97 protein-coding genes and 2 pseudogenes (2 of these 99 running past the window's edge) are annotated in these 115,343 nt (G+C 60.3%); 66 read left to right on the forward strand and 33 right to left on the reverse strand.

The window, feature by feature from the left end; translation table 11 throughout:
- The 3 genes in view from trpS to HAV21_RS09165 are tightly spaced (at most 20 nt apart) and all read right to left on the reverse strand, a layout consistent with a single transcriptional unit that may run on beyond the window.
- A protein-coding gene (trpS, locus tag HAV21_RS09155; RefSeq protein ID WP_166841464.1) for a tryptophan--tRNA ligase crosses the window boundary here: on the reverse strand, window positions 1-1,028 show its 5' portion. The gene continues 97 nt to the left of window position 1, outside the view; 1,028 of the gene's 1,125 nt are visible here — the first part of the coding sequence; its start codon is at window positions 1,026-1,028; its stop codon lies off the left edge, out of view.
- A gap of 20 nt (window positions 1,029-1,048) precedes the next feature.
- Window positions 1,049-1,882 (reverse strand): exodeoxyribonuclease III, encoded by an 834-nt coding sequence (locus tag HAV21_RS09160; protein ID WP_166841465.1) that lies wholly within the window; start codon window positions 1,880-1,882, stop codon window positions 1,049-1,051.
- Window positions 1,883-1,892: 10 nt separating this feature from the next.
- The gene (locus HAV21_RS09165) at window positions 1,893-2,459 is read right to left on the reverse strand and encodes a hypothetical protein (RefSeq protein ID WP_142939933.1); all 567 of its coding nucleotides are present in this window, start codon (window positions 2,457-2,459) and stop codon (window positions 1,893-1,895) included.
- 130 nt (window positions 2,460-2,589) lie between these two features.
- Between HAV21_RS09165 and HAV21_RS09170 the strand changes: the two genes are divergently transcribed.
- Window positions 2,590-3,039, forward strand: a complete 450-nt coding sequence (locus HAV21_RS09170) for a pyridoxamine 5'-phosphate oxidase family protein (protein WP_142939934.1) — start codon at window positions 2,590-2,592, stop codon at window positions 3,037-3,039.
- A 52-nt stretch (window positions 3,040-3,091) separates the two neighbouring features.
- Window positions 3,092-3,580, forward strand: a complete 489-nt coding sequence (locus HAV21_RS09175) for a pyridoxamine 5'-phosphate oxidase family protein (RefSeq protein ID WP_142939935.1) — start codon at window positions 3,092-3,094, stop codon at window positions 3,578-3,580.
- A 5-nt stretch (window positions 3,581-3,585) separates the two neighbouring features.
- On the opposite strand, the gene HAV21_RS09180 is transcribed toward HAV21_RS09175, so the two are convergent.
- The 5 genes from HAV21_RS09180 to glyA form a co-directional block, all read right to left on the reverse strand.
- On the reverse strand, window positions 3,586-4,419 hold the full coding sequence (locus HAV21_RS09180) for an ABC transporter permease (protein ID WP_142939936.1): 834 nt from the start codon (window positions 4,417-4,419) through the stop codon (window positions 3,586-3,588).
- Complete coding sequence (locus HAV21_RS09185; protein WP_223942059.1) at window positions 4,416-5,279, reverse strand: ABC transporter permease; 864 nt, start codon at window positions 5,277-5,279, stop codon at window positions 4,416-4,418. Before HAV21_RS09185 ends, HAV21_RS09180 begins: the two co-directional genes overlap by 4 nt.
- Window positions 5,272-6,201, reverse strand: a complete 930-nt coding sequence (locus HAV21_RS09190; protein ID WP_166841466.1) for an ABC transporter ATP-binding protein — start codon at window positions 6,199-6,201, stop codon at window positions 5,272-5,274. Before HAV21_RS09190 ends, HAV21_RS09185 begins: the two co-directional genes overlap by 8 nt.
- A 158-nt stretch (window positions 6,202-6,359) precedes the next feature.
- Entirely contained in the window at window positions 6,360-7,253 is an 894-nt protein-coding gene (locus HAV21_RS09195; RefSeq protein WP_011773960.1) for a bifunctional methylenetetrahydrofolate dehydrogenase/methenyltetrahydrofolate cyclohydrolase, read from the reverse strand.
- A gap of 149 nt (window positions 7,254-7,402) precedes the next feature.
- A complete protein-coding gene (gene glyA, locus HAV21_RS09200; protein ID WP_142939938.1) occupies window positions 7,403-8,698 on the reverse strand; it encodes a serine hydroxymethyltransferase in 1,296 nt (431 codons plus the stop codon).
- 237 nt (window positions 8,699-8,935) lie between these two features.
- On the opposite strand from glyA, the gene purU reads away from it, so the two are divergent.
- The 3 genes from purU to HAV21_RS09215 all read left to right on the forward strand — a co-directional run bounded on the left by purU (window position 8,936) and on the right by HAV21_RS09215 (window position 11,075).
- Complete coding sequence (gene purU / locus HAV21_RS09205) at window positions 8,936-9,787, forward strand: formyltetrahydrofolate deformylase (protein ID WP_166841467.1); 852 nt, start codon at window positions 8,936-8,938, stop codon at window positions 9,785-9,787.
- Between the two features lie 21 nt (window positions 9,788-9,808).
- Entirely contained in the window at window positions 9,809-10,474 is a 666-nt protein-coding gene (locus HAV21_RS09210; RefSeq protein WP_166841468.1) for a class I SAM-dependent methyltransferase, read from the forward strand.
- 82 nt (window positions 10,475-10,556) lie between these two features.
- The gene (locus HAV21_RS09215) at window positions 10,557-11,075 is read left to right on the forward strand and encodes a gamma carbonic anhydrase family protein (RefSeq protein ID WP_166841469.1); all 519 of its coding nucleotides are present in this window, start codon (window positions 10,557-10,559) and stop codon (window positions 11,073-11,075) included.
- A gap of 75 nt (window positions 11,076-11,150) precedes the next feature.
- Here the strand turns inward: HAV21_RS09215 and HAV21_RS09220 are convergent, their stop codons facing one another.
- Complete coding sequence (locus tag HAV21_RS09220) at window positions 11,151-12,851, reverse strand: NAD(P)/FAD-dependent oxidoreductase (RefSeq protein WP_208096514.1); 1,701 nt, start codon at window positions 12,849-12,851, stop codon at window positions 11,151-11,153.
- Entirely contained in the window at window positions 12,848-14,278 is a 1,431-nt protein-coding gene (locus HAV21_RS09225) for an amino acid permease (RefSeq protein WP_223942604.1), read from the reverse strand. The genes HAV21_RS09220 and HAV21_RS09225 overlap by 4 nt, the downstream gene beginning before the upstream one ends.
- 194 nt (window positions 14,279-14,472) lie before the next feature.
- Here HAV21_RS09225 and alr point away from each other — a divergent pair, with 194 nt between their 5' ends.
- Window positions 14,473-15,705 (forward strand): alanine racemase, encoded by a 1,233-nt coding sequence (gene alr, locus HAV21_RS09230; RefSeq protein WP_166841471.1) that lies wholly within the window; start codon window positions 14,473-14,475, stop codon window positions 15,703-15,705.
- Window positions 15,695-17,311, forward strand: a complete 1,617-nt coding sequence (locus tag HAV21_RS09235) for a PucR family transcriptional regulator (protein ID WP_166841472.1) — start codon at window positions 15,695-15,697, stop codon at window positions 17,309-17,311. Before alr ends, HAV21_RS09235 begins: the two co-directional genes overlap by 11 nt.
- Here HAV21_RS09235 and HAV21_RS09240 read toward each other — a convergent pair.
- Complete coding sequence (locus HAV21_RS09240) at window positions 17,308-18,147, reverse strand: carbon-nitrogen hydrolase family protein (RefSeq protein WP_166841473.1); 840 nt, start codon at window positions 18,145-18,147, stop codon at window positions 17,308-17,310. The genes HAV21_RS09235 and HAV21_RS09240 overlap by 4 nt on opposite strands.
- Before the next feature lie 305 nt (window positions 18,148-18,452).
- Here HAV21_RS09240 and HAV21_RS09245 point away from each other — a divergent pair, with 305 nt between their 5' ends.
- The 6 genes from HAV21_RS09245 (at window position 18,453) to HAV21_RS09270 (ending at window position 26,127) form a co-directional block, all read left to right on the forward strand.
- Window positions 18,453-19,643, forward strand: coding sequence for an ROK family transcriptional regulator (locus tag HAV21_RS09245; protein WP_142939947.1), 1,191 nt, complete (start codon window positions 18,453-18,455; stop codon window positions 19,641-19,643).
- Window positions 19,644-19,772: 129 nt separating this feature from the next.
- The gene (mmsA, locus tag HAV21_RS09250; RefSeq protein ID WP_142939948.1) at window positions 19,773-21,329 is read left to right on the forward strand and encodes a multiple monosaccharide ABC transporter ATP-binding protein; all 1,557 of its coding nucleotides are present in this window, start codon (window positions 19,773-19,775) and stop codon (window positions 21,327-21,329) included.
- A gap of 44 nt (window positions 21,330-21,373) precedes the next feature.
- On the forward strand, window positions 21,374-22,645 hold the full coding sequence (mmsB, locus tag HAV21_RS09255; protein WP_024820035.1) for a multiple monosaccharide ABC transporter permease: 1,272 nt from the start codon (window positions 21,374-21,376) through the stop codon (window positions 22,643-22,645).
- A 53-nt stretch (window positions 22,646-22,698) separates the two neighbouring features.
- Entirely contained in the window at window positions 22,699-23,796 is a 1,098-nt protein-coding gene (locus HAV21_RS09260; RefSeq protein WP_142939949.1) for a sugar-binding protein, read from the forward strand.
- Between the two features lie 184 nt (window positions 23,797-23,980).
- Window positions 23,981-25,432: an FtsX-like permease family protein gene (locus HAV21_RS09265; RefSeq protein ID WP_166841474.1), complete on the forward strand. Its 1,452-nt coding sequence runs from the start codon at window positions 23,981-23,983 to the stop codon at window positions 25,430-25,432.
- 2 nt (window positions 25,433-25,434) lie between these two features.
- A complete protein-coding gene (locus HAV21_RS09270) occupies window positions 25,435-26,127 on the forward strand; it encodes an ABC transporter ATP-binding protein (RefSeq protein WP_166841475.1) in 693 nt (230 codons plus the stop codon).
- Here HAV21_RS09270 and HAV21_RS22190 read toward each other — a convergent pair.
- Window positions 26,105-26,248: pseudogene (locus HAV21_RS22190) on the reverse strand (ABC transporter permease); the annotation flags it as partial. The gene HAV21_RS09270 and the pseudogene HAV21_RS22190 sit on opposite strands and share 23 nt — an antisense overlap.
- A gap of 165 nt (window positions 26,249-26,413) precedes the next feature.
- Between HAV21_RS22190 and HAV21_RS09275 the strand changes: the two are divergent.
- Window positions 26,414-27,484 carry a Gfo/Idh/MocA family oxidoreductase gene (locus HAV21_RS09275; RefSeq protein WP_166841476.1) on the forward strand — a complete coding sequence of 357 codons (1,071 nt, stop codon included), beginning with the start codon at window positions 26,414-26,416 and terminating at the stop codon, window positions 27,482-27,484.
- 135 nt (window positions 27,485-27,619) lie between these two features.
- Here HAV21_RS09275 and HAV21_RS09280 read toward each other — a convergent pair whose 3' ends face one another.
- Window positions 27,620-28,060, reverse strand: coding sequence for a DoxX family protein (locus tag HAV21_RS09280; protein WP_166841477.1), 441 nt, complete (start codon window positions 28,058-28,060; stop codon window positions 27,620-27,622).
- A 197-nt stretch (window positions 28,061-28,257) separates the two neighbouring features.
- Between HAV21_RS09280 and HAV21_RS09285 the strand changes: the two genes are divergently transcribed.
- Entirely contained in the window at window positions 28,258-29,367 is a 1,110-nt protein-coding gene (locus HAV21_RS09285; protein WP_166841478.1) for an FAD-dependent oxidoreductase, read from the forward strand.
- Window positions 29,368-29,470: 103 nt separating this feature from the next.
- On the opposite strand, the gene HAV21_RS09290 is transcribed toward HAV21_RS09285, so the two are convergent.
- Window positions 29,471-31,690 (reverse strand): NADP-dependent isocitrate dehydrogenase, encoded by a 2,220-nt coding sequence (locus HAV21_RS09290; RefSeq protein ID WP_166841479.1) that lies wholly within the window; start codon window positions 31,688-31,690, stop codon window positions 29,471-29,473.
- Between the two features lie 216 nt (window positions 31,691-31,906).
- On the opposite strand from HAV21_RS09290, the gene HAV21_RS09295 reads away from it, so the two are divergent.
- On the forward strand, window positions 31,907-33,013 hold the full coding sequence (locus HAV21_RS09295) for a hypothetical protein (protein WP_166841480.1): 1,107 nt from the start codon (window positions 31,907-31,909) through the stop codon (window positions 33,011-33,013).
- Between the two features lie 107 nt (window positions 33,014-33,120).
- Here HAV21_RS09295 and purH read toward each other — a convergent pair whose 3' ends face one another.
- Window positions 33,121-34,791: a bifunctional phosphoribosylaminoimidazolecarboxamide formyltransferase/IMP cyclohydrolase gene (purH, locus tag HAV21_RS09300; protein ID WP_166841481.1), complete on the reverse strand. Its 1,671-nt coding sequence runs from the start codon at window positions 34,789-34,791 to the stop codon at window positions 33,121-33,123.
- Between the two features lie 409 nt (window positions 34,792-35,200).
- Window positions 35,201-35,740, reverse strand: a complete 540-nt coding sequence (locus tag HAV21_RS22195) for an endonuclease domain-containing protein (RefSeq protein ID WP_223942046.1) — start codon at window positions 35,738-35,740, stop codon at window positions 35,201-35,203.
- A gap of 626 nt (window positions 35,741-36,366) precedes the next feature.
- Here HAV21_RS22195 and HAV21_RS09310 point away from each other — a divergent pair.
- From HAV21_RS09310 to HAV21_RS09320, 3 genes are read left to right on the forward strand one after another with little or no spacing between them, the layout of a single operon-like run.
- A complete protein-coding gene (locus HAV21_RS09310) occupies window positions 36,367-37,311 on the forward strand; it encodes a BadF/BadG/BcrA/BcrD ATPase family protein (protein ID WP_166841483.1) in 945 nt (314 codons plus the stop codon).
- On the forward strand, window positions 37,286-38,233 hold the full coding sequence (gene murQ, locus HAV21_RS09315; RefSeq protein ID WP_166841484.1) for an N-acetylmuramic acid 6-phosphate etherase: 948 nt from the start codon (window positions 37,286-37,288) through the stop codon (window positions 38,231-38,233). The genes HAV21_RS09310 and murQ overlap by 26 nt, the downstream gene beginning before the upstream one ends.
- A gap of 51 nt (window positions 38,234-38,284) precedes the next feature.
- On the forward strand, window positions 38,285-39,637 hold the full coding sequence (locus tag HAV21_RS09320; protein ID WP_166841485.1) for an MFS transporter: 1,353 nt from the start codon (window positions 38,285-38,287) through the stop codon (window positions 39,635-39,637).
- A gap of 25 nt (window positions 39,638-39,662) precedes the next feature.
- Here HAV21_RS09320 and purN read toward each other — a convergent pair whose 3' ends face one another.
- Complete coding sequence (gene purN / locus HAV21_RS09325) at window positions 39,663-40,232, reverse strand: phosphoribosylglycinamide formyltransferase (protein ID WP_166841486.1); 570 nt, start codon at window positions 40,230-40,232, stop codon at window positions 39,663-39,665.
- 11 nt (window positions 40,233-40,243) lie between these two features.
- Between purN and HAV21_RS09330 the strand changes: the two genes are divergently transcribed.
- On the forward strand, window positions 40,244-40,693 hold the full coding sequence (locus tag HAV21_RS09330) for a hypothetical protein (RefSeq protein WP_142939963.1): 450 nt from the start codon (window positions 40,244-40,246) through the stop codon (window positions 40,691-40,693).
- Between the two features lie 28 nt (window positions 40,694-40,721).
- Here HAV21_RS09330 and HAV21_RS09335 read toward each other — a convergent pair whose 3' ends face one another.
- The 4 genes from HAV21_RS09335 to HAV21_RS09350 form a co-directional block, all read right to left on the reverse strand.
- The gene (locus tag HAV21_RS09335) at window positions 40,722-42,053 is read right to left on the reverse strand and encodes a DUF6350 family protein (RefSeq protein WP_166841487.1); all 1,332 of its coding nucleotides are present in this window, start codon (window positions 42,051-42,053) and stop codon (window positions 40,722-40,724) included.
- Between the two features lie 328 nt (window positions 42,054-42,381).
- On the reverse strand, window positions 42,382-42,759 hold the full coding sequence (locus HAV21_RS09340; protein ID WP_142939965.1) for a hypothetical protein: 378 nt from the start codon (window positions 42,757-42,759) through the stop codon (window positions 42,382-42,384).
- The gene (locus HAV21_RS09345) at window positions 42,756-43,145 is read right to left on the reverse strand and encodes a J domain-containing protein (protein ID WP_166841488.1); all 390 of its coding nucleotides are present in this window, start codon (window positions 43,143-43,145) and stop codon (window positions 42,756-42,758) included. Before HAV21_RS09345 ends, HAV21_RS09340 begins: the two co-directional genes overlap by 4 nt.
- Before the next feature lie 227 nt (window positions 43,146-43,372).
- A complete protein-coding gene (locus HAV21_RS09350) occupies window positions 43,373-43,795 on the reverse strand; it encodes an Hsp20/alpha crystallin family protein (RefSeq protein ID WP_142939967.1) in 423 nt (140 codons plus the stop codon).
- A gap of 143 nt (window positions 43,796-43,938) precedes the next feature.
- Here HAV21_RS09350 and HAV21_RS09355 point away from each other — a divergent pair, with 143 nt between their 5' ends.
- Complete coding sequence (locus HAV21_RS09355; RefSeq protein ID WP_166841489.1) at window positions 43,939-44,391, forward strand: MerR family transcriptional regulator; 453 nt, start codon at window positions 43,939-43,941, stop codon at window positions 44,389-44,391.
- Between the two features lie 174 nt (window positions 44,392-44,565).
- Here HAV21_RS09355 and HAV21_RS09360 read toward each other — a convergent pair whose 3' ends face one another.
- Both HAV21_RS09360 and HAV21_RS09365 read right to left on the reverse strand, forming a co-directional pair.
- The gene (locus HAV21_RS09360; protein WP_166841490.1) at window positions 44,566-44,973 is read right to left on the reverse strand and encodes a hypothetical protein; all 408 of its coding nucleotides are present in this window, start codon (window positions 44,971-44,973) and stop codon (window positions 44,566-44,568) included.
- Between the two features lie 14 nt (window positions 44,974-44,987).
- Entirely contained in the window at window positions 44,988-45,452 is a 465-nt protein-coding gene (locus tag HAV21_RS09365) for a type II toxin-antitoxin system antitoxin SocA domain-containing protein (protein ID WP_166841491.1), read from the reverse strand.
- Between the two features lie 377 nt (window positions 45,453-45,829).
- Here HAV21_RS09365 and HAV21_RS09370 point away from each other — a divergent pair, with 377 nt between their 5' ends.
- Together HAV21_RS09370 and HAV21_RS09375 are read left to right on the forward strand one after the other, a co-directional pair.
- The gene (locus HAV21_RS09370) at window positions 45,830-46,999 is read left to right on the forward strand and encodes a glycosyltransferase family 1 protein (RefSeq protein ID WP_166841492.1); all 1,170 of its coding nucleotides are present in this window, start codon (window positions 45,830-45,832) and stop codon (window positions 46,997-46,999) included.
- A complete protein-coding gene (locus HAV21_RS09375; RefSeq protein ID WP_166841493.1) occupies window positions 46,996-48,387 on the forward strand; it encodes a UDP-glucose/GDP-mannose dehydrogenase family protein in 1,392 nt (463 codons plus the stop codon). The genes HAV21_RS09370 and HAV21_RS09375 overlap by 4 nt, the downstream gene beginning before the upstream one ends.
- Window positions 48,388-48,389: 2 nt before the next feature.
- On the opposite strand, the gene HAV21_RS09380 is transcribed toward HAV21_RS09375, so the two are convergent.
- Window positions 48,390-49,643: a plasmid pRiA4b ORF-3 family protein gene (locus HAV21_RS09380; protein WP_166841494.1), complete on the reverse strand. Its 1,254-nt coding sequence runs from the start codon at window positions 49,641-49,643 to the stop codon at window positions 48,390-48,392.
- A gap of 106 nt (window positions 49,644-49,749) precedes the next feature.
- On the opposite strand from HAV21_RS09380, the gene HAV21_RS09385 reads away from it, so the two are divergent.
- Window positions 49,750-50,163 (forward strand): hypothetical protein, encoded by a 414-nt coding sequence (locus tag HAV21_RS09385; RefSeq protein WP_142939983.1) that lies wholly within the window; start codon window positions 49,750-49,752, stop codon window positions 50,161-50,163.
- Window positions 50,164-50,392: 229 nt separating this feature from the next.
- Here HAV21_RS09385 and HAV21_RS09390 read toward each other — a convergent pair whose 3' ends face one another.
- The 4 genes from HAV21_RS09390 to HAV21_RS09405 all read right to left on the reverse strand — a co-directional run bounded on the left by HAV21_RS09390 (window position 50,393) and on the right by HAV21_RS09405 (window position 55,327).
- Window positions 50,393-51,655, reverse strand: coding sequence for an APC family permease (locus tag HAV21_RS09390; RefSeq protein ID WP_166841495.1), 1,263 nt, complete (start codon window positions 51,653-51,655; stop codon window positions 50,393-50,395).
- A gap of 21 nt (window positions 51,656-51,676) precedes the next feature.
- The gene (locus HAV21_RS22200; protein WP_347877630.1) at window positions 51,677-54,232 is read right to left on the reverse strand and encodes a helix-turn-helix transcriptional regulator; all 2,556 of its coding nucleotides are present in this window, start codon (window positions 54,230-54,232) and stop codon (window positions 51,677-51,679) included.
- A gap of 389 nt (window positions 54,233-54,621) precedes the next feature.
- Entirely contained in the window at window positions 54,622-54,825 is a 204-nt protein-coding gene (locus HAV21_RS09400; protein ID WP_011773907.1) for a cold-shock protein, read from the reverse strand.
- 301 nt (window positions 54,826-55,126) lie between these two features.
- Entirely contained in the window at window positions 55,127-55,327 is a 201-nt protein-coding gene (locus tag HAV21_RS09405; protein WP_142939985.1) for a hypothetical protein, read from the reverse strand.
- 135 nt (window positions 55,328-55,462) lie between these two features.
- Between HAV21_RS09405 and HAV21_RS09410 the strand changes: the two genes are divergently transcribed.
- From HAV21_RS09410 to HAV21_RS09425, 4 genes and pseudogenes are all read left to right on the forward strand, one after another.
- A complete protein-coding gene (locus tag HAV21_RS09410) occupies window positions 55,463-55,618 on the forward strand; it encodes a hypothetical protein (protein WP_166841496.1) in 156 nt (51 codons plus the stop codon).
- A gap of 54 nt (window positions 55,619-55,672) precedes the next feature.
- Window positions 55,673-56,918 (forward strand): annotated as a pseudogene (locus HAV21_RS09415) (NAD(P)/FAD-dependent oxidoreductase).
- A gap of 46 nt (window positions 56,919-56,964) precedes the next feature.
- Window positions 56,965-57,339 carry a TfoX/Sxy family protein gene (locus HAV21_RS09420; protein ID WP_166841497.1) on the forward strand — a complete coding sequence of 125 codons (375 nt, stop codon included), beginning with the start codon at window positions 56,965-56,967 and terminating at the stop codon, window positions 57,337-57,339.
- Between the two features lie 57 nt (window positions 57,340-57,396).
- Window positions 57,397-58,269 (forward strand): SDR family NAD(P)-dependent oxidoreductase, encoded by an 873-nt coding sequence (locus HAV21_RS09425; protein WP_166841498.1) that lies wholly within the window; start codon window positions 57,397-57,399, stop codon window positions 58,267-58,269.
- Between the two features lie 16 nt (window positions 58,270-58,285).
- Here the strand turns inward: HAV21_RS09425 and HAV21_RS09430 are convergent, their stop codons facing one another.
- Window positions 58,286-59,677, reverse strand: coding sequence for an APC family permease (locus tag HAV21_RS09430; RefSeq protein ID WP_166841499.1), 1,392 nt, complete (start codon window positions 59,675-59,677; stop codon window positions 58,286-58,288).
- Window positions 59,678-60,519: 842 nt separating this feature from the next.
- Between HAV21_RS09430 and HAV21_RS09435 the strand changes: the two genes are divergently transcribed.
- The 13 genes from HAV21_RS09435 (at window position 60,520) to HAV21_RS09495 (ending at window position 83,633) form a co-directional block, all read left to right on the forward strand.
- Window positions 60,520-62,490 carry a class I SAM-dependent DNA methyltransferase gene (locus tag HAV21_RS09435; RefSeq protein WP_166841500.1) on the forward strand — a complete coding sequence of 657 codons (1,971 nt, stop codon included), beginning with the start codon at window positions 60,520-60,522 and terminating at the stop codon, window positions 62,488-62,490.
- A complete protein-coding gene (locus HAV21_RS09440) occupies window positions 62,487-63,761 on the forward strand; it encodes a restriction endonuclease subunit S (RefSeq protein WP_166841501.1) in 1,275 nt (424 codons plus the stop codon). Before HAV21_RS09435 ends, HAV21_RS09440 begins: the two co-directional genes overlap by 4 nt.
- Window positions 63,758-64,693 (forward strand): restriction endonuclease, encoded by a 936-nt coding sequence (locus HAV21_RS09445; protein ID WP_166841502.1) that lies wholly within the window; start codon window positions 63,758-63,760, stop codon window positions 64,691-64,693. Before HAV21_RS09440 ends, HAV21_RS09445 begins: the two co-directional genes overlap by 4 nt.
- A 10-nt stretch (window positions 64,694-64,703) precedes the next feature.
- The gene (locus tag HAV21_RS09450; protein ID WP_166841503.1) at window positions 64,704-67,781 is read left to right on the forward strand and encodes a DEAD/DEAH box helicase family protein; all 3,078 of its coding nucleotides are present in this window, start codon (window positions 64,704-64,706) and stop codon (window positions 67,779-67,781) included.
- Window positions 67,778-68,245, forward strand: coding sequence for a hypothetical protein (locus tag HAV21_RS09455; protein ID WP_166841504.1), 468 nt, complete (start codon window positions 67,778-67,780; stop codon window positions 68,243-68,245). The genes HAV21_RS09450 and HAV21_RS09455 overlap by 4 nt, the downstream gene beginning before the upstream one ends.
- Before the next feature lie 16 nt (window positions 68,246-68,261).
- Window positions 68,262-69,470 (forward strand): DUF6361 family protein, encoded by a 1,209-nt coding sequence (locus tag HAV21_RS09460; RefSeq protein ID WP_166841505.1) that lies wholly within the window; start codon window positions 68,262-68,264, stop codon window positions 69,468-69,470.
- A gap of 91 nt (window positions 69,471-69,561) precedes the next feature.
- Window positions 69,562-71,334 (forward strand): phospholipase D family protein, encoded by a 1,773-nt coding sequence (locus HAV21_RS09465; protein ID WP_166841506.1) that lies wholly within the window; start codon window positions 69,562-69,564, stop codon window positions 71,332-71,334.
- A gap of 46 nt (window positions 71,335-71,380) precedes the next feature.
- Window positions 71,381-74,470 (forward strand): DEAD/DEAH box helicase, encoded by a 3,090-nt coding sequence (locus HAV21_RS22560; protein WP_166841507.1) that lies wholly within the window; start codon window positions 71,381-71,383, stop codon window positions 74,468-74,470.
- A gap of 480 nt (window positions 74,471-74,950) precedes the next feature.
- On the forward strand, window positions 74,951-76,162 hold the full coding sequence (locus tag HAV21_RS09475; RefSeq protein ID WP_243753195.1) for a DNA cytosine methyltransferase: 1,212 nt from the start codon (window positions 74,951-74,953) through the stop codon (window positions 76,160-76,162).
- Between the two features lie 15 nt (window positions 76,163-76,177).
- Window positions 76,178-77,686 (forward strand): ATP-binding protein, encoded by a 1,509-nt coding sequence (locus tag HAV21_RS09480; protein ID WP_166841509.1) that lies wholly within the window; start codon window positions 76,178-76,180, stop codon window positions 77,684-77,686.
- Window positions 77,673-80,558 (forward strand): Z1 domain-containing protein, encoded by a 2,886-nt coding sequence (locus HAV21_RS09485; RefSeq protein WP_166841510.1) that lies wholly within the window; start codon window positions 77,673-77,675, stop codon window positions 80,556-80,558. The genes HAV21_RS09480 and HAV21_RS09485 overlap by 14 nt, the downstream gene beginning before the upstream one ends.
- Window positions 80,551-81,579 (forward strand): PD-(D/E)XK motif protein, encoded by a 1,029-nt coding sequence (locus HAV21_RS09490; RefSeq protein WP_347877638.1) that lies wholly within the window; start codon window positions 80,551-80,553, stop codon window positions 81,577-81,579. Before HAV21_RS09485 ends, HAV21_RS09490 begins: the two co-directional genes overlap by 8 nt.
- Window positions 81,576-83,633: an AIPR family protein gene (locus HAV21_RS09495; RefSeq protein ID WP_166841512.1), complete on the forward strand. Its 2,058-nt coding sequence runs from the start codon at window positions 81,576-81,578 to the stop codon at window positions 83,631-83,633. The genes HAV21_RS09490 and HAV21_RS09495 overlap by 4 nt, the downstream gene beginning before the upstream one ends.
- A 197-nt stretch (window positions 83,634-83,830) precedes the next feature.
- Here the strand turns inward: HAV21_RS09495 and HAV21_RS09500 are convergent, their stop codons facing one another.
- Window positions 83,831-84,310, reverse strand: coding sequence for a hypothetical protein (locus HAV21_RS09500; RefSeq protein WP_166841513.1), 480 nt, complete (start codon window positions 84,308-84,310; stop codon window positions 83,831-83,833).
- 242 nt (window positions 84,311-84,552) lie between these two features.
- The gene (locus HAV21_RS09505) at window positions 84,553-85,269 is read right to left on the reverse strand and encodes an NUDIX domain-containing protein (RefSeq protein ID WP_166841514.1); all 717 of its coding nucleotides are present in this window, start codon (window positions 85,267-85,269) and stop codon (window positions 84,553-84,555) included.
- A gap of 49 nt (window positions 85,270-85,318) precedes the next feature.
- Here HAV21_RS09505 and HAV21_RS09510 point away from each other — a divergent pair, with 49 nt between their 5' ends.
- The 13 genes from HAV21_RS09510 to HAV21_RS09565 all read left to right on the forward strand — a co-directional run bounded on the left by HAV21_RS09510 (window position 85,319) and on the right by HAV21_RS09565 (window position 104,184).
- A complete protein-coding gene (locus tag HAV21_RS09510) occupies window positions 85,319-86,269 on the forward strand; it encodes a DUF6569 family protein (RefSeq protein WP_166841515.1) in 951 nt (316 codons plus the stop codon).
- Window positions 86,266-86,856, forward strand: coding sequence for an ADP-ribosylglycohydrolase family protein (locus HAV21_RS22455; RefSeq protein WP_279539005.1), 591 nt, complete (start codon window positions 86,266-86,268; stop codon window positions 86,854-86,856). Before HAV21_RS09510 ends, HAV21_RS22455 begins: the two co-directional genes overlap by 4 nt.
- 125 nt (window positions 86,857-86,981) lie before the next feature.
- The gene (locus HAV21_RS22460; protein WP_347877633.1) at window positions 86,982-87,803 is read left to right on the forward strand and encodes an ADP-ribosylglycohydrolase family protein; all 822 of its coding nucleotides are present in this window, start codon (window positions 86,982-86,984) and stop codon (window positions 87,801-87,803) included.
- 13 nt (window positions 87,804-87,816) lie between these two features.
- Window positions 87,817-88,818 carry a sigma factor-like helix-turn-helix DNA-binding protein gene (locus HAV21_RS09520; RefSeq protein ID WP_166841516.1) on the forward strand — a complete coding sequence of 334 codons (1,002 nt, stop codon included), beginning with the start codon at window positions 87,817-87,819 and terminating at the stop codon, window positions 88,816-88,818.
- An 8-nt stretch (window positions 88,819-88,826) separates the two neighbouring features.
- Complete coding sequence (locus HAV21_RS09525; protein WP_166841517.1) at window positions 88,827-90,347, forward strand: hypothetical protein; 1,521 nt, start codon at window positions 88,827-88,829, stop codon at window positions 90,345-90,347.
- Between the two features lie 221 nt (window positions 90,348-90,568).
- Window positions 90,569-91,807 carry a hypothetical protein gene (locus HAV21_RS09530; protein WP_166841518.1) on the forward strand — a complete coding sequence of 413 codons (1,239 nt, stop codon included), beginning with the start codon at window positions 90,569-90,571 and terminating at the stop codon, window positions 91,805-91,807.
- A gap of 79 nt (window positions 91,808-91,886) precedes the next feature.
- Entirely contained in the window at window positions 91,887-94,535 is a 2,649-nt protein-coding gene (locus HAV21_RS09535; RefSeq protein WP_166841519.1) for a PD-(D/E)XK nuclease family protein, read from the forward strand.
- On the forward strand, window positions 94,532-97,723 hold the full coding sequence (locus tag HAV21_RS09540; protein ID WP_166841520.1) for a UvrD-helicase domain-containing protein: 3,192 nt from the start codon (window positions 94,532-94,534) through the stop codon (window positions 97,721-97,723). Before HAV21_RS09535 ends, HAV21_RS09540 begins: the two co-directional genes overlap by 4 nt.
- A 4-nt stretch (window positions 97,724-97,727) precedes the next feature.
- Window positions 97,728-99,416, forward strand: coding sequence for an NERD domain-containing protein (locus HAV21_RS09545; RefSeq protein WP_166841521.1), 1,689 nt, complete (start codon window positions 97,728-97,730; stop codon window positions 99,414-99,416).
- A gap of 109 nt (window positions 99,417-99,525) precedes the next feature.
- A complete protein-coding gene (locus HAV21_RS09550; protein WP_243753222.1) occupies window positions 99,526-102,012 on the forward strand; it encodes a sigma-70 family RNA polymerase sigma factor in 2,487 nt (828 codons plus the stop codon).
- Between the two features lie 24 nt (window positions 102,013-102,036).
- Window positions 102,037-102,726, forward strand: coding sequence for a DUF6308 family protein (locus HAV21_RS09555; RefSeq protein WP_166841523.1), 690 nt, complete (start codon window positions 102,037-102,039; stop codon window positions 102,724-102,726).
- A gap of 598 nt (window positions 102,727-103,324) precedes the next feature.
- Window positions 103,325-103,570, forward strand: coding sequence for a winged helix DNA-binding protein (locus HAV21_RS09560; RefSeq protein WP_243753196.1), 246 nt, complete (start codon window positions 103,325-103,327; stop codon window positions 103,568-103,570).
- Window positions 103,571-103,593: 23 nt separating this feature from the next.
- Window positions 103,594-104,184: a hypothetical protein gene (locus HAV21_RS09565; RefSeq protein WP_166841524.1), complete on the forward strand. Its 591-nt coding sequence runs from the start codon at window positions 103,594-103,596 to the stop codon at window positions 104,182-104,184.
- Window positions 104,185-104,223: 39 nt separating this feature from the next.
- On the opposite strand, the gene HAV21_RS09570 is transcribed toward HAV21_RS09565, so the two are convergent.
- Window positions 104,224-104,418 carry an intracellular growth attenuator family protein gene (locus HAV21_RS09570; RefSeq protein ID WP_166841525.1) on the reverse strand — a complete coding sequence of 65 codons (195 nt, stop codon included), beginning with the start codon at window positions 104,416-104,418 and terminating at the stop codon, window positions 104,224-104,226.
- Between the two features lie 755 nt (window positions 104,419-105,173).
- On the opposite strand from HAV21_RS09570, the gene HAV21_RS09575 reads away from it, so the two are divergent.
- From HAV21_RS09575 to HAV21_RS09630, 12 genes are all read left to right on the forward strand, one after another.
- On the forward strand, window positions 105,174-105,512 hold the full coding sequence (locus HAV21_RS09575) for a hypothetical protein (protein WP_166841526.1): 339 nt from the start codon (window positions 105,174-105,176) through the stop codon (window positions 105,510-105,512).
- A gap of 3 nt (window positions 105,513-105,515) precedes the next feature.
- The gene (locus HAV21_RS09580; RefSeq protein ID WP_166841527.1) at window positions 105,516-105,821 is read left to right on the forward strand and encodes a pore-forming ESAT-6 family protein; all 306 of its coding nucleotides are present in this window, start codon (window positions 105,516-105,518) and stop codon (window positions 105,819-105,821) included.
- 31 nt (window positions 105,822-105,852) lie between these two features.
- Entirely contained in the window at window positions 105,853-106,224 is a 372-nt protein-coding gene (locus tag HAV21_RS09585) for a DUF6507 family protein (protein WP_166841528.1), read from the forward strand.
- Between the two features lie 4 nt (window positions 106,225-106,228).
- On the forward strand, window positions 106,229-108,610 hold the full coding sequence (locus HAV21_RS22210; RefSeq protein ID WP_243753197.1) for a DNA/RNA non-specific endonuclease: 2,382 nt from the start codon (window positions 106,229-106,231) through the stop codon (window positions 108,608-108,610).
- A 6-nt stretch (window positions 108,611-108,616) separates the two neighbouring features.
- Entirely contained in the window at window positions 108,617-109,273 is a 657-nt protein-coding gene (locus HAV21_RS22215; protein ID WP_243753198.1) for a hypothetical protein, read from the forward strand.
- Window positions 109,274-109,474: 201 nt separating this feature from the next.
- Complete coding sequence (locus tag HAV21_RS09600; RefSeq protein WP_243753199.1) at window positions 109,475-109,969, forward strand: hypothetical protein; 495 nt, start codon at window positions 109,475-109,477, stop codon at window positions 109,967-109,969.
- Window positions 109,970-110,084: 115 nt separating this feature from the next.
- Window positions 110,085-110,756, forward strand: a complete 672-nt coding sequence (locus HAV21_RS22220; protein WP_347877634.1) for a hypothetical protein — start codon at window positions 110,085-110,087, stop codon at window positions 110,754-110,756.
- 4 nt (window positions 110,757-110,760) lie between these two features.
- Window positions 110,761-111,417, forward strand: coding sequence for a hypothetical protein (locus HAV21_RS22225; protein ID WP_166841529.1), 657 nt, complete (start codon window positions 110,761-110,763; stop codon window positions 111,415-111,417).
- A 264-nt stretch (window positions 111,418-111,681) separates the two neighbouring features.
- A complete protein-coding gene (locus tag HAV21_RS22230) occupies window positions 111,682-112,191 on the forward strand; it encodes a DNA/RNA non-specific endonuclease (protein WP_243753200.1) in 510 nt (169 codons plus the stop codon).
- A 494-nt stretch (window positions 112,192-112,685) separates the two neighbouring features.
- Entirely contained in the window at window positions 112,686-112,853 is a 168-nt protein-coding gene (locus tag HAV21_RS22235) for a hypothetical protein (RefSeq protein WP_243753201.1), read from the forward strand.
- Window positions 112,854-113,116: 263 nt separating this feature from the next.
- A complete protein-coding gene (locus HAV21_RS09625) occupies window positions 113,117-113,866 on the forward strand; it encodes a hypothetical protein (RefSeq protein ID WP_166841530.1) in 750 nt (249 codons plus the stop codon).
- Between the two features lie 795 nt (window positions 113,867-114,661).
- On the forward strand, window positions 114,662-114,961 hold the full coding sequence (locus tag HAV21_RS09630) for a hypothetical protein (protein WP_166841531.1): 300 nt from the start codon (window positions 114,662-114,664) through the stop codon (window positions 114,959-114,961).
- Window positions 114,962-115,166: 205 nt separating this feature from the next.
- Here the strand turns inward: HAV21_RS09630 and HAV21_RS09635 are convergent, their stop codons facing one another.
- Window positions 115,167-115,343, reverse strand: partial view of a transcriptional regulator gene (locus HAV21_RS09635; RefSeq protein ID WP_166841532.1) — the 3' portion only. Its footprint extends 129 nt past the window's final position; the window shows 177 of its 306 coding nt (coding positions 130-306); its start codon lies beyond the right edge, outside the window; it ends in the stop codon at window positions 115,167-115,169.

The following is a 115,343-nucleotide window of genomic DNA, read 5'->3' on the forward strand; positions in this document are numbered from 1 at the left end:
CGGGCCTTGTCCGCGCCGAGGGCCAGGAGCCGATCCAGTTCCGCAGGATCAGCCAGGAGTTCGTTGGCACGCTCCCGGATGGGCGCCAGGTGACCGGAGACGAGTTCAGCCAGGTCGACCTTCAGGTGTCCGTACATCTTGCCCTGGTAGTCCGCCACGATCTTTTCCACCTGTGTGCCGCTGATGGCTGAGTAGATGGTCAGCAGATTGGAAACGCCCGGCTTGTTCTCGCGGTCGTACCGGATCTCCGTCTCGGTGTCCGTGACGGCTGACTTGATGCGCTTGGCGACGGTCTTGGGATCGTCCAGGAGGTTGATCAGACCGGCCGGCGACTCCGCAGACTTGGACATCTTGGCGTTGGGATTCTGGAGATCGTAGATCTTGGCCGATTCCTTCTGGATGAAGGCCTCGGGCACTTGGAATGTCTCGCCGAAGCGGCTGTTGAAGCGGTTGGCAAGGTCCCGGCTGAGCTCAACGTGCTGACGCTGGTCCTCGCCCACCGGAACACCGTGCGGCTGGTAGAGGAGGATGTCTGCAGCCTGCAGGATGGGGTAGGTAAACAGGCCAACACTGGCGTGGTCCGAACCCTGCTTCTGGGCCTTGTCCTTGAACTGGGTCATGCGGGCGGCTTCACCCATGCCCGTGATGCAGTTCAGGACCCACGCCAGCTGGGCGTGCTCGGGAACCTGGGACTGGACGAAGAGGGTGCACTTATCCACGTCCACGCCACCGGCGATGTACTGGGCTGCGGTGACCCGGGTGCGCCGGGCGAGTTCTGCAGGGTCCTGCGGCACTGTGATGGCGTGCAGGTCAGGAATGAAGTAGACGGCGTCGTACTCTTCCTGCATCCGGACCCAATTGACCAGGGCGCCGAGGTAGTTGCCAAGGTGCAGGGAGTCGGCGGAAGGCTGCATACCGGACAGGACCCGGTGCTTGGCGCCCACGGGGCGCTTGGTGGACGTTACGGGCTGCGGTTGGGCCGCAGCATCAGCCGATGCGCCGGTTTCAGTCGTGGTGGAACTAGTCATGGAGCAATACCTTAGGAAGCTTAGAGCCGGTAGTCGACTACCAGCGGTGCGTGGTCAGAGAAGCGGGTGTCCCACGAAGGCGCCCGGTCAACCACAGCCGAGAAGGCGGCTGCCGCGAGGTCCGGTGTGGCCAAGTGGTAGTCGATGCGCCAGCCCGTGTCAGTGTCAAAGGCCTTACCGCGCTGGGACCACCAGGTGTAGGGGCCGGCGACATTTCCTGCCAGGCCCCTGTGGACATCCCTCCATCCGATTTCTTCGCCGAGGAAGCGGTCGAAGTAGGCACGCTCCTCCGGGAGGAAGCCGGCACGTTTGACGTTGCCCTTCCAGTTCTTGATATCGAGTTCAGTGTGCCCGACGTTGAGGTCGCCAACAACCAAAGCATGGTCACTGTGTTTGGCGAGCTCAGGCAGTCGAACGGTCATGGCATCCAGGAAACGGAATTTGTCGTCCTGTTTGGGGGTTCCCACTTCACCGGAGTGCACATAGGCGCTGACAACGGAGAGAGTGGTGAACTCACCGGCAGCATTTTGCACGGTGTAGTCGGCTTCAACCCAGCGCCCGGACGTATTGAAGTAGTCGTCGCCAACGCCAATGCGGGTAGCGGTTGGCTCCTCACGGGATGCGATGGCCACGCCGGCACGGCCCTTGGCTTCGGCTTCGGTGTGGAGGATGTGCCACCCTTCACCGATGAGTTTCCTGACGATGTCATCAGGCGCCCGGACTTCCTGCAGGCAGAGAATGTCTACCTCGCGCGGCTCCAGCCATTCCGCCATGCCATTCTTGTAGGCAGCCCGGAGGCCATTGACGTTTACTGATGCGATGCGAAGGAAGTCCTTCTTCAATGCCGTACTCACCCGGTCCACTCTAGTCGATGATGGTGCCGGCCACGGGCTCGTCCGAGCCGCCGGAAGACTTGATCATGTCCCGCGCATTCGTCGCCGTAATGGCAATGGTTTCCAGCGCACGGTTGATGGTGTCCTGGTCCGCCGTTGCGCCTTTGGCCCGTTCCTCATCCACCACGCGGACCTGCACCTGGACAATCTTGAATGAATGGTCCAGTTTGAGGTCCCGCACCTCATCAGCTTTGCTGCGTTCGGCAACAACGCGCGTGCCTCCACTGTCAGCAGCGGACGACGACGGCGCGCGGCCGGCTGCGGCATTGAACGCATTTTGCGCTTCGGTCAACTTGGCACCGGCCCGCTGCGCGGCCTTGCGAATACTCACCACCACAAACGTTGCCAAAGCCAGCCAGCCGAAAGCGATGACAGCAACAACCCAGCCCACCACGTCATTCTGGTTGGCCGCGAAGATGACGGCCACCAGGAAGGCAATGATGACAACTGTCATCCCCAGGCCACCGATGCGGAAGCCCTTGAAGATGCCTTTGCCGGCGGGAGACGTGGACGGGTGCGGGTCACCGAGAGATTGCATGTACCCATTCTCTCAAATGAGCAACGGTGCCCTGTCCGCTTCCACGGACGGCGAACAAGGGCTCCAAGGGCCACCAAACGCTGCGGGCGCCCCTCTATGGCTATGCCCTTCCTCTGGGTATGCTCGCCTCATGAGCACCGTTGAAGATCGCCCAGATGTACAAATCCTCAAGGTTCACGAGTGCTGGAGGCTGCTGCGTTCCTCGTCGTTGGGGCGCTTGGCTTTGACCACCGGGGACGGCCCCGAGATCTTTCCGGTCAACTATTTTCCGGAGGACGGCACTCTCATCCTCCGTACCGCTCCTGGGACAAAGATGGATGCATTGTTGGGCAATGAGCCTGTGGCTTTGGAAGCGGACGGCTTCAACGCCTATGGAACCATCGCGTGGAGCGTGATAGCCAAGGGGCTTGCGGAAGCGATTCCCGCGGATGACCCCAGCCAGCAAAGTGCGGCCCACGAGCTCACGCCCTGGGAACCCGGGACCAAGGATCACCTTTTCCGCATCACACCAACAGTGTTGTCAGGGCGGCGTTTTGTCATCAACGATTCACAACGATGGTGGCCTGCCCGGGAACCGTAAGAATGTGCCTCGTGCCAGTCCATACTTCAGCGACCGTACATGAGAGGAAACCATGACAGATTCCACGGAAACCACCGGTTCTCCCCAGCACCAAAGCGACCCGACCTTGGCATTCGATGACTGCTGGGACCTGCTGGCGGCTGCAACCATCGGCCGCATTGGTTTGGTGGTGGATGACCACCCGGAGATCTTCCCTGTAAATTACGTGCTGTTTCAAAGGCATCTCGTATTCCGCAGCAGCCCTGGCAGGAAGCTGTGGGGAGCATTGGCTTCCCGGCCGGGGGTTCTGGAAATCGATGGGTACGATGCCCCCAGCGGGGAAGCATGGAGCGTGGTTGCCCGGGGCGAAACGGAGCTCATGACAGACCCCGACGAGATCGCACAGGTGAACGCATTGGGTCTTGAACCCTGGCAACCCGGAGCCAAGGACAACTACATCCGGCTGGTGCCCCGGGCTTTGACGGGACGAAGGTTCAAAGTCAACGCACCGGATGTGTGGAAGACCAGGACCAACGACCCCCGGCGGGCCTCGTTCGAATAAGGTCCTCACTTGAGGAACAGCTGGCGCAGCCTTCCCGTGGTCAGCATGATGCCGAGGGCGATCATCACCACGTAATACCCCACATGAATGGCCGTGGCCGGGCTGAACGAGCCCACGCTGATCTGCCGCAGCAGCTCCACTCCGTGCCACAGGGGCATGGCCTGAATGAACCACTGGATGACCTGCGGGTACACGCTGAGCGGGTAAAAGGTGGCACTGAAAAGGAACATGGGCAGCAGGAAGAAGTTGATCCAGTCCATCTGCTGGAAGGTCTTCATGAAGCTGGTGATACCCATCCCGAAGCTCGCGAAGCCGAAGGCGATCAACACCGAGGCTGGAATGACCAGGATGGCCCACCAGGTGGTAATCAGTCCCATCACTCCCATGACAGCGGTGAATCCCGTGGCGTACAACAGCCCCCGAAGGAGGGCCAGGAAAATCTCGCCGATCGCCACGTCAAGTGGCCCCAAGGAGGTGTAGAGCATCCCTTGGTACAGCTTGGCGAAGTTCATCTTGAAGAAGACATTCCACGTCGAGTCGTAAATGGCCCCATTCATGGCGGAGACGGCCAACAGTGCCGGGGCAATGTAGGCGGCGTAGCTGATTTCCTCACCACCCGGGCCCTGAACCGTTCCCACAATCGAGCCCATGCCCACACCCATGGCAAGCAGGAACAGCACAGGTTCGAAGAATCCGGAGACCATCACCAGCCACGTACTGCTCTTGGCCGCCATGAGCCCACGACCCACAACAGCCTTCGCATTGCGCGAGTACAGCGAACCGAACTTACGTTCGCGGGCAAGGTCGGTGGCGCTGTGGCCACCTGTCAGGACACTCATGAACCCATCCTTTTCACAAACTGGCGGCGCACCAGAACCCAGCCCACCGTTGCCGTCGCCACCAGGTACACCACGTGGGTGATGGTCAACAGCGGGTTCTGGTCCATCCCGTAGGTGAATACCCTGCCCAGCTCAGTTCCATGCCATACCGGTGAAATCCAGCCGATCCAGCGGACCGCTACCGGCAGGGAATCCAGCGGAAAGAATGTCCCCGAGAACAGGAACAGCGGCATCACGATGAAGCGCTGCACCAAGGCGAACTGCCCTTTGTCCTGTTTGATGCTGGCCGCATAAGCCATGAGCGGGAGCCCGAAGGACAACGCCGCCACCGTGGCCACGATGGCTGCCACCCAACCCCATGGGCTGGGTGAAGCCCCAAACAGTGCCACCACCACGAAGTAGACCACCGACTGCAGCAGGAACCTCACCGTGCTGGCCATGATGTGGCCGCTGGCAATCTGCTGCGGAATCAGTGGCGAGGCATGTGGACCGTAGAACACGCGGCGCCATTTAAAGCCATCCATGATGGGGTAGGAAAATTCTCCGGACGCGGTCATCACTGCCGCTGAGACCAATAGGGCCGGAGCCACGAACTCCAGGTAGCTGACGCCACCGAACGCGGCCTCGCTGTTGGCATCCACCAAGCTGGCGAGACCGACTCCCATGGCGAAGAGGTACGCCACCGGCTGGCCCACGCTATACAGGACTACGGACCAGCCGTAGTTCCGCATGACACGGAGGACCTGCTCCGCGTAGAAGAACGAACCCCAGCGTCGCGCCCTGGCAGCCGAAACCTCAGGTGAGTGGGCTCGCAAGGGACGCTCCGCCGTCGTGATCGGTTTGTCGGTGCCGCTAGTCAACAAGGCTCCTCCCCGTCAGCCGCAGGAACACGTCCTCCAGCGACGAGCGGCGCACCAACGATGTCATTGGCCGCAGCCCACGCGCAGTGACCTGCTCCAGGGCGGCCTCGCCGTCATGCGCGTAAATCAGCACCCGGTCAGGCAGCGTCTCCAGCCGCTCACCGATGCCGTGAAGTTCGACGCCGATTGTCGCGTTCCGCTCGGACCCGAACCTAAGCTCCAGTACTTCGCGCGACGAGTGTGCACGGATGAGGTTGGCCGGGGAGCCTTCGGCCATGATGCGGCCTTTGTCCACCACGATCAGGCGGTCGCACAGTTGCTCGGCCTCATCCATGTAATGCGTAGTGAGGATGAGCGTCACACCACTTTCCTTGAGCCGGAACAGCCGGTCCCAGAGAATGTGGCGGGCTTGGGGATCCAGGCCTGTGGTGGGCTCATCCAGCAGGAGGATCCGTGGCTCGTTGATGAGGGAACGGGCGATGGTGAGGCGGCGCTTCATGCCACCGGAGAGGGCGTCCACCTTGGAATTGGCTTTGTCCGTCAGCTGCGCGAATTCCAGGAGCTCGTCCGCTTTGGGCCGCAGGTAGCTCAGGGGCAGGCCGAAGTATCGCCCGTAGACGATCAGGTTTTCGCGGACTTTGAGTTCTTCATCCAGATTGTCCTGCTGCGGGACGACGCCCAAGTGCGCCCTCACCTCAGGGCCGTGGGATTCGGGGTCCAGGCCCATGATGGTGAGCGATCCTGAGGTGCGCTGGGAGACGCCGCCGATCATTTTCATGGTGGTGGACTTGCCCGCGCCGTTGGGGCCCAGCAGCCCGAAGGACTCCCCCGCCGGTACGTCGAAGGAGATGTTGTCCACGGCGGTGAGGTCACCGTAAGCCTTGGTGAGATTCCGCGCGCTGATGACGGTGGGTCGGTTCATGTCGAAGCTGACTTGCGACGATTCTGACGGTGTTGGCGACGGTGTAGGAGAGCGGGTTGCTTCATTGTGCACCCTCAGCAGACTAGTAGCACCCACTGACATGTGAAAGGGCTCTTGCAGATATTTGGCAAGAGCCCTCTCATTTAGAACGAATGAATTTAGGCGATGCCAGCCTGACGCTCAGCGCTCTCCACAACATTCGCAAGCAGCATGGCGCGGGTCATCGGACCCACACCACCCGGGTTCGGGGACAGCCAGGCGGCGACGTCGGCAGCTGCCGGGTCCACATCTCCGGTGACAACAGCCTTACCGTTGCCGTCGTCCACACGGCTGACGCCGACGTCGAGCACTACTGCGCCCGGCTTGAGGTCTTCAGCCTTGATCATGTGCGGCACTCCGGCGGCGGCAATCACGACGTCGGCCTGCTTGAGTTCCGCGGGCAGGTCCACCGTGCCGGTGTGGGCCAGGATCACCGTGGCGTTGACTTCCTTGCGTGTCAGCAGCAGACCGATGGGGCGGCCGATGGTGACGCCGCGGCCAACCACCAGGACACGCTTGCCCTTGAGTTCGATGTTGTGGCGCCGCAGCAACTCCACACAGCCCTTGGGCGTGCAGGGCAGCGGGGACTTCATCTCGCCGTTCACATTGGCCACCAGGCGGCCAAGGTTCATGGGGTGCAGTCCGTCGGCGTCCTTATCCGGGTCCATGGCTTCCAGGATGACGTCCTGGTCAATGTGCTTGGGAAGGGGCAACTGGACGATGTAGCCGGTGCATTCCGGGTTGTCGTTGAGCTCACGGACAACCTCCAGGAGGTCCTCCTGGGAGATGTCTTCGGGGAGGTCTCGGCGGATGGACTGGATGCCAACCTCGGCGCAGTCCTTGTGCTTGCCGCCGACGTACCAGGTGCTGCCGGGGTCCGAGCCCACCAGGATGGTGCCCAGGCCGGGCACGATTCCCTTGGCGGCCAGGACGGAAACGCGAGTGGTCAGTTCTGCCTTGATGGCTGCGGCGGTGGCCTTGCCATCGAGGATCTGTGCGGTGGACTGTGTCATTCCATCTGCTCTTTCTGGTGGGTGACCTGTGTGGGGAAGCCTCATAGGTGGCTCATGCCAACGGGACCCGCCGCCGTAGGTGTGGCGGCGGATCCCGTCGGCTCCGGTTCAATGACCGGGTATTGCTTGTTGATCCGCGGGAGCGCGGGTTACCACTGCTCGTGCTGCGGGTACAGCGGGAAGTCAGCGGCTAGTTTGTCGACGCGGGCCTGGAGGCTTTCGACGTCGGCTGAGGAACCTGCCTTGAGCGCCGTAGCGATGATCTCGGCAACCTCGGTGAACTCGGTTGCACCGAATCCGCGGGTAGCCAGGGCGGGGGTGCCGATGCGGAGGCCGGAGGTGACCATCGGCGGGCGGGGGTCGAACGGAACAGCGTTGCGGTTCACGGTGATGCCCACCGAGTGCAGGAGGTCTTCTGCCTGCTGACCGTCCAGCTGCGAGTTGCGCAGGTCCACCAGGACCAGGTGAACGTCGGTACCGCCGGTGAGGACAGAGACGCCGGCCTCGGCAACATCGGACTGGTTCAGGCGATCAGCGATGATCCTGGCACCTTCGAGGACACGCTCCTGGCGCTCCTTGAACTCTTCGCCGCCGGCGATCTTGAAAGCAACAGCCTTGGCGGCGATCACGTGCATGAGCGGCCCGCCCTGCTGGCCGGGGAAGACGCTGGAGTTGAGCTTCTTGGCCCACTCCTGCTTGCCAAGGATCACACCGGAACGGGGGCCGGCCAGGGTCTTGTGGACCGTGGAGGTGACGACGTCGGAGTACGGCACCGGGTTGGGGTGCAGTCCTGCTGCAACCAGGCCGGCAAAGTGCGCCATGTCCGTCCAGAGGAGCGCGCCGACTTCGTCAGCGATGGAGCGGAAGGCAGCGAAGTCCAGCTGGCGGGGGTATGCGGACCAACCGGCAATGATGACCTGCGGCTTCTCGGCAATGGCCTGCTCGCGCAGCTTGTCCATGTCGATCCGGAAGTTGTCCTCCTCAACCTGGTAGGCAGCTACGTTGTAGAGCTTGCCGGAGAAGTTGAGCTTCATGCCGTGGGTCAGGTGTCCACCGTGTGCAAGGGACAGGCCCAGGATCTTGTCGCCCGGGGTGATCATCGCGGACAGCGCAGCAGCGTTTGCCTGCGCACCGGAGTGCGGCTGGACGTTCGCGTACTCAGCGCCGAAGAGTTCCTTGACGCGGTCGATCGCAAGCTGCTCGGCGACGTCGACGTACTCACAACCGCCGTAGTAGCGGCGGCCCGGGTAGCCCTCGGCGTACTTGTTGGTCAGGACGGAGCCCTGGGCTTCCATGACGGCGCGGGGAGCGAAGTTCTCCGATGCGATCATTTCCAGGGTGCCGCGCTGGCGGCCAAGTTCCTGGTTGAGGACTGCTGCAATCTCGGGATCGAGATCGGCGAGCGACTGGTTGCTGACAGACGCGGAAGTGGTTGTGGTAGTCACGGAATTCTCCTGGCTAGGCAACGGGTGGTGCTACAGGTCAGGCTACCGGCAGCAGCATTCCCGCGTCCCCTTTTTTGACGGAGGGATCGGTCACGTGCGTGCAGCGGTAAGACATGACCCTCGGCCCAGGCGTACGATCCGTGGTCTTCATGATTGCCGCTCCCTGGTGGTAGTCCACCCAACGCCAGTTGCGACCCGTTAACAGTACAACAACGCGGCACAGGTAGGCTTGATCGTGTGACTGACTCCACCGCTTTCGTTGTAACACTCTCCTGCCCCGACCGCCCCGGCATCGTCCATGCCGTCGCGGGAGCATTGCTTGAGGCCGGCTGCAATATTGCCGACTCCCAGCAGTACGGAAGCCCCAGCACCGGCAACTTTTTCATGCGCGTGGAGGCAACGACGTCGAACTCCCAGGCGGAACTGACGGCCGCACTGAAGCCGGTGGCCGAATCCTTCGGAATGACCTGGCAGATCAACCCTGTTGGCGAAAAGGTCCGCACCATCATCCTGTGCTCCAAAGACGCACACTGCCTCAACGATCTGTTGTTCCAGCAGCGCACCGGCACCTTGCCTATTGACGTTCCGGCCATCGTGTCCAATCACCGTGACCTTGAGCCGTTGGCAGAGTTCTACGGCATCCCGTTCCACCACATTCCGGTGACCCCCGAAACCAAGCCGCAGGCCGAGGCTCAGCTGCTGAAACTGATCGCCGGACACGATGCTGAACTCACCGTCCTGGCACGCTACATGCAGGTGCTCTCCAACGATCTGTGCACGGAACTGAACGGTAAGGCCATCAATATCCACCACTCGTTCCTCCCCTCATTCAAGGGCGCCAAGCCGTACCACCAAGCCCATGCGCGCGGCGTGAAGATCATCGGTGCGACGGCCCACTATGTGACCGCAGACCTCGACGAGGGTCCGATCATCGAGCAGGAAGTCATCCGCGTTGACCACGCCCGCACGGCCGCCCAGTTCGTCCAGATGGGCCGCGATGTGGAGGGCCGCACGCTGGCTCAGGCGGTCCAGTGGCACGCCGAACACCGGGTTCTCCTGGACGGCACCCGCACCGTGGTGTTCAACTAGCACCGCTCCTATGCTGGGTGTATGCGGGGCATCCATGACGCCGACCACGAGGCTGACCTGGCTGTCTTCTACGACCGGCAGGCGCCCGTCCGGAATACCCGCGCGCTGACCCCTCACAGGGTTGACTCCCGGGAGTGGTTCATTCGTCTCTTGAAGGCCGAGCACCGGCACTCGGTGTTCGAGTTGGGCTGCGGAACCGGTGTAGAGGGTGTGGAGTTTGTCCGCGCCGGGCTGCATTACACCGGAGTTGACCTGTCCCCGGAGAGTATTCGTCTTGCCCGCTCCCACGGTCTTGACGTGTCGGTTGCCAGTGGGCGGGACCTGCCCTTTGCCTCTTCCGTTTTCCCGGCGGCATGGTCCATGAGCACCCTGCTTCATGTGCCCAACACCCGGATACACGACGTCGTCCGTGAACTTGTGCGGGTCACCGCACCTGGTGCGCCGATCGCCGTCGGACTCTGGTCAGGGGAGGATTGCGAGGTCCTGAACCCCGAGGACTTGGAGGAACCGCGGCGTTTCTTCAGCCGCCGTAGCGACGAAACCGTGCAGCGGATTTTTGGCGAACACGGCGCGGTGGAGCACTTCCGGACCTGGCCCGAGGGTGTGGGCGTGGAGTCCGGTCCCGGCGCGGGTCAGTGGAATCAGCACTACCAGTTCCTGGTCCTCCGCACCCCCTCACCCAACTAGCTCGCAGCTGAGCGCGTTTTGAGCCCTCATAACGCGCTCTGCTGCGACTCAGTTGGGTGCGGGGGTGACTTAGGCTGGCTTTATGGCTCCCTCATACACTTTCGCCGGGGACACTCCGGCCATCCATGAATCCGCCTTCGTGGCGCCCACCGCATCCATCATCGGCAAGGCCACGTTGGCCCAGGACTCCAGCGCCTTCTATGGCGTCTCCGTCCGCGCAGATACAGCTGCGATCAGTGTGGGCGCGGGGTCCAACCTGCAGGACAACGTAGTCCTGCATGCCGACCCCGGTTTTCCCTGCACAGTCGGCGAGCGCGTTTCTGTAGGGCACAGCGCGGTGGTCCATGGGTGCACTGTGGAGGACGACTGCCTGATCGGCATGAGTGCAACCATCCTCAACGGCGCGGTGATCGGATCAGGCTCGCTCATTGCTGCCGGGGCGGTGGTTCTGGAAGGCACAGTCATTCCCCCGCGATCCCTAGTGGCAGGCGTGCCCGCGAAGGTCCGCCGGGAGCTGACTGATGAAGAGTTCGAGGGCGTGAAGCACAACGCCGCGCACTACAAGGAGCTCGCTGCTGCGCACCGGGACATGCACGCCTAAAGTCGAAATGCGGGGCCCGCTCTGCGCACTAACCCGGGGGTTTAGTGTGCAGAGCGGGCCCCGCAACGTAAGAGACTAGTCCAGGGAGATGGGGCCGAGCTCGTCCAGCAGGTCTCCCGGTCCGGGGTTGCCGGCAGCGGACGTGCCACCGAGGTGGTTCACCACTCCCCACACGGCGTTAAGGCCAGTGGTCACGGCGCCCTCTGCCCAGCCCGCGGTAAAGGACACGTCGTCGCCAGCGAGGAAGATGCCGCGCTGGTGCTCCGGCAGCTGGTCCTGCTTGAAGTGGGTGAAGAGCCTCTGCTGGTACCGGTAATGGCCGGGCAGGTTTGCCTTGAAGGCGCCCATGAAGTTGGGGTCGGCTTCCCAAGACACGGTGATCGGCTGCCCCACAATGTGGCTGGCAATGTCCACGCCCGGGTAGATCTGCTCCAGCGAGTGCAGCATGAGCTTCACGCGTTCCTCGGCGCTCAGGGCCAACCACTTCAGGGCGTCATCATTCCATGTGTAGGACAGGAGCATCACGGCGGGCTTGTCCGGGCCGTCGTCGAGCAAATACGTCGCCCGGTTGAGGCGGTCGGTGAGCGTCATGGACAGGACTTCGCGGCCCGTTTCCGGGTCGATGTCCTTCCAGAACGGCCGGTCCACCATGACGAATGTCTTGGAAGACTGCATGTAGTGCGAGCGCTCGATCGCCGTCCACAGTTCTGCAGGGAACAGCGCTTCCTCGGTGTGGATGCGTGTGGACAGCAGCCAGGACTGGCAGGTGGTCACTACGGCCTGGTACGTGGCCTCGCGCCCCCAGTTTTCGCGGACCAGGAGGTCGCCGTTCTCCGCCCGGCGGATGTTGTCCACGGCTCCGCGCGGCGAACCGGAGTGCAGGGACGCGAGCGAGGTGCCTTCCGGCCAGTATCTAAGGCCCGACGGCGCGTGGTTCCAGAGTGCCTCGGGGAGCCTTTGCGCCCCTCCCGCGATGGAGCGGTGCTGGTCGTCGGCGTCGGTGTACACGACGCGGAGGATTTCGAGGATGGAGTTGGGGAAGTCGGTGTCCCAGCCGCCGGTGCCGAACCCCACTTGGCCGAACGCCTCGCGGTGCGCAAAGCCGGCTTCCTTGAAGGACTTGCTGGCGGCGATGAAGCCATAGAAGGTCTGCTCATCCAACTCTGGAAGGAGTGCGTTCCACAGTTCCTTGATCCGCTTGGTGTCGCGGGCCTTGATGGCTTCCTGCATTTCGGCGAAGGCCGCGCCATCGTTCACGGCTGCCTTCCAGGCGTCGGCCACTTCGAGGAAGAACTCCGGCAGCTCATCAGCCGTGGTGGCGTAGTGCTTCTTGCCCGCGAGTTCAATCACGGTGGAAGAAGTTGCCGGCGCCATAGGATTGGGGAACTCGTTGGTATCCAGGCCCAGCAGGTCCACGTAGTGGTAGAAGGCCTTGCCGGACACCGGGAAGCGCATGCCGCCAAGGTCGGCCACAACACCGGGAGCAGACGGGAAGCTGGCAGTCCGCAGACGTCCACCGATCTGGTCGGCCTCGTAGATGACCGGCTTGAGGCCAAGCTTCATGAGTTCGTACGCGGTCACCAGCCCGGACAGGCCGGCACCGATGATGGCCACTTCCGTTCCGTACAGCTCCTCGGGGACTGAGCCCAACCCGTCGGGGTGTGCCAGGTAATGGTCGTAGCTGAAAGGGAAGTCCGGGTTCAACATGGTGATGGGGGCAGCGGAGGCCTCACCCGAAGTGGCCTCGGCGAGAGGGAGTTCTGTGGCAATGGTCATGAGTTGTCTGCTTTCACAGGTTCCGGGCTCACGGCCCTGGTGGTTAGATCACGGTAGTCCTGCTCGCTGAGCGCGGCTACTTTGGAGTTTCGGCGTCCATAGCCGAAGTAGATGGCGATGCCCACGAGCATCCAGACCCCGAAGGTGATCCACGTGTCGGCGCCGAGGTTGAGCATCAGATACGCACACATCAGCGTGCCCAGGATCGGTGTGATCGGGTACAGCGGAACCCGGAAGCTCCGCTCAAGATCGGGGCGGTTGCGGCGCAGGTAGATGACGGCCACATTGACCAGGGCGAAGGCAAAGAGCGTGCCGATGCTGGTGGCGTCCGCCAGCGCACCAAGCGGCACCAGGCCTGCGGTGAGGGCGACGGCGGTACCTATGATCAGCGTGCCGGCCACCGGGGTGCCGGTTCGGCGGGAAACGCGGCCAAAGATTTTGGGCACCATTCCGTCGCGGGACATGGAGAGCATGATGCGCGTTTGGCCGTAAAGCACCGTAAGTACGATGCTTGCGATCGCAAGCACAGCGCCGACAGAGAACACCAAGGCGATCCAGGGCTGGCCGGTGATCTCGTGAAGGATCTGTACCAAGGCAGCTTCGGTACCGTCGAACCAGTTCCAGGGGCGGGCGCCGATGGCTGCTACAGCAACCAGGACGTAGATGCTGGTGACGATCACCATGGAGAGCATGATGGCCCGGGGCAGGTCACGCTTGGGGTTCCGGGCTTCCTCACCAGCTGTGGAGGCGGCGTCAAACCCGATGTAGGAGAAGAAGACGCTGGACGCTGCGGCGGAAACACCGGCAGCACCCATGGGCAGCAGCGGCTCGAAGTTGCCTGCGTTGAAAGCGGTGAAGGCGACGGCGCAGAAGAAGATCAGGATGCCCACCTTGATGATGACAATGGCGGTGTTGATCCATGCGCTCTCGCGGGCACCCCGGACCAGCAGAACCATCGCCAGGACTACGATCACCATGGCCGGTACGTTCACCAAGCCCCCGTCTCCTGGCGGCTGGCTCATGGCATCGGGCAGGACCTGACCGAACGCGGCGAGGGTCTCGTTCACGTATTGCCCGGCGCCGACAGCAACGGCCGCCACAGAAACGGCGTATTCCAGCACCAGGCACCAGCCGCAGATCCAGGCCATGCCTTCGCCCATGGTGGCGTAGGAGTAGGAGTAGGACGAGCCTGCCACCGGAACCAGCCCGGCCATTTCGGCGTAGGACACGGCGGAGAGCAGCGCAGCCACACCGGCGATCACGAAGGAAATCCAGATGGCAGGTCCTGCCAGCGGCACGGACTCGCCAAGGATCACCAGAATGCCGGTGCCCAGCGTGGCACCAACGCTGATCATGGTCAGCTGGAGAACTCCGAAGCTGCGGACCAGCGGTGTTCCGCCCTCGCCGCTTCCAGCCTCGCTGACCATCTGTCCGATCGGCTTGCGGCGCAGGAGCTGCGCACCCAGGCTCGGCCTGGCAGTGCTTGCCGCTGCCGGGTTTTTAGTGTTCACAGGCACAGTCACCCTTGACGTCCCTTCAAAGTAGTTTCGATTTCCCCTCCACAAGACTGGCATGTGAGCCACCTCTCACCGTGGTGCAAAATGACCTATAGTGTTCAACCATGAGACGTAATGCACACTATCAAGAGGCGGCTCCGGCGGCTTTGTCCGGACAGGTCAACGTTGACCTGACCGCCATTTCAGAGAATGTCAGAGCCCTGAAAAAGCGCAGCAAGGCGCCGTATTTCATGGCCGTGGTCAAGGGCAACGCCTACGGCCACGGACTAGTTGAAGTAGCACGAACAGCAATAGACGCAGGCGCGGACTGGCTTGGGACAGCCCAGCTCAGCGAGGCCATAACGCTGAGGCAGGCAGGCATCACAGTGCCTATACTCTCCTGGCTGTATCTAGCATCCCAGACAAGCGCCACCATCCTTGAAGCACTGGAAAACGACATCGATGTCTCCCTCGGAAGCGTCAGCCAACTGGAGGCGCTCGCAGGTATCGCCCAACGCCTGGGCCGCCCCGCCGTCGTGCATCTGGAACTGGACAGCGGACTAAGCCGCGGCGGTGCACGCAAGGAGGATTGGCCTGAACTCGTGGCGCAGGCCAGGCAGGCTGAGCTCGACGGCAACCTTTCCGTACGCGGCCTGTGGACGCACTTGGCCTGGGCCGATGTTCCTGCGCACCCGGGAAATGCCACGGCGGTAGCCGAGTTTGAGGACGCCGTCCGCCAGGCACACGAAGCCGGCCTTAACCCCGAACTCCGGCACGTCTCCAGCTCCGCGAACATCCTGGACCGCCCCGAATTCCACTTCGACATGGTCCGCGCCGGGCTGGCCATCTACGGACTCGCTCCGGCCGACCACCTGAACCCGGCCGATTTCGGCTTGCGTCCGGCACTGAGCGTGACGGCGCCCCTGGTGATGGTCAAGAAGGTCCCCGCCGGCACCGGCGTCAGCTACGAGCACCAAGCGATCACCTACGAACCGCGGTACCTCGGGCTCATTCCGCTCGGATACGCGGACGGCATCCCCAAGGGCATCAGCGGCCGTTCGGTGGTGAACATTGGGGGCCGACGGGTGCCGGTCATCGGCAAAGTGTGCATGGACCAGTTCATGGTGGATCTTGGCCCGGACGCTTTGGGAATCGGCGTGGGTGACACCGCGGTGTTGTTTGGCGATCCGGCAGACGGGGCGGCGAGCGCCGACGATTGGGGTGCCGCGATCGGCAGCCACGGCGACGAGATCATCAACAGGATCGCGCCCCGGCTCCCCCGCGCTTACGCAACTACCGCTTACCAGTGCCCCGACTACCAGGAGCCGGCCACCGCCGGGCAGGGCAATGTCGCCTGAGCCCGCCACCGCCCGCCTCAGTTTCGTCACGCTCGAACAGTTTCTGGAGCAGCTGCCGCCGGAGTTGACAATGCTTCACGACGGCGGCAGCGGCGCCTCGCTGTTGCGGTGGGTGGAACCGAGTGAGCTCGAAGACCCCACACCGTACCTGCCGGAGGGTGAGTTCCTCCTCACCGCCGGGTTGCCTTTCCTTGGGAAGGGCGGCTCGGCGGCCAAGGTGGATGCCTATGTCCAGCGGCTGGTGGAAGCCAAGGTTGCGGCGCTGGGGTTCGGTATCAGGCCGTATTTCGACGCCGTCCCGGACGTCTTGCTCGACGCCTGCCGGAAGCACAACCTCACCCTGTTCGAAGTACCGGAGTCCGTGCCGTTCGCCGCCATCGGCCTGGAATTCTCACAACTCTTGGAGACCGACAACGCCAGGGTTTTCCGGCAGCTGGCAGAGACCAACCGGCAACTCATGCGGGCGGTCCTCTCCCCCAGGCCGGAACACGAACTGCTGGCCGCCTTGGTGCAGAGGGTGCCCGTGTGGGCTGTTCTGGTGGGCGCTGACGGGCGGGTCCGGGCGCGCGGGCATAATGCCGGCGGCAGCAACGGCGTCGAACATTCATTGCTCTCCCCCATGTTGGAGCGGTTGCTGTCCGGCAGCGGTCCGCGGGTGGAGATGGACGGTTTTGAGCAGCCAGGTTCGGCACTGGTGTTCGGGCATCCGCTGCGCAGCACCAAGGACGCCAACCTGGGCGCACTGATTCTCGGCTCGGATGGGCCGCTGACGCCCGCCCAGAACAACGTGGTGCAGTCGGCCGTTGGGCTGTTGGAGCTGCTGTTTCGGCAAAGGACCAGTGGCTCGCTGGCCCCAAGTCAACTGGCTACCGCGGTCCTGCTGCATCCTGACTCGCTGGCCTCCGGCTCAACCAAGCACGTCAACGGTCTCAAGGACTTACTGGCCCAGAGCATATCCTCCACCAGGTCCGGGCAACTGAGGGTGGTCCTGGGCATCAGGGTGGACGGCGCCGCGGACGACGGGCCTGTTCGTGAGCTGCTGCAATGGCGCAGGCTTTTCGACACCAAACTGGTGGAGATCACCGACTACGGTTTCGCTGCGATCACGCGCTTCAAGGTGGACGATTCGCTAGTCTCCGATGTTGAGAAACTCGGCTGGCGGCTGGTAATTGGCGAAGCGACCGAACTTCTCGGGCTCCAGGCAGCCTACAAACGTGCGGACTCCCTGCGCAGCCGCGTGGTGACAACCGGCAAGAGCGCACGTGTGGACGAGGTGACTTGGTCCGTCGCCGGACTTTTGGGGCGCGAAGCCGGGACCCTCCTGGCCGAACGACTCCTGGCGCCCATACTCGCATTGGAAGCTGATCGGCGGGACCCACTGTTGACGGTGTTGCGGGGTTGGCTCAGTGAAAACGGCAGTTGGGACGGTTCCGCCAAGCTGCTGGGATTGCACAGGAACAGTGTGCGGCGGCAGATCGGCGTGCTGGGGGAACTTCTGGACATGGACCTCAATCAGGCGCAAGTGCGGGCCGAGCTCTGGTTCGCGCTGCAGTATGTGGACGAGTTGGTGGCGGCGCTTCCTGTTGATGTCGGCAGCACCACCTAGTGCTCCCACTCCTTATACAGTTCCGGCCGGCGTTCGCGCAGGTACGGGACCTCATCGCGAGCTGCCTTGACTGAGTCTGTACCCACCTCGGCGAACAGCAGGGCGGCCGACTCCCCCGCCGCCGCCAGCAAGGAACCATCCGGACCTGCCACCACACTGCCGCCCAGGAAGTTGTACACGTCCTCATGGCCGGAGTGGTTGGCGTAGGCCACGTTCAGCTGGCTTTCCAGCGCACGGGCGCGGATGAGCACCTGCGGAACGTTGTCGAATCCGGCAGAAAGGGCTGTTGGCACCAGGAGGAGTTCGGCGCCGCGGGTGGCCGCCGCGCGGACTGCCTCAGGGAACTCGACGTCGTAGCAGATCAGCATGGAGGTGCGGATCCCGTTGAAATCCACGACGGCGGGAGGTTCTTGGGCGGCCACGAACGCCTTGTGCTCCTCCGGGCCAAAGAGGTGAACCTTTGCGTAGTTGAGGACTTCGTTGCCTGTGGCGTCCAGCAAAGTAGCCGTGATGTTCCAAGCGCCTTCAGCGCGAGGGGGCTGTGCGCCGTCGTCGTGACCTGGTGCATCCTGAGCCGGGGCCGGAAGGCTGTAGACCAAGCCAATGTTGTGCCTGCGGGCGATGCCGGCCAAACGTTCACGTATGCCCGGGAGCGTGGCAGGGTCCAATTCGGTGTGCAGACGCAGAGGGGCATATCCCACGGGGAACAACTCTGGAGTCAAGAGCAACCCGGCCCCCGCGTGGGCGGCGCGCTGCGCGGCGTCGTCGATTGTGCGCAGGTTCGCCTCAACGTCCATGACGGAAGCGTTCGCCTGCAGGACTGAGAGCAGCATCATTACCACCTTGGTTTCGCCTGTTCCCGGCTACCTCACACAGGCCCGGGGTTTCTTCTTCAAGCGTAGGCCGCGCCCGGGTATCAAGGGCCGGGCGTTTGGACCCGCCGGTGGCAAAATCGGGTCACATTGCCCCCGACCTCCCGTTGTGAGGCCCGCTCTGCACCCAAAAGCGTGGTATTACCCTGCATAGCGGGCCTCACAACGGGTACATGTCAAGTGTTCTTGCGTTGGAGTATGTCGGCAATGATTGACTCCTTGTGTTCACTTCTTGACTACAAGCTCGCTTGTGGGGCAATCTTCTTGTCATGTCCGCAACGCAGCGCTCAACGAAGAGCCATCCAAGAAAACCCGGCTCGCAGTCCGCACTGCGCCACCTCAATCAGCAACGCATCATCGAATGCCTGCTGAGCGGGCCCTCCACGCAAGCAGAGCTCTCGCGGCAGACCGGGCTATCCACGGCAACGGTTTCCAACATCGTCAAAATCATGCAGGACGCCGGTCTGGTATCAACGGAGCCCACCACAAGCTCCGGCCGCCGGGCAACCAATGTGCGGTTGAACAGCAACGGTGCCGTCGCCGTCGGAATCGACTTCGGACGCCGCCACCTGCGGGTAGTCCTGGCCTCGCTGGGCTATCACGTCATTGCCGAGGATTACATCGAATTACCCCTTGGTCACCAGGCAGAAGAGGGCATTGCTGCTGCAGTCCTGCTGCTGGAAAAACTGCTGCAGGAAAACGGGATCGACCGTACCGCGGTAGTGGGCGCGGGCGCAGGCATCCCGGGCCCCATCGATCGGCGATCCGGCACGGTGGCCCAGGGAGCAATCCTCCCAGAATGGGTGGGCATCGACATCCTCCATCGGCTGGAGGAAGCACTGAACTGCCCCGTGTTTGTTGACAACGACGCGAACCTGGGCGCCCTGTCCGAAGTGACGTGGGGCCCCCACAGCGGAGTCTCAAACCTCATGTTCCTCAAGATCGGCTCGGGCATCGGCGCAGGCCTGATTCTCAATGGATTCCCCTATTACGGCAACGTGGGCATCACCGGGGAAATCGGCCATGCCACCATTCACGAACACGGCCTGGTGTGCCGCTGCGGCAACAGGGGTTGCCTGGAAACGATAGCGTCCACCACCACCATGATCGAGTTATTGGGGCGCGGCCAGGAGGCACTGCTGACGCCGCAGGACATTGTCCGTAATTGCCTCGCCGGCGACTCCGCAACCCAGCGCGTAGTGGATGACGCCGGACTGGCGGTGGGCCGCGCCTTGGGCAACGTCTCCAATCTGATCAACCCGGAAGTCATTGTGGTGGGCGGCCCGTTGGCGGGCCTGGGCGACCTCCTCCTGGACCCCATCCGGAGGGGCCTGGTGCGCCACGCGGTGCCCGTGGTGGGCGAGACGACGCACCTGGCCATGTCCTCCCTCGGGGCACGTGCAGAAGCGCTGGGAGCAGCTGCTTTGGTGTTCCAACACGCCGGCATTACCGGTAGGTAACGAAATCGTTAGCTGGATCATGCGTTCAAGTCTTGACGACAAGACGGGTGATCCAGTTTACTTTTTCATCAGACAGCCTCGCCATTGCGGGGCCGACAACGAAGTCATGCATTGGAGGCGTAAGGGCTGATGACATCCCTCGACACGCAAGGTGATCCCATCCTCTTGGAGATGCGCTCGATCACGAAGGAATTCCCAGGCGTGAAGGCCTTGTCGAATGTGAGCCTGCGCGTGATGGCCGGCGAAATCCACGCCATCTGCGGTGAGAACGGCGCCGGCAAATCCACGCTCATGAAGGTCCTGTCCGGCGTCTACCCCTACGGCAGCTACACAGGCGACATCGTGTACCAGGCCCAGACGCAGCAGTTCAAGGACATCCGCGCAAGCGAAGCCGCGGGCATCGTGATCATCCACCAGGAACTGGCGTTGATCCCGGAATTGTCCATCATGGAGAACATCTTCCTGGGCAACGAACCCACCAAATGGGGCGTCATTGACTGGGCGGAAGCCCGCAAGCGTTCCCTCGAACTCCTGGCCCGCGTTGGCCTTCGTGAGGATCCCGATACCCCCATCAAGGAAATCGGCGTCGGCAAGCAGCAGCTGGTGGAGATCGCCAAGGCACTGAACAAATCCGTGAAGCTCCTGATCCTGGACGAGCCCACGGCGGCACTGAACGAATCCGACTCCCAGCACCTGCTGGACCTGATCCTTGGCCTGAAGGGCAAGGGCATCACCTCGATCATCATTTCCCACAAGCTCAACGAGATTGAACAGATCGCGGACGAGATCACCATCATCCGCGACGGCAAGTCGATCGAAACCCTGAACGTCAAGCGGGATGGTGTGGACGAGGACCGCATCATCAAGGGGATGGTGGGCCGGACGCTCGAGTCCCGCTTCCCGGATCACGAGCCGAAAATCGGTGAAGTCTTCTTCGAGGTCAAGGACTGGACCGTGGGTCACCCCCAGATTCAGGACCGCCTGATCTGCAAAGGCTCCAACTTCTACGTCCGCCGCGGCGAAATCGTTGGCTTCGCAGGTCTCATGGGCGCCGGACGCACGGAACTTGCCCGTTCCCTGTTCGGCCACTCCTACGGACGCTTCATCAAGGGGCAGGTGTACAAGGACGGCAAGGCAGTCAACCTCCGCAGCGTCCGTTCAGCGATCGACGCCGGACTCGGTTACGTCACCGAGGACCGCAAGTCCTTGGGCCTGAACCTGCTGGATGACATCAAGACCACCACAGTGTCGGCAGCGCTGGACAAGATCAGCAACTACTCCGTGGTGGACACCCGCAAGGAATTCTCCGTTGCAGAGGAATACCGGAAATCCCTGCGGACAAAGACTCCCTCGGTTGAGGAAGGCGTTGCCAAGCTCTCCGGCGGTAATCAGCAGAAGGTGGTGCTGGCCAAGTGGATGTTCACTGATCCGGACCTCCTGATCCTGGATGAGCCCACCCGCGGTATCGATGTTGGTGCCAAGTACGAGATCTACGGCATCATCCAGAGGCTTGCCAACCAGGGCAAGGGAGTGATTGTCATTTCCTCGGAGCTTCCTGAGCTCCTGGGCCTGTCCGATCGGATCTACACCATTTTTGAAGGCGCCATCACCGGTGTCCTGGAAAAGAACGAAGCAACCCAGGAAAGCCTCATGAAGCTCATGACTTCCGCCCGCAAGACAGCCTGACCGTTGGCCCAGCCTTACCCCTTCCTGACACAAGGACCAAAACAATGAACGCGCTCAAGAAGCTATTTGGTGGCAATACCCGCCAGTTCGGCATGATCTTCGCCCTGGTGGCACTTATCGTCTTCTTCCAGATCTTCACCGGGGGCCGCACGTTGACCCCGGGCAACGTGATCAACCTGTTCAACGGCAACTCCTACATCCTGATCCTGGCTATTGGCATGGTGCTGGTCATCATCGCCGGCCACATCGACCTCTCGGTGGGTTCCGTGGCCGCATTCGTGGGCGTATCGGTTGCCCTCGCCATGCGGGACTGGGGCCTGCCTTGGTGGGCAGGGGTGCTCTTCGGCCTGCTTCTGGGCGCGGTGATCGGCGCCTGGCAGGGACTTTGGACAGCGTATGTGGGCATCCCGGCCTTCATCGTGACCTTGGCCGGCATGCTCCTGTTCCGTGGCTTCAACCAGTTCGTGGGCAAATCCAACACCATCCCGGTGTCCAAGGAATTCCAGTTCATTGGTTCCGGTTACCTGCCCGAGATCGGCCCGAACACCGGATTCAACAACCTCACACTGCTCATCGGAATTGTGGCGGCAGCCTTCGTTGTGATCATGTCCCTGCGTGCCCGTGCAGCAGCAAAGGCCCTTGGCGCCGACGTCCCCGAGCTCTGGGTAGAGGTCACCAAGCTGGTCCTGATCTGCGGTGCCATCCTCTACGCAACGTACCTGTTCGCCACCGGCCGCCCCGGAACGTCCTTCCCCATCCCCGGCCTGATCCTGGCCGTTCTTGTGCTCATCTACGGATTCATCGCTGACAAGACGGTCCTTGGCCGTCACGTCTACGCCGTGGGTGGTAACCGCCACGCAGCCGAGCTGTCCGGCGTTCAGTCCAAGAAGGTCAACTTCATGGTGATGATGAACATGTCCATCCTGGCTGGCCTGGCAGGCATGATCTTCGTTGCCCGCTCCACTGCTTCCGGCCCGTTCGACGGCGTCGGTTGGGAACTGGATGCCATTGCAGCCGTCTTCATCGGTGGCGCCGCCGTTACCGGTGGTGTTGGCACCGTGATCGGCTCGATTGTAGGTGGCCTGGTCATGGCTGTCCTCAACAACGGCCTCCAGCTCCTGGGTGTTGGCGCCGACCTCACCCAGATCATCAAGGGCCTGGTGCTCCTGGCCGCAGTCGCCTTCGATGTCTACAACAAGTCCCAGGGCAAGCGGTCCATCACGGGCATGCTGATCAAGGGATTCCAGCGAAACAACAACGAGATCAAGCCGGACGAAACCACGTCCACCAAAGAGGTCATCTCCAAGGAAGCGTAAACCGCTTCCCCACGACTCGCTCCACCCCACCCACACAGAAAGTGAACCAAGATATGCGAATGTTTGGTAAAGCAGGAAAGGCAGCAGCAGTCGCTGCCATCGCGGCACTGGCGCTGACAGCCTGCGGCCGCACTGACAGCGGCTCAAGCACCAGCACGGCAGGCGGGGAAGCGTTCCCCAAGGACTCGCTGATCGGCGTCGCACTTCCGCAGAAGACCAGCGAAAACTGGGTCCTCGCGGAGAAGCTGTTCAATGATGGCCTCACCGGCGCCGGCTTCAAGGCCGACGTCCAGTTCGCCAACGGCGGCGTATCCGAGCAGCAGAACCAGATCAGCGCCATGGTCACCAAGGGTGCAAAGGTCATCATTGTAGGAGCCATCGACGGCGCCCAGCTGGGTACGCAGCTCCAGCAGGCCAAGGACTCCGGCGCCACAGTGATCGCTTACGACCGCCTGCTTCTCAACACCGAGAACGTGGACTACTACGTGGCGTACGACAACTTCAAGGTAGGTGTCCTTCAGGGCGAGGCCCTGTTGAACGGCATGAAGGCCAAGAAGGCGTCCGGTCCGTACAACATTGAGCTCTTCGCCGGCTCTCCCGATGACGCCAACGCGAAGGTCTTCTTTGACGGCGCCATGAGCGTCCTGAAGCCGAAGATCGACGACGGAACCCTCAAGGTCCTGTCCGGCCAGACCACGTTCGAGCAGGCTGTGACCCAGGGCTGGAAGGCTGAGAACGCCCAGCGTCGTGCTGACACGCTGCTCACCGGCAGCTACGGCAGCGCGTCCCTGGACGGCGTTCTCTCCCCGAACGACACCCTGGCCCGCGCAGTCCTGACGTCCGTCAAGGCCGCCGGCAAGCCGCTCCCCATCGTAACCGGCCAGGACTCCGAAGTTGAGTCTGTGAAGTCGATCATCGCCGGCGAGCAGTACTCCACCATCAACAAGGACACCCGCAAGCTCGTTGAGCACGCCATCACCATGGTGAAGGACCTCCAGGCCGGCAAGGAACTGGAGATCAACGACAAGGAATCCTACAACAACGGCGTCAAGACCGTCCCGGCTTACCTTCTCCCGCCGCAGATCGTGACTCTGGAGAACGTCAAGACGGCTTACGTTGACGATCCGGTACTTGGCCCGCTCACCAAGTAACTGATTATCAAGTAACACCTCAAGCCCCGGTCCGCCATTGGCGGGCCGGGGCTTTCGCTTGCCCTCCACCTTTCACAGCCCACGCATAGCTTCGGCAGGCTTGCCGCACAGCAGCACTTACGAGTCTTGGATCTGCAGCCCACGTCCAGTGGGCCCACCAAATGTGCAGGTCAAGAGGAGAAATGTGAGCGTCCTTGCCCGAAGTGTAGGTAATGCCTTCCGCAACAAGATCAGAACGGTGGCGGTTGTTGCCGTCTTGGCCGTAGCCATCGGCCTGGCGTTGGCCATGCTCGTGGCCAACCAAGCCGTGGGTGCCAAGGTTCAGGATCTCAATGCCTCCGTGGGCACCACCCTGACGGTGAATCCAGCTGGTGGCCAAGGCTTTGAAGGCGGCGGTGAACCACTCACGACGGCGGAGGCTGAGACTGCGGCTTCGGTCGCCAATGTGACATCGGTGGTTGGTACCAAGGCCCTTCGTCTGCAGACGGCGACCACGGCTACCACCGAAACCACGCAGCAGGCCGGCCCGGGCGGTGGCTTCGGTCCCGGCGGGCAGCAGGCGACGGTCAGTACCAACCTGACGGCCGCCGTCGACGCCGGTACGCTCGGCAACCGCAACAACGCCAGCGGTTCAACCGGAACCACCACCCAGCCTGCACGCACGCTCCCGATCACGGCGACGGGCATCGGCGCCGAGGTGGACACCACCGGCAAGGCCCTGGACATCACCAGCGGCACCGGCCTGGGAGACTACGCGGCGTCGGAGGCGAAGGCCTTGGTAGGCACGTCCCTGGCTGAGAAGAACAGCCTGATGGTGGGCTCCACATTCACCATCCAGGACAAGACGTTCACCGTGGCGGGCATTTTCGACGCCGGAACCACGTTCGGCAACAACGCCGTCTACGTGACCCTCCCGGAAGCCCAAACACTGGCCGAGACCCCGGATGAACTCTCAACCATGATCGTCACGGTCAACAGCATGGAAAACGTGGACAGCACCAAAACTGCCGTCCAGGACGCCCTCGGCACGGACAAAGCAGACGTCACCCAAGGTCAGCGCAACCTCGAAACCGCCGTCAGCTCACTGGACAGCGTCAAAAACATCTCGCTGATCGCGTTCATCGCGGCACTGGCCACTGCCGGGATCATCATCCTGCTCATCATGGTCATGCTGGTCCGCGAGCGCCGCCGCGAAATCGGCGTCCTGAAAGCCATCGGTGCCCGGGACCGTACCATCGGGTTGCAGTTCGTCCTTGAGTCGTTGGTCCTGGTTGCCCTCGGCAGCGTTGTGGGTGCCGTGATTGCTTCACTGGCCAGCGGCGGTATAGCTTCGGCCCTCATCAGTTCGAACAGCACCACGACGGCGGCGCCCACCACCCAGCGTGGCGGCGGGCTCGCAGGCGCCATGCCCAACGGCGCAGTCCCCGGCGGGATGCCCAGTGGCGGGATGGGCGGTGGCCAGGGCGGGCCGTTCGGTGGAGCCTCACAGTTGCTGACCTCCGTGACAGCGAGCGTCTCCCCCGGGGTCCTCGCGGCAGGTATCGCAGCCGTGTTCGCAGTAGCCATCATCGGCGCGTTGGTCCCGGCATTGCTGACCGCCCGCATCCGTCCCATCGAAGTACTCCGAGGAGAATAGCCGTGATTGTAGTCAAGGATCTGGTCCGTCAGTTCAAGTCCGGTGACAGGACCATCAAACCCGTCAACGGCGTGAATTTTGAGCTTGAAAAGGGCTCGCTGGCATCCATTGTGGGCAAGAGCGGCAGCGGCAAAAGCACACTGTTGTCCCTCCTGGGTGCGCTGGACAAACCCACCTCAGGGGACGTCGTCGTGGATGGCGTCAGCCTGGCCGGTCTGCCGGACGGCAAGCTGACCGAGTATCGCCGCCGGGACATCGGATTTGTTTTCCAGCAGTTCAACCTGATCCCCAACCTCAGCGCAGTGGACAACGTGATGCTGCCCATGGAGTTCGCCGGTGTCCGCAAAGCGGCCAGGCTGCAGCGGGCCAAAGAGCTTTTGGAGCAGGTGCAGTTGGACCCGGAGAAGCACTCACGCCGCACCAACCGATTGTCCGGCGGGGAGCAGCAGCGTGTGGCGATTGCCCGGGCTTTGGCCAACGAGCCCAAGCTGATCCTCGCCGATGAGCCCACCGGAAACCTGGATGAGCAAACCGGTGAGCACATCATTGAACTGTTGAGCTCCCTGAGCCGCGATCACAACACCACCATCCTGGTAGTCACGCACGACCGCAGCCTGGCCCGGAAAACCGAGCGTTGCTTCCGGCTTCAGCAGGGCAGGCTTACCGAGGAGGTCAGAACCGGATCGCGTCAATGACCTTGACACGCACCGCCACGAGCGCAGGAATGGCTCCGGCGAGTGCGCCCACAAGGACGGCTGCGCCGAACCCCATCAGGGCGGCCTCGATGGGGAAGGCCGGGCTGTGTCGGACCCCGGCCTGCCCTCTTCTGCGCACCCGTTCCCGCCCGGCGCACCCCACGTTCCCCAGGGCGCACCCTTTTACGCCAGGCGCACCAGAGGTTACGGCTGCGATCGGCGCGAAAGGGTGCGCACCACGTCCCTGTAACCGCTAAGACCTGCCCGAAATGAGAGGATGAACGGCATGACACTTCCTATCGCCGTGCCATGGCTCTTCACCCAGACCAACCAGGATCCCCGGGCCGCAACCGGTCGGCCGCTGCGGTGGGGAGTGGTGTCCACCGGCAACATTGCCAACAGTGTGTCTCAAGACTTGGCACTGCTTGAAGATGCGGAATTGTATGCAGTGAGCTCCCGCACCCAGGCGGCCGCAGATACGTTCGCCCGCGCGCTTGGCTTCACCAAAGGTTACGGGGACGACGGCGACGTACCCGGCTACCAGCGTCTGTTCGAGGATCCCGCCGTGGACGTGGTCTACGTAGCGACGCCGCATGCCCAACATTTTCAGATTGCCTCGGCCGCTTTGCGGGCAGGGAAGCACGTCTTGTGCGAGAAAGCCCTCACCATCAACGCCCGCGAAGCCACCGAGCTGGTTAAGCTCGCCCGGGAGCAGAACGTGTTCTTCATGGAAGCCGTCTGGAGCCGTTTCCTGCCGAGCATGCAGCGTGCTTTTTCCATAGCTGCCTCCGGCGAACTCGGGCAAATCCAGTGGGTCAGCGCCGATCTCGGTTTCCCTGCACCCTACGATCCCGCCGCACGGATTTGGGCTCTGAACGACGGCGGCGGAGCGCTCCTGGACATCACCGTCTACCCGCTGCTGTGGGCGCTGGGTACACTGGGCTTCCCGCAGTCGGTCACCGCAATCGGCACGCTCAACGACGACGGCGTGGACAGCCAGAACGCCCTGACCCTCGGCTATGACACGGGTGCGCAGGCGCAGCTGACGTCCTCGCTGATGGCGCACGGACCCCGGACAGCCACGGTAGCCGGCGGCCTCGGTTTCCTGCAGGCTGTGGGTTCCGTGAACAACCCGCGCGAGCTGCTGATCCGGATTGGTTGGGACGAGCCGCGGCGCGAACAGTTTGACGTTGTAGGTATTGGCTACACGTACGAACTCCGTGAAGTGACCCGGTGCATCCACCAAGGCCTGACAGAAAGCCCGGTGATGCCGCTGGAGGACTCCATCAACGTCATGCGTCTCTTTGACGGCGTGCGGTCACAGCTTGGAATCCGGTACCCCAACGACGCGCGGTGAACTGACCTACGGGTGAATTGAGCACTCGCGGCTGCGTTGCGAGGCCCACTATGCGCCGTAAAACCCAGGGATACCCCGCAGAGGAGGCCTCGCAACGAAAGGCCAGTGCCGCCGTCGTGATTTAACCCAGGTGCGTTAACGGCCTTGGCGAGCTGGTTGCCGTGCCAGCTTACGGTCAAGCGACAGCGCACCCGGCCCGAGGAAAACGAACGCTGTGGAAATAGCGACGTATACGATCAGGAGCTCGGCCGTGACACCGGACTTGTCTGTGAGCAGGGGTTTGCCCGCCTCGGTCACGAACCAGATCCCCGCGAACATGATTGCCGCCAGAAAACCAGCCACGCGGGTCAGGGCACCGAGAACCAGGAGCAACCCCAGGCCCAGTTCACCGGCGATCACCAGCCACGCCACAACCTCGGGCTTCTGCACACCCATGGCAGCCACGGACGCGGCAAAGGCGGCGTGCCCGGCCAGGAACTTCTGGAAGCCATGGACCATGAGGAGCGCACCGAACACCACCCGCAGGATGGTGACGCCGCGGGAGGAAGACTTGGGAGACGGGTGAAGGAATTTCACGGATTCCAATCTGTCATGCCTTCGTCCCCACCGCCAACCCGTACCCGCCACCAACCCAACTGGGTCGCAGCTGAGCGCGTTTTGACGGCTCAAAACGCGCTCTGCTGCGACCTAGTTGGGTGAGTGGGGGCAGAATGGGAGGTGGCCCTCTTTCGGGGGTCACTTTTTTCAAGAGGGCCATTGCGGATGGAGCAAGCATGCAGGTTGACGTTGTAGTTGTTGGCGGAGGAGCCATGGGATCGGCTGCGGCCTGGCAACTGGCCCGGGCGGGTCGCTCAGTGGTCTTGTTGGAGCAGTTCGAGGCCGGCCACCACATCGGCGCTTCGCACGGCGCCACCCGCAACTTCAACACCGCCTACGCTGAGGCTGACTACCTGGACCTCCTCGCCGAATCGAAAATCCTGTGGGACGAACTGGCGGCCGAGCACGGCGCACCCCTCCTGGACCTGGTGGGCCTCGTCAACCACGGAAACGTCCCCCGCCTTCAGGAGGTCCGGGAAGCCCACGAGGCACGGGGCATCGAGAGCTACTTCATCTCCCCCGACGAAGCTGCCAACCGGTGGCTGGGCATGAACTTCGCCACCGACGTCCTCTTTGTTCCAGGCTCCGGCCGGATCCGTTCGGCCGACGCCCTGGTGGCGCTACGGAAATCAGCGGAAGCACACGGTGCCGTCTTTAAATACTCGACGCCGGTCCATGACATCCGGATCGACGGCGGCGAATCCGTGGTGGTAGTGACCGAGGAGACCGAATACACCGCCAGCCGCGTGGTGGTCACGGCAGGTGCATGGACCAACAAGCTGGTCAGCAAGCACGTGAAACTGCCCGCCTTGGTAGTGACGCAGGAGCAACCGGCCCACTTCACTCCCAGGGACAACACGCTGGTGTGGCCTAGCTTCAACCACAGCCCGGACCCGGATCCGAACAACGAAGCCTACGAGTACTGGTATAGCCCCGTCTACGGCATGCTCACTCCCGGCGAAGGCGTCAAGGCCGGCTGGCACGGCGTCGGCCCGGTCATGGATCCGGACGAGCGCACGTTCGAGCCCATCCCCCACCAGATGGAAGCGTTGGTGCGGTACGCCGAAGAGTGGCTTCCCGGCGTCGACCCGTCCACAGCGGTTCCCATCAGCTGCACTTACACCACCACGCCCAACGAGGACTTTGTGTTGGACCGTTTCGGTCCGCTGGTTGTGGGTGCCGGCTTCTCGGGTCACGGTTTCAAGTTCACGCCCGCTATAGGCCGGGTGCTGAAGGACATCGTCGACGGCGGCTTGGCACCTGAGCGGTTCCGCGCGGACCGCTAGGAGTTTTTGTACAGATAATGCCCCCAAGACCGCGTCTTGGGGGCATTATCTGTACAAAAACTCGGAGCTCGGGCGCCCGTGAAAGGCACCCGAGCTCGAGGGACTACTTCAGGGTCGCGAGGACCTTGTTGAACGTAACCGACGGGCGCATGATCTCTGCGGCCTTGGCGGCGTCCGGACGGTAGTAGCCGCCGAGGTCGACGCCGGTACCCTGGACTGCGGCCAGCTCGCCGACGATTGCCTCTTCGTTGGAGGTCAGGGCGTCCGCGATTGCCGCGAAGTCCTTGGCCAACTCGGCGTCTTCGGTCTGCTTTGCCAGTTCCTGTGCCCAGTACGTGGCCAGGTAGAAGTGGCTTCCACGGTTGTCCAGGTCTCCCACGCTGCGCTTCGGGGACTTGTTCTCCAGCAGGAAAGTTCCCGTGGCGCGGTCCAGCGTGTCGGCCAGGACCTGTGCGCGGGCGTTGCCGGTGGTGGTGGCAAGGTGCTCGAAGCTGACGGCAAGGGCAAGGAATTCGCCCAGGCTGTCCCAGCGGAGGTGGTTTTCCTTGACCAGCTGCTGGACGTGCTTGGGAGCGGAGCCACCGGCGCCGGTCTCGAACAGGCCGCCACCGTTGATCAGCGGAACGATGGAGAGCATCTTGGCGCTGGTGCCGAGCTCGAGGATCGGGAACAGGTCCGTGAGGTAGTCGCGGAGGACGTTACCGGTGACGGAGATGGTGTCTTCGCCCTTGCGGATGCGCTCCAGGGTGAAGGCCGTAGCCTCAACCGGGGAAAGGATCTTAATCTCCAGGCCCTCGGTGTCGTGGTCCTTGAGGTACTCGTTGACCTTGGCAATCAGGTTGGCGTCGTGGGCGCGGGTCTCGTCCAGCCAGAACACGGCCGGCGTCTGGGAAGCGCGGGCACGGGTGACGGCCAGCTTGACCCAGTCGCGGACCGGGATGTCCTTGGTCTGGCAGGCGCGCCAGATGTCACCCGGGAAGACCTGGTGCTCGGTGAGGACGTTGCCCTTGCTGTCCACGAGCTGGACGGTGCCAGCTGCCTGGATCTCGAAGGTTTTGTCGTGGCTGCCGTATTCTTCGGCTGCCTGTGCCATGAGGCCCACGTTGGGAACGGTGCCCATGGTGGTGGGGTCGAACGCACCGTTGGCGCGGCAGTCGTCCAGGACAACCTGGTAAACGCCGGCGTAGGAGCTGTCCGGAATGACAGCCAGGGTGTCGGCTTCCTTGCCGTCCGGGCCCCACATGTGGCCGGAGGAACGGATCATGGCAGGCATGGAAGCGTCAACAATGATGTCCGACGGAACGTGCAGGCTGGTGATGCCCTTGTCCGAGTCCACCATGGCCAGTGCGGGACCGTCTTCGAGGCCCTTGGTGATGGCTGCCTTGACGCCTTCGCGGACGTCCTCCGGCAGGTCTTCCAAGCCGCTGAGGATCGCAGCGAGGCCGTTGTTCGGGCTGATGCCTGCGGCTGCGAGCTGCTTGCCGTAGGTCTCGAACAGCTCGGAGAAGTAAGCCTTGACCACGTGGCCGAAGATGATGGGGTCAGAGACCTTCATCATGGTGGCCTTCAGGTGCGCGGAGAAGAGGACGCCCTCTTCCTTGGCGCGGGCAACCTGTGCCTTGAGGAACTCGTCCAGGGCGTCGGCGCGGAGCACGGTGGCGTCCACAACTTCGCCGGCCAGGACGGGGAAGTCCTTCTTGAGGACCTTGGTGGTGCCGTCTTCACGGACCAGCTGAATGGTCAGGGAATCGTCAGCCTTGAGGACAACGGACTTCTCGTTGGAGCGGAAGTCGTTCTCACCCATGGTGGCAACGTTGGTCTTGGACTCCGGGGTCCAGGCGCCCATGGAGTGGGGGTTCTGGCGGGCGTAGTTCTTCACCGACAGGGGCGCGCGGCGGTCCGAGTTGCCTTCGCGCAGGACCGGGTTCACGGCGGAACCCTTGATCTTGTCGTAACGCGAGCGGATGTCCGTCTCGGTGTCCGAGGAGGGGTTGTCCGGGTAGTCCGGCAGGGCGAAGCCCTGGGCCTGGAGCTCGGCGATGGCAGCCTTGAGCTGCGGCACGGAGGCGCTGATGTTGGGCAGCTTGATGATGTTGGCTTCCGGCTGCTTTGCCAGTTCACCAAGTTCAGCAAGGGCGTTGCCCGTGCGCTGTTCTTCTGTCAGGAAATCACCGAAGACGGCGATGATGCGGCCGGCCAGCGAGATGTCGCGGGTCTCCACCTCTACCCCTGCGGTGGAGGCGTACGCTTCCACGATCGGCAGGAATGAGTACGTTGCCAGCATCGGCGCTTCGTCTGTGTGGGTATAGATAATCTTGGCCATTGGCGGGGTTCTCCCTGAAAGTCTGCAGATTTCAACATCTCCTAACTTACCCGAGTAGACCGTTTTGACGGCTCTTCGTGTCCGGGATCACTCTCCGCATTACCGCCCGGGAAAGCGATTTACGCCCGACGGCGTCCTGACCGCCGCTGCCGCCCGCCGCCGTCGTACGCCCCCTCCAGTAGCTCAACAAGAAGTGACAGCAAAATATCACAAAATGTGAAACATCTCTTTACAAACTTGTCATACGTTGGGTACCTTCGATCTCGTCAGTCGGCGGTCGCCATCACTGGCCGCCTCACTCCCTCGATAGGTAGGAACAACGTGACAAAAACCAAGACCCTGGCCACAAGCCTGCTGAGTCTGTCCGCTGCCGCAATCCTGGCGCTGGTTGGAACCACCAGCGCCAACGCGGCACCGGTCAACACCACAGACTCCGGCAGCGCTGCGGTCAGCAGCCATGTAGTGTCCGACGCCGGCGCTGCAGACTACTGGACCCCGGAACGCATGAAGAATGCCAAGTCCGGCGAAATCCTTGCCGCCAAAGCACTCGAGCGCGGCAAGCTCCTCAACCTCGGCAAAGCCCCGGTCACCGAAGCCCCGGGCGCCATCAGCAGCATCGCAGGCCAGCAGGCAGCACCCGATTCCAAGACCATCGACCGCAAGGTGAACCAGAGCGAAACGCCGGTCAAGCACATCGGCAAGATCTTCTTCACCCTGGGCGGCTCCAACTACGTCTGCTCAGGCAACTCCGTCACCGCAGCCAACAAGAGCACCGTGTCCACCGCCGGACACTGCCTCAACGAAGGCCCCGGCGCTTACGCCACCAATTTCGTCTTCGTTCCCGCCTACCTCAACGGGGCAGCACCCTACGGGAAGTGGACGGCAAAGGCGCTGTACGCCCCCACCCAGTGGGCCTCCAACGGCAACATGCAGTACGACACCGCCTTCGCCGTCATGAACACCCTCAACGGCCAGAAGCTCGCCGACGTGGTTGGTTCCTCAGGCGTCCAGTTCAACGCCGCCCGCGGCCTGAGCTACAAGGCCTTCGGATACCCGGCCGGCTCGCCCTTCAACGGTGAATCGCTCAAGAGCTGCTCCGGCAAGGCCACCAACGATCCCTACAACCCGCAGTTCAACAGCCAGGGAATCCCCTGCAACATGACCGGTGGATCCTCGGGCGGCCCCTGGTTCATCGGCACCAGCTCCACCGGCTACCAGAACTCCGTGAACAGCTACGGATACGGCAGCAACTCCACCTCCATGTACGGCCCGTACTGGGGCACCGTGATCCAGTCCACCTACAACACGGCTTCGGCTTCGTAGCGGACCCTCTTATATAGGCACGTCCCTGTTAACTACGACGGCGGCCGTCCCCTTCCGGGGGCGGCCGCCGTTGCGTTGGGCTTCTTGGGCCCTAGCGGGTTCCTCTTCTAGTGGAAGAAGTGGCGTGCACCGGTGAAGTACATGGTGATGCCGGCAGCGTTGGCTGCGGCGATGACTTCCTCGTCACGAACGGAACCGCCCGGCTGGACGACGGCGCGGACACCGGCGTCGATCAGGATCTGCAGGCCATCAGCAAACGGGAAGAACGCGTCCGAGGAAGCAACGGCACCGCGTGCACGCTCAGGTGCGTTGGCACCGCTGGCGTTGGATGCACCGCCAGCACCGTCGACGTCGGATTCCACCGTCACGCCCAGCGTGTTGGCGCGCTCCACGGCCAGGCGGCAAGAGTCCAGGCGGTTGACCTGGCCCATGCCGATGCCCACGGCGGCACCGTGGTTGGCCAGCAGGATGGCGTTGGACTTTGCCGCTCGGCAAGCGGTCCAGGCGAAAGCCAGATCCGCGAGCGTTGCTTCGTCGGCGGCTTCGCCGGCAGCGAGGGTCCAGTTGGCGGGGTTGTCGCCGTCGGCGTTCACCTTGTCGCTCATCTGGACCAGGACGCCGCCGGAGACCTGGCGCATCTCGGACGGGTAGCGGCCGTAGCCCTCGGGCAGTGCGAGGAGGCGGATGTTCTTCTTCTTGGAAAGGATCTCCACAGCTTCCGGCTCGAAGTCCGGGGCGATGACAACCTCGGTGAAGATGTCGGCAACCGTGCGGGCCATGCCGGCGGTGACGGTGCGGTTCGCAGCAATCACGCCACCAAATGCGGAGACGGGGTCGCAAGCGTGGGCCTTGGCGTGAGCGTCAGCGATCGGATCGGCAGCGTCTGCGGAACCGACGGCCACACCGCACGGGTTGGCGTGCTTGATGATCGCGACCGCGGGCTCGGCGAAGTCGAAGGCAGCGCGGAGGGCGGCATCGGCGTCGACGAAGTTGTTGTAGCTCATGGCCTTGCCGTGCAACTGGTCGGCCTGAGCGATGCCGGCGGGTGCAGCCTTGTCCACGTAGAGCGCGGCCTGCTGGTGCGGGTTTTCGCCGTAGCGGAGGACCTCGGAACGCTCCAGGGCCAGGCCGGCGTAGGCGGGCCAGTCGATAATGCCGTCGCCGTCTTCGTCCAGGAACTGGCTGGCCGTCCAGGAAGCCACAGCGTTGTCGTAGCTGGCCGTGTGAGCGAACGCCTTGGCGGCCAGGCGACGACGGGTGTTCAGGTCGAAACCGCCGTGAGCGGCGGCGTCGACAACTGCACCGTAGAAGCTCGGGTCCGTGACGATGGCGACGGCGGCGTGGTTCTTCGCAGCCGAACGCACCATGGCGGGGCCTCCGATGTCGATCTGCTCAACCACGTCATCCTGGGCTGCGCCGGACTTCACGGTCTCCACGAACGGGTAAAGGTTCACCACCACGAGGTCGAAGGTTTCGATCTCCATGCCGGCCAGGGTGTCCATGTGCGCCGGGACGCGACGGTCAGCCAGGATGCCGCCGTGCACGCGCGGGTGCAGGGTCTTGACGCGGCCATCCAGCATTTCCGGGGAGCCGGTGACTTCTTCGACTTCCTTGACCGGGATGCCGGCGGCGGCGATCTTCTTGGCGGTGGAGCCGGTGGAAACAATGGCGACGCCGGCTGCGTGCAGGCCCTTCGCGAGCTCCTCCAGTCCCGTCTTGTCGTAAACCGAGATCAGTGCACGGCGGATGGGAACACGGTCAAGCTGCGTCAAGCTCACAAAAGTCTCCGTCTTAGTTCGCGTAGATATCGCGGGTGGTTTCGCGGGTGGTGGGGATACGGAGAGTTTATCGTGTTTCGTTGCTGCCCCGGTTTTGCGTCGTTTCTGCCCTGCGTTGCAAGGCCCACCATGCGTGCCACCTCCCGCTAGCGGGAGGCACACCAGGCCCCACAAAAACACCCCTACGTTGCGAGGCCCACTCTGCGTGCCACATCCCGCTCGCGGGACGCACACCAGGCCCCACAAAAACACCCCTACGTTGCGAGGCCCACTCTGCGTGCCACATCCCGCTCGCGGGACGCACACCAGGCCCCACAAAAACACCCCCTACATTGCGAGGCCCACTCTGCGTCCCACCAAGGGCGCGAAAGGCGCACACCAGGCCCCACAACTCAGGGCAGACAAGACATTACGACGACGGCCCACGCCACCCGCGCGACACCAACGCATCGCGTATCTTACGTTCGGCATGAGCCCACCCGCCCTTCATCTGGACATCGGAGAATTTCAGGACGATCCACCCCAACGCGCGAAGCCTATCGTCACGTTCGATGTCCTTCCCCCACTGCACAGGGTCGGAGCGGTGATGGTCGCCCTCATATTCCATGGCAATTTTGTACTCCTTGTATTGGAGATCGGGCGTCGATATGTATCTCCCGCGCTCGTCGAAGATCGGCGCGGTAACCGCTGGCTCCGGCAGCCCGGCATCGACGATTTTCAGGCGTAGCCTCGACTCCTGCGGAGAATCAACCCCCAACCTCAGCAACGGTAAAATCTCCCGGGCCATTCTGATTCCCTTGACCTTGGGGCGTCTATTGATGACTTCCTGGATCGCCTCAAGCGAGGACAGGGGATTCTCCCGTGCCAACAGAAAATCCCCGGCAGCCACAAGCGACGACCTTCCCATGTGCCTGGCCAGATCCACCCATGTCCATTCCGGCGACGTCAATTGAACTCCGTTCAACATACGAACGTCCCGAGCAAGCAGTGGAGCCCGATGCCCGATTACGCCCCGACGCTTGACCCTCCCGATCTCTTGCCGTCGGGTCACATGGATTAGCCCGTTCCTGCCCTCTTCCTCGAGATAGATGGGGAGCGGCATGGACCACAACAGCGCTGCAGTGACATGGCTGACTGCACAGCGCTGTGTCACAGCGGTATGAAGTCGGCCCAGCAATGCGAGGTCCAATTCGCTTGCTCTTGCCAAGCGAATGCCACGACTCGGCGTCACAAGGTCTTTCGTCTGGAGTCGCCAGCGCGGCACTCCGGCAGCATAGGCATCGGCGACGAGAAAGCCCCTAGTGTCTACATTCGAGGGCAAAGGAGTGAGATTCCGCATGGATTCATGCTTGCCGGAAACGATGGCTCGCATTCGGTTATCCACAGAAATCGCCCTTCGGGGGGCTCTTGACTGTTCCTCCACACCCCTTGTGAGGCCCACTCTGCGGCCCAAACCACCAACCACACACGCAAAGCAGGCCCCGCAACCCAAAGCCCACCCGTTGCGAGGCCCACTCTGCACGCTAAACCCACGCCATACCCTGCAGAACGGGCCTCACAACATAGGGTTGAGCCATGGAAGCCACCGGGGTTGTTCTTGTTGCCGATGTTGGGAAGAGCCGTTGCCGCGTGGAGTTGCGCAGCGGCAATGAGTTGCTTGGCGCCGCCGACCAGCATGGCTTCCCCGGTGTGCACGTGGACAACGGACCCACCGCCGCGTTCGAACTCCTCCTCGAGACCGTCAGGCTGCTCCCGCCCGGGCTTCCAGTTGGCAGCATCACCAGCATTGGCGCAGCCGTTGCCGGCGTCGAAGCATCCGCGGAGAAGTCGCAGGAACTCGCCAGCATGTTGTCCCAAAGATTCAGTGTCCCCTCGGCCGTGCTCTCGGACGCCACGGCCGCCCAACTCGGCGCTCTCCAAGGAGCCCCCGGCACCACGCTCATTGTGGGCACAGGCGCCGTGGCCTTCCGCTTCGACGAAGCCGGCGTCCTCCACCGGGCCGACGGCTGGGGTCCCTACCTTGGTGATCGCGGCAGCGGCAGGTGGATCGGCCAACAGGGTCTGCAGGCAGTTCTTGAAGCGCACGACGGCGGCCCGGCCACCTCGTTGTCGGCTGCGGCTGGCGCTCTGGTCGAGTCGCCCGAGCTGCTTCCAGGCTGGCTGGCCGAAACAGAGAACCCCTACCGGGCGATGGCCCGTTTCGCGCCGCTGGTTCTACAGGCAGCGGAGGCCGGTGACGCCGTCGCACATGACATTGTGGGCGAGGCGTGCCGCATCCTGACCAAAACCGTTAAGCGCGCGAGCGGCACCGAACCCGGCACACCCCGCGTGGCGCTCCTTGGCGGAGTGGTGGGATCGGACTTCTTCTCGGCGCTCTTGCGCAAGTCCCTCGCTTCGGCTGGGATTGAGGTGGTGGTCCCGCTGGGCGATGGCTTGGACGGGGCTGCCCTCGCTGCGACGCGCCGCGGGCTCATCCAGGAAAGGTATATCCACCGTGACGGAACAAACTGGCCCGACTGACGACAAACTTGCGGGCCTGCGCACGGAACTCGCCGGGTTGCAGACCGAGGCCACGGCCGAGGGCCTGGAAAACCTGGACATCCTGGGCACTGAAGAACTCGTAGCTGCGATGCTTGCCCACAGTGCAGGAGTACACGCGGCCGTTGAGGCTGCGAGCCCGGCAATTGTTCAAACGGTCGACGCCGTTGCGGAGCGACTCCAGCGCGGGGGCCGCCTTTTGTATGTGGGAGCCGGAACGGCCGGCCGACTTGGCGTGCTCGACGCAAGCGAGTGCCCGCCGACGTTCGGCACCCCGCCGGGACTCGTCGTCGGACTTATCGCCGGCGGAACCAAAGCGATTCAGCAGCCGGTGGAGTACGCCGAGGACAACGCAACTGCCGGCGCGCGCGACCTGCACGATATCAACGTGACTGAAGCTGACGCCGTCGTGGGTATTACGGCCTCGGGCCGGACGCCGTATGTGATCGGGGCGCTGGAAGAAGCACGGAAGCGCGGGGCGTTTACGGCGTCGCTGGCGTGCAACAAGGGCTCGGCCGTGAGTCATCTGGCCGATGCCGCCATTGAGGTTGTGGTGGGTCCGGAGTTCATCGCGGGCTCCACCAGGCTGAACTCCGGCACGGCCCAGAAACTTGTCCTCAACATGATCAGCACCTTGGTGATGGTGAAGCTCGGCAAGACGTACGGGAACCTCATGGTGGACCTGCGTGCCACGAACGAGAAATTGCTGGCCCGCTCGCAACGGACTGTTCAGCACGCTACCGGCGTGTCTGCTGAGGAGGCAGCTGCTGCTTTGGATTCTGTTGGCGGTTCGGTGAAGGCAGCTATTTTGGTACTTCTGACAGGCATCGACGCTGGTCAGGCCAAGGGTGCTTTGGAAGAAGCCGGTGGTTTCCTGCGGAGGGCCATCGAGAACCGGAAGTAACGCGGACGGCGGTGCTCGCCCCAGCGCATAAAGTTGCATGCAGGAGGGCAAATGAATACATACACAGCCGTGCCCAGCGGCGAACAAGTTGTGCAGGAACTGCCGTGGCGGTGGAAAGTCCAAGGGCGGATTTTCCTGATCGGCGGGCTCGGGTTCATGTTCGATGCCTGGGATGTCACGCTCAACGGCATCCTGATCCCTCTGCTGTCCAAGCACTGGTCCTTGCGACCGGCTGACGCCGCGTGGATCGGTACGGCCAACCTGATCGGCATGGCTGTGGGCGCGTTCGCGTGGGGAACCATTGCGGACACCATTGGGCGCAAGAAAGCCTTCACGGCCACCCTCCTGATTTTCAGCATCTTCACGGTTCTGGGTGCTTTCGCCCCGGACATCGTGTGGTTCTGCATCTTCCGCTTCATGGCCGGCTTCGGCTTGGGCGGCTGCATCCCCGTGGATTATGCGCTGGTGGGTGAGTTCACGCCGCGCAAGCAACGGGGCAAGGTGCTCACGGCCATGGACGGCTGGTGGCCTGTTGGCGCAGCGCTGTGCGGTTTCATTTCCGCCGGGCTGGTTGCGGCCTTTGGCGACTGGCGGCTCACCATGCTGATCATGGTGCTGCCCGCGTTGTTGGTCTTCTGGGTTCGCCGATCTGTTCCTGAGTCGCCGCTGTTCCTGATTCGGGCGGGCCGCCGTGCCGAAGCTGCGGCGGTGATCGATGGTCTGGTCGAGGCAACCGGCGCTTCGCCGCGGGCGTACAGCTTGCCCGAACCGCAGGCGGCACCCCGGCTCTCCCCCGGCAGCGCTTGGGCCCAGTTGCGGGGGATCTGGCAGTTCAACTGGAAGATCACCACCGCGGCTTGGGCTCTGTTCTTCAGCATCTTGTTGGTCTATTACTTGTCGCTCACGTGGATGCCCCGCATTCTCATCGGCGCCGGATTCGAGGAGTACAAGGCGTTTGTCACGACGGCGAGCATGGCCGCCGTCGGACTTCTGGGCGTGGTGGTAGCGGCGCTCCTGGTGGAGCGTGTGGGCCGCAAATGGATCCTGGCCATCACCGGTCCCCTGTCCGCTCTGACGCTGGTGATCGTGGCCTTTGTGGTGGACGTGCCCTCGGCTGCCGTGTTCTGGCTGCTGGTGTTCGGGTTCGTGGTCCAGGTGGCCATTCCGGTGCTTTACGCCTACGTCTCCGAGCTGTACCCGACGGAACTTCGCGGCTCTGGCTTCGGCTGGGCTTCGACGTTCTCCCGCATTGGCGCCGGGTTCGGCCCCTTGGTGTTCGCCTCGTTCTTCTGGCCGGAGTTCGGGTTGGCGCAGTCGTTCGCGATGGCCGGTGGTCTGGTGCTGTTGTCTGTGCTGTGGATGGCGTTCTTCGCCCCCGAGACGAAGCAGCGCGTCCTCGAATAACCCGCTCCCAGCTGGGGGCGGTCGGCTACTTAGCGACGGCGGCGAGGTCTGCGAGGGTCTGGACCAGCAGGCGGCGCTCCACTACCTTGATGCGCTCGTGCAGGGATTCCTCGGAGTCCTCGGGAAGAATAGTCACGGCTTCCTGGGCAATGATGGGGCCGGTGTCCACGCCGGCGTCGGCCCAGTGAACGGTGCAGCCGGTGACTTTCACGCCGTACGCGATGGCGTCGCGCACTCCGTGGGCGCCGGGGAATGAGGGCAGCAGCGCGGGGTGTGTGTTGACGTATTTGCCGCCGAAGGCATCGATGAAGTCGGCGCTGACGATCCTCATGAAACCGGAGGAAACCACCACGTCCGGCTTGTAGGACAGGACTTTGTCGCGCAGGGCTGTATCCCATTCGGCGCGGGTTTCGAACGAGTTGAAGTTGACCACAAAGGTCTCAATTCCGGCTTCGTCGGAGCGCTCCACACCGTAGGTATCGGGCCGGTCGGCGCCCACAGCGGCGATCTCGACATCCAGTTCACCCGACTTCACGGCGTCGATGACAGCCTGAAGATTTGAACCGGTACCGGAGACGAGGACAACAATGCGCATTGCACTAGCTTATGGGCGGCTCGCGTAGGCTGGAAAACATGAATCCCGACGTCGGTTCCAAGCCGAACCAACAACCCCGCTCCGAGGCCGAGAAATCTGCCCTTGGCGTGAGCCAGAACCTCTTCCGTGCCTTCCTCTTGGCGGCTTTGGGTGCGTTCTTCGTGTTCTCCCTGAACGTGGATTACGTGTGGTTGAGCGCCATCCTGACGCTTGCGGCGTTGGTGTTGGGCGTCGTGGTGTTGGTGCGGACGCTCAAGCACAAGCATCCGAAACTGATGCTGTTCGGGACAATTTCGGGCCTGGTTGTCACGGCAGTCATGTGCCTGCTGATCCTGACGTCCGCGCTGTTCTTCAACCAAGTCAGCACGTACCAGGACTGCTCACGCAGTGCGCTGACGGAATCCGCCAAGACGCAGTGCCTGACCCAGCTGGAGAACTCGATGCCGGGGCCGTTGCGTTAAGAACCCCGGAGCTACTGAGCGGACCCGCTCAGGCGTGTTCGTCGTCGTACGCTGCTTCGTCCAGGTTTGCTTCGCGCTGCTTTTGGCTGCGTTCCAGCCACGGCCCCACTGCGTAGCCAATCACGACGCCGATGCCCACTTCGGCGGCCAGCCAGACTGCCATCCACAGCGGGTGCGGTCCGATTTCCGTGAGCCGTCCGACGCCTGCTGAACCGCGGGCGATCCAAGCCAACGCCCCGCCCAGAAGCCCCGCAACAGAGCCGATAAAGGCGCCCAGGAAAAGGGTGGAAACGGTGGCCGTGAACCATCGGGCTTTGATCTTGATGGAGAGCCACTCGTCAAAATGGTTCTCGCCTTCGCGCAGGAACCACCAACCCGCCAAGATCCCGGCCACCACCGGCAGCGCCAGGGCCATGGCTCCGGCGTCGAACTGTCCGGCGGGAAGGGCGCCGAGAACCGGGACGGCCGGAAGAGGTCCGACGGCGGTGCCCAGCGGACCCGCTGCTGAACCGACGCCGAGCGAGAAGCCAGCGCCGGTGGACCAGGACAGCGCGAAAATGACGAGATTGGGCAGGTACCCGAGCTGCGCGATGGTGAGCACCGCACCGCCCAAGGCACCGGCTTTCAGACCTTCGTAGACGGCAATGATGTCCGTCCAATGCCACACAATAGTCACGGCCAAGAGCAGCGCGGCCAAGCAAACAGCGGCCATGGCAGCTACGAAGCCTGCCTTCAATGCCGAACCCACATAGGAGCCCGCCCACCGGGAATGCTGGCTGGTCTTCGCGAGCCAAGCGACGGCGTCGACGCCGATCAGCCGGCTCCACGAGCCTGCCTCGCGCCGGGCGCCCACGATCATGCCCAAGCCAAAGGAGATCAGCGGGATGGTCATGGCGAACCAAAGGTTGATGACAACTTCCGGTGTTCGGCACACGAATCCGGTGGCCGTCCCGAAGGCCGCATACACCACGAACGCGCCAAGGAACGCCTGCCACAACTGGTCTGTGTAGGACGCCCGGGCAAGTCGACGGCCCGCCCGCCATGCGAGCAGGAACGGAATGAGCGTCAGACCAAGGGGTATGAGGGACAGCAGCCCCGAACCGGGTTGGGCCGCAGTTCCGAGGTTCACGTGCGCCAGTTCCAGCGGAACACCGTGGATCAGCAGCCAGGCCTGGCCCGCCAAACGGGCCAAGGAGTCCACATTCCGGTCCTGGAACCCGTCGGTGGCCCACACCCCCACCAAGGGAAGGATCACAACAATGGCCGAAATAAAAGCCGCCTGAGCCGCTTCCAAACCACCCTGTAGCCAAAGGGGCATCGGGAGGCCACGGTTTCCGGTCTGATCAGCGCGCAGTTTCATCGTGATCTATCGTGCCACGGTACGCCGCACTCCCCCGGCAGGCTCCCCTGAAATACCGCGAATTCCAGCGCTTTTTCCAGAGGGCGGCCGTAAAATGGGAGGTGTTCTCCCGGGGACGGAGCCCTCAAAGACCACCTCAGCTCTTCCCCGCCCCGCACAGACTTTGAAAGGCCCGGAAACAATCGAAGCCGGGAACTAGGAGCGGCCAATGGATAGGTGTCACAACTCATAACAGAAAGTCGTACTAGCAGCTGGTGCAGCCGCCTTGGATTTCGTTCCCTAGGCTGCACCAGCCTTCTTTTGTTTCTAACCCCTAGCGCACTCCTGGCTAAAGCTGTGGCCCGTAGATGAACTCCTTGGCGTGGTTGACGGCCTTCTTGAAGGCGTCGTTGCGGAGTGTCACCTGCTCGCGGCTGGCTCCCGCGCTGGGTTCCAGGAACGTCGTTGGTCCTGGGCGGAGCATCCAGATATCCCCGGCCGGCGGGAGGTAGAAGACGCCGAACGAGCGGTGCTCGGGATCGTCAGTCCAGATGGGGACCACGGCCACGGCAGCGCCGGTGTCCGGGTTGATCCATTGAGCGCGGGGCATGGGTTGTTCGTGGACTTCGGGGTCCAGGAACGGTGCCGTCCCTCTCCCCCAGCGTTTCTCGAACCGCTCGTAGAACGCGGGAATGATGTGGCCGTCGTAGGGACGCCAAGCGCTCATGGATTACTCCTGGGTGATCTCAGATTGCGGGGTGAAGGATCCCAACGTGACGGTCCGAACGACAGTGGGGACTGCTCGCGTTGGGGAGCCGTGGATCCGGACCGGTGGAAGCGCACTTTTACGGGCGTCCCGCCCGTACCGCCGGGTGTTCTGCGCGCACGATCGTAAGCCGCCCGCTTCCCTGGGTCCGACAAAACGACGTACGCCTGCATGATGGCGTGCAGTTCCTGAAGGTCGGCCGCGGAGGTGGTGTCGCCGTCGTCGACCCTTTGGCGTGTGTCCGGGTGGTGAGTCCGCAGCAGTGCACGGTAGGCGCGGGTGATCTCACGGGCCGTCGCGTCCGGCGACACGTGAAGCGTGGCGTAGTGGTCAGGTTGGGTGCTCACCTGCTGCTCCGATTCCTGCTGCGGACTGGGAGATGGCCCCCGGCGTGGGCCGGGGGCCATCAACTCGGGAGACGACGGGCGGGGGTCGCTTTCATGTGCGCTAAAAACGCTGTGACGTGGCGCGAAGCCTGCGCCCAACTATTCCGATGCGGCCGCCTCCGTTGTTCCCGGCTGTCGCCCTGCCGTTCGGCCACCCCCGGGTGAGCCTTCCGGCAGGGCGGACGGGATTAGGCGTTGATTTCCTGCCTCTGCCCATTGGATTGGATCTCGATGCGCCGCGGCTTGGCCTTCTCGGCGACGGGGATGCGGAGTGTGAGCACCCCTGCGTCGTAGCTTGCCTGGACGCCGTCGGTATCCAAGGTGTCACCGAGGATGAGTTGGCGGCTGAAGACGCCTTGGGGGCGTTCGGCGGCGATCATCTCGGTGTTCTCGCCTGCGGGCGACTTGCGTTCGGCCTTGACGGTGAGGACATTGCGCTCGACGTCGAGGTCAACGGTCTGCGGATCCACCCCTGGCAGATCGAAGGCAACAACGAATTGTCCGTCCTCCTGCCATGCATCCATCGGCATTCCGGCCGGGCGTGCTGTTGTGCCAAAAACCTGTTGGGCGAGCCTGTCGAAATCGCGGAACGGGTCAGTGCGCATCAGCATGTGGTTCTCACTCCTTTGGTCTTGATGCTGATTCTGTTGTTGGTACCAGCCTGTTGGATCTGTATTGGTTGGTATAGATTTTTTATAGCACCAGTGACAAAGTAGATGCAAGTGGTTTTCCGGAAGATTTTTGGAGGTTCTTGATGGCAGCTTCGGATGGTGAGACTGCCGCTGAAGAGTACGACGGCGGTCTGGCGGCTTCCGGTGCGGACGGCACCTCAGGTGGGGACCCGGACTCGCGCGGCGTCTACGCAATCTCGGTGGCGGCGGAGCTGGTTGGCACAGGGCAGCAGAACATCCGGCAGTACGAGCGCAAAGGCCTGCTCACCCCCGACCGGACCGACGGCGGCACTCGCCGGTACAGCGAAAGCGACCTTGCGACGCTGCGACGGATCGGGGTGTTGCTGGATGAGGGGCTCAACCTGGCCGGGGTGAAACTAGTGCTGGAGCTGGAGGCCGAGAACCGGGGGTTGACGGAGGACAACCGGGGGTTGGTGGAGCATAACCGTGGGCTGACGGAGCACAACGAGGAGCTGCGGGCGGACAACCGCGGGTTGCGGAAGGATTTGAAGCGGGCGCGTGGCCGCGGTGACTAAACCACATCATCAACCGCCTGTGGTTCCGACACCGCACCTCCCATCGGACATTCCTGTCCGGGGAACCACCCCAGGACGCACTTAAGCCCGGACAGACGTGCGCACCCCTTCGGGCAAGGAATTTGGCTTCGCATGCCCGCTAGAGCTGGCGACTACGTCTCCTTGCAAGCAGACTTAGCCGTGATCATATAAGTCCCCGAACCGAGGCTCCAGCCACACGATGTGGTAAACATCGCCCACTCGGACACCCGCCATCGGAAGCAAGCCGGAATACCTCAAAACAAGAAAATTCTCTACGTCACCAAAAACTCTGGGTATCGTAGCTCGTATCGAAGATGCCGGCATCTTTTCGGATCCAAGGCCATGCTTGGGGGCCCGTTGTATTTCCGTCCAAGTCATCCCCCTACGCTTGAACAGTGCCATGGCAAATTCCGCCCGCGCCTCTTTGGACAAATCTTCAACGGAAAAACCGGACTGCATATGATTCAGACAAAATTTGACGTTATTCTGCGCCGTAGTTGTCGTGTTGGTTTCTACGGCCAGGACATTCCCGGAATTCTGCGGGCGCTTACCCTTTTTCATGCTACGGCCGCTCATCAGGCTGAAGTAATTTTCGACTTCCCAGCAAAGTAGGCTTTCAAGTCGCTCTTCGGAATCTTAATGAACCGCTCATCGGGAGTGAAGTGCTTGAGCCACGGGTCCTGCGTGTGAGTGATGTTTCGCAGCTTCCAGGCAGCCATGGCACCATAAGTGTTCCAACAAGCTATTAGGAATTCTCCGACTTCATCCTCGTAGGAATCCCAATCAAACGCAGCATCATCTGGCTGTATATTGCCAGATCCAAATTTCTTATACTCGCGATACACCGATGGAACGACGGGTCCGTGAGCCCACGCTTCCATGTCGTCTTCGAACAACGGAGAGCCCCCCGTTAGATCCATGAAGTGCCCTTGGGCAAAGTAAAGGAGCTTTTGAAGCTTGAGGTTAGATAGTTCGGCGTCCTCGGCCGCTGCCCACTCGACAAACCAACGCGCAATGTCAATGGCTGAGTGCTTCGTCATCTGGTCCTCCTTCCGCCTAGAGAGCTGAACCAGCGTGCGTCTCCACACCTGTCCATGTTAGTCGACTGCTTCTAGGCTAGTTTCATCGGCCAAGGCCCTTACATATAAGGTGCCATGGACCACCGACAAAATAACTTGCACCGCCGCCTCAGCTCTCTGTGGTCAGTCCCTTGGCCAGTTCCTGGCAAGTAGAGCGCGGTCGTTCATGGGTTCCGGTTCATGTTCGCGATTAGAGCCACACAGGGTTTTGAAGCTCCGCGCGTCCCTTTTACCGCCGGACAATCGCCTACCAACCAACCCACCTGTTAACCCACTCTTCCCCCACAAGCCACCCGTTCGAACCCGCCCCGCCAACCGCCGCGACCACCGTTGGAGGCGTGAGGATCGCAATCGTCGCCGAATCATTCCTGCCATTGATGAATGGGGTAACCCACTCCATACTGCGGGTACTGGAGCATCTGCAGGAGCGCGGGGATGAGGTGATGGTGATCGCGCCGTCGACGTCGGACACTGATGTTTCGAGCGTCGAGAAGGGTGCGTATGTGCACCGGCTTCCTTCTGTGCCGCTGGCCGGTTACACGAATGTGCGGGTTGCGTTGGGTGGTGTGAATCGGGTCAAGCGAATCCTTGCCGATTTCTCCCCCGACGTCGTTCACCTCGCTTCCCCTTTCGTCCTCGGTTGGCGCGCCGTGCAGGCTGCCCATCAGCTCGGCATCCCGACTGTCGCGATCTACCAAACCGAGGTTCCCAGCTACGCCGCCCGCTATGGTGTGCCGTTCCTGGAGAACTGGGCCTGGAACCGTGTGGACAACATCCACCTCCTGGCGACCCGAACCCTGGTGCCGTCAACTTTCGCGCTGAACCAGTTGCGCGGACGCGGCATCCTGCGCGTGGACATGTGGCGTCGTGGTGTGGATACCGCGCGCTTCAACCCCGCAAAACGCTCGACGGCGTGGCGCAGCTCGGTAGCGCCCGACGGTCACCGGATCATCGGCTACGTGGGCCGGCTCGCCGTCGAGAAGCAGGTCGAGGACCTTGCAATCCTGGCTGATGTGCCGAACACGAAGCTGGTCATCATTGGTGACGGTCCCCAGAAAGAAGCACTGCAAGCCGCGCTCCCCGACGCCCACTTCGCCGGTTTCCTCGGCGGAGAGGCACTGGCGCAGGCCGTCGCAGGTTTCGACCTCTTCGTCCACCCCGGCGAGTTCGAAACGTTCTGCCAAACCATCCAGGAAGCCATGGCATCGGGCGTTCCCGTGGTTGCGACTGGCCGTGGCGGCCCCTTGGACCTCGTGGAGAACTCACGCACCGGCTGGCTGTACGAACCCGGCAACCTCACCCAGCTGCGCGGCTACGTGCAGGATCTGATCGGCGACGACGCCAAGCGCCGCGCATTCGCAACGGCCGCAACCGTTTCGGTCCAGGGCAGGACGTGGCCTGTTCTCAGCGCGGACCTGGTGCGCCACTACGACGAAGTCATTTCCGGTGTGCCCAGCGGAACGTCCGGGCCCAGCGAGTTCACCTCAAGCAAAGGACCCTCCTCATGAAGATCTCCGTGATCGGCTGCGGCTACCTAGGCGCAGTTCACGCCGCGACGCTCGCTTCGATGGGCCACACTGTGGTGGGCATCGACGTCGACTCTTCCAAGGTTGAGCAGCTCAACAAGGCGATGGCGCACTTCCATGAACCCGGCTTGGACGAGCTCCTCAAGGACGGCCGCACCACTGGCCGCCTCGTGTTCACCACGGATTTCGCTGCAGCCGCAGATTCCCAGGTGCACTTCCTTTGCGTCGGTACCCCGCAGTCCAAAACCTCCGACACGGCCGACCTTTCCTACCTGATGAGCGCCACGAAGAGCCTCCTGCCGCACCTGGCCAAGGGTGCCGCCGTCGTCGGTAAATCAACAGTGCCGGTAGGCACGGTGGAGACGCTTCGTACCATCCTGGCCCGCCGCTCGGACGTGCTGCTCGGCTGGAACCCGGAGTTCCTTCGGCAGGGCACGGCAGTGAAGGATTCGTTGGTGCCCGACCGCTTGGTTTACGGCGTCCCGGGCGGCAAGGGTGCCGCTGCCGGCGCTCCGGTTACTGCGGTGCTGGATGCGGTCTACGAACCTCTGATCAGCGCCGGCATCCCGCGGTTGGTCTGCAATTTCGCGACGGCGGAACTCATCAAATCGGCGTCGAACGCCTTTCTGGCCACGAAGGTCAGCTTCATCAACGCGATGGCAGAACTGTGCGACGCGTCGGGCGCTGACGTGGGCGAGCTGAGCGAGGCGATGGGCCTGGATCCGCGCATCGGCAACCGCTACCTGCACGCCGGGCTCGGGTTCGGCGGCGGCTGCCTGCCCAAGGACATCAGGTCTTTCCGTGCACAGGCGCGCGATCTTTCCGTGCCGTCCGTGGATGCGTGGATGGGCTTGGTTGACTCGGTGAACCTGGACCAGCGCTCCCGCGCCGTTGAGGTAGCCCGCGAGATGTGCCGTGGTTTCCTGTCCGGCCGGACAGTGACCATCCTTGGTGCGGCGTTCAAACCCGACACCGACGACATCCGCGACTCCCCCGCCCTGGACGTCGCCCAGCAACTCGCCGCCGCCGGCGCGCACGTAACCGTCACCGACCCCAAAGCCATCAACAACGCCTGGATCCGCTACCCACAAATCCGCTTCGAGGCCTCCACCAAACGCGCCCTCGAAGGCGCCGAGCTAGTGCTGCTGCTCACCGAATGGGACGAATACGTCTCGCTTTCGCCTGTTGTTGCGGGATCATTCGTACGACGCCGGATGGTGCTGGACGCTCGCAACGTACTGGACGCTGAGGCTTGGCGGAGTGCGGGGTGGACGGTTCGCGGGTTGGGGACGGGTGCTTCGGTTGTTGGTGCTGAGGGTGGCGCTGCGAAGGCTGCGGATAGGACGAAGCACGCCGCGGCTAAGTCATAGCGTTAGTCCTGCAGGCGGCTCTGCACGTCGAGCAGGAACTTGATGCCGGCATCGGATAGTTCCAGCTCACCTGAACCCCACTTGGTGGAGCCCCAAAGCCTCAGGCAGATCAAGCTTTGATGGACATCTATCCTCAAGCCACGTGCCCAGTCCAGCGGAATATCGGCACCTGTCGTGGTTCGTAAGCCGCGATCGTGGAGCGCGAGCTGCACCACCTCGTCCACCAGTTTCCAAGGCGGCTTGCTTCCCGTAAGCTCCCAGTGCACTACGAGCTGAGTGGCGAGCTTTACGCCCTCGTGTCCGGGTGATGCTAATCGATCAGCCACATAGTGCCAAAGCATGGTCGGCCTTTTGATGAGCTTTCTGGCTGCCGGTGTTAGGAGCAGCCTGTCCTTATTCTTGCGAAGGAGTTTCCACTCCTGAAGCCGTTCGCGGACGACGCGGACAGGTGCTGCGTGGCTTTCTGTGGAGACGTTCGCATTCCAGGGTTCAATCCACTCGAGTTCCGTCATTGCCCGCTTAACGACTGCGGGCTTGAGATAGCCCGCCCCTGTCAGCGGCAATCCATCTGGGCCGGCCTGGTTGAGGAACCAAAGGACGGGGCCCAGGACGAACTCCACCTCTTCATCGGAAACGTTCCCCGGCCACAACCGACGAGCCAATAGTCGCAGGTGATCGTTCGCGTCGTTGATGTCAAAACCGGTCGGATCGAACTTTGCCAGACTCTCCTGGGTCACGAACTCGAGCCACTCAACAGCTTCCTGGTGCTCAGGGTGCTTGGGGTTGGAAACCACTGCCACTACGTTGGCGTAGCCGTGGACTCCCCCGGAATCCTCCAGGGGTCCCCGCATTGAGCCGCCGGTGCACGTGATCGCATTGCCCTCAAGCACGGCAGGCCCAACCACGTCGATCTCGTGGGTCCAGTTGTCCCCGAAGTCATAGTCGTACTCGAGGTCCGACCGGCCGGGGACCTTCGCGTCAAAGAGCTCAAGTAGCCGCACGCCGGCCGCTACCTCGCTACCCGCGGGGAGATCGCCGTCGTCTACCGCCATGATGATGCGCTTCTTACCTGCGCGGTCATGGCCCGCAACGGCGTAGAGATGCGAGTCCTTCCAGCCGAACGCGCACTGGATGGCCCCGTGAAGTTCAGCGACCGTGGCGGTTTCGGGGAGGACGAGCTGCCGCCAGATCAGCGGCTCAGTCTCACTGATGGAAATACGCAGCTCGACGGCCGGGACATTTGTGGATGATTCCATGACCGCCATTCTTCCAGTGCCAGGGACGCGTTTCGCGTCACGTGTCCTTGATTTGGCCTACTACACCTTTGGACGGGGCTAAATCGACGAAGACTAGGACTTGCCAGTGATCACACACTTCTACCCAGCGGTGCTTCGCGTTGTCACATGCGTCATAGCTGTGTGTTCTGCTGTGTCCGCCACCTTGCTGGGGGCAGCACCTCCCCCGGAAGGTTTGGACATCCTTGACCCCTCGGACGTGCGGACCACCACGGTGGTTCTCACAATGGCCTTGGGAGTTGTGGCGCCAGTAGGGATGTTGATTGCCGGCTCCCTCAAGTGCCTTCTTCTAAAAGCTGGGGTCTTCGCAGCGTCGGGTTTCGGCAATGCCATGATGCTGAGCCCGCTTGTGGTGGTTCCTTTTCAGGAAACATCCACCATGCTGGCGGTTATCTGCTCGGTAGCCCTGACTATTGCGAGCATCATTACGTACATGGAATCTGTTGAACGCAGAAACGCTCGACGGCGGGCCAACACCTAGGCGCTCGGTTTCAGCACCTATTTTCGGTCCTTTCCACCCCTAATTTGCTCCAAATTGGCACCTATTTGCCTCTTTCGAACACCTAGTGCCGGAAATCGCCCATAGTCTCTTCTTGTGCCTTCGGGGCGGATCCCGATGTCCGGAGGGAGTCCCATCCGCCCTGGCGTAGGAGGCACGACGGCGCGGCTCCACCGACCACCCCCTGGTGGGGCCGTGCCCAGCCGGAGCGTTAGCGGGCTGAACGGCTAAGCCGCAAACGCACCAAGCGATAGACGATCCCAACCGCGAACATCAACACACCCACGCCGGCAGATATCGGCGGCAGCGTGGCAACGAGAACCACGCAGGCAACCGCGCCCGCAACCTGCAGGAACCTCGGATATCGGCGGTCTTCTGCTGGCTGGGTGTAGGCGGCGATGTTGGCCACCAAGTAGTACAGCAGAACTCCGAATGACGAGAAGCCGATGGCCCCGCGAAGATCGGCCACTGCGATGATGATGCAGATCACCGCGGTCAGCGCCATCTCCGCACGATGCGGGACCTTATACCGAGGGTGCACTGCGGAGAGCCAAGGGGGCAGGTCGTGTTCCCGGGCCATGGCCAGGCTCGTCCGTCCGAGGCCTGCGATGAGGGCCAATAGCGCACCCAGCGACGCCACGGCGGCACCGACGCGTACCACGGGTGCAGCCCATGCCAAGGTACCGGCATTCACAGCATCGGCCAACGGCGTTGGCGTGGCAGCCACCCCGTCGGGGCCAAGGGCCGCGAGCAAGGTCACTGCTATGACGGCGTAGATGAGGATGGTGATACCCAGGGCAATGCTGATCGCCCGTGGAATGGTGCGTTTGGGTTCGCGTACTTCTTCGCCCATTGTTGCAATCCGTGCGTACCCGGCAAACGCGAAGAACAGTAGCCCCGCCGATTGCAGAATCCCGTACCAGCCGCTGGCCAACAGTCCGTCGCCCAGAAAGCTGCCAAAGTCAGGACCTGAGCCACCCCACACCGCCGCGATCGCAATTGTCAGAGCAGTAAGCACAGCGACCACCAGCACACGCGTTAGCCCGGCGGTGCGGGTCACCCCGTGATAGTTCACCGCAGTTAGAACCACGACGGCGGCAATCGCCACCGGGCGCTCCCAACCTTGGGGTGCGGCATAGGCGGCGAAGGTCATGGCCATGGCTGCGGCACTCGCCGTCTTGCCGATGACGAATCCCCATCCGGCCAGGAACCCTGGCCACGGACCGAGCCGTTCACGACCATAGACGTACGTGCCGCCGGATGTTGGGTAGGCAGCAGCGAGCTGAGCTGACGACGTGGCATTGCAGAAGGCGACGAAGGCAGCCACCACCAAACCGATGAGCAGCCCCGATCCCGCGGCTCCGGCGGCTGGGGTGAACGCCGCGAAAACACCTGCACCTATCATGGACCCCAGCCCAATCAGCGATGCGTCAAACGTGCCTAGCCGGCGCGCCAAAGCCCGAGAGTTGCTCACGATGATCCAGCCTATCCCGGGTCAGCGGGGCGGAAGTGAATTACCCACCAGCATGAAGAGGCTATTGCGGGACGTTGCACCGGACTTCCGCAAGGCGTTGGAGATATGGTTTTCCACTGTCCTCGCACTGATGCCCAGCTGTTCCCCGATCTCCACATTGGTGAGGTGACCGGCCAAGATAGCTACCTCGATCTCCCTTTCGGTCAGCGGTGTTGCCCTGAAGGAATTGAAGGAAAGCTGCTCGTTGGCTGACGGGAACCGAACAGCAAAGACAGAGGAAGCTTGTGCCATGGCATCAGCTGCGGCCGCGTCTCCTTCGATGACGTGGCGTTTGAGCGCTCCCCGGAGGAGCATCCCCACCTGGTACGTGTCGATGTCAGGTTCATAGTGTTTGAGGAGGAGGCCAAGGAGCTTGTGGTCGCCCTCCACCACTGCGCATGCAATGGCGACGAGCTGGTGGTGAACCGTGAGGCCGCTCTCCTGCAGGATCTTTTGCAATAGATCCAGGACCTGCCGGCCAGGAATCAGGCACGTACAAAGCAACGCTGTCATCAAGGCTTCCAGGACGTAGCCGCTCTTCAACTGCTGCTTGATGAGTTTGGTGGCTTTCCGGTCGAAAGTGGAAGGCTGAGTGCTGTTGTGAGCAATGAGTTCGTAGGCTCCCTTGCCGATGCCAGGAAGGGGGCCAACGTCGGCCACGTCGGTTCGTGCCTGCGCGGCTATGGACAGCGTTGGCAGCAGTGCGGTGGTGGCGTGCCGGAGCCCCGCGAGCCTGAGCATGGCATCGTAGAGGGAATCCACAACGAACCCCGGACGGCCCATGGCGAACACGCTGCTCATGAGGTACTCAGCCTCTTCGAAGTGTCCACGGTATAAGAGGCCATGTGCAGCTACATAGCTGCTGGTGATCACACCGAATTGGTCCAGGTTCTTCCGGGACTCGGCTCGCCAGTCCAACGCCATCACCAGGGACTCCTCCACCCGGCCTGCCGCGAACAGGGCGAAACTGCGGACGAATGGGCGCAGATGCGGGATGGCGTCGTCGTCGCCTGCGCCTTCCACTGCGTCCAAAGCCGCCGCCGGTCTGCAGCGGTAGAGCTCCAAGAGTCCTTGAACCAAGCCCCCCAATCCTGTCTTGTTGCTTTCAGAGGTCGCTGGCAAGTCGCCGGTGTCCAGTCGCCCCCTGCCATGGGAGACGTTGATGAATAAGATGGCGTCGTTAACTTCCGTCAGCAACTGCGGATTATCCCCTGCGAACTTTTGGAGGATCTCGACGGCGGCTCTCGGGCCGCGTCCGGTGTGGATCGCAAGCATGGCCTCAGTGACGGCGACAAACAGTAGGTCCTGGGGTTCGGCGTCGAAGTTTGTTGTTTCAGCGCAGACACTGCTGGCACGCTCCACGTCCACGGGCGCTCCCCAGTAGATGCGAAGGACTGCCGCGGCGTTGGCTGCTGACTTATTGGCCTGCCAGCGTTCGAAGCGAATCTGTTCACGGTCCGCGTTGTACTCGTGAATTTGTCTGGAGGTAATAGCGTCGTCGTCAGCCTTCTCAAGCCGGAGGGCTGATAGGGCACGGGAAAGGCAGTCCGCGGTGCGCTTTTCCGGGACCGCGTGTGGCGCGGCCTCCAGGATGCCGGCGATCTTCGTGCGGAGCAGTCTGCTGTCGCGCAGCTTCTTGCTGTCGCGGAAGTAATCGGCGATGACTGGTGGGCTGATGGCGGCGATGGAGCCACCTTGATGATCGGCCAGTACGGAAAGGAATCCTCTGCGTTCCAGACCTTCCAGGGCGTCCGGGTGAATGACTTTGAGGAGCACATCCACCCGTGCCGTGCCCAGAATCGCCATGATGTGCAAGGCTGTGAACTCGTCAGCGCTTAGTTCGGCCAGGAGCGCCTCCAGTGTGCCGCGCAGGTGCTCGTTCCATAGGGTCTCAGCAGACATGGTCCATTGCTTGTCCTCCATGACCAAGAGGTTGCTCAGGACTGCGGTCTCTGCGATCCGTACTACCAGCCGCGGATTGCCGGCGGACTTGGTGAGAATGCGCGCAGTTGTGTCTGCGTCGGCCGGCGCGCCCAGAACCTGTGCGATGAGAAGGTGAACTTGCTCGTAGTGAAGCGGATCCAATTGCAGATGCGCCTCCCGGCCAAGGTTGAGCACGGCCAACTGACCTCTGGAAAACGCCCACGTTTCGGGGGCCGTTGCCACCATAGGACAATCCGACCTTCGCCTGACAGCCTCCAGTACAGCCAGGGACTCGCTGTCCAGGAGGTGGAGATCGTCAACTACCAGCAAGTGCTTGCCGGGCTTGGCCAACTGGCTCGAAAAAACGTCGGCGATGTCCAACACACTGCTGCGTCCTGGCCTCACGTCAAGCCCCAGCCCTTTGATGGCCGAATACGGGATGGATCGATGTGTGCGGAGACCACTGACGAAGTGCACGGAAACTCCGGATTTCTCCAAGTTGCTCATGACGTTGCGCAATACTGTCGTTTTGCCGCCGCCCGGTCCGCCGACCACCCTCACTCCGATTCCGCGTGCGACGAAGTCCAGGATTCGTTGCACCTCTGAATCGAACACGTGACCTCGCCTCCTGTTCCTGTGGTTGTCCGACATGCGGCTCACTTCGCAGGCTAGAACGTGAAAACGGGACTAGGTGGCAAAACTGCCTTGCACAGGCAGTTTCGGGGCGGTCTAGGTGGTGATTTGGGCCAAATTAGGTGCTCGCGGGCCTCTTCTAGGTATATGAGGCCTTTGGAGGTTGACTGTTCCATGGGGTACTTCCTCAGCTCGCCGGGTGGATTACGTTCCACGCTACGGAGAACTGGAATCAAATTACATGGGTGTAATTCGCTATGTGGATATGTGTTCTATTCTAACTGCCAGCTATAGAACACATCTTCTATATGAGGGCAGACAAAAAAGCAGGGCCGGTCAGTGACCGGCCCTGCTCCTTAGTTATCCGAAGACTAGATAGCCTGGATGTTTACTGCCTGGGGACCCTTGGGGCCCTGCTCGACGTCGAAGGAAACCTTCTGGTTCTCTTCGAGGGAGCGGTAGCCCGAGGAGTTGATCGCAGAGTAGTGAGCGAAAACGTCCTGGCTGCCATCTTCAGGAGAGATGAAGCCGAAGCCCTTTTCGGAGTTGAACCATTTCACGGTACCTGTAGCCATTTTTTCAGTCCTTACTGAAGGTGGAGATTGTCCCGACTTTCGGGTCTCCGGGTGTGGGGTGTTCTCCACCGTTACTTCAGAAGGTCACGATCCGGAAGGATCGTGGGGACTGCCTGAACTACCAAATGCCAAACACAACAACACCGTCAAGTCTACATACATCTGAGCAGATAGCTAGTGCTGGGAAATATTTATCCATCGGATGTGTCCCGTGGAGGCAGTTCCAGGTCTTTAGCGCCCAGAGATCGTTGCGTCGCCACTGACATTTTTGGCGTCGGGAGACGCTATTTCGCCGTGGGCGCTACTGGGGTTCATCACCCTTGGCTGTGCCTTGGAGCCTGTCCTTGATCACCCAACTGGTGATTGCCGGAGCTGCAGTAGCTATAAGGCACACTGTTGCCCAGAAGTTGTCCAATAGTCCTGTTACCAACAGAACCAGGCTTAGTGCAGCCACCACCGGCGTTGCGATATCGAGCACCCGAAGCAAGGTTGCGGTCTTCATATCCAAATCCCCCCAGATTCTTTTCCCGAAAGCCTACGTCCTTTGAACACACGCAGCATCCGCCGGCCGCACATCCCCGGACGCATGGCCGCGCCCAAATAAGGTGGTCTGAGCCGATCTGAAGGAGGCGCAACCATGGCGGACGACGCCGCGTTTGAACCAATTCCCGAGCTGGACGGGCAAACGTCCATTCACAACTTCCTGCCGCCCACCCCCGCCACGACGCCCGTAGAGATCCGTGAGCCGACGGACGGAGAGCTGGCCGCGTTCTTTGAGGCGCAGAGCCAATAGGAAATCCTTCTTCTCCCATCCCCAAAAGCCACCCTCGAGCGTAAACTCCACCCCATGGGACCGACCTCTGACACGGTCATCATCGGCGCGGGCCAAGCCGGCCTCACGACGAGCTACTGGCTCACGCAATTCGGCGTCGAGCATCAGATCTTGGAACGGCGCGACTCACTTGGCGGCGCATTCCAGGACCGCTGGGACAGCTTCTACATGAACACCCCCCAACCTTGCGTTGGACCTCCCCGGGATGCCGTATGACGGCGACGACCGGGACTCGTTCATCTCTCGGGACGCCATGGTGAACCTCTTCAGGCGGTACGCCGAACTGATCGCCGCTCCAGTACACACGGGTGTCGATGTGACCCGATTGACCTCATCACCGAACGGTGGATTCAACCTTGAGACATCGCTCGGGAACCTGCGCGCACGCAACATCGTCCTGGCAACGGGCGCCTACCAAGTTCCCAAGATCCCCGCACTGGCCGCCAAGCTTCCCGCCGACGTCACCCAACTCCACACCCACGACTACCGCAGTCTGTCGCAGCTCCCAGCGGGGGCAGTGCTCATCGTCGGCACCGGCCAATCGGGCGGGCAGATTGCCGAGGAGCTGCACGCAGCCGGCCGCGAGGTCCATCTCTCCGTCTCCATCGTGCCCGAAGCGCCCCGCCGATATCGAGGCCAAGACCTCATCTACTGGATGCTCGAAACCGGCAAGCACGGCCCAGACTACGGCGTCAACGCCCTCACCACCGAGGCGCTCCCCTCCCCCGCCTTACGCTTCGCGCCCAACCCCCTGCTCTCGGGTACCGACGGCGGCCACGCCATTCACCTCCGCGAACTCGGCCGCCGCGGCATGCACCTTCACGGTCACGTGGATACCATCGACGACGGCGACATCACCTTCAGCGATGACCTCCCTGAGCGGCTGGGCACAGTTGAGTCGCTCTTCGCGCAACGCTCGGGAAGGGCGATTGATGCGTACATTGCGGCGGCAGGGATCGACGCGCCGGAGCAGCCGCCTTTGGCAGCGGACGACTGGCTGCCGAGTGAGCCACTGCGGGTGAACCTCGTCGATTCGGACATCACATCCGTTTTGTGGGCAACCGGGTTCAGGCTCGACTTCCGGTTCGTCGACATGCCCCTTGTGGACGAATGGGACTACCCCAAACACACGCGAGGTGTCACCGAGATTCCGGGCTTGTACGTCGTCGGGCTCCCTTGGCTAACCCGGCATTATTCAGCCATAGTCGGCGGCGTGGGCTTGGATGCCAGATATGTCGCTGAGCGAATCTCCGGCCCGTGAACATCAAGTCAACACTCAGATGAAACGCTCCTAGGAGGACGATTCCATGCAAATGCCCAAGCCTTCAGAGGCGGACAAGGAACGCTTCCGCTCGGCCGTCCCCGAAAGTCCAGACGTGGTGGTCAAGCCGATGTTCGGGAACCTCGGCGCTTTCGTCAATGGCAACATGTTCGCCGGCTTGTTTGGCCCCACCATCGGCGTCAAGCTCTCCATGGCCGACCAGCAGGAGCTGGAGGCCAATCACCAAACGCAACCTTTCGGCCCGGAAGAGCGCCCCATGGGCGGTTACGTCGGGCTTCCCGAGTCTTGGCAGGACGACGCCGAGCAAACTGCGGAATGGGTAGCCAAGGCCTTGGAAAACGTGGCGAAGTTGCCGCCGAAAGCACCGAAGGAACCCAAGGCAAAGATGCCCAAGAAATAGGGAATTCCTCAAGCAAGAGCCCTCGTCAAAAGTGTCAGGAAGTGCTGTGATCCTGCTATGGCATCAATGAATGGGCGGGTGTCCCTCGTGACCGGTGCTACCGGCGGCCTTGGCAAGGCCATCGCTACTGCGCTGGCCCGCGAAGGAGGGACCGTCGTCGTGGTTGGCCGTTCTGAAGCGCGGGCAGAAAACGCGATTCGTGACATCCATGCTGTGGTCCCCACCGCAGCGCTGGAACCGCTGGCGTGCGATCTCTCGAGCCAGGCCTCAATCCGCTGGGCCGTTGACGAGTTCCATTCCCGTCACCAAAAGCTCAACGTGCTCGTCAACGCTGCCGGTGTGTTCCGCAAGGAACGCCAAGTGACTCCGGACGGCCTTGAAGTCACGTTCGCCACCAACGTAATGGGCTATTTTCTGCTCACCAATTTGCTCGTGGATTCGCTGAAAGGCGGCGCAGGTGCCGACGAGGCCTGGACTTCGCGGGTGGTCAATATCGCGTCGAAGTATTCGGGTGGACCGTCGGTTACCAAGATCGACTTCGACGACCTCCAGACCGCCAATCGCAAGTACAGCTATACGCGCGCTACCCCACCAACAATGCTCGGCCGGGTTTTGTTGACGCAGGAGTTCGCGGATCGCCTTCTCGGGTCGAACGTCGTGGTGAATGCCGCGCACCCGGGCTTGGTTAAGAACACGGGGTTGCTCCAGGACGTTGGCGGACCGTTCCGCTGGCTAACGAACACCTTGGGCAAGCCTGCCGAGGAAGCGGCCGATACGCCCGTCTGGCTGGCGACCTCACCGGAGACTGCGGCGGTGTCCGGCAAGCTCTGGGCAAAGCGCAAGCAACTGCCGACTCCGGGCATGGGTTCCGATCCGGCCGCCCGGAAGAGGCTGTGGGAGGAATGCGCCCGGCTAGCGAAGATCCTCTGAGCTTGCGCTCAGGAAACTAGGCCTCCGTCAGGTCCAGCTGCGGCGCAGGTTTCCGGAACCCTCGGGTCAAGAATGCCAGGTAGGCCAATCCCACGCCGGCCCAAAACAGCCCGAAGGTGAACGACAAACCACTGAGGCTGGTCCATAGCCAAATCGTGAGCACAAACCCAATGCCGGGAAGCACAAGGTTGTGGATCACGCCACGGGCACCGCGGGCCTTCTGGTCGAAGAAGTAGTGCTTGATCACGGCCAGATTGACCACAGAGAACGCGACCAGGGCACCGAAGCTGATCAGCGAGGAAATCGTCAGCAGATCCAACACGAACGCCAGCAGCGACACCGCGGAGGTCAGCAGGATGGGCAACACGGGGGTGCTGAAGCGGGCGTGCAGCCGCCCCAACGCTGCCGGGAACACTCCGCTGCGGCCCATCGAATGAATGATCCGCGAGACCGAAGCCTGGGAGGTCAACGCTGATCCGAGGCTGCCGGCAATGTACGCGGCCGTGAAGAAGGCAACCAGCAACTCGCCGCCCGCCGCGCCAATGACCTCGATGGCCGCCGAGTCCACGTCGTTGAAGGTGCTGACGGGGAGAACTAAGTGGCTGATGTACGCGAGTCCCAGGAAAATCAAGCCGGCCAGGACTGTGGTGATCATGATGGCCCGGGGAAGATTCCGCTTGGGATCCTTGGTTTCCTCAGCGAAGGTTGAGACGGCGTCGAACCCCAAGTAAGAGAGGCAGAGAATTGCGGAGCCGGCGAAGACGGGTGAAAGTCCTTCGGCACCTTCGGCACCGGTGAACGGCGCCAGGAGGTCAACATTGCCGATTCCCGTGATGGAGGAAAGTCCCAAGGCCACAAACAACACGATGAAGAGCGCCTGGAGACCCACCACCACAAAGTTGGCCTTCGCAATCGCAGTGATGCCGAGGACATTCAGCACCGTCACAGCCAAAATCGCGACGATCATGAACACCCACGCAGGTATCGCCGGGAATGCGGCTTCCATGTAGATGCCGATGAGGAGGTAGTTGATCATCGGCAGCAGCAGGTAATCCAGCAGGAGCGACCATCCGGCCATGAAGCCAAGGCCTGGCCCGAAGGAGCGGGTTGCATAGGTGTACGCGGATCCCCCGAACGGGAACGCCTGCGACATCCGGCCGTACGAACGAGCCGTGAACAGCATGACCACCAGGGTCACGGCATAGGCAGCGGAGAGCCGCCCACCTGTCAGTTCCACAACGATGCCGTAGGTGCTGAAGATGGTCAGCGGGACCATGTAGACCAAGCCCAGCAAGACCAGTGATGGAACGCCGAGGACACGGCGCCAACTTTGGGAAGGCGCCTGGGCGGAGGCTGGCCCCACAGGCTTCTCGCCTGCCGGTGTATCTGTTTCAAACGTGGGGGTCATTGGGAATCCTTGGTGGTCATACTGTTGTGTGCTTGGAAGCTGCGACTCTGCAGAGCTTCGTAGCGGCGACCGGATCTACGGGGTCACCGCGATCCTGAAGTGCTGGGGGTGGCTCATGGGCGCTTGATGGAAGCCACTGGCCGTGTGAACTTGAGATGAAATGAATAACGTTCATTTATTGTGACGGTGAGGCGCGTCACAGTCAATATGTGACGGGCGGTTGTGGGGACTGCGGCGCACTCCGCCTCCAGTAATGCGCCAACGGCCTCAAGTGCCAGGTACTGCCCTCCAGTGCCGACCGTTATGCCTGCAAGAGTTCCTCTCGGGCGGCGCTGGCGGCCACAGGATAGACCTCCATACGCAGGGCTGCCGCGCCGGGCACCTACAAGGCCAACCTGACGCGATCGATGACGGCGACATCGCCTTCAGCGACGACCTCCCCGAACGCCTCACGGAAGTCTGGCAGGACTTCAACCAAACGCATGCATGAGCCCAGTTGCGGATCCTTCGCTGCAGCGGGTCGTGGACCCATTCGGCGGGCAGCCGTGACTGACCACCACTACCCCGTGATCGTTGGTGGAGTACGGATGGACGCGGAGCATGGGTTCAAGAGGTCCAGCCGCCGGACAACCGGGGGAAGCCTGAAAAGTTATCCGCCCGAGCGGAATCGTTTGCGGCTCAGCATGTGGCTGCCTTCCCATTGCTGAGAACCCTGCCTTAGTGCCCATACAATTCATACCTAGTACGTGCGTAATTAATGAACGCTGCACGGCCAGGGGATGCTGCGTTGTCTGCAGTCACACCACGCTCCCTGCGCCCGCGCAGCAAAGGAAGAGTGAGCAGTGGCCAGCAACAACAATGCCAACCTGGTGTGGAGCATCGCAAACATTCTGCGGGGGACCTATAAACCCGCCCAGTACGGTTCGGTGATTCTGCCCTTCACCATCCTCCGCCGCCTCGACTGCGTCCTCGACAAAACCAAAGACGCCGTGCTCGCAGAGCAGGAAGCCAAGAAGGACCTCAACATCCCGTTGGACACCTTCCTCCAGAAGGCCTCCGACCAAAGCTTCTTCAACACCTCCAGGTTCAACTTCGCCAAGCTCCTCGATGACCCCACCAACATCAAGGCGAACATCCTTAATTACGTCCAGGGCTTCTCGGAGAACACCCGGGACATCTTCGAGCGCTTCGAGTTCTACAAGACGCTCGAGAAGCTGGACAGCTCGGACCTGCTCTACCACGTCACCAAGGACTTCGCCGCGATTGACCTCCACCCGGAGACCATCAGCAACATCGAGATGGGCCTCATGTTCGAGGAACTCATCCGCCGCTTCGCCGAAGCCTCCAACGAAGCCGCCGGAGAGCACTTCACCCCGCGCGAGGTCATACAGCTCATGGTCCAGCTCCTGCTGAACTACGACGACGACGTCCTCACCAAAGAGGGCATCGTCCGGTCCATCTACGATCCCACCGCCGGAACGGGCGGCATGCTCACCGTCGCCCAGGAGCATCTGCATTCGCTCAACCCGAGCGCCTCCCTCGTGGCGTACGGCCAGGAAATCAACGACGAGTCCTACGCCATCTGCAAGTCGGACCTGCTCATCAAGGGACAGGACATCTCCAAGATCTCCGTCGGCGACACCCTCGCGAACGACCAGAACATCGGCCAACAGTTTGACTTCATGCTCTCCAACCCGCCTTTCGGCGTCGAATGGAAGAAAATCCAGCCACAGATCCAGAAGGAACACGAGCTCCACGGCTTCGACGGCCGCTTCGGCCCTGGCCTGCCCCGCGTCAGCGACGGATCCCTTCTGTTCCTACTGCACCTGGTCCGCAAGATGCGCCCGGCGCACGACGGCGGTTCCCGCATAGGCATCGTCCTGAACGGCTCGCCGCTGTTCACTGGCGGCGCCGGCTCCGGGGAGTCGGAGATCCGCAAGTACCTGATCGAGAACGACTTCGTGGAGGCCATCATCGCGTTACCCACGGACATGTTCTACAACACCGGCATTGCCACTTACATCTGGATCCTCTCCAACAGTAAGAAGCAAAAACACCCGGAGCGGGTCGGCAAGATCCAGCTCATCAACGGTGCCGACTTCTTCCAGAAGATGCGCAAGAGCCTCGGCTCCAAGCGCAAGGAACTCGGCACCCAGGACATTGCAAGCATCGTCCGGCTTTACGGGGCGTTCGAGGACGACGGCGAGACCTCCAAGATCTTCAACAACCAGGACTTCGGCTACTCCACCATTACAGTGGAGCGCCCGCTGAAGCTCAACTTCGCTTGCACGCCCGAGAGGATCGGCGTCGTCCTGGCGCAGAAACCCGTCGAGAAACTGTCCGAAGAGGAACGGCAGCTCCTCGAGAAGACGCTCACCCGCCTCGGCGAAGACGAGAAGAGACTCTGGAAGAACCGTGAAGCTTTCCTCAAGGTCCTCAAGCCGGCCCTCGCCGGTGCCAGCCTCAAACTAGGCGCCCCGGTCATGAAAGCTGTTTTGGCAGGGCTTTCCGAACGCGACGAAACCGCCGACGTCTGCAAAGGCCCCAAGGGCACCCCCGAGGCGGATGCCGACCTTCGCGACACGGAGAACGTCCCGCTCGGCGAGGACATCAAGGCCTACTTCGAGCGCGAGGTCCTCCCCCATGTCCCCGACGCCTGGATCGATGAGACCAAGACCAAGGTCGGCTACGAGATCCCCTTCACGCGGCACTTTTACAAGTACGTCGAGCCCAGGTCTTTGGAGGAAATCGACACGGACCTTAACAAGCTCGTTTCCGAGATCACCGCACTCCTAGCCGAGGTTGAGAAGTGACCTGGTACGGCACGACCGACCTGCAAGTGACAAGCTTCAAGCGGCTTTTCGAGGTCACGCTGGGAAAGATGCTTCAGACCGAGTCAACCGGGCCCACAGACTCTCTTACGCCGTACCTGAATTCCGCTGCAGTCCAGGACGGGTACGTCGAAGACTCCTTTCTCAAGTCCATGTGGGCTTCAGACACGGACCGCCAAAATTTGAGTGTTAGGGCCAACGACCTCGTCGTGTGCGAAGGCGGTGACGTAGGACGAAGTGCATTGGTGAAAGCCGATAGTTCGGCAATCTTTCAGAACAGTGTTCACCGCGTTCGACCCCGACAAGGAATCGACATTCGCTTCGCGAAGTACACCCTTGACGCCCTTCGAAGCAGCTCCTATCTCGACGTCCTCTGCAACAAGGCGACGATCCGTCATTTCACGGCGGATAAGCTCGCCAACCTCGAGATACCGCACGCTAGCCCCGACTATCAAAGAGCAGCCTGTGACTACCTCGACCGTGAAACCGCCCAGATCGACGAGCTGATCGGCAAGCAGGAGCGGCTCATCGAACTCCTCGCCGAGAAGCGCCAAGCCATCATCACCCATGCCGTCACCAAAGGCCTCGACCCCACCGCCCCTACCAAACCTTCCGGCATCCCTTGGCTCGGCGATGTTCCTGCGCATTGGACAGTTCGCAAGTTCAGCCAGGTGACGGCGATAAATGCTGGCCAAGTTGACCCAAAACAAGAGCCTTGGGCGAGTATGCTCTTGATCGCTCCGAACCATGTCGAGTCCGGAAAAGGAAGAATCACTCACCGAGAGACCTCGGCCTACCAAGGCGCAGATAGTGGGAAGTACCTGGTGAAGGCGGGCGAGGTGATCTATTCGAAAATTCGCCCCTATCTTCGGAAAGTCGTCATCGCACCCGAGGACTGCCTGTGCAGCGCTGACATGTACGGAATAAGGGCTTCACCCGAGGTAATGTCGAACCGCTTCCTGCAGGAGCTCATGTTGTCGCAGCCGTTTACCGACTTCACTGCGGACAGCTCCGCACGCGTCGCTATGCCAAAGATCAACCGAGAATCCCTAGCTCAGGGATTTCTCTGGTATCCATCCCTTAGCGAGCAAGAAGCGATACTGGGCTACATTGACCGTGAATCAGCTTTGACGGACCGGCTCGAAGGCCGCGCCAAGATGTTCATTTCACTTCTCCGGGAACGCCGCTCGGCCCTCATTTCCGCTGCCGTGACAGGCAAAATCGACGTTCGAGAAGGAGCGGCCCAGTCATGACGTTGCCTCAGTGGCATGGCTTCGTTGATCCTGTTCTGCGGGTCATGTCGGATGGCCAGATCCGCCGGAATGCTGAAATCAGGACAGCCGTCGCAAAACGCACCCGTTTAAACGAAGAAGACTTGGCGGAGGTGATGTCTTCCGGAGAGGCTCGCTGGTCCAACAGGATCAACTGGGCAGTCTTCGACTCCATGAAGGCCGGTTTGCTGGTGCGCGAGGCACGCGGTCAATACAAGATCAGTGACGAGGGCCTGCGCCGGGTTTCCTCAGCGGCAGAAATCACCTATCAGACCCTGATGGAATACGCGTCGTACCGCGCGTACCAAAACACGTCGAAGACACCCAAGAAGACGGCCCTTCCCGGCGTAGAACCGGCAACCGCATCCTCCGAGGCTGTGGTCGACCCGGACCCGTCCGAGGCCCTCGAGCAGTCCGCGGACCAACTCAACCAAGTCGTCATCGACGAGATCTATCGCAACCTGCTCGAGCTCTCGCCGGACGCATTCGAGCGCCTCATCCCTTTCGTTGTAAGAGCGCTGGGCTACGGAACAGACCGCGAGGACAATCTCAAGCCCACGCAGCGTTCCGGCGACAAGGGTATAGACGGGATTGTCTGGCAGGATGCCCTGGGCTTCGACCGCGTATACCTGCAGGCCAAGCGTTACTCCGAGGGCAACAACGTTGGGGCACCTGAGGTCCAGGCGTTCAGCGGCGCTCTGGGCCAGTTCCGGGCAACCAAGGGCATCTTCATCACCACCTCGACATTCACCACGGGAGCGCGTGCCGTTGCCCGTGATACAGCGCACTACACGTTGATTCTTATCGACGGCCACCGGCTGGCGTCGCTCATGTTCGAGTACGGCGTCGGGGTCCAGATCGATCGCACTGTGATCGTGAAGAAGCTCGACCAGGACTTCTTCGACAGTTTCTAGGGGGAACAGTATGGCTCAGCACAATGAAGTGACATTCGAGGACGAGATCTGCCAGGCCTTGGCTGCTGAGGGTTGGATCTACGAACCTGACCGCAAGGCGAGCGAGCTTTACGACGCCGCACGGGCTCTCGTCCCGGAGGACGTCTTCACTTGGCTGGCGGACACGCAGCCGGAGCAGCTCGGGAAAGTCCTCAAGCCGACGGATTCCCCCGCCGAACACGACGTCGCCAAGAACCTCCTCCTAGACCGGCTGTGCAAGGTCCTGGACAAGCCGGCGGCGAAGGAAGCCGGCATGCTCTCCGTGCTGCGCACCGGGTTCAAAGACGTCGCCGCCAAGTTCGAGATGTGCCAGTTCAAGCCGGCCATGGGCCTGAACCCGCAGACCCTAGAGCGCTACGGCAAGGTCCGCCTCCGGGTGATCCGGCAAGTGCACTACTCCACGGTCGACACGATGAAGAGCATCGACCTGGTCCTATTCGTCAACGGCCTGCCGGTTGCCACAATCGAGCTCAAGACCGACTTCACTCAAAACATCAATGACGCTGTCGAGCAGTACCGCAAAGACCGGCCGCCACGGAATAGCAAGAACAAGGACGAACCCCTGCTGTTCTTCGGCCGGCGTGCGCTGGTTCACTTCGCGGTCAGCAACGACGAGATCCAGATGACCACCGAGCTCAAGGGCAAGGACACCTACTTCCTGCCCTTCAACCTCGGTGACAACGGCAGTGCCGGAAACCCGGTCAACCCGAAGGGCTCAGCCACCAGCTACCTTTGGGAACAGGTGCTGCAGCGCGATTCCTGGCTGAACATCATCGGAAAGTTCCTGCACCTGCAGATCAGCGACAAGACCAATCCCGTCACTGGCGACCGGGAAGTCCGTAAGTCTCTGCTATTCCCGCGCTACCACCAGTGGGACGTCGTCAACCAGCTCATCGCGACCGCCCGCGCGGAGGGACCAGGTCACCGATACCTCATCCAGCATTCCGCCGGGTCCGGCAAGACCAACTCCATCGCATGGACCGCGCACCAGCTCAGCTCCCTGCACGGTTCCGACAACGAGAAGATCTTCGACTCCGTCATCGTCGTAACAGACCGCACCGTGCTCGATGCCCAATTGCAGGACGCGATCTATCAGATCGAGCACAAGTCCGGCGTCGTAGTTCCCATCCGCGGCAATGCAGGCTCGAAGTCCGCCGAGCTCAGCGCCGCGCTGGCGGCCCGAACACAGATCATCATCGTCACCATCCAGACCTTCCCCTTTGCATTGAAGACCATCGCCGAGTCCCACGCCTTGAAGGGCCGGAATTTCGCCATCATCGCGGACGAGGCACATTCCTCGCAGACCGGGTCAACAGCCAACAAGCTAAAGAAGGTCCTGTCTGCCGAAGAACTGGCGGATGTCAACGACGGCGGCGAGTTCGACGTCGAGAGCTACCTTGCTGCCGAGATGGCCGAACGCGCCGATGCTAAGAACATCAGTTACTTCGCTTTCACAGCAACGCCGAAAGCTAAGACGCTCGAGCTGTTCGGCCGCAAGGGTCCGGACGGGTTGCCGCAGCCGTTTCACCTGTACTCCATGCAGCAGGCCATCGAAGAGCGCTTCATTCTCGACGTGTTGCAGAACTACACCAGCTACAAAGTGGCCTACCGGCTCACGCATGAAGGTCACGACTACGACTCGGACGACGCACAGGTAGAGAAGTCGGAGGGGCTGAAGTCGCTGATGAACTGGGTGAAACTGCATCCATACAACATCAGCCAGAAGGTCCAAGTGATAGTGGAGCATTTCCGCGCTAACGTCGCTTGGCGCCTGGAGGGCAAGGCTAAGGCCATGGTTGTTACCGGGTCCCGCAAAGAAGCCGTGCGGTACAAGCTTGCCATCGATAAGTACATCAACGACGCCGGCTATTCCGGCTTGGGCACGATGGTCGCTTTCTCCGGCGAGGTCAACGACGACGAATCCGGCGTCGAGCCGTTCAATGAGATCAACATGAATCCCAGTCTCAAGGGGCGCACTCTGCCCGAGGCGTTCTCGACTGACGACTACAAAATCATGTTGGTGGCTAACAAATTCCAGACTGGCTTCGACCAGCCCTTGCTCGTCGCAATGTACGTGGACAAGAAACTCTCCGGGGTGTCGGCTGTGCAGACCTTGTCACGTTTGAACCGCACAGCGGTGGGCAAGGACCAGACCTTCGTTTTGGACTTCGTCAACGACCCCGACGAGATCCTCGCGTCCTTTAAGCCGTACTTCCGCGAGGCCGCGTTGGAGAGCGTCTCCGAACCAAACGTGGTGCATGACCTCCAAAACAAGCTAGACGCTGCCCAGATCTACCTCGATTCCGAAGTGGACGGCCTGGTGAAATCCTATGTACTTGGGGCCGGTAATAATGCTCTCTCCGGTTGGGTGGCGCCGGCCAAGTCGCGCTTCAACACCCGGTACAACGCCGCCGTGGCCGATGGTGACAAGGCCGCCCAGGACGAGCTGGACCTGTTCCGCAAGGACCTGGGATCGTTTGTCCGCGCCTACGACTTCCTCTCCCAGATCGTCGACTTCGCCGACACGGATCTGGAGAAACGCTCGATCTACTACAAACACCTTCTGCCGGTCCTCCGTGTGAACGACGCCAAGGTGGCGCTGGACCTTTCCGGAGTGGTGCTTGCCAAGTACGCGCTCAAGGACAAAGGCAAGGCCCAGTTGCAGCTCTCCGGCGAAGATGCGCTGCTCAAGCCACCCACCGAGGTCGGCACCGGCCAAGCGAAAGACCCTGTCCTGGCCACGTGGGAAGAGATCATCCAGCAGGCCAATCTGCCGTTCGAAGGGGAGGAACTGGATGCTGTAGCGCACTTCGTGGAGGGCGTACGCCGCGAGCTGGTGAAAAACGAGACGCTGCAGAAGCAGGCACAGAACAACTCGCGGAGTCATTTCGGCAGCAGCCCTCATCTTGAGAAGGCCGTCACCGATGCCGTATCGAATTCCATGGACAGCCACTACAACCTGAGTCTTCAGGCGTTGGGCGACAAAACGAAAATGCAGTCGCTGCTGAAGATGTTGAGTGCGCTGATCTACGAGGAACTGCAGGCATGAGCGGATGGGAGTGGGCTCAGATAATCGCCAATCTTGCAACGGTAATCGCTGTTACCTTCGCGATTATCCAGCTCATTGGTGCCCGTGCAGCCAAACATCGCGATTTCGAAAACCTGTACGTTCAGCGTTTCTGGGCACTTATGGACAACAGTCAAAGATCTCAACGGGGACTAGTGAAGACCCTTCGAGGTGAAGACCGGACCATCCGCTCATACTTGGAGCTCTGTGAGGACGAGCTAGACCTAAGGCGTAACGGATTCATTTCCACGAAGACGTTGAGTATGTGGGCGGACGGAATGATCAAACAGTGCAGCCAGTCTCCATATAAGGAGGCCATGAAATCGCTGGGTCCATCTGAACTACCTGCTCTCCAACTCTTCCTTCTAACGCAGAAAGATCCGCTGAAAATGAGCTGGATAAGAAAGTGGTGGACCGGCATCGGCATCAGAGGGCCTAGGCGTTGAGAGTAGTCGGACACTAATGCCCTCCCTCATCTCCTGGCTCGACGCCTCCACCGAGGAAAACGCAAGGATGCGCGAGCTCGTCAAGCTCTTGGGCAGCCCGGAAACGACAGACGACCTCGGACTCGGTCAACTGCGCGATGTCATCAGCAACAGCCTGTTTCCCGGAACATCGGTTCTGCACGCTGGAGCGCGTTACATGCTCCTGGTGCCATGGTCATACTTGACCGAACACCGCGGTACCAAGAATCCGGAGGAGCTGCGCAAGCGATCTGAAGAGTCCGAGCGTCGATTGATTGGCAGGTTCAAGGAGTTGGGGGTCGAAAGCTACATCGGGAGCGAGGCCGGCCGGAACGTGAAGCAACTCCCCTCAGCCGCTTACTGGTCTGCGTTGCGCCGCTTTGGCATTGTGAGCCCGGAGGCTGAACGAAGCTCAGTCGCACAATTGATGTGCATGAATGCGCCGATCCCGGAGGATGGGGACGACTCGCCCCACGTGTGGAACCCCAGCATTCCCACACCCCCGTCGGGCTTTCCGCAGTCCGACGAACGGGGTCTGACGCTGTCTCATGAAGAAGCCAGCTGGCTTAGAGATCGAATGATGATCGCCTGCCCAGGAAGCATGCTGGCTCATCTCGTGGGCTCCGACGCAAGCCCGGACCCGCGATACTGGGCACCGTGGCTGGATCCTGTTTGCCAAACGGTCGGAGATGAACCCGGTCAGTGGCTGAGGGACGCGGAAGTTTTCTCACTAATCCACAATGGAGCGACCATCCTCTACCAGCGGCTACTTAGCGAGCACTCCCGTGCCGCATTCTCACCCGAGGAGGACATCGTTGGACAGACGCAACGCCTGCTCGACTCTTGGGAAGACGAGCGCGACGCCAAGCGCGGGATCCTTGGCACCTGGGACGTAGACGACTACTTAGCTCGTGCGACATCGTTGAACCGAGGCATCAATTCCAGCACGGCAGGGTTCGTTCGATCAGCGATTGAGGCTGTTAGGAACCAAGCCAGGATGATCGACAATGAGGATTTCTGCGATCGGGTCATGACGCGCGAAAGGTTGATGAAGAAGTCAAACTCCCGTTTCCATAATGAGCGCCGTCTCCGTGCTTGGCAGCCGCCGACTTCAGTGACGGCACTTAACTTCCGTTGGTTTCAGGTACGGCGGACCGTTTTGGATATCCATGCTGGCTTGGCAATGGAGGCTTCCGTAAATGCTTGATGCTACGAATCGCCAGGCTCTCACCCAGCAGCTCCGCCCTCCATCGGGCTTTCGGCTAGTACACGCCGTGGGCACTACATTTACGTTGGACATGACCAGTGCTCTTTCCGTTCCACTAAGCTTTGTCGCGGGCAACGGCGAGGACTTCACTAATCCGGTTGCCGTTCTCAGCGCCTTACGCAAAGTGTCTGATCGTGTGGACATATTCTGCCAAGCAGGACACATTCAAGCGCCCAGGGACGCATCAGATCTGCTGGCAATGCTTGAGCCCATGGTGCACCAGGTTAGCGTCAAACGGGGTCTGTTTCACCCAAAAGTGTGGGTACTTGAATTCGAGAGAGGCACGGAACGGCGCTACCGCTTCCTGTGTTCCAGCCGCAATCTGACCGCCGACGCCAGCTGGGATCTGTTGGTGCGGCTCGACGGAGATCTCGAGTCCGGAAACGCTGGCCCTGACAGCGGCCCCCTGGCTCGTTTCATCGAAAACCTTCCCGAACTATGTACTGTAAAGCTCGATGTCGACCGGCTGGCTCGCGTACATGGACTTGCGTCCCGATTGTCAAACGTGAGTTGGGAATTGCCGGAGGACATACAAAAGCTTTCGTTTAGACCCATGGGTTTAGGTGAAAAATTCGAACAAGGTTCAATTGCGGGCCATTTATGCGAGCCAAATAGGTTTCGAGGCCTCAATGGGAAGACAGGAGGCGCCGCATTTCTGGGCTTTGAGAAATTGGTTATCTCCCCATTCCTAGATGACATTCTTTTGGCCCGCCTACGAGACCCATGGATGCGCAATCTCCATGTGTACTCGCGCAGTGACCAACTCGATTTGCTTCAAGAAGGGACGGTGACCGAACGTCGCAGTTCCTTCAAGTCTTTCGATGAACGCGGCATCCCTGAGTCATCAAGTACGGGCCAGGCTTCATCCGATCAAGAAGGCTTTCGCTTTCTCGCGGAAGACCTATCGGGATTACATGCCAAGGCCTACTTCTGCGACTACGACCATTCCACTTACGCTCTGTTGGGATCAGCCAATGCCACCGCTGCGGCATTCGGCACCAACGTCGAATTCCTCGTAGAGTTACGGGGTGCCAAGAAACGGATTGGCGTTCAGCGCGTCATAGAAAGCCTCAAGGAAGTCCCCTTCGAGGAGTACGGCGGCAAAGGCGGCAAAGAACCGTCTGACGAAGACCAAGCCGCTCTCAGCCTTGAGAAAGAGCTTAGAGCCGCAGCAGCTCATCAGTTCCTAGTCGGGGCCCAGCCGGACAGCCTAGGGACATACGCTATCGAAATCAGCTACAGCTGGAGGCCTAATGTCCAGTTCACCGCAACCCTCCGGCTCCTGTCCCTCCCCCAAGTAACGGCCGCCGTCGTTCCCACCGACGGTGCATCAATCCAACGGTTCCGTGCAGTTCCACTCGCTGACGTCACGCCGTATTTGCTACTGACCATAAAGGACCCAGAGGCAGGGCTGTCCAAGAGCACAGTCATCCAAGGAATCCTGATAGCCGATCTTCCGGGACGGCTTGACGAAATTGTTGCGCGCCAGTTGAACGATCCTCAAAAACTCCGACAATTCTTGCTCCTTTTCCTAACTCCCGAAGACGTCGGGCTAGGAGGGGCGACGGGCGCGAACTGGCTATCCCCTGCGTCCGGATTTACTAATTCTTCGACGTCAGGTTTGTTTGAAGCCATGGTGGCAGCCTTGGCCAACCCGGAGTCCGGGCAGGTTTTTGCCGACCTCCAGGTTGTCATGGACCGGTTACTGGCACTTCGGGGTGATGACAGGGAAATACTCGAGCTGCATTCCCTTTGGACGGCGGCTGTAGAGGCACTGAAGCTGGAGACACCATATGACGTTTGACTCAGAACCCGCGCTGCAGGGACTTCGTCACTTCCAGCGCCGGACGGTGGACCACGTGTTCCGCCGGTTCTATGTGGACGACGAACCTGCTGATCGGTTTCTGGTGGCGGACGAAACCGGGCTGGGGAAAAGCATGGTTGCACGCGGCATTATCGCGAAGGCCATTGAACGCTTGGACCGGCCTGATTCGGATGTCGATCGGATCGACGTCGTCTATGTGTGCTCAAACTCTGATTTGGCCAAACAGAATCTGGCACGCCTGAACGTAACGGGCCAGAAGGACATCATTGAGTCGGGACGGCTGACGCTTCTTCCGACGGAACTCGGAAAGCTGAATGCGGCGCCCCATCCCGGCACTCGGAAGAGAGTGAACTTCATTTCGCTAACTCCAGGCACCTCGTTCAACGTCAGCAACGCGCCGGGTCAAGCACGCGAGCGTGCCGTGCTCTTCCTCATCCTCCGACAGCTGGGAGCTTTCGGAAAAGACCGGCATGACCTAGCTATCGAGCTCCTGCGGTCACAATCCAAGGCCAAGAACTTCAATGGGGAGGTCAGAAGGCTGGATGACCTCCACCCCCAAGGCATAGTGAAGTCGGTCGTCGGCAGGTTTCATGATTTAGCCACGCGCTCTGGAAACCTATCTGCGTTCGATCGATTGATGGAGGAGGCGTTGGGGGCCAATGCTGCCGCAGTCCGGTCTAAGATGCGAGCGGTTGTCGGTGGGCTTCGCGGAGACTTGGCTAAGGCTGCCCTCGAATGCTTAGAACCAGACCTGATAATCCTGGACGAGTTCCAGCGGTTCCGCGATCTTCTCTATGAACCTTCGGCAACCAAAGAAGAAGTAGATGCGGCTGCCGAGCTTGCCAGACAATTCTTGAACTATGAGGGTGCCAAGCTCGTCCTGCTCTCAGCCACGCCCTATAAGGCCCATACGGGTGCCAGTGAATCCGACGGCGATGATCACGCAGCCGACTTCCGCCAGCTCCTGCGTTTTCTCAGCAACGGGCGAACGGACTACATCGAGGCGCTCGATGCCGACCTGGACTCACGCCGTTCACATCTCATGAGACAGGTGAACGACGAGGGACTCACTCGAAGAATTGAAAGTCGCCTGAAACTCTTCATGAGCCGCACCGAAAGGCCGCAGCTGGGTGACGACAACATGCTGTCGTGCATCGATATGTCACCAACCGATGTCCGCGCCGCCGATCTCGCCAGCTATCGGTCGTTGGCCAAAACGTTCCAGGCAGCCGGATCGGGCAACCCTATGGAGTATTGGAAATCGGTACCGATGTTCGCGCATTTCCTCACCAACTACAAGGTTGGCCGGATGCTGGATGACAGAATCCATTGCGATCACGCTGCCGTCGACCCGACCCTACCAGCCCTGACGACCATCAATCCTGAGGTTCATCGGCAATACGGCCATATTGAAACGGACAATGCCAAGTTCCGAGCCGTCAGCGAACATACCGTTGGTCAGGACTGGTGGAAATTGTTATGGATGCCTCCATCACTCCCTTATGTGAAGCCCTCTGGTCCATTCGCCCAAGTGGAAGGAGCCGTCACTAAGCAGCTCATCTTTTCAGCTTGGAATGCTGCCCCGACAGCCATCACTACGCTGCTCTCCTACGAGGCCGAGCGACGAATCATGTGGGGCTCCAATCTCCATGGCGAGAACACGGCCGAAGCCCGCAAGCGTTTCCGCGGCCGTCTCCGCTACAACGTTCGCAACGGTGAGCCGCTTGCCATGTCCACACTCGCGCTGTTTGTTCCGCATGCTGCCCTGGCTCGTGCCAGCGATCCCCTGATCAGTGCCGCCCACGAAGGCTCAGCCGCTGATAGCGCCACCATCAAAGCGCGAGCGGCAGAATGTGGCAAGAAATTGATCAGAGGCACAGTTGCCGAACCCGCGCTCCGGCTCGGCACATGGGCCTCGTACTTCTCGGTCCCAAGGGGACTCCCAATTGCCTGGAGCGACAGTCCGAAGTTGGCACGACAAGAGTTGCGAAGGGTTGACGAAGAAATCCGCAAAGACGGAAGAGCTTCTGATGAGGAGGACGAAGAGGGAAGCTCCGATTCCGCACTCTACTTGGCCCACGCGGATCGCATGGTGGCGGTGGCCAACCAACCCTCCGTAGGTTGGGAGGACGGCATAGACGACTTGGCTGTGAACTCACCTGCAAACTGTCTCTACCGTGCTCTAAGTCGCATCGTTCCTGACAGCTTTGATGAAGGCGATCTCTGGAAAGCAGCGGTGAGCGCTGCTTCTGGCCTCAGGACACTCTTCAACAGGCTTGATGTCACCGAGCTGTTGGACACCCTCTACCCCGACGGCGACTACTGGCAGAAAGTTCTTCGCTACTGCGAGAGTGGAAATCTCCAAGCCGTATTGGATGAGTACGTGTTTCAGTTGCGCAGTCAGCAGGCCCCGGGTTCAGTCTCTGTCGATGATCTGAGGGCAATCGCCGACGACATCCGCTTGTCCCTGTCCATCAAACCTGCGCAGTTACTCGCCAAGTATCCGGATAAGTCTCATGACGACCTCCGGATGGGCGTCCGCTTTGCAGTCCGCTACAGTAACGCCCGCACAGACGACGGCGATAGCACCCGCATGCCTGATGTCCGCCGGGCCTTCAATAGTCCTTTTTGGCCGTTCGTATTGGCTTCGACTTCCGTGGGTCAGGAAGGCATCGACTTTCACTGGTGGGCGCACTCCGTCATCCACTGGAATGTACCGAGTAACCCGGTGGACTTCGAGCAAAGGGAGGGCCGCGTCCACCGCTATTTGGGTCATGCGGTACGAAAAAACGTTGCCCATACGTATGCCAAATCGGTTCTGAAGCCGGGCGTCACGGATCCTTGGCAAACGTTGTTCGACGTCGCGACATCCGAGATCTCCGCTGGACCAGTGGAACCGCGTTCAGAGTTCGCACCCCATTGGATTCATCCAGGCCCGCACAAGATCGAGCGGCGACTTCTCGATCATCCACTAAGCCGAGATGTGACCAGAACGCAGAACATGCTCGATGGGCTCGCGAAGTACAGGCTGACCTTGGGCCAAGCTCGCCAGGATGATCTGCTAGGCCTAATCAAAAATGGAACAGGTGTTAGACCGCTGAACTTGAGGCCTTGAGTCCGGGTCAAGTCTTCCTTGAACGATCCGTCCGCGGGGGGCGGGGCGCGCATTGACACTAACTGACGCGTTGCACGGCCCACCCCCCTCGCGCCAGATATGCTCTAGGGATGCTGCGTAGTGCCGGGGCTAAAACGTCGGCAGCAGGTAGTACGTTTTATGCAAGAGCGGTAACAGCCGCACGGATTCTCGCGTCATGGACGTGTGTTAGGTAATAAAGAGGCAAGCGTGGGCGTTATCCCCATTATCGATATTTTCGCGGGGCCAGGTGGCTTGGGCGAGGGGTTTGCATCAGTTGGGGCTCAGGGGGATCGCGCTTTCAACTCCGTTTCCGCGATTGAGATGGAACGCTCCGCTCACTCCACCCTGACACTGCGCAGTGCCTTTCGGGACCTGCGGGATCGCGGCCAAGTCCCAAATGCCTACTACCGGTACTTACGCGCAGAGATCACTGAGCACGAACTCCGTCAAGACGGCAAGATGGCCGCCGCTCTTGAGAGAGCCTCACGTCACGTACACCAACTCGAACTCGGACCGGACACACGAGAGGCTTCGGACCTTCATATCAAAGTTGCGCTGGACGGGGCTACAAATTGGGTTTTGATTGGCGGCCCTCCGTGCCAAGCCTATTCTTTGGTGGGGCGGTCTCGAAGAGCCAATGACTTGACCTTCGAAGATGATAAGAAGCACTTCCTGTACCAGGAATACCTTCACATCATTAGAAAGTTCTCTCCAGCCGTTTTTGTCATGGAAAACGTCAAGGGCCTGCTTTCATCGACACACGGCGGACAACCCATGTTTGCACGCATCCGAGATGACCTCAGAAACGAGGGCGGCGATGCGGAGTACGTAATCTACTCGCTGACCGTGCCAGATGAGCCAGACAACTTAGTACCTCGCGATTTCATCATCAGGTCCGAAGAATACGGTGTGCCGCAACAGCGCCACCGCGTAATCCTCTTAGGGGTCCGCTCTGATGTAGGCAGAAAGCCCACGATTCTTCAAAAGCGGGAGAAACAAGCAACGGTCAGGGAGGCAATTGGACATCTCCCCGCCATTCGATCGCGCATTTCTCGTGGCAATGACGCCGTGGATCTCTGGGCCAATGTCCGCAGTCTGGCGCACCGCATGGCCAAGGATTCTGTCGATGGATTTGCGGAGCCCCTGAGACCAGTTCCGCCCCTCGGCCAAGAATTCGTTCGAGGACGTGACACCCCAGTCGATACTGAGCTGCAGCGCTGGCTCTCTGATCATGCCATTGGAGGCTTTGCCAACCACGTGTCTAGAGGGCACATGGAAGCGGACCTATACCGGTACTTCTTCGCTGCGGCGTTCGGGGCTGTCAACTTCCGGTCGCCTCTCCTATCAGAGTTCGCAACCGACCTGCTTCCAAACCACAACGCAGCCAGATTAGAGTCGAAAGCATTCGCCGACCGCTTCAAGGTGCAGATCTGGGATAAACCGTCTTCGACTGTTGTTTCCCACATAGCGAAGGATGGCCATTACTATATCCATCCTGACCCTTCCCAAATGCGGAGCCTAACGGTCCGCGAAGCCGCCAGACTTCAGACCTTTCCCGACAACTATGCATTTTTGGGCAACAGAACCCAGCAGTACACTCAAATAGGGAATGCAGTACCACCGTATTTGGCCTACCAAATCGGAAATATAGTAAGTGAACTGCTGAACTAACACCTAGGCTAGACCATGGGGGTAAAATTGGACGTCGGTGATGACTGGGATCTTGTTGAGCCCAGCGCAAGTCCTATATTCGAATCGCTGCGCGCCTTCGGCTACACGCCTGAGACGGCGATCGCTGACTTGGTGGACAACAGCATTACAGCGAAAGCCAAGAATGTTTTCATCTCATTTCAATGGAATGAGGGTGACTGCTACGTTGTCGTCAAGGATGACGGGCACGGTATGGGAGCGACACAGCTTCTCGACGCAATGCGGCTCGGAAGCAAGAGCCCGCTCGAGGAACGGTCGACGGGCGATCTCGGGCGTTTCGGACTGGGCTTGAAGACTGCTTCTATCTCCCAAGCTCGGGAACTCACCGTAGTGAGCTCCGACGGACTTGACGCAAATGTGCGGCGCTGGGACTTGGACGAAGTTCGAGCAACCGGGCAGTGGCGATTGCGAACAACGCTGCCAAAGCAAGTTATCGACGATATCTCTTTCACTGGCGCCGGAACAGCGGTTATCTGGACGAAGTGCGATCGCCTTGTGGGCCTTGACGACGCCGGTGGTCGGGCGACCAAAAAGCACTTTCTCGCGGTGGCTGATCGTGTGGAGCGACATCTGAGTTTGACGTTCCACCGTTTCCTGTCGGCGAAACGAGGCCTAAAGATCCACCTAAACAGCCACCTAATCAAGCCGTGGGATCCCTTCATGGCGTCACACCTTGGGACTTGGTCAGGCGGGGAAGAACACCTGCCGCTGGATGGCAATGTTGTAAAAGTTACTTCATACGTTCTGCCACACAAGAGCAAAATATCCGACGACGAACACCGCCAGGCGGCGGGGGTAGCCGGATGGAACGCTAACCAAGGCTTCTACGTCTATCGCAATGACCGTCTACTGGTGGCAGGCAGCTGGCTCGGGGTAGGCGGGATGAAAGAAGAGCACGCAAAGCTCGCCCGAATTGCACTCGACTTTCCCATTGAGTTGGATCACCACTGGCAGGTGGACGTCAGGAAGTCTCATGTGCGCCCCCCAGCAGCCTTAGTGACCGACCTTCGCCGTATCGCGCGGGACACGAAGTCAAAGGCTCAATCGGTCTACCGGTTCAGGGGACAATTCAGCGCCCGATCTTCCGCTCAGGACTTCGTCTTTGCATGGAGGGAATACAAAGACCGTGACGGAAAAGTATCTTACAAGATAAACCGAGAAAACCCCGTAGTTACTCAACTGATGGAGGCAGCCCCCGGAGCCCAGGATGAAATACGACGCCTTCTTCGCTTCGTCGAGGAGACTCTCCCTCTGACGCAAATCGCAATCCACGTTGCCGATGGCATCGAATCATCTCATCGGCCCTTCGAGGGAAGCACCAGCGAAGTGACGGCAGATTTGGATTTCCTATGCCAACGAATGACAAAACGCGGCCGAGACGTAGCCGCGGTATTAAATGATTTAGCCAGCGTGGAACCCTTTTCCCTTTACCCGGAGATAGTGGCCGCTTACAGAGAGAAAGTTGAGTCGAATGAGGATTCTTGAACGCGTTTTGAAGCTCGCTCGGGTCGATCTCGAGGACTTCCAACAGGACCGCGCCCTCTTAACGAGGGAAGATATAGAGTCGGCTGTCCGCGATGCTCACGATTTCTCTGTCAAGAGAGGCCTGTCCGCGGCGCACGAAGACGACTTGATTGAAATCGTCCGTCAGCTGGAGAAAGAATTCAACACATACGTGGGGCCAAGCGAAGGACTTTACGATCCCACTGATCATGAACCATGGATCGCTGCGAAAAAATCCGACATTGAATGGCGCTTCTGGGATAGATACCGTCGCCTTATGATCGAGGACGAGGGTCGCCCTGGACATATTTTTGATAAGTCGGTAGGGCTGGTTACAGATAAAATATTGGATTCACTCGAAGACCCAACGAAGGAAGGTAAGTGGGAGCGACGCGGATTGGTTGCGGGACAGGTGCAGTCCGGCAAGACTTCGAACTACGTTGGACTGATCAACAAAGCGATTGATTCCGGCTACAAACTTGTAATTGTTTTAGCCGGTGCACACGACAGCCTTCGTAGCCAAACCCAGCAGCGTGTGAATGAGGGCGTGTTGGGCTTCAATACAGTTGACACATTTAGCAATACCGGCCAGTCCCCGAAGACGGGCGTGGGCCTTAAGTCTGGGCCATTCCTGAGGATCAACTGCTCAACAACAGTCGAGTCCAACGGTGACTTCAGTCTCCGCACCGCTAAGCAGGCGTTGCAATCGTTGGGAGGTGATCCGGTAATCCTCGTCGTGAAGAAGAACGCTTCAATACTCTCCAACGTCTACAGGTGGGCAACGGAACTGACGCACACTGTTGACCCCGAAACAAACAAGAAGATCGTTCAGAAACTTCCACTTTTAGTGCTTGACGATGAAGCGGACTACGCTTCCGTGGATACCAGTCAAAAAAAGCTAATCGATGAAGAGTCCGACCCTTCAAAGATCAATGGCCTGATCCGGCAAATTCTGGACACTTTCGAACAAAGTGCATACGTCGCCTATACCGCAACTCCCTTTGCCAATATTTTTATTGATCCAAAGGCTGAGCACAGTACTGTTGGTAATGATCTCTTTCCTGAACACTTCATCATCAGACTACCGGAGCCATCTAACTACTCGGGCCCAGTCAGATTCTTTGGGTTGGATGAAGACACCGATATTGGACTAGAAAGCGTGACTCCGATTCCGACGCTCCGGACGGTCGATGACCATGAGAATTGGCTTCATGACGGGCATAAGAAGACGGATGTTCCTGAGGGAGAACTTCCCGAGTCAATGCAAACCGCTATCCAATCATTCATCCTTTCGTCCGCCATGAAGCGGCTCAGAAAAATCAGGAATAAGCATTCATCGATGCTCATCCACGTTACGCGCTTCAAGGATGTGCAAGAAGGGGTACGCGTTCAGGTGGAAGACTATGTTCAGGAGCTTCGTCAGTCGGTTCGCCATGAGGATGCCGGGAATGCAGGGTCCGCGCTCTTTCAATTGAAGAAACTGTACGAGTCGGATTTTATCAGTACGAACGCTGAGATGTTGCGGCAAGATGAGTCTCGGTCTGACAGCATGGAGATCTCACCTTGGTACGAACTCGTGGACGCAATTGCTTCTGTCTTGAATGAAGTTGAAGTGCAAGTGGTTAACGGTTCTGTTAAAGACTCGCTAATGTATTCCTCCCGGCCTGAGGGACTAACTGTCATTGCGGTTGGAGGAGACAAACTTTCGCGCGGTCTTACGCTCGAGGGCCTCACAACATCCTATTACCTCAGGGCGTCAAGGATGTACGACACCCTGATGCAGATGGGCAGATGGTTCGGATATCGCCCAGGGTACCTTGACCTCTGTCGGATTTTCACCACCGCTCAGCTTGTGACCTGGTACGAGCGAATTACGAATGCGACCGCCAAGCTGTACCGCGAATTTGACATCATGGCCCAATTGAACCGGACACCCAGGGACTTCGGCCTACGAGTCCAGCAGCATCCCGACGGACTCATGGTGACCGCTCGCAATAAGTCGAGGAATGCGCAAAGCCTCCGAGTAACGTTTGCTGCAACTCAATGCGAAACACTACTTTTTGATACTTCCGAAACAGCGCGCATATCGAACTGGACTGCTTTCGATCGCCTGATGCAGGCGTGCGAGATCGGTCCTCGCATTTTGGAGGGATCCCAAGTTGTTCATGCTGAAGCCAACGTAGTCATCGATTTTCTTAACTCATATATTGCCCATAGAGATACTGGTCGAGGTTTACCCAAGCCGTTGGTTGATTACATTCGGCAGTGCCTCCATTTGGAAACTCCGGAACTGGAGAACTGGGTCGTCATGATCGGATCGCGGCAGGGTTCCGGTGATGATCTGCTTTCCACCGCTAGCGGGATCAAGATCCGGCTATTCGACCGAGCACCCTCGCCGGAGCTTGAAAATCAAATGCACGAGTCCGAAAGCGGCACAGTCCGTCAACCTAGGGTGACAATAAAGAGACTGGTAAGTTCGGGTGATGAACTTCGGCCGCTCGATAAAGATTCTGAAAAGTGGGAACGAGCCCTTGGCTGGGCCCAAGAGCGTTTTGACGCCGGTGAAGCTAAGTTCCGCACCAGTAGGCCTACTCGCCCTTCCGCGGCTGCTGAGCGGATGGTGCGGCACAGAAACACTGGGTATCTGATGATCTACCCTCTGAATCCCGAAAAGCTACTTCACCAAAATCTCCTGATGGAGTCCACAACATGTGATGGCAAGCCCACTCCACTCGTAGGTTTTGCAGTCTCTTTCCCCCAGAGCGAGAACGACTTGGCCGTTGAGTACCAAGTGAACTCCGTCTATTGGGACGCCATGTTCGAGGACGACGACGAAGTTGAAGAAAGTGAATAGCGGCCTTCGTATTGGACGTTCCGACGACATCAATCTGGACCAAGCTTGGAAGGCACTGGAGTTGAGTCAACCGAGCCAAGGGGAGGTTCGCAGGCGGCTGCCCTCACCCCTAGGCCAGGACTGCTTCGCCCTGGTTAGTTTTACATCCGGAATGAGGAGAGGCCTCCTGTTCAAAGCACCGGGTAGGATGCACGAGATCCAGCCCTTTCTTCCGTCCGTAGCGGGACTCGAAATCAGCTTGGTCGGCGCAGGCGTGGGCGCCCTCGAGTTGCGAATCCTTGAGTCTGCTTCAGAGGTGACGTCGGTGTTCAAGGCCTTGGCCCGCGACGTCACTGCGTCAATTAATGGCGTGAACGCCCAAGCGCTCATAAAGTCAGTCGTCCGCCGCCTGGCGCTGTGGCAGGGATTCTTCAGCGTTGCGCGACAAGGGCTATCGGTTACGTCGCAAGCTGGGCTGGTGGCAGAACTGCTCACCCTTCGGGACTATTTCATCCCATATGCTGGCGCTGAGAGGGCTGCTGATAGCTGGTTTGGCCCAGAACATGCTCTGCAGGATTTCTGTGATGCTCAGCTTGCTGTTGAAGTAAAGTCCACGTCCACCACAGGGTCCAGGCATGTGACGATTGCCAACGAGCGTCAACTAGACCCAGTCCAAACAGAAACCTTCCTCCTCGCGGCTTACAGTCTCGACGTAAGGGGGGACGGAATCGGTTTCAAGCTTCCAAGTCTAGTCGCCGATGTGAGGAATGCCATGAACGGCGTTGAGCAGGCCAGGCTGGCGCTGGAGGCCAGACTCATTAGGACGGGTTACATTGACGAGCATTCTGGTCAGTACACCAACACCTTTGAAGTTCGTAAGCGGCAGTGGCTGGCCGTGCGAGACGATTTCCCAAGAATCACAGAAGCGGATATTCCCCAAGGTGTCAGCCATGTAAGTTACAAAATCGACCTAGAGTCGTGCGGCCCGTGGGTTCTTTCGGCAGACGAGGTCTTGGAAGTATTCAGAAGGACGTACGCATGACGGCGATCGATCAGTTTCACGCTGAGCTCACACAGGAAGTCCGTTCCACAGCAGAAAGTGAAGAGTCACCACAGAGCTTAGCGCAAGCCTTCACAGAATATGCCGCGAATTTGCTCTTGGAGGCAGGCGAAGCAAATGATCCGCGGATTGCGGTGCTTGCCAAACCGGGTCTAAATTGCTCAGGCATGGACTGGGACGAGGAGAGGAGCCGCCTGACCGTCTTTGGAACTCTCTTCCGTTCCACTGAAGGCATCGCTAGCCTGACCAAGGCTGAACTCCAGCCATTGTTGGCTGGAATGAGCGGATTTACATCGCACTCGTCCATGAACTTAGACCAGTATGTCGACGAGTCCTCTGACCTCCACGACATCGTATTGGAGGTGAAGAACCTTTGGCCAGCAGTCGAAAGTATCCGACTGGTGGTTTTTAGCAACCTGCGCCTGCGGACTGTAGTCCCAAACGTCGGAGATATCCGCGAAAAGCCAGTGGCTGTTGAAGTCTGGGACTTGGAACGCATTCACAAGATAGATAGCTCGGGGCAAGCACAGGAGCCTGTTTACATTAACTTTTCTGACTACGGGATCGACGGCATCCAAGCCCTCGGGCCGTTTGGTGACCCCCAAGATTATGAGTCCTATTTGGCGGTCATTCCGGGAGATGTTTTGGCTCGCATCTACGGTTTGTATGGTCCTCGGCTGTTGGAGCTCAACGTCCGGTCCTTTCTCCAGACTCGTGGCAAAATCAATCAAGGGATACAGTCAACCATTGCAGAAGAGCCCGATAGGTTTCTCGCCTACAACAACGGTCTTTCACTGACCGCCGCCGGCATAGAGAAAACCGCCGATGGTGGACGGACTTTGGTAACGAAACTCCAAGATGTGCAGATTGTTAACGGTGGGCAGACGACCGCTTCGCTTTACCACGCGTTGTCCAAGAGCAAGCGGGACCTCGCTGAAGTCCAAGTTCAGTTGAAGCTCACGGTCGTCGCTGATGAAGTCCGCCATGAATTGGCTCGATCCATTTCCCAATTCTCCAACGCACAAAATCCCGTTCGCATGGCAGATTTTACTGCGAACGATAAATTCCATGTTGCCATGGAACAGATTTCTCGTTCCAAGTGGGCCCCAGGCAAGGACGGCTCCCACCAAATGACGCGCTGGTTCTTCGAACGCGCGCGCGGTCAGTATGCCGATGCTATCGCCAGGGAACGGACACCAGCGGCCCAAAGGAGCTTCAAGAGCGAACATCCGGTCTCACAGAAGATTCTAAAGACAGACGTGGCCAAATATGAACACATGTGGCTGCAAAAACCTCACATCGTAAGCCTTGGTGCCGAGAAGAACTTCCGCGAATTCCTGCAAACGCGCACTGAGAATGGCGATAGAACGCTTCCTGACGAAGCGTACTTTGAGCGACTGGTAGCCAAAGCGATCCTCTGGAAAGAAACTGAACGCATAGTTACGAAGTTGGCCCTCGGAGGCTACCGCTCTGTTACGGTCGCCTACACTCTTGCTTTCTTATCACGAGGCTCGCAGCAGCGACTCGATCTCAGCAAGATCTGGCAAGACCAGCAGCTCCCCGTCAGGCTGTCAGATGTAATTACTGACTTGGCTCCCCGAGTTCATGAGGTAATCCTGCAGAGCGCCGGCAGTAGGAACGTAACTGAATGGGCAAAGAAGAAGGAGTGTTGGGATGCTGTTTGCGGTATTCCTTGGCTTGCTCCAGACGACATTCTCACAAAGTCCTCTAACCCATACTTGGGGCCGAACAACATGGCAGATACCCCCGAGGCTGCCGCCGCAAAGTCCGATGAAGAAACGGAAGCGCTAAAGCGGGTCATAATGGCTTCCTCCCATACTTGGAAAGGTATTTCTTCATGGGCCAAGGAAACCAGTAACTTGCAGCCGTTTCAGCGATCCATCGCGTACTCTTTGGGGAATCTGCTCGAAAAGGGGCGGGCGCCGTCCGTCAAGCAAGCTCTTCAAGGTGTCAAGATCTTGGACGAAGCTGAGCGACTTGGGTTCGACCTCAAGGCCGACCATAGTCGTACATAAATGTCCCGGCACGCTGGGTGGGTTTTCAGTCACCCCTCCCAGCATATCCGTTCGGTCCGACGTGGAATCAAAGCTGTCCTGGGTTGGTTGTGTGAGTGCGCGGCGAGGTCAAAGTCTCACACGTCGGTTGGGTTGTGCAGCGCCGGTTCACGGTGTTACGCGTACTGCGGGACTCAACTCCAGAAGCTGACACGCCTCTATGAAAGGATGCCCCCGAAGACTTCTAACACAAGAGGGTAGAGGCGTCCGTCCAGCTCCCTATACCGCCTATGAAGGTCAGTCTTTCTGTCGCCAACTTGAAGCCAACCAAAGTTGTCGAGCACAGCTAGCTCCTCGGTGTCTCGACAAAGTGACCATCGTGTGTCTTCATATTCCTGAAGTCGATCGCGATTAACCGTGGAGGCCGCATCGAGGGGGCCGCCCATCGTCTCCGAGGTGAGCCACTGCCGGCGGTCGCCCACGGTCATTTCTAGCACCGATGCCATAAGCCGGTAACCGAGGGCGCGTGGAGTGGTGGGCGGCGATTTTTCAGGTAGATGGATGCCGAGAGACTCTTCCATGGCGCTGGCAATCGCCCTGGCACTGGGCATATTGACGGCCACCTCCCACTCCATTGTGAAGTGGCCGCCCATTCCGGCAGCAAAACCATAGCCCGTACGTCGCGCCTGATAATCCACGCCTCCACTCAGACTGGACAGCATTAGCGCATCGGCGTGCGCTGCCGAACCCTCATCTCCAGTCAGCCCGATGTAGACTCGACGATCCCGCCTCGCGAGCTCACTTGCTACACGCCAGGACAGCGCGTTGATGTGCTTGTACCTAAGCGTCCCTCGTTCTACATATGACATCTCTGATCTACGCTTTCTTCGTCCTAATTTGTAATTGAGCATGCGCCTTTGCAGCGCTCGCGTTTCCAAATCTACGACCTTGTCCGCACCCACAACCGCGACGGCCTACCTCGCGTTCCATCCGACATCTTTCCCGTTCCAACCAGCTTCGGCTCCATGAACCGCCGGAAGGTGTCCCGCATGAGCGTTTCGCCGGCTACTGCTTCGTGGAGAACCCGCAAGTCCTTGAGCGTGAACGGCTCCTCAAGAAGTGCCCCTGGATCCGGCGCCTCAGCGTAGGCCAGGCGCATCCTTCCCACGGCTTTGGCCACGATGTCAGCGTGGCCGTACGGCAACCGTGACACAACGTCCGGTTCCGCCGATACCGAAACCAGCATGACGCCGTCGGACGTCAACGCAGACTCAAGCGCAGCAAGAGGCACCATGTCGACGTGCGCAACCGAGAGGACCCAGCCGCGGTCGTCACGATCCGGTTCATCGAAGACGTGCAGCTGTTGAGGCACGCGGCCAGTGATCCCGGCTTTCTGGCGAAGACAGCGGAGCACCGCATCGGAAAGAAGCTCACGCTCTCTGAGGAAGGTCCCAGGGAGCGCCCACTCCCCCGTCCGATCACCGCTTGCACGCTGAACCAACAGCACACTCAGCGCGCCTTCCCACACGGTAAGGACCGCCGCATCTACTGCAACTGAGGGTCTCGGATAGTCCAACAATGTGCGTGACCTGGGATCTCGGGAAGCGTTCACACCATCATTTATCGCAGGCTTGCGCAAAAGAAGCAATCGCTGCATACTGACTCGATTAGCGCAAAATTGAGCTAATTCGAATCAGGAGGCACTAATGCAAGTCCCACAACTGCATCTGGGCGTTGGCACCGCTTTGGGCCCACTCAGCATCTTCCCCGTCTGGACCTCAGGCCATGGTGACTTGGCCATCAGCACCGGTGCACACGCCAACGTCGCCGTCAACGAACTGCCTGACGGCGCCCAGGTAGGCAAGCTAATGGCCAGCAACAATGGTCCCCGTCCCGCACTCCTCCTGGAAGGCGAACTCCTGGAAGGCGGGAAGCAACACCGAACCTGCGCCCACGACGTCATCCTTGGTGCAGGCGAGACCCGAACCATCGGGACCTACTGTGTTGAGGAAGGGCGTTGGGAAGCCGGCATGAGCAGTCATCGGCGGCAGAGTCGCCGCGCTCCCCTCACCGTCCGGGCAGAGCTGGCATCCCGCGTCGGGGCCTCGGACTCAAGCAACCGTCAAGGCCGCATCTGGGAAAGAGTGCGCCGTTTAGACGCGGCGCGTGGCGCCTCAGCCACCAACTCACTCGTCGACCACCTTGACCGCCAGGCACTGGCCCCGAGCTTTGACCCTAATGATGCTCTACCCCCAATCGACGGCCAGCGCGGAGTCCTGTTCGGGATTGGCACGCAGCCGCTGGTGTTGGAGATTTTTGGCACCCACACGATGTTCCGGCGCCACTACCACCAGCTCATTCGCGCGGCCCTGTTGGACCTCGAGTTACTTCCGGCCAAGGTCATGGCATCCAACCGGATGTCAGGGCAACAGGCCCGGGACTTCGCTGCGGTTGTCCAAGGGCTGGATTTCGGAGCGTTCGACGGCGGCCCACTCGCCGGAGTTCGAAGCCACGGACCGCTCCGAAGCCGTCCAGTCAGCTCTCTCCGGGCCGGACTGGAAGGTGCCGGCATCGCCGTCGAACTTCCACACCGCGGCCCAGAGCTGGCGCACCTGACCGTTTGGAACACCAAACACCCTCTGATGGAGATGGTATGAAACTCAATCCTTTGCAAAACGACCGCGCGGCCGGCGTTCTGGTGGCGCTTGCTGCCGGAGACGCTCTCGGCGCCGCTTACGAATTCGGCCCACCGCTGCCAGACGAAACGCCGGTATTGATGAAAGGCGGCGGTCCCTTCGGATTCGATCCCGCCGAGTGGACCGACGACACATCCATGGCCATTCCCTTGGCACGAGCGCTTGTTTGGTCCGGACCTGATCTTGCCTCTGACGCGGCGCTGAGCAGAGTTGTACGCGAGTGGAGTGCCTGGGCTGCCGACGCCAAGGATGTCGGCGCCCAGACCAACGCGGTCATTGCCGCCGCTACCCGTGCAGCAGCTTCCGCTGGGAGGCCGGTGACCGGCACGGACTTCACAGCTGCCGCCAAAGCGTTCCACGGACGCACTGAACGCAGCGCCGGAAATGGTTCACTCATGCGCACTGCTCCCCTTGCCCTCGCCTATCTCGATCGTGAGCCTGGTGAGCTGATGGCGGCGGCGGCCAGGGCGAGCGCGCTGACTCACGTGGATCCCGACGCCTTGGAGGCGTGCGGTCTCTGGTGTGTTGCCATAGGGCGGCGGTCCTGACCGGAAACCTGAATGTGCGGGCGGGGCTGGCACTGCTGCCCCCTGACCGCAGGGCAGTTTGGCTATCGCGCATCGAGTCCGCCGAACAGTCACGTGCACGGGACTTTCACCGGAATGGGTGGGTAGTGGAAGCGTTCCAAGGTGCTTGGAGCGCCATTTACTCCACAGTGTCTGCAACCCGTGGGCCGGAACACCTCCGCGAGGCTCTGGAGGAAGCCGTCCGGGGAGGCGGCGATACCGATACTGTCGCGGCAATTGCCGGCGGGCTTCTGGGCGCGGCCTACGGGTTCACGTCGGTGCCCTTGGAGTGGCGACGGCATTTGCATGGGTGGCCCGGACTACGAACCCGCGACCTCATGACACTGGGAATGGAGCTCGCCCGTGGAGAAGGCCCACGGGAACAGTCCTGGCCGGGCGCGGCACATCAGGACTACAGCATGTGGAGTCGCACCGATGTGCTGGTACAGCACCCGCACGACGACGGCGTGTGGTTGGGTGGCGCCGGTTCCCTGGGGCGGATGGAAGCTTTGGGGATCGACGCAGTTGTTTCCCTGTGCCGCCTGGGTACCTCTGATCTGTCAACCATTGCGGTGTCAGATCATGCATCGTTCTGGATTATCGATTCGCCGGACCCATCCGACAATGCTGACGCGGCGTTTGTCCTCGCTGAAGCGGCTGCCGCCGTCGAGCAGTTCCGTTCTGAAGGGAAGACGGTGCTGCTCCATTGCGTGCGAGCTGAGTCCAGGACCCCGACTGTTGCCGCTTTGTACAGTGCTGCTTCGTTGGGGATTGACGCTGAAACGGCACTGGACGACGTCCTGAATGTACTGCCCAACGCCTCACCGAATCCGCTGTTCCTGGACATCGTGCGGTCCGGCCGCTGTGCCTCGGACCGTCACAAACCCTCGGCTCGCGGCGACCTTCCTCATAATGTCCGAACCGCCTGATAGGTATATGACCATGACCACAACTCCTGAACTCAGTCGGGAAGAGCGCGACGCTGCAATGGTGGAGCGCTATGCCGACGGTGAGACTCTTGATGCCATCGGCCAGAGCTTCGGCATCACCCGCGAACGAGTCCGCCAGATCATTGCAAAGGTTGGCGGCACGAGCGCCGAAGAGTCCCGCAAAAGCAGACTTGCTTCAAGGGAAGCCGCAACCTCGGCCGCCCGCAACGCCTTCATGGCCGAGTATGGCGAGCTGGCTCGCCAGATGTCCAGGCGCGGAGTTACAAGACCTGATGCGATCGACAAACTGAAGGCACTATTTCCCGCGATGGACGCTGAGCTTGCCGAGGATGCCCTGCGGACGTCGTCGATCGTTTTCGACAAGTCACAGATGGAAGACATCTTCTCTAAAGAAGCGGTGGCGGCAGGTGTCTGGTACCTGCTGGGGTCCAACCTTGGGCTCGCTCCGGACCGTCAATGGGCCGCTGTCAACATCGAGCTGTCTTTGATGAACGAGCTCCGGGCCGCCTTGGAGTCTGCCGAAGCCGACGTCGAGGATGTCTCCACCATTTTGGGAGTTATCGGAGCTGCGCAAAAATACCTCCAAGAGAATCCCGAGACCAGTATCACCGGACAGCGATATGAGCATCTTCGCGACGAACTCGTGCCGGCGCTGGGCCTCGTCTCTCGCCAAGGAGCATTTCCGTGGCCCCCTACCCGGCAGACCGTGACCAAGCGTTTCGGCGGGTGGAACGAGGGCCTCGAAGCAATGGGGATCGGAACAGCTGCGAAAGGACGCCCGAAAGGGCTCCTGAAGTTCACCCCGGCCGACTACGAAGACTCGGTGCGCGATTTCAACAGATTCGCCCTGTCCAGCGGAGCCAAGCCGACATTCACGGGCTATGAGGCATGGGTCAAGCAAGAGATTCATGCCGGCAATTCCCGGCCCTCAGGTGCTGCAGTAAGGAACATCTACGGCACATGGCTTGACGCTGTTCGGGCAGTCCAAGAGTAGGAGTCATTATGGGGGACGAAATGGGAAGCGAGACACGCGCCGCGGTGATTCGGGAAGCGTACCGTCGCGGGGATCCGCTGGAAACCATAACTTCAGCGCACAGTGTCGATGCCGGCGAAATTTTCGATGCAATTGCTGATAGGCCCAGCGACGAACTCGCGCGAGCCCGGTCGGTGGGCAGCCGAGCCGTTAAAGCCATGAGCGCTCTTTGGAACAACGTGGAAATGGTCACCCGGTTGGATGATGCCGGCATCCCGCTGTTGGACACCCCGAAGGTGATCGGCGCGCTCGGGAACGACATTGACGTGGATGTAGCCGTAGCTATTCTGCAGTTCCTTGGCGTTCCTGACGAAGCCCCAGAGGAGCCCGCTCCTAAAATGCTAAGCGATAGGTTGAGCCTGCTCTACGTCGTCGGGAAGTATCACGGCATTGAACCCGACTACCAGCTGGCACTTGCAAAGATGCCGTTGGATGCCGTTGCTGCCTTTCGAGAGTTCGCGAAGCCGGATATCACCTATACGCGCTTGGCCGAGATCTTGGCGGTCGCTGAAACCACTGCCTTAGCCATACGTGCCAAGACGATCGCTACCCTCACTTACTCCGAGTACGACGAAATGGCCCAACAGATCTCGCGGCGACTGGGAAGAGTTTCCCGCGACGAGAACGACCCGTGGCCAGTACCCGTAGCAACCCTCGTCAACCGCCACGGAGGCGGGAGCTGGCAGGGAGCTATGGACACCATCCGGCTGAAGGTGGGCACTCCTGAGGGGCGGTTCGGGACGAATGAACACCAAGATGCCCTCGATTCGTTTCTCGATGAGTGCGAACTGTGCGGCTACGCAATGAGCGAAGAATCTTACGACCTCTGGGGCTTTTCGCAAGCGGGAATGCTGATCGAGCGACCATCCGCGAGCGAGATCGTGCGGCACTTTGGTGTTTCTTGGGACGAGCTCATGGATCAAGTATTTGGCAGTGAGGTGACCGAGATTCCGGTCACGCCCGTTCAGTCAAAGTTCTTGCTGAAGGCGCTCAGCAATGAGCACGGAATAGAGGACGACGGCGACGGGGAGCCCGCCGATGACGGCTGGCGCCGGACGGGAAATCTCATCAGCGATCTACTGGAACGCATGCCTTGGAACAGCTTCCTCAGAGTGGAATACGCGGAGGCCCAGGGCAACGGCACCACCCCCTACGCCCAAGCAACCCCCAGCGCGGACGGAGTCTGGTGCGAGGTCGTTTCGGAGGAATTTCTGCCCGCCGCGGAGTGGCCGATCGACCAGAAATACCTAACTGAAAACGGCTGGTCGGAACCGGACGCCGACTTCCCCAACTGGTGGAAATCCCAGCTCTCACCACGCGATGCCGGGCATCAGATCGTCACCGCCCTGAGACTCGGCCGGAAGTGTGCTGACGTTGCGGAGTTTCGGTGGTCCACAGGAGAGTTCCCGCCGGGCCCCGGACCTGACGGAGGAGTAACCCTGGATGACGCGCTAAATGGTGCGGTGCAAACCCTGAGGAACGCGAGTTGAAACCTGAGATGAACGTCGACGGAGCGTACTCAGAGCAGGCCATGAGGCTCCCCTTAAGGCGTATGGGTCCTACTCCCGGGGCCAAGGCGGCCGCAGCATACCGGGCCGGCAGACCAATGACCGCGATAGCTGAAGAGGCCAGTACCAGCGGGTACGAACTGCTGCGAAAGCTGGGCCGCAGGATCGCCGACCGCGCAGAACTGGAACGGTCGCGGTCACTCATGGCGCGCAGTCAAAAAACTGCCAATCTCTTGGCAGAACAGCGAAAGACCATCCAAAAGCTTCTGAATGCTCGAATTCATCACTCGGAGATCCCTAAAGTTTTGGGGGCTCTTGGGACTCCCGTCGACACTGAAATCGCGGTGGCCCTGCTATGCAATAAGCGCTGGCTGGCGAACTACTCGGAGCGGACTACGCCAGCCGGGCCTATCGCAGTTCTGGACCGGTTCAACCTCCTGTACATAGCGGGCGTTCATCTCCGGGTTGAGCCCGATTACAAGGCCGCGCTAGCTAACATGGCTCCGAGTGACATTCAAGAAATCCGGGACAACCTGGGCTCGTTCCTCAGCAGCACCCGAGTTGCTGAGATACTGGCCATCGTCGAAGCTACTACCCTTAGGATCCAATCCGCCAAGGTCAACGGTCCTTCCATGACGGCATACGGCGACGCTCTGCAGTCACTGGCTTCACCTGACGAACACAGCGCGATGTGGCCCGATTTCGCCAGGAATCTTCGACGCAGGGTGGGAAAAGGCTCGTGGGAACAAACTCTCCGCGCGGTAGGCCTCAGCATGAACGGGGCTGCAGCAAGGTTTGAAGCCGCGGACTTCCACGCAGCCGCTGAAGACTTCAAGGAAGCTTGCTCGGATCACGAATCGCCGTTCTTTCCTAAAGACGTATCCACCTACGACACTTGGGTCATCAACGAGGCAGCGGCGGGACGTGAGCGGCCGTCCGCCATCGAGATGAGAAGGCATTTCAATACTTGGGAGGGAGTCATCTCGGCTGCCTATCTCATCGACGATGATGAGATCGGAGGCCTCTCGAATCATTTCCGTGCTGAAAACTTATTGGAGCAGAAGTGGGCGTCCGTTGGAGAAGAGCTCAACGAGGCTTTGGCTGGATTATCCGATGGTTGGACCCTGATGATCGAATCCGGGAAAGAGACCTTAGAAGGCCCGCCTCTCCGAGCTCAAGCCAGCATCGTCGAGGGCGAAGTGCTATGCGAAATAAGGCCAGCCTGGGGCTTAGCAGGCGAGCAAAGATTCGACGAACCAAGTTTGGGACGTCGCGGTTGGCGAGCATCCAACTGCACAACATCCAACTTGTTCAACAACCTCGGTAATCCAAGCGAGGCTGGTCATGAAATCCTCGAAGCCCTGCAGGACGGGTTCGGGATCCGGACTCCCGACGACTTCCACTGGCAAACGGTGAGGTCCGACGACGAAAGACGTTCGTAGGCATCCATTTCACGCGTTCATAGGGTGGACGAGCCGGGCCGGACAACAAAAAGCGTGATAGAACAACCAAACAAGCTAAATGGGGGCAACATTGATCGTCGAGTTCGGCTGGTTCCTGGACCGTGCGCCGTGGGCATTCAGCAATCCGGGTTTGAACCGGGTTCGAGTTGGACGCAAGGGTTTTACCAACCTTCTCTTGACCAGGCTGGGCCTCACACGGCCGGACACCACACACGCTGATCGTGTGGGGCAATATTTGCAGCGACTGCTGTCAATAGACACCGACGACAAATGGTTCCACGGCTCACTTGCAGTTGATCCGTGGTCCACAGCCGTAGAACTTCTCGAGGCCCGCGACGACGCCGTGAGCAATGGATGGTCCGGAGCACTCCCCGCTGACACCCTGTCCGCTGCAGAAGTTTCACCACTGCTGCGAACCTTGGCAGCGGTCGAATCTGCAGAGGGCGATCTTTCCCCAGCTTTGGCCGATGACATCCGGGGCTTGCCGGCTGCGCTGCTCTCACCGCTGCCTCTGGGGATCGATCAAGTCATTCTTCAACACGCTGAATCCAATTTTCCGAGAATCTGGCGGGACATTTTCATGCTTCTTAGAGGGCGGGGAGTTCTGGTCAGTGAAAAAGCGGTGAGTGGCGCCCAACCACAACTGCACGTTCTGACGGCGGAGACGGAGTGGGAGGCCGCGGAAAACGTCGCTCGCTGGTTGGCATGCGGCGACAATACGAAGACTGCAGTTGTGTGCTCAGACCACACATCCGTCCTCGACCACTACCTGGCTGATAGGGGGCTTCCGCGATTGGTTGTCGGGGCAAGCTCCAGCTGGCGTGCCAATGACCAAATCATCCCCCTGTTTTTTGAGGTGATATGGGGTCCAATCAACGTCCGGCTGCTGGCGGAGTTTCTCTCTTTGCCTAGAACTCCGGTGAAGCGCCCGGCCTCGGGGTATCTGCTTCAAGCACTCAAGCAAGCTCCCGGCACGGGCAGCGAGGCGTGGTTTGAGGCCCTGGATAAGATCGCAGACCATCAGGATTTGGGTCCTTCGTGGGCCTCTGACATCGACCAGTTGTTCAATACGAGCCTCATTGACGGGGATACGGCACCCGGGTCCGTCCTTGTGGAGAAAGCGGCCTGGCTAACGGCACAGCTTCGTCGCCTGGCAAAGAAAAAGTCTGCTCTCCTGCCGACAGTGGAACAGCTTCTGCAGGTCATTGACCTTCTATCTACTGTCCCGGAAGTATCGAGGCCGGACGTGCGACGAATCGTCAGTTCGGTCATCACACCGCAATCGAACTCCATTGTCGCTCAGGAAGCGAGCCCATGGATGCGGTTGGCTCACCTCAGCGAGCTTTCCGACGACGTCGATTATGTCCTGTGGTGGGGTTTCAAAGATGCAACCCTTACGCCCGGGAGACGGTGGGAAGCGCATGATGTGGCAACACTGGAGAAGGTCGGCATCAGTTTGCCCGTTCCAGAGGACGCAGCCGCTTTTGCCATCCAGCAGACCCTGGCGTCTGCCGCCCACTGTAAAAACCTCATCCTTATCGAGGTAGAGCAGATACACGGCGCTCGAACGGAGGGACAGGGATTGCTCGAAGCCCTTGTTTCCGCGCAGCCCACAACAAGTCCAGATGATGCGGCCAAACCGCTGGCGGACCGTGCCCGTGAACTGAGATCCACACCGGACGAGCTCACCACCGCAGATGGGCTCTGGGTTTTTGCCGGCCGCTCGGCACAGCTCGTAGCCGCTCCGCAGCTGTTGCCCACTCTCCCGGCAGCAGTGTACGACGTCGGCGCAAACCCGTCATTTAGGCCGGACCAGTTGTCCTTCTCGCAGCTCTCAAAGCTGCTCGGTTGTTCGTTCGCTTGGGTGCTGGAGAAGAAGGCGAATGTGCACTCCACCGACGCGGCCCTAATTCCCAGTGACAACACGTTGCTCGGCATCTTTTCTCACAAAGTGGTGGAGGTTCTCCACAAACAGCTCAAAGCCAGGGCCGTTCCCGAAAAGGAAGAAATCCACCGCTGCATTAGTGCACTCCTGCCCCAGTACGCTGCCGAGCTGCTGTTGCCCGGCCAGCAGCGCCGTCACCACGCGATCGTCGGTATCCTGATCGACTCGGTCCACACCTTCTTCAGCCAGCTGTCGAAGGGCGGAGTTACCCTTCAGGAGGTTGAACAGGACTTTAAGAAGAATCTTGAACTTGTTGGTTCACAAGGCAATTACCAAGTAGCTGTTAGTGGATGCGCCGACGCCGTCGGGGTGGACGGCGATGGGCGACAGGTTGTCATTGACCTGAAGTGGACCAACCACGCGAAGTACCGTCGGGAGGAAGTTGCTGGTGGCACCGCGCTACAGCTTGCCCTGTATCAATGGGCACTGCACGAGGGTGCGGACACTACTGACGATCCCACTGCCTACTACATGCTCAAGCAGGGATCTTTTATCTCTGCTGACTCGCATTTCGGCCAGCCACTTCGGAGTGCGGTGAAGCCAACCGACCTCTGGGACAGCGCGAAAAAGGCGATCACATTCAGCATCGACGAAGTAGTTAACGGCCGTGTCATCGCCACCCAAGTGGTCGAGGACAATCGGGCAGAGAGTGAACCGAGCCGCGAAACAGCATGTCGTGACAGCGGCCTACATTACGTCAAGCCCCCCTGCCGTTTCTGTGAATTGGGAGTGCTGTGCGGGTTGAAAGGTGACTTTTCATGACCAAACTCGACAACGTGACGATGGTTTCGGCAAGCGCCGGCACAGGCAAGACGTACCACCTGACCTCAGAGATCACGGATCGCATCCAGTCCGGACTGACGGCTACCCAGATCATGGCCACAACTTTCACTAAGAAAGCCGCTGCTGAGCTCCAGGAACGAATCAGCGCTCGGCTATTGGAACATGCCGGGGCAGCCAACGGTTCGCAGGCCCGTTCGCTACAGCTTGCTGCTCAACAACTTCCAGCAAGTCTTATTGGCACTGTTAACAGTGTCTGTGGTCAACTGCTGCAGGAGTACGCAATAGACGCTGGTCTATCTCCCGCACTTGAGGTCATCCCCGAAGAACAACTCGGGAGTATCTTCCACCTTGCCGTCGATTCCGTCTTGGCCGACCATGCGACGGGAATTCTACCGATTGCCCGCCGTATGGGAACCGACGAAGACTCGCCCTATGACTCGCAAACTTGGCAGGATACCGTCCGGTCAATTGTCGATGCGGCCAGAACCAACCGGCTCCGCTCACGTGACTTGGCAGCCTGCGCGGACAGATCGTGGGCAGGCATCCGCAAGCTCCTCGACGATCCCGCCGAGGATGAACGTCCCGTCTGGCTGAGCGATATGCGCGCAGGGCGAGCAGAGCTGGAGGAACTGGCCAAGACAGGACTCGACGCCGCCGGCAGGCAAGCAAAGATCACTACTGGAGTGTTCGTCGAACAGTATCCGAAGGTCATCCAGAAAATTGACTCCGCAACGACGCCGGACGAGACCCCGTGGGAGATATGGCGGGGTTTTGTAGCATCGAAACCCGCTGCGCCAATAGCTCAAATCTTCCTGGATCTCCGGACTCGGATACACGAAGGACTATTATCCAATCCGGCATTTCACTCGGACATTGAACAGTACATCCGTAAGATATTTGCCTGCGCGGCAGAATGCCTGGAAACCTACGCTGATTTTAAGCGCCTCCATGGCTTGATGGACTTCGTCGATCAAGAGACCCTCGTCCTCGATTTGGCACGCACCAGCGATGCGTTTCGCTCTTCCTTCTCTCGGAGGATCAGCTTCTTGGTAGTGGACGAGTTCCAGGACACGAGTCCCCTCCAGCTTGAGCTTTTCCTGCAACTGAGCGGTTTGGTCAAAGAAGCCGTATGGGTCGGCGATCCTAAGCAAGCGATCTACGAGTTCCGTGGAACAGACCCTGACCTCATGCAAACCGTTGTGGATCAGGTGGAGAACAAGCGCCAGCTTTCAGAATCCTGGAGATCGTGCGCGTCTGTCATCGCATTGTCCAACGCTGTCTTTGAGCCTGTTTTCGGAACGTTAGGGATGCCCGCTGCGTCAGTCCGGCTCGATATGCCGGAAGCACACAAGGACTGGCCAAAGGGCAGCTTGGAAGCGTGGGCCCGTCCACAGAAGAACGACGGCGACCGGCTTCTGGCCACAGCTGCCGGGGTAGCCGACCTGCTTAACCGTCGTAGCCACGTGAAGCCAGGCGACATCGCAGTTCTGACGCGCTCAAACAAGGACGTTGAGGCCATCTCCGCCGCACTGGACGGTTTGGGTATTCGGGCAACACGGAATCCACGCAAGCTCAATGAAGCCCGTGAAGTTCAGCTTACTCGCGCAGCCATGGCATATGTTGCTGATGATCGAGACACCATTGCGCTCACCGAGTTGGTGGCGTTGCATCCTAGCCACCCTTCCAATGGAACTTGGCAGCGGGAGCTGCTGTCCGCCGTCGAGCCTGAAACCGTCCACACCAGCTGGGCCCAGCAGCCTCAGGTACGCGCTTTGGCCCGGGTCCGTGACTTGGCTGGCACGGCAACGCCACTTGAGATTTTCGAGGCCGTCATAGGCGCCGTCGGGCTGACAAATCACATAAAGTCATGGACGTCTCCCGAAACCCGTCTCCGGAATCTCGACGCCATGAGAGGCACAATCGAAGAATACTATGAGCATTGCAGGGCACTCCGGGCGCCCGGAACACTGCGCGGCTTCCTGACATTTTTCGCTTCAGATAATCACCAATCAGCGGAAAACGCTGGCCCCGACGTCGTCAATGTCATGACTTATCACAAGGCCAAAGGTTTGGAATGGCCCGTGGTCGTAATGGAAGCCCTGGATAAGGACGTCCGCTTCGCCGCTTTCGGCACTGCCGTGGAACAGGACGGAGAGCTGGACCTGGAACAGCCGCTGAAGGACCGGTGGATAAGATTCTGGCCGAGTCCGTTCCCCTATAAGGCTTCGCCGCTCGACGCGGCCGGCCAGACAAGCCAGATCGCCATGAACGCGGAGCTTCGGGAGCGCAACAACACGAGCCGGCTCATATACGTGGGGATGACTCGTGCCAAAGAAACCACCGTCCTGACTGCGAAGTCGAATCAGCCACAGCTCCTCAACCTGTTGGGGGTCCCCTCGCTCTTATCCTGGTCAGGAGAGGACGAAGGTGGATTGCTGAACATAGCGGGAAGTTCTCCCCTGCCCGCCCGGATTACCTCGTTTGACGTGCAAGAAACCAAGACCGACCAGACACTCAGCGTTGCCCAGTACATAGACCCAGCTAGCTTGCAGCCACTGCCCGTCTACCCTCCGGCACGACTTACCGCGAGCTCCGAATCATCCTCCGCCTATGACGCGAAGGTCCTTCTGGCTACAGAGCTCGGACCCAGACTGGCTGCACGCGGTTCTGAAGAGTGGGGTGCAGTGGGAAGCGCCGTTCACGCATACTTGGGGACGCAATACTCCACGCTTACCTCGGTCGACCAGCTTCGTCTTGCCGAGACAATCATCGAACGATGGAAGTTAGGCCATGTGGTAGGTCCGGAACTACTGATCGAATCCGGTGCCCGGCTCGAGTCGTATTTGACAGCGGCGTACCCGGGATGGACGCACCATCGCGAGGCGGCCATTGGGTGGCGGACTGAGAACAGAGTGATGGAAGGGTGGATAGACCTTCTGCTCGAAGGACCTGAGGGATGCGTCCTTATCGATCACAAGACCTATCCCGGGAATGACCCCGAGGGCCATATCCGAGACAAGTACCTCGGCCAGATGGCAGCCTACCGTGATGCATTGGCGGCCGCCGGGAAGCCCGTGATCCGCACGCTCATGCATCTTCCTGCTTTGGGCCAAATCTATGAAGTACTACCCGTTTCCGAAGCCACCCAGCCCACCACGGAAGGTTGAGTAAGTGAGATTCATCCCCGAGGAGCCGCATTTCACTGAGGGCCAGAGTGCGGAACGTTCAGTGTGGGAAGCCCTTAGGCGAACCCTTCCGGATGATGCTGTGCTTGCCCACTCCGTCCAGCTGCGGGATGGCAGGGCGGAGCATGAGATCGACATTTTGGTCCTCTGGCCCGGGGTGGGCATGGCGGCCATCGAAGTCAAAGGTGGCCGGCTCTCGGTGGAGAATGGTCAGTGGCTGCAATCAGACAGGAGCGGGAGCCACAAGATTCAGAGCCCCGTGGTGCAGTCCCAGAGTTCCCATCACGCTTTGAAGAACTGGCTTGCACGGCAGCTTGGCACGCCGCTTACGAGTCGCTTCGCGTATATGGTCGCGTTTCCCTACACCGCTGTCCCGAGTTATTGGAGCATGGCGGGGTGCCCCCGGACCTTGGTTCTGGACGAGGGTGAATGTATATCACCATCCGAGCACGTCCGGAGAGCCATAGAAACGGAGGGCGGCGGTGCTTCGCCGCTGGCAACGGCGTTCATGGAACGCATCGAACGGCAATTGGCCGGGGCCCTGGATACCTGTGGCGGCCCACCGGCGAGCCCAAAGGAGGACGAAGATACCCAAGACCATCTCACAGAGCGCCAAAGGGTCCTGCTCCAAGCAACAAGATCGCTCACCCGCGTTCGCTTTACAGGTGGTGCGGGCAGCGGAAAAACGTGGCTTGCTGTCGAGAAAGCCCGGGTGCTTTGTAAAGAAGGTAAGCGCGTCGGTCTCTTCTGCTATAACAAGGGGCTGGGGCAATATTTGCAAAACCGCGTCTCTTCATGGCGCCAGGCAAAGCCCGCTTTCACAGGTGAATTCCATGAGTATGTTCGCCGGCTTGGGGTGCCTGATGGCAAGGGGCAGGAGTACTTCGATGTGGAGATGCCACGGCTTCTTAGGGAAAAGGCCGGCAGTATGCCCGCGCACCAGCGACTGGATGCGGTGATCGTTGACGAAGCACAGGATTTCGCCCCCTTATGGTGGGAAGCACTGCTGGCATGCACTGCTTCCCCAGAGAACGGCGAAGTTTATGCCTTCATGGACGACCGCCAGGACGTTTACAAAAGATGGGGCGGGCTCACGGCCGACCTCAATCAAGGACCTACGGCAGCCTTTGTCCCCATCCACATTGATGAGAACTTGCGGAATACCCGCAAAATCGCTGAAACATTCAAACCGTTTGCCGGCGAGCATTTCACGCCACGAGGCAGTACCGGACTGCCGGTTCGCAGAGTCCACTGCTCCACCGAAGAGGCGCTAGATGTCGCAGGAGACTGCGTAGACGCACTTATTGATGAGGGTTGGGCAAACAACCAGATTGCCCTTCTAACGACAAAGGAAAGGCACCCGGTTCATCTGGACTACTTCAGCCGTGGCGCCACCGATGAGTATTGGCGTGAGTTTCATGCGGGTGAGGCGGAATTTTACGGCCATGTCCTGGGCTTCAAAGGACTTGAACGATCCGTCGTCGTCCTCTGTGTGAACGGCTTCAAGGACATGGCGCGAGCCACCGAACAGCTGTACGTCGGGTTGTCCCGGGCACGGAGCTTGCTGGTCGTCGTGGGTGATTCCGAGCTTCTGGAAGAAGCGGGCGGACGGGAGCTTAGGCACTCCCTTGCGCGCGCTGACGCTTGGGACTACTCGCTGGCGGTGCACGGATGAGCATCGCAAGCAATATTGTCCGGGCCTTCAATTAGCCTTCAGTAAGAAAACACGACACAGTCCGATGGGGGATGAAATGCCGGAGTTGGTCGACGCGGAGTCGAACGGAATGAAAGATCGGGCTCAGAGGCCTCTCCACACTAACCAAGTCTCAGTTTCCACATCGTATGATTACGCCTTCTTATACAGCTGGCAGCAAGAGGCCCTCAAGGCCTGGCATTCCAACGCCCGCCGCGGCGTTATTGAGGCCGTCACTGGTGCCGGCAAGACAAGAGTAGGAATCGCCGCAGCTTTCGAGGCGATTCGGCAGGGCATAAAAGTGCTGATTCTTGTGCCCACCGCTGAACTTCAGCGCCAGTGGTTGTCCTCCCTTAGGCGTGACCTCCCTGCCGCCCGACGAGGCGCTCTTGGCGATGGTCGAACCGACACCTTGGACGACGTTGATGTCCTCGTCGCCATCGTGCATTCGGCTTCCAATCGAATGACGCTGCGTAGTCATAAGGCCGGTTTGATCATCGCCGATGAATGCCACCGGTACGCCGCCCCTATGTTCACCGGAGCGCTGCAGGAAGGCTACGCGTGGCGTCTAGGGCTGACGGCAACCTACGAACGTGCTGACGGCGAGCACCAGAATCTGCTGACTCCATACTTTGGCGGGGTCGTCTACAACCTCTGGTACGACCGCGCACTTGCTGACGAGGTCATTGCCCCCTTCGATATCGCGCTTGTAGGTGTGGAACTGACTCCAGCCGAACAGGTCAACTACGACGACCTTTCAAACACCATATCCGAAACCTCCAGACATCTCGAATCGTATGCCGGTATCCCCCGCCGACCATTTCACAGGTTCGTTGCGGCTGTCGCCTCATTGGCCGCGTCAGAGTCCCCGAGCCGTGAGGCTACTCTCGCGCGGAAGTACATGCGGGCCATGGCGTCCAGGCTAACCCTTTTGGCAGATGCCAAGACCAAGTATCACGCGCTCGCTGCCATCAAGGAGATCGTTGACTCCTCAAACGGCACACTCGTTTTCACTCAAACACAGGATTCCGCAAAGCGTGCTCAGGAGCTTTATACGGCCTTGGGCTCGACGGCATCTGCGCTGTTCAGCGGAATGGCAAAGGAGGACCGGCGTCAGGGGATGGATGACTTCCGCAGCGGAGCCTCTCAGATTCTTGCAGCACCACGACTCCTGGACGAAGGCATCGATGTCCCCGAAGCGGACCTGGGCATTATACTCGCCGCAAATCGAAGTCAACGTCAAATGGTGCAGCGGCTCGGCCGTGTCATCCGCAAGAAGGCAAATAGTCGCGCCGGCCGACTCGTCGTCCTCTATTCAAAGGGCACCGTGGAAGACCCTGACATTCAGGGGGAAGAGTTCCTAGGTAAAGTCCTGCCGTACGCTCATCGCGTCGGGTTCTTCGACATCAAGAGCGAACTTGACCAGCTGAAAGACTTCCTTCGCCTCCGGGTCCCAGTGTCGCCTCCGCTTGCTTCCGAGAGCCCGGCAGTTTCTGAGCCACAGACTTCTGTGGCAGAAACTACATCAACCGTCTCCGCCGTCCCCGAGGAGGCCGAATCAGATGCACCCACTGAATTCGACCTTCAAGATGACGGTTGGCAAGAAGGACTCGGAGACATCTCGGGCTACAGCGACGACAGCGTCGCGGACTACCTAAAGCGAGCCTCGCAAGCAGATTTGCTTACAGCTCAGCAGGAAGTTGAACTCGCACGCGAAATCGAAGCCGGCCTCTATGCTCAGCACTTGCTACGTGACGCGGCGTGGCGTAGCAGGAAGCTCTCCCGCGAACTTAGTCAAGTAGCACAACTCGGGGAGCACGCCATGCACTCCCTCATCAGCGCCAACCTTCGTCTGGTTGTATCCATAGCAAAGCGGTACACCGGACAAGGAATGGACTTCCTCGATCTGATTCAGGAGGGAAATATTGGGCTTCATCGTGCAGTGTGCAAGTTCGACTACACGCTCGGCTACAAATTCTCTACGTATGCCACGTGGTGGATTCGCCAAGCAATTACGCGGGCGTTGGCGGATCAGGGGCGTCTCATCAGGCTTCCAGTACACATTGTGGAGCAGGTCAATAAGCTCCATGGGGTCCTTCGGGAAGCAGACCACTCCGGAATTACGCACGGCGTCCAGGAGCTTGCCAGGCTTTCGGATAGCACCGTCGAAAAAGTGGAACACCTTCTCGCCGTGTCGAGATCAGTTCTGTCCTTGGACTTTCTTGTCCCGGACGGAAGAGGCGGTATGGAATGCCTCTCTAACCAGCTCATCGATCCTTATCCGCTTGACGTTGATGAGGTTGTTGCCGCAGAGCAGTTAACGGCCGAGATTCATGCGGTCCTAGATACGCTGACGGAGCGCGAAGCTGGAGTGATCGCCCTGCGCTTCGGGCTCACGGACGGTGAACAGAAAACGCTGGATGCCATAGGGCAAAATTACGGCGTTACCCGAGAACGAATCCGCCAGATTGAGGCCAAGACTTTGGTGCTCCTTAGAGACCCTGAGCGCTGTCGGCACCTCAGCGAACACTACTACGGTGGGGTCACAGTTCCAGTCGAAGATTCCGCATCCGCCTGACCGCGAAGACCAAAAGGAATAACCATGACATTGCCGAAAATCCTCTCACAGAGCAAAATCGATGAAGCGGCTGCACTCGTCGGAGAGTATTACACGAAGCTTTACCGTAACGATCTCCCGCAGACCGGGAGCCGATTCGACGATTGGGCGGGTGGGGGCGACAAAAGAGAAGTCGCGCATGTCATCACTGCAGACGACGTCCTCGCTGTTTCGTTTCTATCTGTACACGTGACCGCGAGAGCTGCAATTGGACTCATCGAAACCCACGCCGATGAGGTTGCAGAGCTCCTGGAACGGATACCTACGGATTTGGATCTATCCGCTGTTGCCCCTCACGAGTATGCCGAAGTCCTGGGCTCGCAGAGTCCGGCGAATCAACTATGGCGTCTGCTACGTGGCAGTGACAGTTACCGTTGGGGCGTCGGGCCCACCACGGCGAGCAAGATAATGGCCCGGAAGCGCCCTCGCCTCATGCCTATCTACGATTCTGTAGTGGGACCACTCATGGGCCTGAACAACAGCGATACTCAATGGCGGACGTGGCATGCTGCTCTGACGGATGGAGGCGGGCTCCCTGAGCGGCTTACGGCAATACGGGAGAAGTCCGGAATCGTCCTGCCAATTTCCCGACTGCGCACCATGGACGTTGTGCTTTGGATGCACGGCAAGAAGCTCGGCATGATCGTTCAGGAGGACGAGGACGTCAGTTCATAGGAGAACAGCCCCGGGTCCTTCTGTGGTTCTGACCTGCGCCAAGTAAGACGCCGCAACCGACCGCGCAGTCGACCATTTACCCCGGAAATCACCTCAGCATGCACCCTTTTCGCGGGAGCTCGGACTTGCTTTCCGGCGCCCCCTGCACCAAACCCACCGCCCCCAGCACCAGCACCGCGCCCACAATCTGCCACCCCGACAACGCTGAGGTACGCAAACCCCGCCAAGTTAGGCAAAGTAACCGACCCCGGCAGCCCCTCAACCACCAAGGTCACCGGCAGGAGCATGACTCCACCCATCGCTAACTGCAGGCCGGTAAATCCAAGCAGCCCCACGCCGTCGGGCCTTCCCCAGCGCACCGGCCATCCCAGAAAGCACACCCACAAAAGTCAACGATGCGTCGGACCGCAGGACGAGCAAGCTAACACCCGCCGCACCCCCCACGCAGGCAACCACGTGCACAAGGCGAATCCTCTCCCCAGCAACAGCACCCCAAGGAAGAGCACGAACAGCGGCTGAATGGACATTACGAGTGCAGCGAGCCCACCCGGCAGCTGATACGCGGTGAAGAACAGGAGAAAGAAGAACAGGCCAATGTATGACCAATCGTGTGGACCGACTCGTCAACCGCGGGCTGGTTCATCGTGAGACCAACCCGGACAACCGCAGGCAACTACTGATCAGCCTCACCCCTGAGGGACTGGCCCTGGTGGATGAGGTGGTGGAGCACCACGTAGAGAACCAACACAAGATGCTCGAAGGACTCTCCAAGACAGAGCGGACACAGCTCGCCAACCTCTTGCGCAAGTTCCTGCTGACAAACGACGACGGCGAACCCTCCTAAGCGGGCACCTGCAAGGATGAGGCGTGGACACTTCCTCTAATCAGCTGGTGATCGCCATCGGGAAAGCGCTGGGCGGTGGGCAAGCAAGCGCCTATAACGGCACAGTTTTCTGCCAAGGCCACAACCATCAGAAGAGCTACTCCGTCTCGGTGCACCCGAGGGCCTTCATGTGGTCTGCCAAGGAGTTGCCGGACGGACGCTCCCGAACCGTCGACCCCCGAGAACTCATCATCCAGACCGACGGCGTAGATGATCCCTACACTCTCTCCATTGAGCGCATCCCGTTTTCCTTTCCTGAAGCAGTCCAGCTCTCCTTCCCTCTTTCCCTGCCCGTCTGGGGCCGAGACCTGGACGACTATCACCCGGTCGCTTCCGAAGTACACGGCACGGACACAACACTCCTGCTGGGGAACAGCATGGACCCCACGATCTTTGGGTCCTTCACCTTTGACACGGCCAGTGGGATCGTGAGAACGCTATTCACGCCGACGACGGCACTGAAACTGGAGCGCGAGCTCCCTCCGGAGAACGGAAAGCGCGACTTCGGCTTCGTGGCTGGCCAAGGGGACCCCGATTTGCAAAATCGCCCTCGCCCCAATGAAGACACCCATTGACAAAGAGATGGCCCGCAGACGTCAGTCCACAGGCCATCATCAATCAGGCTCGCGAGGCTCCGGGCTGGATTCCCTACGCTTGTCCCGCCGCAACACATAAACGCCGTAGCAACCGAACCCCAGCATGAGAACCGCGGCACCGGCACGCCACCACACGAACGGCTGCCACAGCGCGAAATTGACGGCCAGAAGAAAAAACGCCACAACCTGAAATGGATGTGGAATTTTGCTCACTGCTCCTCCTGCCATTGAAGAAAGGTCTTGCTGATGCGATTCCGAATCATGACTGCCCCTAGCGAAGAACCATCTTGCTTTGACTCGCACAGTCTGCGCCACGAATCCGGGACTAGGTGCCGAAAACCGCCAAACTAGGTGCCGCTTGAACAGAAATAGGTGCCAAAAACCCTAAAAATGAGTGACCGCCAGTCTCGCCTAGGTGCCGGCCCGTCCTCGACAGCTTCCGAGAAGAACCTCTGACGGCGGACGTGCTCACCGGGCGCCTGACGCTAAGCCGTTCTAGCTCGTCAGAAAACACCGGCTGGCCCGGCTTCCTCGCCCTTATCGATCAGGTCTTGCTCAGCGTCAGCTAAGCAGTCGGCACCAAAGTCACCCTCCGCCGTCGTAATTCCGGTTAAAGCACGACGGCGGCTGGCCGGCTGGCGTACAAAATCTCGGCTGCGTGGAGGGACGCCGAATTTGGCCACGCATCCGCATCGGAGCACCTAGTCGGTCGTCGGGAGCACTCATTTTTGGTGTTTTCAGCACCTAGACAGGCCCGAAACAGCACCTAGATGGGCCCTTCCGGGCCTGTGTGTGCTTTTCGTGGTGCAGTGTGGAGGCCGTGGGGCTTCGTTCGGTAACCTTCCCGGTTTGTGACTAAGCCGTCACAAAGCACGTGTTTCTTGTTAGTGCATCGACTGGACATAACAAGCCGTGTTCACCATGCTGTTAAAGTGCTCCGGCACAACCGTCTACCTTTGGGGGAACCAATGGCCATCTTTGACATGGGAGCCGAAACACTCGGGAACCTGAACAAACAAACCGACGCGTCCCACCAGGACCTCGGCGCCCTCGTCCGGCGTTTCGTGGACGCCGTCACCCCGCTCGAAGGAAAATTCAGCGGCGCGGGCAAAGCCGCGTTCGACTCCTTCAAAAACCGGTCCGACCTCGTCGCCTCCGAACTGAACACCGCCCTGGCCGGCATCGTGACCGGCCAGTCCGGGATGAACACCGCCTTCACCCAAGGAGACCTGGCAGCCTCGGACAACGCACGCCGCTCCGAAGGGGCCGCGAACTTCGACGCCGCACGATTCCAAGGACGGGCCTAAACCATGACCACCAACCGCATCGCCTACGACACCAACGTCTCCGCCCAGGTCCAATCCGACATCCAAGCCCTCGCCGTGCACCTCGAAACCCTCATCGCCGCCCGGCAAACCGACGTGAACCAGGCCATGGCAGACTTCCGCGCCGACGGCGTCGACACCGAATACCAGGCAGTCGAAACCCGCTGGACCTCAGCCGCCGACGAAGTCAAAGCCATCATCGCCCTGGTCCGCACCACCCTGGGCACCAACGACGACACCGCCACCACCGCCGCGACCTCTGCCCGCAACGCCGTGCAGAGCATCGGCTAACCCGCCAGCAACCAGAGACAAGGTGACTGGTATGGCTGTGTGGAACATAGACGTGGCTGCCGCGACTTCGACCATCAAGGCAACCGCAACCCAGGTGGAGGGCGTCCAGCCCTGTCTTGAAGGCATGGGCAAGGCCTTGGAACAGGCCGCGGCCGCGCTTCCCGGCGACGCGGCTGTGGTCCTTGCTGCGCTGAACGATGTGGTGGTCCTCGGACTCACGCCGTCGGCAAATGAGGTGGTGAGCCGCTCGGAAAACGTCATCACGGCCACCGCCCATGCCCTGAACTTCTATCAACAAGGTGACCTGACCATGGCCACCGCGGCACAACGGAGCGCAGGCCAAGTGGACCACGGCGCCGTGGCTGCCTCCCATGGCGGCCCCGCGAAGAACTTAAGGGACTAAGAACATGTCGAATAGTTCGGACGTTGGCCCCTGCGGGTTGAATCCCACCGGCGGGTTCGCACTACCCGACGTTGACGCCCTGGACGCTGCGGCAAAGTCGCTGAGGCAGCACGCCGATGACTTCCTCTCCGGGGTATCGACCTCGACGGCGGTATGGCGTGGCTTGTCGTCCTCCTACTCCTCGGACGAGTCCCACACCGTGCTCGCCGCGTTCGGCACCATCATGCCCTCAGCCCAGCGCGTGCAGGGCACGGCAGTGTCGACCTCTGCCGCCTTGACGGCTTTTTCCTCCACGTGCCGGGACTTGAAGCTACGCCTCGAGGCCTACGCCCGGAAGGTTCATGCACTAAACGCTAACATCGGCGCCTTTCCGACGTCGGTGGAGAAAGTCAGCGTTGTCAAAGACGAAGTGATCAAGACGCGCGTGAGTCAGCATTGGTCCGGCGAAGCCGACCTCACCGCCCGCCACGACACGCTCGCCGCCGAGGTCAAAGCCATTCATGACGATTATCTCGCAGCGCAGAACGAGTGCGCAGGGGCACTGTCGTCTGTCTCCGGGGGTGAGATGTACTACGCCTCACGGCCTACCGGTCCTGACCTCAAATCCGGGAACCCGGTGGACGACGCCCTCTGGAACGCCGGGACCTTACTGGGAATAGAACACCCTCAGGAAGAACAACCCTGGGGCAAATCAACAGTCCCCTACCGCCCGAACGGGACCTTGGGACTGCTGCAGGGGTTCGCTGCCGGAGCCATCGAACTCATCGACGGCGTCTGGTCACTCACCGTGACGGATAATGACCTCAAAAGACAGCAGGCGCTAGCCGGGCTAGGCGCCACCGTAGGAGCGCTCAGCACACTGGCCGTGACGCCCTTGTCCCTCTGGGACGAACAACGAAAGCAACGCGAAGCCCCAGACGTCCAAAAAGCTTTGGACCTGTTCGGATCCATGGGGCCTGCGTTCATCCATGCCGATGAGGCCGACACCAACGCCAACTGGGCCGCCGGCGCCACAGTCTTCAACATCGCCAGCATCGCCGCTTCCTACGGTGCGGGCGCGGCCGTGAAATCCGGGGCGTTGGCCAGCAAAGCCGGGTCCCTTGCCGAACGTCTCAGCGTTGCCACCGTGCAGAGAACAGGCCTCGGGAATCTCTCGGCCATGCTCGGCACCACCGCGAATGGCCTCAACACGACCGCAGTGTTCCTGGCCAAACCCGGCTCCCTCACCCTGAAGATCTCTGATATCCTCATGCCAAACACCACCGCCAAAGTCATCAACACCACAGCCCAGGCCCGCCACGCGGCCTGGACCGCGGTCGGCAGCGTCAAAGCGGCAACCCTGCAAAACATAACCGGCGCCAAACATGCGGCGGCAAGCGAGCTTGAACACCTCGCCAGCGGAGTCCGCGCAGCAGAGGCAACCATTTCGGGTCCGTTCATCCCGCACCCCAGCGGCGTCATGACCCGCACCACCATCGACACCGGTTTTCCCGACCGGCTCGACAACACCGCCGCCGGTATCCGCCAAAACAATCCACCGGCCTTCACGCCGCCCAAGGCCCCCGCCGCTGACACATCAGTACCCACAGCTGCCACGACCATGGCCGAACGCTTTCCGAAACCGGACAACGTTACCAACACTGTCGTCTATAGGCACGGCGACAGCGCCTTCCCGATCCACCGCAAAGAGAACTTCGCCGCACGCACCACACTCAAACCAAACACCGAATACATCATCGAACACCGCGCAGTGATGAGGGACAGCACCGGTGCGCTCAAGGAAAACACCATAGAGAAGTACTACACCGATGACACCGGCACAGTAACCCGGGTAGACACATACGCCGGCGTTAGGGGCGCTTGGTCCCCTGAACTGAACAAACCAATGCCCAACGTCACCTACAACGTCGTCGCCCAGGTCGATGGCGGACTGCAGAACACGTTCACACTCAAGATGGACAGCAACGGGCACCTCGAATCAGCCAAAGGCCACATCGTCTCCACCCTCGTCGGCGACGCGAACCGCAACGGATGGCAACAACGCAAAGCCGGCTGGCTCGGAGGCCCCGGCTACGACGGCGGCCACGCAGGCCCCTCCTTCTTAGGATTCATCGGCGAACGCGGAGGCCTATTTCCCCAGCACGAATGGCAGAACCGCAAGGCGGGCGATCCGAACGATCAGTTCAATTTCCACGATTCAGAGATGCTGGCCATTGATAGAGTCAAGAAAGATCTGTTGGCTGGTAGAGCCGTCGACTTGCACTGGTCAATGGAACTTCTGCCACCAGTGCGGCCAGCGCTGCCAGGAAGCTTCCGCTTGAAGTATTATTTCGGCACAGAAAGACCATACGATCAAATATTCAGTAATATCCCCTACGAAAAATAGGCTTCAATGGGCACTTTTGACTTGAATACAGAACCCTTTGTTGAACTCGGATTGCAGCGTCTATCTGGCGAAGCGTTCGGTCCACAGGGCTTTGCTCAGGGCACTGACGAGGTCGTTCACGTATTGATCCATCGCAGAACGAGCACATTCGGGTACGGTCATATGGTTTCCGGCGAGAATCTCATCTACACCGGGCGGTCAGACGCCGATAGGTTCTCCTATGACGGCTTAAACATCTGGCTCGATGAATGCCGATTCCTGGCGTATTCACCGGGCATTGGAACGTGGACAACGGCCGTCGTCCACGTCTTTCCAGATCGGCCCGGACGTCTCGATCTGTACGATGAAGAGCATTTGGAGAGAGATGCCCAGGGGAATTGGCCGCCCGGTGGACAGCCCGCCGGGGCCCAAACGTGGGCCCAGCAACTTCTCGCTTTCCCGCGACTCCTCAACAATATCCCGGGGTGGATGCTCGCGACCTTGCAGACTGAAGGAGTTACCCCTCCGGTATACAACCCCGAGTTTAGGTCGGTGGACTGGAACAACCGCCGCCGACCAGTCACTGACAGGGGAACCGACTTTGCAGCCGAACCGACCGTCATCGATCCCTCCCTCGAGCCAGGCGTCTTTACTAAAATCAGCAAAAGGCTCTTTGGCGGTTAAGTCCACAAGCGATGAAGAATTGTTTTGATGTGGAGATGAAGGCAGTTGACCTCTTACGACCTATCCGGCGCATCATTGGTCAGTCGGGGATTGACGAGACTTCAGCAGGAGGCGTTCGGGCCATCAGGGTTTGCCGTCGGAATGGCTTCGGCCTCGGCCACACTTGTTCATCACGTCTTGGGCACGTCGTGGCATGGATCAATGCAGGCAGATTCAGGCATGAGCTTCATGGCCGGCGAACGTCGCTTCTCCCGCGAGGCTTGGAACGATTGGTTGGAAGAGTGCCGCTTACTGGCCTACCGCCGCGGTGCTGGAACCTGGACAACAGCTGAAGTAGCAATCTTTCCTGACCGCCCTGGCCAACTGCAACTATTCGACGAGGAGCGTCTCGAACGCGACCCCGACGGGGATTGGTACCCCGGCGAACACCCATCGGATGCCAATGTGTGGGCAGAGGAACTCCTCCACTTTCCTCGGACGGCAGACAACATCCCGGAGTGGATGTGGAATATCTTCAGGGCCGAGGACTTGACTCCGCCGATTTACAACCCGGAGCTCCAGTCCGTGGACTGGAAGAACCGCCGCCGGCCCGTCACCGACAAAGGAACCGACTTTTCGGTTGAACCAGCGGTCATCGACCCCTCGCTGGAGCCCGGTGTCTTCTCCAAAATCAGCAAGAAGCTCTTCGGAGCATAAACGACCGAGACCGGTCAGCGCTCTTAGGCCAACTACAGCCAGTCGGAAGTCTTGTCACCCTCCAGGCCCTGCCGCCGTCGTCGACCCATAAGTCCTTCCAACGGCCAGCCGCGGTGTGCGCGTCCCCTACCCCGCCATGATGAAGGACGCCACCGGCGGCCACGACGCCAACACGTTGGAGAAGTTCTACACCGACGAAAACGGCACGGTGACCATCGTCAACACCTACGCAGGAGTCAGAGGCGCCTGGTCCGTGGAGCTGAACAAGCCCATGCCCAACGTCACCTACAACGTCGTCGCCCAGGTTGATGGCGGGTTGCAGAACACGTTCACGCTCAAAATGGACAGCAACGGGCACCTCGAATCAGCCAAAGGCCACATCGTCTCCACCCTCGTCGGGGACGCGAACCGAAACGGCTATCAGCAACGCAAGGCTGGCTGGCTTGGCGGCCCCGGCTACGAAGGCGGCCACGCAGCACCATCCTTCTTTGGATTCATAGGTGAACGCGGCGGATTCTTCCCCCAGCACGAATGGCAGGACCGCAAAGCAGGGACACCCAACGAAATCGACGAGGCGAACAATTTTCACGACACGGAGATGGAAGTCATCAAGAAAGCCAAGACGACCTTGCAGAGTGGCGCCCCATTAGATCTACGGTGGGAAATGAAACTGGAGCCCGGGTCAAAGCCAGGCATGCCGCGGACCCTCAAGTTGCTGTACTCCTTTGACGACGAGCTTTCTGTGGCAAAGGAATTCAACAACCTTCGAAGTAGGCAGATAGGGTGAATCAGTGACAGCTGTGGATTTGAACGACAACATTTTCGTAATTGAAGGTCTTCAAAGACTCGCTGACGAAGCTTTCAATCCGGAGGGGTTTGCGCACGGCACGGACGAAGTGGTTCATATTCTGGTCAATCAAGGATCAGGAACCTTCGGTTATGGACACAAGGTTGTCGGAGGCAGAAGAATCCACAAGGGGCGTAGTTTTGATGATGACTTTTCTCACGATGCGCTAAACAACTGGCTTCGTGAGTGCAGGGCTCTCTCCTACTCCCCGGGATACGGAACGTGGACAACGGCCGAGGTACACGTCTTTTGCGACAGGCCGGGGAGATTGGTCGTTTTCGATGAAGAACGCCTACCGCGAATGAAGGATGGTGGGTGGTATCCGGGAGGCAAACCTGCCGGCGCATCTTCATGGTCCCAGCAACTCTTTGCATATCCGCGGACCGTTAACAACATCCCCCCATGGCTGTGGGAAATCTTCCGGGCTGAAGACGTGACTCCGCCGATCTATAACCCTGAGTTCAAGTCTGTTGACTGGAAGAACCGCCGCCAACACGTCACTAATAGGGGAACAGATTTTTCGGTTGAACCAACGGTCATCGACCCCTCGCTGGAGCCGGGCATTTTCGCCAAAATCAGCAAGAAGCTGTTCGGAGCATAGACGACCGAGACCGGTCAGCGGTGTTAGGCCACTGCAGCCAGTCGAAAGTCCTCCCACGTCCAAACCCTGCCCGCCGCCGTCGAACCTTAGATCCTGATGAAAGACGCGTGTGCGCATCCTCTGGCCCCCAGCTGAAGGGACGCCACCGGTGGCCACGACGCCAACACCTCGGAGAAGTACTACACCGATGACACCGGCACAGTCACCCGGGTAGACACCTACGCCGGCGTTAGGGGCGCTTGGTCCCCTGAACTGAACAAACCAATGGCCAACGTCACCTATAACGCCGTCGCCCAGGTTGATGGCGGGTTGCAGAACACGTTCACGCTCAAAATGGACAGTAACGGGCACCTCGAATCAGCCAAAGGACACATCGTCTCCACCCTGGTCGGCGACGCGAACCGCAACGGATGGCAACAACGCAAAGCCGGCTGGCTTGGAGGCCCCGGCTACGACGGCGGCCACGCAGGCCCTTCCTTCTTAGGATTCATCGGCGAACGCGGAGGCCTATTTCCCCAGCACGAATGGCAGAACCGGAAGGCAGGGACACCCAACGAAATCGTCGAGGTAAACAACTTTCACGACACCGAAATGGAAGTCATCAACAAGGTCAAACGTGACCTGACTGAGGGGAAACCGATAGATCTTACTTGGGAGATGACTCTTACGAGAAACAACCTCTCAGCCGTTCCTCCGACCGTCAAATTGGAATATTCTTTCGGGTCAATGGGCCCAGTCATTGCAAGATTCAATAATCTGAAGATAAGCGAGTAGCTTTGGAAAGCGTGACCACCTTTGATCTGACCCAGGACCCTTGGGTAGAAAGCGGACTGAACCGACTCCACGACGAGGCTTTCGGAGATTCAGGCTTCGCTCACGGTGCCAGTGAACTGGTCGATGTCCTCGTGCACAGAACCAGCGGCACATTCTGGCGCGGGCAGATGTACCACGACGGTGTGCGCGTCCCCCGTGGAAGCGATTCACACTTCTCGGACGAGTCCTTGGCAACGTGGCTAGATGAGTGCCATGTCCGAGCCTATAAGCGAGGCATGGGCACATGGACGACGGCCGAGGTTCACGTTTACCCGGACAGGCCAGGAAGGCTTGATCTTTTTGAAGAGGAGCTTCTGGAGAGAATGCCAGACGGGCATTGGTACCCTGGAGCACGACCGTCCGGGGCAGGAGCCTGGGCGCAACAGCTTCTCGCGTTTCCTCGGTCGAGAGACAATATTCCCGCGTGGATGTGGGACATTTTTCGAGCCGAACAGATGACTCCTCCCCTTTACAACCCGGAGTTCCAGTCCGTGGATTGGAAGAACCGCCGTCGGCCCGTCACTGACAAAGGAACCGACTTTTCGGTTGAACCAACGGTCATCGACCCCTCGCTGGAGCCGGGCATTTTCGCCAAAATCAGCAAGAAGCTGTTCGGAGCATAGACGACCGAGACCGGTCAGCGGTGTTAGGCCACTGCAGCCAGTCGAAAGTCCTGCCACCTCCAAACCCTGCCCGCCGCCGTCGAACCTCAGATCCTGAGGAAGATGAAGGTCATCGCCGAGGCTAGGCAACGCCTAGCGGCAGGGAAAGGTATCGATCTGGACCGGAAGATTACGTTGATGCCTGGAAGCATGCAGACACTCACAGTGGACGTAAATGTCGCTCCGATGAAGGGCTAGTTTTGATTCACAATGAGGAGTCCAACGTGGCAGAAATCTATTCGGCGGCTCTCTTCGACTCCGCTCTGGACGATATAGACCTCGACCTACAGTTGGGCGGTCGGGAGGCGGGACCACCAGATATCGCAACTAGGATTTTGGCAACCTTAGAGATTCTTGAGCGACTGGATCCTCGCCCAATGGAGTGGGTCGGGATTCCGCGAAGTGGTGGGGCAACCCTCGAACATGAAAAAGTAGGACGCACCATTGAGGAACTGGGCACTCTTGTTATGGCTGGCGCCCGAAAGGATGATGCGGAGCGCTTTCACCCAAGTTGGGGTTACTTCGTACAACTAATTTCCTTTCTGAAGGGGTCGGATCGAGCTGTGAGCCCCTTCCACGCTGCAGTCAGCGACGGAGCCCACGCCGGATTTTCAAGCGATTCGTTTTCCTTAACTTTTGCAAACGCGCTCATATCTGGCCGCGAAGCGGTCGTTAGCAGCTTCAGTGCGCTGATAGAAGTGTGGCAGCCCACGCGAGGCGGAGTCTTCGGCTACGAAGTTAGCCGATTACACCGAGGGGAACCCGCATGGTATCCACCCGTTGGAGTTCTGACGTACTTTGCAGAAGACAGCGGATACGTCTTACCCGATAACCCCCTGGTTGAACTGCGACGGTTACGAAGTGGCGTGATGGCAATACTGAACGACTGGACCTTGGATGCCGTCCTCGCGTACGGCGAGGCTTTCAGGGCTGTCAACGATGGCATCCCCCGCAGAGCTGCCGGGACCGGATAGAACTATGTTTCCGGCGGGGAGACTGATCAGAGAAGAGCGACACTGTGAAAGAAGACGGCCACACAATCGTTGATCCAGCTTTGGGTACGCTGAATCTCAGGCTCCAATTGGGTGTAAGGGCCGACTCGGCACATTTGATTGCTGCGACAATCCTTGCCAGCGTTTCGGTACTGGAGCTGCTCGATCCAAGGCCCATGGAATGGATCACGGTCACCAGAGCCGCTCCGGCCACCGCGGGAGGCGACTTCCTACCCGAAACATTGACGAAGCAACGTCACTGGTGGAATCCGGGGCCCGCAAGGATGATGCGGGCAAGTTCTATGAAGGCTCTGGTTACTTCGTTCAGTTAGTCTCTTTTCTAAACGGGACCGACCGCAGTGTGAGCCCCTTTCATGCATCGATTGCTGACGGATCGAGTGACGCCCCTTCCCACAACTCACTCAAGCTCACCTTCAAGCAGGCGATGATTCCGAGTCGAGAAACTTTCGTAGCCTGCTTGGTTGAACTTTTCGATCTATGGCCCCCTGAGATGGGTGGCCTCTTCAGCTCCGCGATAACCAGGAAAAACCGAGACCAGCCCATCTGGTACCCACCAGTTGGGGTTGTCACCTATTTCGCTTACGACAGCGGCTACGTCCTCCCAGAAGACCCACTAGTCGAACTGCGCCAGCTACCGAACGGCACCCTGGCGGTCCTCAAGATCTGGACCTTGGAGGCTGTCCAAAGATACGAAGCCGCATTCCGAGCGGTCAACAATGGCATCCCGAACGAGCGTTCGGCAGTTAGGAACCACATATGCGAAACACAGACTCTGACAACCTAGCCAATCAACACGACGGACTCCTCCAAGAGCAGGAGGCATTCGACAGGTTGGGCGTTCTACTCCACGGCTTGCTTGGGCCGGGCGATGAACGAATAGAACTCACTGCCAGCGTGACCACGTCCACCAACGAGCAGCATTTTTACATCTTCAACCCGAACGGTCGGTTCTCCTCACAGAATGGGCCCTTCAATGATCACGGCGGAACCTCTGAGGTATCGCGGGCCATTAAGGATCTCCGAGAAGCGTCCTACCGGGTCGGTTTAGGCACATAGTTCGGAGTTCACTTCGTTGTCACGGCATCTGGGAACGCCACCGCCAACTACAACTTCGATCACGAGCCAGAATGGGATTTCCCAGTGGCTCCCGCCGTGTATGTCAGGGATCAGCTGAAGTATCCGCGAGATGAGCACAAGCAGCCGGAGTGGCTTAAGCGGAAACTCCACGAGGGCAGCTCGAACTGAGCCGGCACCGAAGGACCTAGCCGCCCGCGATCTCCCGCAGCGTCTGCAAGTGCGCCGCCCACACGTCTCGTCCGGTACCCGTCAGGCTGGCCGATGTCCTGGGAAACTTCCCGGCGAAGCTCTTTTTGATCTTCACGAACTCGGCCTTCTCCAAAATCGAGAGCTGCTTGCTCAACACCGAATCGCTGACCTG

Origin of the sequence: Paenarthrobacter sp. MSM-2-10-13 (genome assembly GCF_011605365.1) — a bacterium.
Classification (GTDB): Bacteria; Actinomycetota; Actinomycetes; order Actinomycetales; family Micrococcaceae; genus Arthrobacter.

Excerpts from the sequence above, each read along its gene's own strand:
- HAV21_RS09535 (WP_166841519.1), top strand. The coding sequence starts at position 91,887 with ATGGGGGCAACATTGATCGTCGAGTTCGGCTGGTTCCTGGACCGTGCG.
- HAV21_RS09235 (WP_166841472.1), top strand. The coding sequence starts at position 15,695 with ATGTCGCCTGAGCCCGCCACCGCCCGCCTCAGTTTCGTCACGCTCGAA.
- HAV21_RS09460 (WP_166841505.1), top strand. The coding sequence starts at position 68,262 with ATGCCCTCCCTCATCTCCTGGCTCGACGCCTCCACCGAGGAAAACGCA.
- HAV21_RS09285 (WP_166841478.1), top strand. The coding sequence starts at position 28,258 with ATGCAGGTTGACGTTGTAGTTGTTGGCGGAGGAGCCATGGGATCGGCT.
- HAV21_RS09475 (WP_243753195.1), top strand. The coding sequence starts at position 74,951 with ATGGCCGCCGCTCTTGAGAGAGCCTCACGTCACGTACACCAACTCGAA.
- HAV21_RS22210 (WP_243753197.1), top strand. The coding sequence starts at position 106,229 with ATGTCGAATAGTTCGGACGTTGGCCCCTGCGGGTTGAATCCCACCGGC.
- HAV21_RS09320 (WP_166841485.1), top strand. The coding sequence starts at position 38,285 with ATGAATACATACACAGCCGTGCCCAGCGGCGAACAAGTTGTGCAGGAA.
- HAV21_RS09195 (WP_011773960.1), bottom strand. The coding sequence starts at position 7,253 with ATGACACAGTCCACCGCACAGATCCTCGATGGCAAGGCCACCGCCGCA.
- HAV21_RS22230 (WP_243753200.1), top strand. The coding sequence starts at position 111,682 with ATGGCCAACGTCACCTATAACGCCGTCGCCCAGGTTGATGGCGGGTTG.
- HAV21_RS09480 (WP_166841509.1), top strand. The coding sequence starts at position 76,178 with ATGGGGGTAAAATTGGACGTCGGTGATGACTGGGATCTTGTTGAGCCC.
- HAV21_RS09330 (WP_142939963.1), top strand. The coding sequence starts at position 40,244 with ATGGGCGGCTCGCGTAGGCTGGAAAACATGAATCCCGACGTCGGTTCC.
- HAV21_RS09340 (WP_142939965.1), bottom strand. The coding sequence starts at position 42,759 with ATGAGCGCTTGGCGTCCCTACGACGGCCACATCATTCCCGCGTTCTAC.
- HAV21_RS22215 (WP_243753198.1), top strand. The coding sequence starts at position 108,617 with ATGGGCACTTTTGACTTGAATACAGAACCCTTTGTTGAACTCGGATTG.
- HAV21_RS09240 (WP_166841473.1), bottom strand. The coding sequence starts at position 18,147 with ATGATGCTGCTCTCAGTCCTGCAGGCGAACGCTTCCGTCATGGACGTT.
- HAV21_RS09405 (WP_142939985.1), bottom strand. The coding sequence starts at position 55,327 with ATGAAGACCGCAACCTTGCTTCGGGTGCTCGATATCGCAACGCCGGTG.
- HAV21_RS09425 (WP_166841498.1), top strand. The coding sequence starts at position 57,397 with ATGGCATCAATGAATGGGCGGGTGTCCCTCGTGACCGGTGCTACCGGC.
- mmsA (WP_142939948.1), top strand. The coding sequence starts at position 19,773 with ATGACATCCCTCGACACGCAAGGTGATCCCATCCTCTTGGAGATGCGC.
- HAV21_RS09380 (WP_166841494.1), bottom strand. The coding sequence starts at position 49,643 with ATGGAATCATCCACAAATGTCCCGGCCGTCGAGCTGCGTATTTCCATC.
- HAV21_RS22455 (WP_279539005.1), top strand. The coding sequence starts at position 86,266 with ATGAAACTCAATCCTTTGCAAAACGACCGCGCGGCCGGCGTTCTGGTG.
- HAV21_RS09310 (WP_166841483.1), top strand. The coding sequence starts at position 36,367 with ATGGAAGCCACCGGGGTTGTTCTTGTTGCCGATGTTGGGAAGAGCCGT.
- HAV21_RS09495 (WP_166841512.1), top strand. The coding sequence starts at position 81,576 with ATGACGGCGATCGATCAGTTTCACGCTGAGCTCACACAGGAAGTCCGT.
- HAV21_RS09375 (WP_166841493.1), top strand. The coding sequence starts at position 46,996 with ATGAAGATCTCCGTGATCGGCTGCGGCTACCTAGGCGCAGTTCACGCC.
- HAV21_RS09560 (WP_243753196.1), top strand. The coding sequence starts at position 103,325 with ATGACCAATCGTGTGGACCGACTCGTCAACCGCGGGCTGGTTCATCGT.
- HAV21_RS09485 (WP_166841510.1), top strand. The coding sequence starts at position 77,673 with ATGAGGATTCTTGAACGCGTTTTGAAGCTCGCTCGGGTCGATCTCGAG.
- HAV21_RS09525 (WP_166841517.1), top strand. The coding sequence starts at position 88,827 with ATGGGGGACGAAATGGGAAGCGAGACACGCGCCGCGGTGATTCGGGAA.
- HAV21_RS09410 (WP_166841496.1), top strand. The coding sequence starts at position 55,463 with ATGGCGGACGACGCCGCGTTTGAACCAATTCCCGAGCTGGACGGGCAA.
- HAV21_RS09465 (WP_166841506.1), top strand. The coding sequence starts at position 69,562 with ATGACCAGTGCTCTTTCCGTTCCACTAAGCTTTGTCGCGGGCAACGGC.
- HAV21_RS09555 (WP_166841523.1), top strand. The coding sequence starts at position 102,037 with ATGACATTGCCGAAAATCCTCTCACAGAGCAAAATCGATGAAGCGGCT.
- HAV21_RS09275 (WP_166841476.1), top strand. The coding sequence starts at position 26,414 with ATGACACTTCCTATCGCCGTGCCATGGCTCTTCACCCAGACCAACCAG.
- HAV21_RS09350 (WP_142939967.1), bottom strand. The coding sequence starts at position 43,795 with ATGCTGATGCGCACTGACCCGTTCCGCGATTTCGACAGGCTCGCCCAA.
- HAV21_RS09220 (WP_208096514.1), bottom strand. The coding sequence starts at position 12,851 with ATGACCATTGCCACAGAACTCCCTCTCGCCGAGGCCACTTCGGGTGAG.
- HAV21_RS09600 (WP_243753199.1), top strand. The coding sequence starts at position 109,475 with ATGCAGGCAGATTCAGGCATGAGCTTCATGGCCGGCGAACGTCGCTTC.
- mmsB (WP_024820035.1), top strand. The coding sequence starts at position 21,374 with ATGAACGCGCTCAAGAAGCTATTTGGTGGCAATACCCGCCAGTTCGGC.
- HAV21_RS09335 (WP_166841487.1), bottom strand. The coding sequence starts at position 42,053 with ATGAAACTGCGCGCTGATCAGACCGGAAACCGTGGCCTCCCGATGCCC.
- HAV21_RS09360 (WP_166841490.1), bottom strand. The coding sequence starts at position 44,973 with ATGAAAAAGGGTAAGCGCCCGCAGAATTCCGGGAATGTCCTGGCCGTA.
- HAV21_RS09575 (WP_166841526.1), top strand. The coding sequence starts at position 105,174 with ATGGCCATCTTTGACATGGGAGCCGAAACACTCGGGAACCTGAACAAA.
- HAV21_RS09290 (WP_166841479.1), bottom strand. The coding sequence starts at position 31,690 with ATGGCCAAGATTATCTATACCCACACAGACGAAGCGCCGATGCTGGCA.
- HAV21_RS09530 (WP_166841518.1), top strand. The coding sequence starts at position 90,569 with ATGGCGCGCAGTCAAAAAACTGCCAATCTCTTGGCAGAACAGCGAAAG.
- HAV21_RS09630 (WP_166841531.1), top strand. The coding sequence starts at position 114,662 with ATGCGAAACACAGACTCTGACAACCTAGCCAATCAACACGACGGACTC.
- purN (WP_166841486.1), bottom strand. The coding sequence starts at position 40,232 with ATGCGCATTGTTGTCCTCGTCTCCGGTACCGGTTCAAATCTTCAGGCT.
- HAV21_RS09540 (WP_166841520.1), top strand. The coding sequence starts at position 94,532 with ATGACCAAACTCGACAACGTGACGATGGTTTCGGCAAGCGCCGGCACA.
- HAV21_RS09445 (WP_166841502.1), top strand. The coding sequence starts at position 63,758 with ATGACGTTGCCTCAGTGGCATGGCTTCGTTGATCCTGTTCTGCGGGTC.
- HAV21_RS09505 (WP_166841514.1), bottom strand. The coding sequence starts at position 85,269 with ATGCAGCGATTGCTTCTTTTGCGCAAGCCTGCGATAAATGATGGTGTG.
- HAV21_RS09355 (WP_166841489.1), top strand. The coding sequence starts at position 43,939 with ATGGCAGCTTCGGATGGTGAGACTGCCGCTGAAGAGTACGACGGCGGT.
- HAV21_RS09175 (WP_142939935.1), top strand. The coding sequence starts at position 3,092 with ATGACAGATTCCACGGAAACCACCGGTTCTCCCCAGCACCAAAGCGAC.
- HAV21_RS09455 (WP_166841504.1), top strand. The coding sequence starts at position 67,778 with ATGAGCGGATGGGAGTGGGCTCAGATAATCGCCAATCTTGCAACGGTA.
- HAV21_RS09585 (WP_166841528.1), top strand. The coding sequence starts at position 105,853 with ATGGCTGTGTGGAACATAGACGTGGCTGCCGCGACTTCGACCATCAAG.
- HAV21_RS09365 (WP_166841491.1), bottom strand. The coding sequence starts at position 45,452 with ATGACGAAGCACTCAGCCATTGACATTGCGCGTTGGTTTGTCGAGTGG.
- HAV21_RS09430 (WP_166841499.1), bottom strand. The coding sequence starts at position 59,677 with ATGACCCCCACGTTTGAAACAGATACACCGGCAGGCGAGAAGCCTGTG.
- HAV21_RS09225 (WP_223942604.1), bottom strand. The coding sequence starts at position 14,278 with ATGGTCAGCGAGGCTGGAAGCGGCGAGGGCGGAACACCGCTGGTCCGC.
- HAV21_RS09165 (WP_142939933.1), bottom strand. The coding sequence starts at position 2,459 with ATGCAATCTCTCGGTGACCCGCACCCGTCCACGTCTCCCGCCGGCAAA.
- alr (WP_166841471.1), top strand. The coding sequence starts at position 14,473 with ATGAGACGTAATGCACACTATCAAGAGGCGGCTCCGGCGGCTTTGTCC.
- HAV21_RS09400 (WP_011773907.1), bottom strand. The coding sequence starts at position 54,825 with ATGGCTACAGGTACCGTGAAATGGTTCAACTCCGAAAAGGGCTTCGGC.
- HAV21_RS09580 (WP_166841527.1), top strand. The coding sequence starts at position 105,516 with ATGACCACCAACCGCATCGCCTACGACACCAACGTCTCCGCCCAGGTC.
- HAV21_RS09210 (WP_166841468.1), top strand. The coding sequence starts at position 9,809 with ATGCGGGGCATCCATGACGCCGACCACGAGGCTGACCTGGCTGTCTTC.
- HAV21_RS09420 (WP_166841497.1), top strand. The coding sequence starts at position 56,965 with ATGCAAATGCCCAAGCCTTCAGAGGCGGACAAGGAACGCTTCCGCTCG.
- HAV21_RS09180 (WP_142939936.1), bottom strand. The coding sequence starts at position 4,419 with ATGAGTGTCCTGACAGGTGGCCACAGCGCCACCGACCTTGCCCGCGAA.
- HAV21_RS09245 (WP_142939947.1), top strand. The coding sequence starts at position 18,453 with ATGTCCGCAACGCAGCGCTCAACGAAGAGCCATCCAAGAAAACCCGGC.
- HAV21_RS09450 (WP_166841503.1), top strand. The coding sequence starts at position 64,704 with ATGGCTCAGCACAATGAAGTGACATTCGAGGACGAGATCTGCCAGGCC.
- HAV21_RS22235 (WP_243753201.1), top strand. The coding sequence starts at position 112,686 with ATGACTCCTCCCCTTTACAACCCGGAGTTCCAGTCCGTGGATTGGAAG.
- HAV21_RS09260 (WP_142939949.1), top strand. The coding sequence starts at position 22,699 with ATGCGAATGTTTGGTAAAGCAGGAAAGGCAGCAGCAGTCGCTGCCATC.
- HAV21_RS09550 (WP_243753222.1), top strand. The coding sequence starts at position 99,526 with ATGAAAGATCGGGCTCAGAGGCCTCTCCACACTAACCAAGTCTCAGTT.
- HAV21_RS09510 (WP_166841515.1), top strand. The coding sequence starts at position 85,319 with ATGCAAGTCCCACAACTGCATCTGGGCGTTGGCACCGCTTTGGGCCCA.
- HAV21_RS09190 (WP_166841466.1), bottom strand. The coding sequence starts at position 6,201 with ATGAACCGACCCACCGTCATCAGCGCGCGGAATCTCACCAAGGCTTAC.
- HAV21_RS09520 (WP_166841516.1), top strand. The coding sequence starts at position 87,817 with ATGACCACAACTCCTGAACTCAGTCGGGAAGAGCGCGACGCTGCAATG.
- HAV21_RS09215 (WP_166841469.1), top strand. The coding sequence starts at position 10,557 with ATGGCTCCCTCATACACTTTCGCCGGGGACACTCCGGCCATCCATGAA.
- HAV21_RS09170 (WP_142939934.1), top strand. The coding sequence starts at position 2,590 with ATGAGCACCGTTGAAGATCGCCCAGATGTACAAATCCTCAAGGTTCAC.